Genomic DNA, 113,073 nt, shown 5'->3' on the forward strand with positions numbered 1-113,073 from the left:
CCGCGGCACCCTCCGCCGCCACCCCGCGCCTCGGCTGCGCCTGACCCGCCACCCAAGCCAACAGCTCCTGAGTTCTTCGACCCGACACGCCGGTGAAGGGTGGAAGAACTCAGGAGCTGTTGGCTGAGGCGGAGGGTCAGGCGAGGGTGAGCGTCTCGGGGGCGTGGCGCACGGGGAAGTTGACGCTCGCGGCGATGAAGCACTTCTCGGCGGCCGGTGCGTGGAGGGACTCGGCGAGCTCGCGCTGGGCGGGGTCGGCGAGCGTGACCCGCGGGCGCAGGGTCGCCTCGGTGAAGTGGCCTCCCCCGTTTCCGGTCTGCTCCATGGTGCCGGTGGCCGCATCCGTGTAGCCGACCACCACGAGGCCCGCCCGGGCCGCCTCGGCCAGGTAGCTGAGCATGTGGCACTGCGCGAGCGCGGCCAGCAGCAGCTCCTCCGGGTTCCAGCGGTCGCGGTCGCCGAAGAACACGCGGTCGGCCGACCCCTCGATGGGATGCTTGCCCTCGGCGCTCACGACGTGGTCGCGGCCATACGCCTTGTACCCGCTCGTGCCCTCTCCGCGGTTGCCGGTCCACTGCAGGTCGATCGCGTACGCGTGCTCGAGCTTCATGCTCCGATTCTCGCACCCCGGTTAGACTCGGATCACCATGACTGACACCGTGAGCACCCCCGCGCCCGTCTTCTCCGTTCCACAAGAACGCCGCATCGTCACCGCCGTCCCCGGCCCCAAGTCGCAGGAGCTGCACCAGCGACGCCTGGCGGTCATCCCGACCGGCGTCTCCTCGGCCCTGCCCGTGTACATCGCCAAGGCGAACGGCGCGATCCTGGTGGATGTGGACGGCAACCAGTTCGTCGACTTCGGCGCGGGCATCGGCGTGACCACGGTCGGCCACACCGAGACGGCGGTCGTGGAGGCCGCGGCCGGTCAGCTGCAGGACGTCATCCACACCCTCTTCACCATCACGCCGTACGAGGAGTACGTGCGGGTCGCGGAGCTGCTCGCGGAGCACACCCCCGGCGACCACGCCAAGAAGACCGTGCTGGTCAACTCCGGCGCGGAGGCCGTCGAGAACGGCGTCAAGATCGCCCGCAAGTTCACCGGCCGTCGCGCCGTCGCGGTGCTCGACCACGCCTACCACGGCCGCACCAACCTCACGATGGCGATGAACTACAAGGCCATGCCGTACGCGACCGGCTTCGGCCCGTTCGCCGGCGACGTCTACCACGCCCCCAACTCCTACCCGTACCGCGACGGCCTCACCGGCGCCGAGGCGGCGGCACGGACCATCGCGTACCTGGAGAAGGTCGTCGGCGCGTCCGATCTGGCCTGCCTCGTCGCCGAGCCGATCCAGGGCGAGGGCGGTTTCATCGTCCCGGCGGAGGGGTACCTGGCCGCACTGCAGGAGTGGTGCACGGCCAACGGCGTCGTCTTCATCGCCGACGAGATCCAGAGCGGCATGGCGCGCACCGGCGCGTTCTACGCCAGCGAGCACTTCGGCGTCGTGCCCGACCTGGTGCTCAGCGCCAAGGGCATCGCCGGCGGCCTGCCGCTCGCCGCGGTCACCGGCCGCGCCGAGATCATGGATGCCGCCCAGCCCGGCGGGCTCGGCGGCACCTTCGGCGGCAACCCCGTCGCCGCCGCTGCCGCGATCGCCGTCTTCGAGACCATCGAGCGCAACGACCTCCTCGCGGAGGGCCGCCGCATCGAGAAGGCGCTCAAGCCGGCGCTCGAGAAGCTGCAGGAGAAGTACGACATCATCGGCGACGTCCGCGGCGTCGGTGCGATGATCGCCGTCGAGCTCGTGAAGCCCGGCACCGCGCAGACGACGAAGGAGCCGAACCCGGAGGCGGTCAACGCGATCGTCGCTGCGGCGGCACAGCAGGGCATCCTCTTCCTCAACGCCGGCACCTGGGGCAACGTGCTCCGCTTCCTCCCGAGCCTCGCGGTCTCCGACGCCCTGATCGCCGACGCCGTGTCGGTGATCGACGACGCCATCGCCGCCCTGTGAGCGGGGAGGACGCCGTGACGGCCCAGGTGTTCTCCGTCGACGAGTCGGTGGAGCTCGCGGTGGTCGAGCGCAGCGGCTTCGTCGAGTCGCGCCACGCGGGCTCCGCGGTCGTGCTCGGGCCGGAGGGCGACGTCCTCCGCACCCTGGGCGCGCCGGAGCGGCCGGTGTTCCCGCGGTCGAGCATGAAGCCGTTCCAGGCGGTCGCTGTCATGGGCGCGGGCGTGCCGCTCGAGGGCGCGAGCGCCGTGCTCGCGACCGCCAGCCATGCCGGGACGCCCGCGCACCTCTCGGTGGTGCGCAAGCTCCTGGCCCAGGCCCAGCTGACGGATGACGCCCTCCGCTGCCCCGCCGACTGGCCGCTCGACACGGCCGCGCGTGACGACCTGGTCCGCGCGGGCGAGCACAAGCACCCCGTGTACATGAACTGCTCGGGCAAGCACGCCGCGATGCTCCTCGCCTGCCGGGTCAACGGCTGGCCGACCGAGAGCTACCTCGACCCGTCGCACCCGATGCAGCAGCACATCCGGGACACGGTCGAGCGGCTCACCGGCGAGAAGGTCGTCGCGACCGGCGTCGACGGCTGCGGCGCCCCCGTGCACGCGATGTCTCTGTTGGCGCTCGCGCGCGGTGTCCAGCGGATCGCCACGGCATCCGACGGCTCCCCGTTCGCGCTGTTCCGCAACGCCGCGCTGCTGAAGAACGCGGTGCTGGCCGACGGCTGGGCGATCGACGGTCCCGGACGCGCGAATACGGTCGTGATCGATGAACTCGGCGTCTTCGCCAAGGGCGGTGCCGAGGGCGTCATGGTCATGGCGGCGCCCGACGGCACCACCGTGACGCTGAAGGTGCTCGACGGCAGCCTCCGGGCCGCGTCCATCGTCGCCCTGCGCCTGCTCGCCGACGCCGGCGCGCTGACGCACGACGACGTCGACGCCGTGGCTCCGAAGCTCGACCTGGCCGTCCTCGGCCGCGGCGCCCCCGTCGGCGCCATCCGAGCCTCCTACGCCTGACCCCCTGCTCGCATGCTGATATTCTACGCCGACGAATACGGTGACCACTCGATGACGACTGCCAAGTCAGAACCGGCTGTTCTGAAGGCGGGCACGAGCGAGTTCTTCATTCTCTCTGCCGTCGGCGTGCGGGATACGTCCCGGAAGCCCCTTGCGGAGGCGCTTTTCGACATCAAGCGCAAGCACTTCGGCGAGTCCGTCGCAGACGAGCCCTGGAACGCGAGCGAGATCAAAGGTCGGTTCCTCTTTCGCGCCACGCGGAGCGTCGCCTCAGGCAATGTCCTCGCAAGCCCTGCGAGCTATCAGCGACTCGACTCGCGGGCGAAGGTGGACGGTCTGATCACGGACCTTGGCCTCGTGTTCACGAAGTATCGCCCTTTGATCTTCACTGTGGCCGTAGATAAGCGCGAACTCATCTCCCGGAAATCGACGACCCATCCGTTGGGCGCCGCGTACGCCTACATTCACCAGCGCATCGCCCTCACCATGGAAAAACTGTACGCCGGCGATGCCGCGATCGTGGTTGCAGATCAGCAGACACAGCACGAGGCGTTCTTCCGAAGTGGTGGTCTTCATGCGAGTCGTGAGGCATTTCCTCTCAAGCCCAACTTCAATCTGGTGCTCGACAAGCCGCTATGGGTGGATACCGATCTCAGTTCATGGGACCGAGAGATCATTCAGCTCGCCGATATCGTCGCCTACACGACAGCCGAATGCATGAAGCGAAACAGCCCTCCGCCCGAGGCGTGTTACCTGTGGGAGCAGATCCGTTCGTGCCTGGCAATGAACTGGTCGACCGGCAGAATCCTCGGCGGCGGTTTTGCCGTCCACCCGAAGTCGGCTCCTGTGCCTGCGCTGTAGAACGAGAAGCCGGCGCAAGTGCAAGGCCCACCGGATTCCAGAAGGCCGATGCTTGCGCCGGCCCCTGAAGCGTAGCAGACGAGATCAGGGGAACTCGACGGTGGTGGGCTACTGGCGGGCGAGACGCTTGGCGCGGGCGGCGGCGGTCAGCTGCGAGATCAGCACCACGAGGATGGTGAGGATGAAGACCGCGCTCGCGATCACGTTCGCCTGCGCCGGGATGCCGCGGCTCGCCGCGATGTAGATGTACATCGGGAACGTGGTCACCGCTCCGGCGTTGAAGTTCGTGATGATGAAGTCGTCGAAGCTGAGCGAGAACGACAGCAGCGCCGCCGACAGGATGCCGGGCAGCAGCAGCGGGAACGTGATGCGCCAGAACACCGCGTTCGGCGACCCGTACAGGTCGCGCCCCGCCTCCTCCAGCGCCGGGTCGAGCGAGGCCACCCGCGCCTTCACCGTCACGACCACGAAGCTGATGCAGAACATCACGTGGGCGATGATGATCGTCCCGAAGCCCTTGTTCACGCCCAGGCTGAGGAACTGGGCCGCGAGGCCGGCGCCGAGCACGACCTCCGGGCTCGCCATCGGGAGGAACAGCAGCAGGCTGGTCTGCGACCGCAGCCGGAACCGGTAGCGCATCAGGGCGATCGCGATCATCGTGCCGAGCACCGTCGCGACCACCGTCGACACGATTCCGATGATGATGCTCGCCATGAACGCGTCGCAGATGCCGGCCGCGTCGCACACGTTCGTCCAGTTGCGCAGGGTGAAGCCGCGCCACGCGATGTTGTTCTTGATCGCGTCGTTGAATGAGAACACGAACGTGTAGACGATCGGGATGAGCAGGAACGCGAGCGCGAGGAACGCGTAGACCCCGAGTCCCAGCCCCTTGAACCTCCGCCGCGGGGCCGGACGCCCGGGCGCGACGGGTGCGGCGCCGGGCACCGCGCCCGGCTCGGTCATCATGGCGGTCACAGCAGGTCCTCCGTCCCGCTCCGGCGCACGTACACACCGACGATCACGAGGATGACGGCCATCAGGATGACCGACATCGCCGCCGCCGTCGGGTAGTTCTGCAGCACGAGGAAGTTGCTCTCGATGACGTTGCCCATCATCGAGGTGTCGGCCGCTCCCAGGAAATCCTGCGAGGCGTTGATGTAGTCGCCGGCCGCCGGGATGAACGTGAGCAGCGTCCCGGAGACGATGCCCGGCATCGAGAGCGGCACGGTCACCTTGCGGAACGTCGTCCACGGGCTCGCGTACAGGTCCTGGCCCGCCTCCAGCAGGCGCGTGTCCAGCCGCTCCAGGGTCGAGTACAGCGGGAGGCACATGAACGGGATGAAGTTGTACGTGAGACCGAAGATCACCGAGAACGGCGTCCCGGTGATGTGGGCGTCCGGCGGGAGGACCGAGATCGCCTTCAGCGAGCTGGCCACCCAGCCGTCGTCGCTGAGGATCGCCTTCCACGCCAGCGTCCGCAGCAGGAAGCTGATGAAGAAAGGCGCGATGACCAGGGTCATCAGCAGGTTCTGCGCCAGCGGCCGGCCCCGCATCTTCACGCCGATGAAGTACGCCAGCGGGTAGCTGATCAGCAGCGCCGCGGCGGTGGCGATCAGCGCGTACCCGAACGAGCGCAGGATCTGCGGCCAGTACTCGGCGATCGAGTCGGTGTAGTTCTGCCACTGGAACGCGGTCTGGTACTGGCCGATGTCCCCGTCCACGACGGGCGCCTGGAACGACGTGATGATCAGCGAGACCAGCGGCGTGAGGAAGAACAGGACGAGGTAGAGCACGCCGGGCAGCAGGAGGACGAGCGCGATGCCGCTCTTGCGGCGGACCGCGGGCTCCTGGTCCTGCGTCGGCGGCGCCCCGGTGAACGCGGCGAGGGCCATTACGCCTCCTCCAGCTCCGACAGCATCCGCTCCCGGGCCTGCGCGGCGATCGCCTGGGTGTCGGCGTCGTCGACGAACCGGCCGTCGGCGGGGGGCTCGTCGGCGAGCACGAACGTGTGCGCCGCGTCCCACGCCACCCACACCTCGTCGCCCAGCTGGGCGACCGGGCCGCTGGCCAGGTTCTGCGCGAAGACGACGATCGTGCCGACGCCCGGGATGTCGACCAGGTACTGCGTGCTCACACCGCTGAACGAGACGTCGGTCACCCGGCCAGGCCCGAGCGAGTTCGCCCCGGACGGGATGGTCTCCGGCGACGCGTGCAGCGTCAGCTTCTCGGGGCGGACGCCGACCGTCACGTACCCGCTGGTGCGCTGCGCGCGCGACCGCGGCACCTGGATGCGGTTGCCGCCGACATCCACGCCGAGCGTCTCCGAGCCGATCTCCTGCACGGGACCGGCGAACAGGTTCGACTGGCCGAGGAAGTTCGCCACGAACACCGTCGACGGCAGCTCGTAGAGCACCTCGGGCGAACCCATCTGCTCGATCCGGCCCTTGTTCATCACGGCGACGGTGTCGGCCATGGTCATGGCCTCCTCCTGGTCGTGCGTGACGTGCACGAAGGTGAGCCCGACCTCGGTCTGGATGGACTTCAGCTCCAGCTGCATCTGCCGCCTCAGCTTCAGGTCGAGCGCGCCGAGCGGCTCGTCGAGCAGCAGGAGCGCCGGCCGGTTGACGATCGCGCGGGCGAGCGCCACGCGCTGCTGTTGGCCACCGGACAGCTGCGCCGGCCTCCGTGCCGCAAGGTGGTCGAGCTCGACCAGCCGGAGGGCCTCGTGCGCCTTGCCGACCGGGTCGCCGATCTTCCGGCGGCGCAGCCCGAAGGCGACGTTCTCGAGGATGGTCATGTGCGGGAAGAGCGCGTAGCTCTGGAACACGGTGTTCACCGGACGCTGGTACGTCTTCGTGCGCGTGACGTCCTGACCGCCGATCAGGATGCGGCCCTCGGTCGGCTCCTCCAGCCCCGCGACCAGGCGCAGGGTCGTGGTCTTGCCGCAGCCGCTCGGGCCGAGCAGGGCGAAGAAGGATCCGGCCGGGATGGTCAGGTCGAGGTGCTCGATCGCGGTGAATCCCGGGAACCGCTTCTTGATGCCGTCGAGCTGCAGGTCGGCGCCGGACTCGGCGAATACTCCCTTGGCCATCAGGCCCCCAGGATCACTTTCTGGAACGCCGCCTGGTACTTCTGCTCCTCGGCGGGCTTCAGCGTGCGGAACACCTTCACCTTCGACAGCGTCGACTCGTCGGGGAAGATCAGCTGGTTGTCGGCCAGCTTCGGGTCGATCTTCGCCGCCTCCTCCTTCGCACCCTGCACCGGCGTGATGTAGTTGACCCACGCCGCCACCTCGGCCGCGACCTCGGGCTGGTAGTAGTAGTCGATCAGCTTCTCGGCGTTCGCCTTCTGCGACGAGCCGATCGGGATGACGAAGTTGTCGCTCCAGAGAGTGCCGCCGGCCTCCGGGATGGCGAACTGCCAGTTGTCGCCGGCCTCCGCGTTCAACTGGGTGATGTCGCCCGACCAGCAGATCGCGGCGAGCGTGTCGCCCGACTTGAGGTCGTTGAGGTACGAGTTGCCCTTGATGTTGCGGATCTGCCCGTCGCTGACGTGCTTGGTCAGGGTGTCGATGGCCTTGTTGAAGTCGTCGTCGCTGAAGTCCTTGGAGATGTCGACGCCCTGCTGCATCATGATCAGCCCCATGGTGTCCCGCATCTCGCTGAGGACGCCGACCTTGCCCTTCAGGTCGGAGCTCCACAGGTCGTCGATCGACTTGAGGCCCTTCGGCAGCTTCTCCTTGTTCCAGCAGATGCCGGCGAAGCCGCTCTGCCACGGCAGGGACTTCTTGCGGCCCGGGTCGAAGTCGACGTCCTGCAGGTTGGAGACGAGGTTCTTCTTGTTCGGGATCTTCGCCTCGTCGAACGTCTGCACGTAGCCGAGCCGGATCCAGCGGGCGATCATCCAGTCGGTGAGGCAGACGGTGTCGGCGCCGATGTCCTTGCCGAGCGCCAGCTGGTCCTTGACCTTGGCGTAGTAGGTGTTGTTGTCGTCGACGGCGACGTCGTACTTGACCTTGATACCCGACTGCTTCTGGAACGCCTCGAGCGTCGGGTACTTGCCGTTGTCGTCCTGGTCGAGGTAGGCCTGCCAGTTGGCCCAGGTCATCGACTTGTCCGTGGCCGACTGGTCCTTCGCGGGGGTCGGTTTGTTGGACGCTCCGCCGGTCGAACAGGCGGCCAGCGCCAGCGCGGCTGCGCCGGCCCCCGCTCCCGCGAGGAGGCCGCGGCGCGTCAGCTGGGACGCCCGCGAGGACTGCACGATCCGGCGGATCATCGGGTCTTGCGGAAGGTTGCTCGGTTTCACTGTGGTGCTCCTTGGGGGATCGAACACGGACCACGGGCGACGGCGCTTCGGCGGCACGTCCTCGTGCCGTCGCGGTGGACCCGATCCTGACACAGAACCGTGGCGATCCGCATCAGAATGTGGCCGGATCGTCCATTTGGAAACACAATCTTTACGAAATCCGTGCCGAATCGGTCGAAACGGCCGGGAAACCGCAGACTGGGCGTTCTGCGACAGACCCGGGACGAGGTCGCGCACTTCGGGCATGGCCAGCTGCGGAAATCCTCCGCCGATCCCACCCCGGTCCGCGAAATCAGCATCCGAATGCGTGCATTTCAGTCGAAATCCTCCGTGAAGCCCGCTATGGTGAGACCGAACCACCATGTCGAGTGTCGAAGGAGCCCCATGAAGGTCGCGATCCCCCGCGAGATCAAGAACAACGAGTTCCGGGTGGCGATCACGCCGGCCGGTGTGCACGACCTGGTCGGCGCCGGGCACGAGGTCTACGTCGAGACGGGCGCGGGCGTCGGGTCGTCGATCCCCGACGAGCTCTACGCCGGTGCGGGGGCCACCATCCTCCCCGACGCGGCGGCCACCTGGGCGGCCGGCGAGCTCATCCTGAAGGTGAAGGAGCCGATCGAGAGCGAGTACGGCTACTTCCGCGAGGGGCTCGTGCTCTTCACGTACCTGCACCTGGCCGCCGACGAGGCGCTCACGCGCGCGCTCATCGACAGCGGCGTGACGGCGATCGCCTACGAGACCGTGCAGCTGCCGACCCGGGCGCTTCCGCTGCTCGCGCCGATGAGCGAGGTCGCCGGCCGGCTCGCGCCGATCGTCGGCGCCAACACCATGCTGAAGCCCAACGGCGGACCGGGCCTGCTCGTCCCGGGCGTCCCCGGCACCCACCCGGCAGTCGTCACCGTGCTGGGCGGCGGCGTGGCCGGCACGAACGCGATCTCGGTCGCGGTCGGCCTCGGCGCCGAGGTCACCGTGCTCGACACCAACATCCAGCGCCTGCGCGAGCTCGACGCTCTGTACGCCGGGCGCATCAAGACGATCGCCTCGAACAGCTTCGAGATCGACAAGGCGGTCGTCGCCTCCGACCTCGTCATCGGCTCGGTGCTCGTGCCCGGTGCGAAGGCGCCGAAGCTGGTCACCAACGAGCTGGTGTCGCGGATGAAGGCGGGCAGCGTCCTCGTCGACATCGCGGTGGACCAGGGCGGCTGCTTCGAGGACTCCCACCCGACGACGCACGCCGACCCCACCTTCACGGTGCACCAGTCGGTCTTCTACTGCGTGGCCAACATGCCGGGCGCGGTGCCGCACACCTCGACCTACGCGCTGACGAACGCGACCCTCCCCTACGCGCGGGCGATCGCGAACCGCGGCTGGCGGGAGGCGCTGCGGGCCGACGCGAGTCTGGCTCTCGGCCTCAACGTCCACGCGGGCGCCGTCACCAACGAGGGCGTCGCCTCGGCCCACAACCTCGACGCGACCTCCATCGCCACCGCCCTCGCCTGACCCGCCGCAGGCAATCAGCTCCGGAGTTCTTCGACCCGACACGCCGTCGATCGGTCGAACAACTCCGGAGCTGTTGGCTTGTGAAGGGGGTCAGGAGGAGGTCAGGAGACGTCGAACCACTGGTCGCCGATCTCGACACGGGTGCCGCGGGTGACGCGGTAGCGGCGGCCGGCCTCGCACTGACGCGGGACGCCGCCGAGCGGGTGCGCGATCGTGCCGTTGCCGGAGTAGCGGTCGCAGATCCAGAGCTCGTCGCCCTCCAGGCCGAACTCGAGGTGCGTCTTGGAGACGCTGCGGGTCGGGTCGGAGACGACGACGAGCTGGTCGACGTGCTCCCCCGGCTGCGTGATCGGTCGCCGGCCGACGAGCCCGGAGCCGGACACCTCCACCACGTCCCCGGTCGAGAAGCTGAGCGTGTAGCGGTGCTGCACCGGGGGATGCGCCGGCGGCGCCTGCTCCACGGGCACGATCGTCATGGCCTGCGTCGGCGGCAGGCCGTCCTCGTCGAGGAGCACGTCGTCCGGGAACCGCCCGGCGACCGCGGGCGCGGGCGGACGCTCGGCGAGCGACGGGGAGATGATCGAGGTGTCGGACGGCCGCGGGTCCGCGACCTCCGGCGGCCGCAGGCGCGACGAGGTGACCGAGCTGCCGCACATCGGGCAGAACAGGGTGCCCTCGGCGAGTTCCGCACCGCAGACGCGACAGATCATCGATCCCTCCTGGTTCCCTTGCGTCTTCCACGGTAGCCGAGGGATCGCAGGGAGACGGCCGCGAGCAGCCGCTTCCACCGCGTGTCGCGCTTCGCGAGCTGCGAGCGCAGGTCGTCGACCGCCTTCCAGACCGAGTCCGCCTCGGCCGGGGTCGGCGCCAGGCCGCTGAAGGTGGCACGGTCGGCGACGCTGGCGAGCGCGTGCGCGCGGGAGCCGCCGATCGTGCCGGCGAACTCGACGCGGGTCGCCGCGGGCGGCGGGTCGTAGCCGTGGTCGACGGCGGCGTCGGCGAACTCCCGCCAGCCGCCGACGATGCGCTCGCGCGCCGTGGAGGCGGAGCGCCGCAGGGTGCGGCGGCGCCACTTCGCCGCCAGCACCGCGAGGAACGGCGAGACGAGCAGGGCCAGGACGAGCAGCATCCACCCGACGGCGACCAGGATCGCGAGCAGCGTCTCCAGCACCGGATTCGGCCGCGGCTGGTTCGACGGGTCGACCTGCGCCTGCGGCGGCTCGTCGTTGCGCTGCGGGTTGTCGTCCACGGGCGGCTGCACGTTGGTCTGCGGGCGGGAGATCTGGGTCGGCTGGTCCGGCTGCTTCGGCGGGACCGGGCGCAGCGGCGGCGTGGGGTCGACCGTCACCCAGCCGGTGTTCGTCTGCACCTCGATCCAGGCCGAGATGTCGGAGCCGACGAAGGTCACGGCCGAGCCGGTGACGTCCTTCGGGGCGGCGAAGCCGACCACGACACGTGCCGGGAAGCCGAGCTGCCGGGCCATGAGCGCCGCCGTGACGGCGTACTGCTCCTGGTCGCCCAGCATCGGGACGTCGGTCAGCAGCTCCGTGATCCGGTCGGCGCCGTGCCCGGAGCGGCTGGCCGGCTCGTCCGGCCCGACGCCGTGGCTGATGTAGCCGTCCTGCGCCAGCCCGCGCAGGGCGGCGGCGAGCTTCGCACCCGCGCCCGAGACCCCTGCCGTGTACTTCTGCAGAACGGACTGCAGCTCGTCCGGGATCACCGACGGCCGCGGGACCGAGTCGGTGCCGGGCTGCACCTTCTCGAGCTGGGATGCGGTCAGCAGCGGCTTCACCACCGACTCGGCCGTGTACGCGTCCCCGCTGCGCAGCGGCGAGGTGACCGCGCCCGTCCCGGTGACGTCGTTGTAGTAGAACGAGCCGGAGAGGTCGGCGGCATTGCGTCCGCTGAACGCCAGCTGTTCCAGCTGGCCGCTGCCCGGGAGCCAGGGACCCCGGTAGCCGCGGACCACCACGCTCATGCTCACCGGCTTGCCGTCCACGCCGCTCTGGTCGATGCGGTACGGGACGCGCGTGAACGAGCCGGACGCGCTGGTCACGTCTCCGCTGCCGACCGCGTAGGTGACGCCGTCGTAGGTGTCGAGCGTCGCGATCCGGACCCGGCGGTCGGCGGGCAGCCCCTCGACCGTGATCATCGGCTCGTCCGCCCTGGCCGGCTGCAGGTACGACCGGAACCCGCTGAGCGGGCTCGGGTAGTCCCGCGGGTCGAACGGCTGCGCGACCGCCGTGCGCACGACCTGGCGGTCGGTCGCCGGCGGGAGGAGCGCGGCGGCCGCGATGCCCGCCGCGGAGGCGGTCACCAGCATCACCGCGGCGCCGGCGGTGGTCAGCAGGGCGGTGGAGCGGCGCTCGCTCCGGGACTCGACCAGCAGGCCGCTCTGCTCGCGGAGCGTGCGCACGGCGGCGGACCTCCGCTGCAGCCGGAAGCGGATCAGCCACGCCATCAGCACCGCGAACAGCGCGAGCAGCAGGGCGAGCGGCACGGAGGCGACGGACGGCCCGAGCAGGATGCCCGCGACGAGGAGCAGCACCGGCGGGATCGCGGCGAGCTCCGGCCGCGACGACCGGAGCGCGGTCGTGACGGTCACCACGGTCGCGAGCAGCACGAGCAGGAACGCGGGCACCAGCAGGGCCTGGTACGACCCGACCGGGACGCTGATCGTCACCAGTTGCTTCCAGCTGAGCCAGGTGCCCCGGACCAGGTCGACGAAGCCCGTCCATGACGGCAGGAGCCCGCCAGCCACCGCCCCGGTCGGCACGGCGAGCTGCACCCCCAGCGCCAGGTAGGCGACCACGACGAGGCCGGCGACCAGGATGCTGGGCAGCCGGAACGCCCATCCCGCGACGGCGATCGCCGTGCCCGCCAGGAGCGTGACGACCAGCATGAGGACGAACGCCGGCGACTGGTAGACCGGCCAGAAAGACCACGCGCCGAGCCCGACGGCCGCGAGGGCGAAGACGACGTCGACGAGCGCGGAGGCGGAGCGGCGGGCGGGCATCAGGTCGCCAGCCGTTTCGCGAGGCTGCGCTGCAGGTCCTCGAGGTAGCCGATGGTGAGCACGCTGAGGTCGGCGACGCGGCGCAGGGACGGGACGGCGCCCTCGTCGCACACGATCGCGACCACGTCCACGCCGAGCGGGAAGTGCGCGGCCGCCGCCCGCAGCTGCGACGCGGACAGCGTCGACCCGCAGACGAGGAAGGCGATGGAGGTGCCTGCCGAGTCCTCGGACGCCACCTGCGCGAGCTCCGGGAGGCGCAGCGCAGCATCCGACAGCTCCACGCCGGACAGGTCGTCGAGCAGCCGGCCCCGGTTGACGGTGCTGAGTCGGCGGGCGCTGAACACCATCCGCTTGGCGAAGTCGGGCGTCTCCGCGCTCGCCACGACCGACACCGTGCGCGAGTCGTGCATCGCGCGGACGCCGAGCGAGCCGGTCGCGCTCACCGCGAGCTCGAACTCCTCCTCGGTGGCGTAGTCCGCCTCCGACAGGCTGAGGGCGACGAGGAGGTGGCTGCGCCGGGTCTCCTCGAACTGGCGCACCATGTAGCTGCCGGTCTTGGCGGTCGACTTCCAGTGGATGTAGCGGCGCTCGTCGCCCGGCACGTACTCCCGCAGAGCGTGGAACGCAATGTCGCTGGAGGTCAGGTCGCGCGTCGGCGATCCCTCCAGGTCGCGCACGAAGCCGGTGCTCATGCTCGGGATGGCGATGATGCGCGGGTGCACGAACAGGTCGAGCGAGTCGGCCCAGACCATCTCGCGCCGCAGCAGCCCGATCGGGTCCGCGCGCACGGTGCGCACCGGTCCGATCGGCACGATCCCGCGGCGGGTCGCCGGCACGACGAAGACGTCCGAGTGCTCCTCCCCCGCCCCGAGCGACGGCGCGGCGAACTCGGCGAGGCCCGCGCCGACCGGCACCTCGACGCGCACGCCGGGCAGGCGGCGGCGCAGCGGGTTCCGGATGGCGACCTCCCCCGGTGCGCGGTCGCCGACCACCACCCGGTTGGCCGGGAGCGACAGCCCCACGTCGTAGGCGGTCCTCCCGATCAGATAGCCGGACGCGACGACCAGGAGGGCGACCGCCGCCCAGCCGGCGACGACCGACTCGACCCAGCCCCAGACGTAACCGGCGGTGAGCGCGAGCACGGCGAGCAGCAGCACGGACCAGCCGAGGGCCGTGACCACGCCGCTCACGCGCCGCGCGACCGCCGCGACCGTGCGCCCGGCGGTGGCGGAGGTGCGCACGATCCACACGATCGCGTCGGCGAGGAACCCTTCGCGCTCGCCGACGATGCGGGCGCGCGCGTTGGTGAGCTCGGTCTGCGAACGGGTGACGGTGGTCACACGGCGGCCCGATCGCTCGGCGGCGGGGTCTCGATGAGCAGCTGGCCGACGATGCTGGATGCGCTGACGCCCTCGAACTCGGCCTCCGGGTCGAGCACGAGGCGGTGGGCGAGCACCGGCTCGGCCAGGGCCTTCACGTCGTCGGGCGTGACGTAGTAGCGGCCGGAGGCGGCGGCCAGCGTCTTCGCCGCGCGCAGCAGGGCGAGGGCGCCGCGGACGCTGACGCCGAGCCGGATCTCGTCGGCGGTGCGGCTGGCCTCCACCAGGCGGGAGACGTAGTCGTTGATGGTGGGATCGACGTGGACGCCGCGCGCGATGGTCGCCATCTCGACGACGGTGGCCGCGGAGATGACCTCGGGCACCACGACTTCGTGCGCCTTCCGCTCCGATCCCTCCAGGATGCGCAGCGTCGCCTCGTGGTCGGGGTAGCCGATCGACGCCTTCATCAGGAAGCGGTCGAGCTGCGCCTCGGGGAGCCGGTAGGTGCCCGCCTGCTCGATCGGGTTCTGCGTCGCGATCACCATGAACGGGGCGCCGACCGAGTGCCGCACGCCGTCGACGGTGACCTGCTGCTCCTCCATGACCTCCAGCAGCGCGGACTGGGTCTTCGGGCTGGCGCGGTTGATCTCGTCGGCGAGCACGATGTTGGCGAACACCGGGCCGCGGTGGAACTCGAACGCGCCGGAGCGCTGGTCGTAGATGTTGACGCCGGTGATGTCGCCCGGAAGCAGGTCGGGGGTGAACTGGACGCGGTTGGTCGTGCCGCGCACGCTCTCCGCGATCGCGCGGGCGAGCGAGGTCTTGCCCGTCCCGGGGTAGTCCTCGAGCAGAAGGTGGCCCTCGCTGAACAGCGCGGTCAGGGCGAGCCGGATCACGTGGGTCTTGCCGAGGAGCACCCGGTCGATGTTCCCGACGAGGCGCTCGAACACTCCGGAGAACCAGCCGGCCTGCTCGGGGGTCATCGTCATGCTCCGGCCTCTTTCGGTGCGGGGCGCGGCTTCTCTGGCCGCGGGGGAAGGGATGCGTGCCGCGGGATGCGGCAACACTCAGTATGGCGTCCGGGGATCACTGCAGGCTCGATCCCGGGTACTGCTGGGGATACGTGTCGCCGCCGGAGACGACCCGGATCGTCAGGATCGGGTTCTGGTCGTTCGCCGGAGCGGTGCAGGAGGCGGTCTGCCCGGCCGCCGGCATCGGCAGCTGGGTCGTCCCGTCGCACGAGTAGGTGACGGCGGTGTAGTCGCCGGTCGGCCAGCTGGTCCAGGTGAAGACGTGGCTGGCGGGGTCGTAGCGGCCCCCGCCGATCGCGGTGTTCACGGCGACTCCGAGCGATGCGCTCGCCGACTGCGTCGAGCAGAGGCGCGAGCCGTCCGGGTATCCCTCGCAGATGCGCGTGAACTGGACCGTCATGTCGACGCCGTAGTGGTTCGCGCCGGTGCCGTCGAGGACGCCGGAGGTTCCGTTCAGCGTTCCGGTGTCGAGGATCGCGCCGCCGTTCTTCGCCACCAGCCGGTAGTCGATCTGCGGGTTCGACCCGCCGCCGGCCCGGTACGACAGCGAGACCGGGAAGTCCCAGGTGGTGCCGTCCTGCTGCAGCTTGCCCACGGAGATGCTGTTCTGGTCGATCTGGCCCGGCGCCTGCCGCGGCGTCGCGCTGACCACGGCGGCGGCTGTGCAGCCCTGCCCGTTGTAGGCGTAGACGACGAAGTTGTAGCTCTGGTTCGGGCTCAGTCCGTCGAAGACCGTGCTCCCGCCCTGCACCGGGTTCAGGCGCGGGTCGACGCTCTTCGTCGGGTTCCCGGTCTCGACGCCCGACACCGAGCATCCCGGGACCCCGCCGCCCTGGAACACGCCGGCGTAGTAGGTGCTGATGGCCTTGCCGTTGTCGCCGAAGACGTTCGACCAGCTGAGCGTCACGCTGGTTCCGTTGGTCGTGTCCGGGGTGGCGACGGGAGCGACGCCCGTCGTCGTGGGGGCTCCCGCGGGCACACCGCTCCCCTGGCTCTGGTTCCAGGTGGTGCGGCCCTGGTAGAACTCGTTGCGCGAGGAGACCGTGAAGCCGATGCTCGAGCCGTTCGCGATCCCCGCGTCAGTGATGTTGAGCGCGTAGCCGGTGCCGACCGCGTCGGAGCCGGAGACCTGGAGCGCATTCGTCACGCCGCCGACGGACACCACGTACGAGGTGATCGGGCTCGCCCCCGGCGCATCCGCGGGCTTCGTCCAGGAGATGCGCAGACCGTGGTCGAGGGGTGCCGCGGAGAGACCGGTCGGGGCGTTCGGGATGACGTCGGACCACACCGGTTCGACGTACGCCGTCGGGTCGGAGAGCCCGAGGGCGTTCCTGGCCCGGACGCTGAGGGTCACGGCGTTCGACGGCCCGTTGCCGGGGGTGGCGATGGCACAGGTCGTGGTGGCGCACGGGGTCGTGGACAGTACCGCGCCGGTGGCCGCGTCCGCCATGGTCACCTCGAAACCGGTGATCGGCGAGTTGTTGAACGCACCGGGGATCCAGCTCACCGTCAGGCTGCGGTCGCCGATGCTGCCGATCTGGACGTTGGACACGGGAGCAGGCCGGTCCTGCACCGACACGGTCACCGTGCCCCAGGTGTACCGGTCGGGGTCGCCGGTCGCATCCGCCACCTCGTACTGCAGGGTGGCATCCGCCGCCGCCGCGGTCGGAGACACCGAGATCTGCAGCCGCGAGTTGTCGGCGCTCGGGGTGATGCTCACGCCGTCCGGAAGGCCGCTGCCCAGTCCGCGGACGGCGAGGACGCGCAGCGGCTTGTCGGGGAACGGATTGGTCGCGCTGTCGTTCGCGAGCACATCGACGCTGGTGGTCTGGCCGCGCGGGGCGATGACGCGGTCCGGCTGCGGGCTCGCGAGCGGCCGCGTCGAGGGCACCACCGAGATGTCGATGCGCCCCGCCTGGCCGACGTTCACCGCATCCTTCACCCCGATGGACAGCGACGGATGCGAGCCCTTCTGCGTCCCGGTCGCGACGGTCAGGGTGAGCTTCTGCCCGTCGAGGGAGGCGCTCACACCGGCCGGGCGCGGGTCCTGGATGGAGTACACCAGCTCGCCCTGGTCCTTGGCGTACGGGTACTTCGTCACCTTCGTGAGGTCGATGGTCTTCGTCTGGCCGGGCTCGAAGTCGATCAGCGCCCCGGTGAACACCGGCGGCTGGTTCTCGCGCGGTGTGACGTCGATCGGGAGCACGATCGTGGCGACGTTGCCGTTCGGGTCGGTCGCACTCGAGCCGTCGGTCACCTGGAACGAGATCGACGCGGGGCCGAAGTACCGCGGGGACGACGTGAACTGCAGCGTGTCGGAACCGGCGACCAGGTCGTCGCCGTTCGCGTGCGTGGCGCGCACGGTCGCGGCGTCGGTGAGCCGGACCTTGCGGCCGCCGACCGCGACGATGTAGTCGTTCAGGTGGATGGTGAGGGTCTTCTCGCTCACGACGCTGAGCTTGGGTGCGCCGCGCTTCAGCTGCGGGAGGGCGTCGTCGTATCCGGGGACGTGCACGAAACCGTAGGCGACGACCGACTCGTCCTCCGGGTTGGCGACCTTGAACGGGACGATCTGGCTCTTGGCGCCGATCGCGATCCGGACGCGCTTCGAAGCCGTGACCTGGGCGTCGCTGGTGTAGCCGGGAACCAGCGAGAGCTTGAGGGTCGAGACGGGGCCGTCCGCGAAGAAGACGTTGGCGAGCACGTTGACATCGACGTGGTCCTTGCCGAGGATGTCGGACAATCCGAGCGTGGTGTCGGAGACCACCGGACGCGCCGGCGGCGCCTTGTCGTCGACCGTCAGCCGAAGGAACGCCTGACTCGTGCCGCCGCGCTCGTTCTGGATCGTGTACAGGAACCCGTACGCGCCCTCGGTCTTCGGCGCGGTCACCACGACCAGTGGTCCGCTCACCTTCGCCTTCGCTTTGCCGTCGAGAGACGACACCGCCGTCACGGTCAGCGGGCTGCCGTCCGGGTCGCTGTCGTTGGCGAGCACCTGGACGCTGAGCGTCCGTCCCGGCCGCGTCGTCACGTCGTCCTCGACCGCCACCGGATTGCGGGCGCCCTCGACGCGCGACGCGATGCCGACGCGGACGGTCCCGGTCGCCCGTGCGCCGAGCGCGTCGACCACGGCGTAGGTGAAGGTGTCGGTGCCCGCGGCGTAGTCGCCGGCCTGGAAGTCCATCCAGTCGGGGCCGGAGGCGATCACCGCACCCTTCTGCGGGTTCGTCTCCTGACCGATGAACTGCACGGAGTCGCCGTCCGGGTCGATGCCCGACAGCGGGATCGTGATCCGGACCGTGTCGCCGGCCAGGACGCGTGCGGTCACCGTCTTCGGGACGGGCGGGTTGTTGGTGGCGGCGTCGCGCTCGCGCACGGCGATGGTCACCTCGGCCGTCGCCCACTGCCCGTCGGCGCCGTAGACCTTGTAGGCGGCGGTGTAGTTGCCCGGTCTGCCCGGAGCCAGGTACCGCAGGTGGTCGCCGCTCGCGAACAGCAGGCCCGCTCCGCTCGGGAGCGGGGTGGCGAGCGTGGGGTCGAGGGTGAGCTTGTCGCCGTCGGGCTGCACATCGTTGGCGAGCACCGGGATGTCGACCACGTCGTGCACGCGCACCGAGACGCTGTCCGGCGCGGCGATCGGCGGCTGGTGGACGGTCAGCGGCGGCAGCTGAACGACGGTCACCGTGCCCACGGTGTCGGCCAGGCCGTTGCTCAGCCTGTAGTGGAAGTCGACCGGACCGTCGAGGGGCCGGCTGAGCGTGACCCGGAGGGTGCGCTGCTGCAGCACCTGCACGCGCACCCCCGTGGCCGGCTCCGGCTCGGTCACCCCGGTGACGAGGAGCACCCCTCCGGAGGGGTCGATGTCGGTGGAGAGCACGTTGACGTCCTGCGTCGACTGCTCCCGGATGAACGCCGTGTGAGGAACCGCGATGGGCGCGGTCTTCGCCCCGGGCGGCGCCTTCACCTCCACGCGGACGATTCCCGTCGCCGTGACGACGCCGTCGGTGGCGGAGTACTCGATGTTGTGCGTCCCGGGCTGGTCGGACTCGAAGCGGAAGGTGCCGCCCTGGTAGTCGGGGGTGATCGTCGCATCCGCCTTCGACGGGACGGTGCTCAGCCGGACGGTGCCGTTGCCGCCGCGCACATGGTCGAGCGGCGAGACGGTCACCTCCTGGCCCTGGTAGGCCACCACGGCGAACGGGTCGGCGATGATCGGCACCTGGCCCGGGGGCCGCACGGTGACGGCGAGAAGGCCGGCCGATTCGGCGCGGCCGTCGGAGAGCGTGAGCGCCACATCCTTCACCGCGGCGCCGTCGCCGTGATCGGAGTACGCGACCTGGCCCTGCGGGGTGAAGGTGACGGAGTCGGGCGCGGGAACCGACGCCCCCGCCAGGTAGAACGAGTCGCCGTCCGGGTCGTAGCAGTCGCCCAGCACCGTCGACGAGACCCGGCCGCCGGTCTGCACGACGGCCTTGGCGTTCCGCACGCAGACGGGAGGCGAGTTCTCGGAGGGCGAGCGCACGGTCACCACGACGTGCGCCGTCGCGGTGCCGCCGCGGCCGTCGGAGATGGTGTAGTCGAACGCGATCGAGCCGCTCGCGGTGTCGGGCAGCGAGATCTGCAGCTGCTGGTCGGAGTTGGTCAGCTCCAGCGTGCCCTGCGTCGCCGGGATGGCCGTGAACGAGTCGATCGTGAGCACGTCGCCGTTCGGGTCGTAGTCGTTGAGCAGCACCGGGAGCGGCGTCACCCGCCCCGGCCGGGCGCCGAACGCGTCGTCGACGGCGACGGGCGGCTGCTCCTGCTTCTCGTACTGCGGCGCGGTGTCCTGCTTGGTCTGGTCGACCAACTCCTTCGTCGTCTTCTTGGAGACCAGCTCGTCCCAGTTGTCGATCCGGGCGTTGCCGCTCTGCACCGCCCAGGAGACGCCGGAGCGCCCGTCGTTGAGCACGACCCGGTCGCCGTTCGCGCGGAAGCCGAGCGTCGCGCCGGAGGGCACGTCCTTCAGAGTCGACCTCTCCCCCGACCCGTCCGCCGCGCACGAGCGCCAGGCGGTGCCGTCCGACCAGGCCGCGTAGGTGCAGCCCGCCACCGTCACCGGGGCGGCGGCCGTCCCCGTGCCCGTCGCAGCCCTCTTCGCCTTGCCCCCGTCGAGCGGCACGCGCACGAGTCCGGCGGTCGAGGAGATCCAGGCCGCGTCGCCGTGCGCCGACGGCTGCTGCAGCACGGGGTCGGACCCTTCGGGCAGCAGGGCGGAGAGCGCGACCGCGCGTCCGTCGATCCACACCGTGCGCTGGTCCGGGTCGAGCAGCGCCCAGTGACCCGCGACCGAGGTGAGGGAGACCGCTGCCCCGTCGCCCCGCGTCCCCACCTTCTGCGTCGTGGTCGACGGCTCCGCCGCATCCAGGTCGACGCGCACCACCGTGCGGGTCGCCGGCTGGTAGGCGAACAGGATGCCGGAGGGATCCATCGCCGACACGGCCCGGCCGCCCAGATCGATCGTGGCGGCCGAACCGGAGTTGAACTGGTCGAGCTGGCCGACCGTGGTGAGCCAGAGCTGGCCGGTCGTCTGCGACAGCAGGGCGACGTGCCCTCCGGCCAGCGACACCTGCGGGGCGCGCGGCGGCAGCGCGACCGACTTGCCCGCCTCGGCTTTGGCCGGGTCGACCACCGCGACGGTGTTCGCCTCGCGGTCGACCAAGAGGACGTCCTCGCCGTCCTGGACCACATCGAGCGCCTCGCCGGTGCCGGCGACAACCGAGTTGAGGCGGTCGATCTCGGTGTTGGCACGGCCGAGCGACTTCTTCGCGTCGCTCGCCACCCACACCGCGGCGTCGTTCAGCTGCAGGTGCTGCGCGCTGTACCCGCCCGAGACCACCGCCAGCGTGGTCACCAGGGCGGCCACCGCCGTCCCGCTCACGGCCGTCGCCGCCACCGACTTGTGGGCGGCGAGCCAGGCGCCGAGAGTGGCCAGGCGGCTCACGTCCCGTCCGTCCTCTCGACGCACTTCTGGCCGCTCGGCGTCCCCGGCTTCCCGTCGCGGTTGACGGTGACCGTGACGCACACGGTCTGGCCGGGCTTCGCATCCACCCGGAACTCGGTCGCGTGCTGGCTGGCCGGCGGCTGCTCGTCGACCGCCACCTGGTAGGTGTCGCCGTCCTGGAGGCCCGGATCGCTCCAGCTGAAGACGATGGTGCTCCCGGCGACCCGGCCGCTGAGGTCGCGGACGGTGGGGATGTCGGAGTTCGCGCCTGCCCGCACCAGGACGATGGACGCCGTCACGGCGAGGACGACCACGAGCGCTGCGCAGGCGATCAGCGAGACCACGAGCGCGCGCGAGGTCCTGGCCGGCGCGGCCTGGTTCGACGGGGAGCTGCCTCCGGTCTCGCGTACCACCGTGCGCGTCGGCGCCCTCGTGACGGTCGCGGACGCCGGGACGGCACGGCGGCGACGGCGGCGCTCGCCGGGATCGACGGCGACGACGCCCTTCACCCGCGTGCGGTCCTCGGGGTCACCGGCGGTCGCCAGCGCCCAGTCGTCCATCGCGACTTCGATCGGCGTCTGCGGCAGGCCGAGCTCGGCCTCCACCGCCTGCAGCTCGCGGATGAACTCCAGCGCGCTGCGCTGCCGCTGCGACGGCTTGCGCGACATCGACTTCAGCAGCACCTGCTCGAGCCGCGGCGGGACGTCGGCGCGGCCGATCGGCAGCGGGCGGCCCTTGGTGATGCGCTGGATGAGCTCGGCGGAGGTGTTCTCCTTGCCCGGCACCTCGAACGGCGATCGTCCGGCCAGCAGGGAGTAGATGGTCGCCCCGAGCGACCACACCTCGCTCGCGATGGTGCCGCTCGTCTCGTCGAGGAGCACCTCCGGCGCCGACCACGGGATGGAGAGTCCGATCGCCTCCGTCACATCCGCCTCGCTGAGGGTGGCGGCGATGCCGAAGTCGCTCAGCACCGGATGGCCGTAGGCCGTGCTCAGGATGTTGGAGGGCTTGATGTCGCGGTGCAGCACCCCGGCGCGGTGCGCGGTCTCGACGGCGCTGGCGATGCGCACCCCGATGCCGAGCACCTCCGGCACCGACAGCGGCTCCGAACGGTAGCGCTGCCCGATCGCGGCGGAGCACAGCTCCATCACGAGGTAGGGCCGCCCGTCGGAGGAGACGCTGGCCTGGTACACGGTCAGAATCGACGGATGCGTGCTCAGCTGCGCCATGAGGTTGGCCTCGGCCTGGAACATCTGCTTCACCTGGCTGGTGACGACTTCGGCCAGCATGACCTTGACGGCGACCTGGCGGCGGGGCATGTTCTGTTCGTACAGGAACACGTCGGCGAAACCGCCCGAACCGAGCACCCGGACGTACGAGAAACCGGGGAGGTTGGGCGGCTGGGATGGCAGACGCCGGGCCATCGGCTCCCTCCCGTTCCTCGGCGAAGACGCGTTCGCTCGTGCTCAGCGTCTGACAATTGTAGGCAGCGGACTCTGGGGGACGGCCGGGCCGGACCCTCTCTGGGGACAAGCGGCTTACCCCCAAGTCGGGGGACATTTCAGTGCCGGCGGGCCGCCCTGCGGGAGCCGTCGTCGCGATGCGCGCCGGACTCGGGCGTGGCCAGCACGTCCACGACGACGACCGTGACGTTGTCGCGTCCGCCGTTGCCGAGGGCCGCATCCATCAGCTGCTGCGCGGCGTCGAGCGGCGACGAGCCCTCGCCCAGGAAGTAGCGGATGCCGTGCTCGGTGAGCTCTTTGGTGAGCCCGTCGGAGCAGACCAGCAGGCGGGAGCCGGCGACGATGGGGATGAGGAAGTAGTCCGGGACCGGGTCCTCGTTGAACCCGACGGCCCGCGTGATGACGTTGCTGTGCGGGTGGACCTCGGCCTCCGCAGGGGTGATGGCGCCCGCGTCGAGCAGCTCCTGGACGATCGAGTGGTCGACGGTCAGCTGCTCCAGCGTGCCGTCGCGGTAGCTGTAGACGCGGGAGTCGCCGATGTTGAACACCAGCCAGTACGGCGAGCCGTCGACCAGCGTCAGCGCGATGCCCGTGACGGTGGTGCCAGTGCCGAGGTCGGTGTGGCCGACGCCGCGGCCCATGTCGTCGACCGCCGAGCGGAGCGCCTCGGTGAGCGCGACCTCTCCGACGAAGTCCGACTTCACCTTCTCGGCCAGCCGGGTCACCACGGCGGTGCTCGCGAAGTCGCCCGCGGTGTGGCCGCCCATCCCGTCGGCGACGGCGAAGATGGGCGAGCGGGCGAGCAGGCTGTCCTCGTTGACGCTGCGCCGGTACCCGGTGTCGCTGAGCGCCGCCCAGGACAGGCTGATGCGCGCGTCGGGATCGCCAGGCACGGCCACGGTGTGGCGTCTGCTGCTGCGACCGATCTGGGTCACTCGCGTCCTTCGTCTCTGCGGGAGGTGATCTCGATGATATTACCGTCGCCGATCTCCACCCTCGCCCCGGCGAGCACCACGACCGACTCCCCCGGCCGCAGCCGGCGGGCGCCCGCTGGGCCGGTCACGACCGTCCCGTTGGTGGAGCGGAGATCGGTGACGACCACCGCGTCCCCCGACTGCTCGATGCGGACATGCGTGGACGAGACCTCCTGGGTGGGCGAGGCGACGGCGACGAGCCGCGGCTCCACGCCGTCGGAGACGCGCTGCGGCACCGGCCGACGACCGACGAGCACGGGGGCGTCGAGCGGGCTCGTGTCCCCCGACGGGAGACGGACGGCGAAGGTGGCCGGAGCGGGCGGCAGGATGACCGGCTCGGTCGGCGGGAACGCCTCCTGCTGCCCGGTCGTCAGCGGGGCGCGGGTGCCGCCCGGCGTGTCGTACCAGGTCGGCGGCGCGATCGGGTTCGCAGCAGCGGGGGCGGGTGCGGCGGCCCCGGCGACGGCCGCCGGGGACACGGAGGCCGGGGGCGGCGGAACGACCGTCGGCTCCTCGATGTCGACCGCGCCGGGGAGTTCGTGCGGTGCGGGGTGCACGGCGGGCGGGACCTGCTCCGGACCGTCGGGCTCCGCACCCGCGGGCTCGGGGCCCGCGCCGCCGAACAGCCGCGAGCTGGTGCTCCGCTGGCGGATGATCGTCTCCTCCGCCGCCGGTCCGGGAGCCGGCTCCGTCGCCGGAGCGACCGCCGGCGCCGAGCGTTCGGCGCGCTCGATCGGGGTCAGCGTCCAGGTGAGCAGTTCGCCGTCGGCCACGCCGATGCGCAGCGGGAGCGAGCCGATCGCGAGCCGGGCGACAGGCCCGGTCGGCGCGTCGTCCCCCTGCAGGACCAGACCCGTCACCGCCCGGAACTCGGCGAGCACCCACGGCTGCACGCCCTGGGCGGAGAAGCGCCGGCCACCGCCGACCGAGAAGACGTCGATCGCCGCGGACCCGCGGACCACCGCTGTCACCGTGACCTCGCCTGCCGCGTTCGGCTCCGCGAGCTCGGCAACCGCGAACGACCGGACGCTGTCGGGACCGGCCAGCGGGAAGGCGCCGACCACGGACTCGATCGTCGCGAGGTCGGAGTCGGCCAGCCAGTACACCGCGTCGACGATCTCGTCGGCGACGGTGCTCTCGACCGCGGCGACGAACCGCCGCCCGGCGATCAGCAGCCACCGCGACGGACCCGCCGTCGGCGCATACCGGACGAAGCCGCCAGCCATCGTCGGCTCCCTCCCGTCGTTCCGCCTCTCGCGATCCTATCCCGCTCCCCCCGCGCTCCCTTCCGCTGAGGTGCTCGCCGTTGTCGCCGACACGCCGGGGCGCGCCGCAACGACGAGCACCTCAGCGGGTGGGGACGAGGTGGAATGGGGTGCCGGGGCACGGGACGGCGGCCGCGGGGAGCTCCACCACGCTGCCGACACGGACCGCGGGGTCGGTCGAGACCATGACCCGGCCGCCCGCGTTCACCAGGGCGAGGCGGCGTCCGGTCGCGAGGAGCGACGGCAGCAGCTCCCGCTCCAGACGCTTCACGTAGACGTCGACACCGACGACGCCGAGCATCCGGCCGCCGCTCTCGACCGGCGAGGTGACGGTGACGATGTAGTCGCAGGCGCACAGGTGGTCGATGTACGGCCCGGTGATGTGCGTGCGGTGGGTGCTGCGCGGGATGCTGTACCACTCCAGTGAGCCGAGGTCGCGCAGGTAGCCGGAGTACGACCGGGAGGCCAGGTCGAGCCGGGACGGGGCCGTGGTCGCCCCGAACACCGGGTTGTCGTCCAGCGGCCCGAGCCACCAGGAGAAGTGCAGGTCCTCGCCGCCGGTGAACTCCGGCGCCGCGATGAACCCCGCGCCGATGAGCAGCGGGTCGGGCTCGCGCAGCGGCGGGAGCACCAGCGCGGCCACGCGCTCGTCGAGCACCGCGGGCGTGGATGCCGCGTCCAGGTCGTCGAGGATCGCGTCCCGCCAGGCGCCGAGCGTCCCGTGCAGCTGCGAGAAGAGCTCGGACACGCGACCGGCCGCTCCGGCGACGCCCGCCTCCAGCACCGTGCTAGCCATCGATCGTCCCTCCGGTCTCGATCCGGGCCTTGGCCGCGAGCAGCCACTCCGCGACGTCGGAGAGCAGCGCGGAGACACCCGCCCTGGCCGCGGCGGCATCCCGTGCGGCGACCGCGGCCGTGATCGCGTCCGCCGCCTCCGCCGCCCGCCGCCGCAATGCCTCGTCGCGCATCCCGAGCCACAGCAGCGGACCGGACTCGGCCTGCAGCCTCAGCTGCTCGCGCACCAGCCGGGTGGACTGGCTGAGCACGGCGAGCTCCAGCAGGAAGCCGCCGGCGTTGCGCCGGGCGGCTGCGGCGTCGGAGAAGTCGGCGGCGGCCACCCAGGCGCGCAGCCGGTCGTCGTCCGCCGGTGTGGAGCGCTCGGCGGCGCGGTCGGCGCAGCCCGCGGCGATCGCGGTGACGTAGACGGCGAGGTCGCCCAGCTCGACCTGCGACAGGCCGCGCAGCCGCGCGGTCAGCATGGCGTCGTCGGCGTCCCCGGGGTGCACAACGAAGCTGCCGCCCTCGCGGCCCCGGCGGGTCTCGACGAGTCCCGCTTCGCGCAGCATCCCGAGACCCTCGCGCGCGGTCACAAGCGCGACGCCGAAGCGGCGGGCCAGCTCGGCCTCGCTCGGCAGGCGCTCCCCGGCCGTGAGCACGCCGAGCACGATCGCGTCGGCGAGGCGGCGGGCCACCTGCTCGGCCCGGCCGGCGTCGGCCAGCTGCGCGAACACGGCGTCGCGGGCGCCCGGCACGGCGCGGGCGGGCCGGGCGTCGGGGCGAAGCGATGCGGTCACCGGTCCACGATATCCCGAACGAATCATCCGGTATAGGATGAATCGTCGAGCGAAGGAGCGAGCATGGCCGAAGGCGTCCCCGACCCGCGCGGGAGCGGCATCCTGAGCGGCCTCCGCGTCGCCGACTTCTCGCGCGTGCTCGCCGGCCCCTACGCGACGATGATGCTCGCCGACTTCGGCGCCGACGTGGTCAAGATCGAGAGTCCGGCGGGCGACGACACGCGCGCCTGGCGGCCGCCGGTCGACGATGCGGGCGAGTCCACCTACTTCGCCGCCGTCAACCGCAACAAGCGCTCCGTGGTCTGCGACCTGACCACGCCCGGCGGACGTGCCGCCGCCCAGCGCCTCGCCGCGACCGCCGACGTCGTGATCGAGAACTTCCGCCCCGGCGTCATGGAGCGCTTCGGCCTGGACGAGGCGACCCTGCGCGCCGGCAACCCGCGACTCGTCTACTGCTCGATCACGGGCTTCGGCCGGGATGCGGGGGCCGCCATGCCCGGCTACGACCTGCTCGTGCAGGCCGTCGGCGGGCTGATGAGCATCACCGGCGCACCCGACGGCGAACCGAGCAAAGTCGGCGTCGCCCTGGTGGACGTGCTCACCGGGCTCAACGCCTTCTCCGGCATCCTGCTCGCCCTGCGCCGCCGCGACGCCACAGGAGAGGGCTCGCGGGTGGATGTCGACCTCCTCGGCTCGCTGCTCGCCGCCCTCACCAATCAGGCCTCCAGCACGCTGGCGACCGGGCGCGCCCCGGGCCGGCTCGGCAACGCGCACCCGAGCATCGCGCCGTACGAGCTGTTCGCCGCCGCGGACCGCGAGCTCGTCGTCGCCGTCGGCACCGACCGGCAGTTCTCCGCCTTCGCCGCCGCCCTCGGGCGGCCGGAGCTCGCCGGCGACCCCCGGTTCGCCACCAACGAGGGGCGGGTCCGTGATCGCACGGCGCTGCGCTCGGTGCTCGAGCCGCTGATCGCGGCACGTCCGGCCGCCGAGTGGGTGGAGGCGTTCTCGGCAGCGCGCGTGCCGGCCGGGCTCGTCAACGACGTCGCGGAGGCCTTCGCGTTCGCCGAGTCGCTCGGCCTCTCCCCCGTCGTCGAGACCGTCGACGCCGCGACAGGACGACGCTCCCGGCAGCCGGCGAACCCCATCCATCTCGACGCCGCCCCCGCTGCGCACCGCACGCCCGCGCCACTCTTGGGAGCGGACCAGGCTCGCTGGGCCGACGAAGGCGACCGGACCGCCGACAGCGACCTCGACCATCCCGCGACCCCGCACGAAAGGACCCGACCGTGACCACGACGCTCGACGAGGCGTTCAGCATCGACCACCTGCTCACCGACGAGGAGCGCGGCTGGCGCGACCGGGCCCGCGCCTTCGCGGCCGAGCGCATCCGGCCGGTGATCGAGCAGGACTTCGAGGACAAGCACTTCCGCCGCGAGCTGATCGCGGAGCTCGGCGCGCTCGGCGTGCTGGGCATGCACCTGAAGGACGAGGGCTGCGCCGGCGCCGGCGCCGTCAGCTACGGCCTGGTCTGCCACGAGCTGGAGGCGGCCGACAGCGGCTGGCGCACCTTCGTCTCCGTGCAGGGCTCGCTCGCCATGAGCGCCATCTCGAAGTTCGGCTCCGACGAGCAGAAAGCCGAGTGGCTGCCGCCCATGGCCCGCGGCGAGCGCGTCGGCTGCTTCGCGCTCACCGAGCCGGACGGCGGGAGCGACCCGGCCGCCATGCGCACCCGGGCCCGGCGCGACGGAGACGATTGGGTGATCACCGGGACCAAGCGCTGGATCGGCCTCGCGGCTCTCGCGGACGTCGCGGTGGTGTGGGCGGCGACCGACGACGGGGTGCGGGGTTTCGTGGTCCCGACGGGGACGCCCGGTTTCGCCGCGACGGCGATCGACGGGAAGCTGTCGATGCGCGCGTCCGTGCAGTGCGACGTGGTGCTCGACGAGGTGCGCGTCCCGGGCTCTGCGATGCTGCCGGGCGCGCGCGGGCTCTCCGGCCCGTTCTCGTGCCTGAACGAGGCCAGGTACGGGATCGTGTGGGGTGCGATGGGTGCGGCGCGCGACTGCCTGGAGGTGTCGATCGACCGCGCGACCACGCGGGAGGTGTTCGGACGCCCGATCGGGGCGACCCAGCTCATCCAGGAGAAGCTGGCGAACATGCTCGTCGAGTACGAGAAGGGGATGCTGCTCGCCCTGCACCTGGGGCGGCTGAAGGAGGCCGGACGGCTGACTCCGACCCAGATCAGCGTCGGCAAGCTGAACAGCGTGCGGGAGGCGCTGGCGATCGCGCGGGAGGCGCGCACCATCCTGGGCGGGGACGGCATCACGAACGCCTTCCCGGTGATGCGCCACATGGCCAACCTGGAGTCGGTGCGCACCTACGAGGGGACGGACGAGATCCACACCCTGGTCCTCGGTCGCGCCCTGACCGGTCTGGCGGCGTTCTGATGGCCACGGTCGAGGAGGCCGTCGGCGCCGCCGCGCGCGCGTCGTCATCCCCCACCACGCGGGAGGAGCGTGCCGGCTGGCTGGAGGCCCTCGCCTCCGCCCTCGAGGCCGACCGCGCGGAACTCGTCGCCCTCGCCCACGCGGAGACGCATCTGTCGGAGGCGCGGCTCGACGGCGAGGTGACCCGCACCGCGGCGCAGCTGCGCTTCTTCGCGGGCGTCGTACGGGAGGGCTCCTACCTGGAGGCCGTGGTCGAGTCCCCCGATCCGTCGCTCGTGCCCCCGCGCCCCGACCTGCGCCGCATCCTGCGCCCGCTCGGCCCGGTCGCGGTGTACACGGCGTCGAACTTCCCGTTCGCGTTCTCGGTGCTCGGCAACGACACCGCCTCGGCGCTCGCCGCCGGGTGCCCCGTGATCGTCAAGGCCCACCCCGGGCATCCCGAGCTGTCGCGCCGTACCGCCGCCCTCGCAGCCGGGGTGCTGCCGGAGGGCCGGCTCACCCTGGTCGAGGGGATGGAGGCCGGCGTCGAGCTGGTGCGCCACCCGCTGGTGCGGGCGGCCGGGTTCACCGGCTCCGTGCGCGGTGGGCGGGCGCTGTTCGACATCGCGGTGTCGCGTCCCGACCCGATCCCGTTCTATGGGGAGCTCGGCAGCATCAACCCGGTCGTGGTGACGCGGGCCGCGGCGGCCGACCGTGTCGCTGCGATCGGCGACGGGCTCGTCGGGTCGTTCACGCGGGACGCGGGCCAGTACTGCACCAAGCCGGGACTGGTGTTCGTCCCCAAGGGCGGCGGTGTGGAGGCTGCGGTGCGCGACGCGCTCGGCGCGGCTCCGGCGAGCCGGCAGCTGACCGACGGCATGGCCGGGGCGTTCGCGTCCGGGGTCGAGGCGTTCGCGGCTCACCCCGGGGTCGAGGTCGTCCGCGCGGAGGCCGCTGCGGGCGAGTCCGCCCCGACGGTGGTGTTCGTGCCGGCGGCGGTCTTCGTCTCCGACCCGCCGACGTTCCGGGAGGAGTGCTTCGGCCCGGTGACCGTCGTGGTGACGTACGCCGACGACGAGCTCGGCCGTCTCCTGGACGCGCTGGAACCGTCACTCACCGCCACCATCCACCGGGGCCCTGGAGAGGATGTGACCGCCCTCGCCGCCGCACTCGCCCCGATCGCGGGCCGTCTGCTCTTCGACGGCTGGCCGACCGGCGTCGCGATCGGCTGGGCGCAGCACCACGGCGGAGGCTGGCCGTCGACGACCGCCAGCATCCACACCTCGGTCGGCGCGACCGCGATCCGCCGCTGGCTCACCCCGATCGCCTACCAGGACGCTCCCCAGGAGGTCCTCCCGCCCGAACTCCGCGACGGCAACTCCCTGCGAATCCCCCGCCGCGACTCCTGACCCGTTCCGCCCACGCTACCGCCCACCATCGAGTCCGCAGAGAGTGCACGGTTCTGGGCCGAAAGTGTGCAGTCTTCGCGGACTCGATGGTGGGGCGGAGGGGTCAGACGGGGGTGGTGTCGGCGGCGGGCGCGGCCCGGCGGGCGCGGAGCAGCTCCGCGACGCGGATGGCGTCGCCCTCGGGCGCGTCGGAGTGGCGGTCGGGACGGGCGAGGAAGAGGTACAGCAGCCCGGCGCCGGCGACGATGCCGAGCCCGATCAGCACGATCCAGTCGTTGAACCAGTTCCCGGTGCTCGTCGGCCAGGCGAGCAGGATCATCGCGAAGACCCCGTACGCCAGCGCCACGATGTTGACGACGAGCCCCGCCCGCCCGAGGCTGAACGGTCCGGCCGGACGCCAGCCCTTCAGCCGCTGCCGCAGCGACGCGAGCACGACCGACTGGAACGCGACGTAGATCCCGAGCACCGCGAACGCGGTCACCTGCGTGATCAGCCCGTCCGGTCCGATATAGACGATGAGCGTGATGATGACCGGGATGCTGCACGCCACGATCAGCGCGTTGACCGGCACCTTCGTGCGCGGCGACACCTTCGCCAGCCACCGGTGCGCCGGGATCATCCCGTCGCGGGCGAACGAGAACAGCAGCCGGCTGGCCGCGGCCTGAAGGCTCAGCACGCACGACAGGAACGCCGTGACGGCGACGACGAGGAAGATCTTCGCGCCGACCGTGCCGAGCGACGACTGCAGGATCTCCGGGATCGGGTCGACGTCCTTGCCCGAGACGATCTTCTCCAGGTCCGGCGCCGCGAGCACGTAGCCGCCGAAGGCGAACAGCGCAGACACCCCGCCGACGAGGATCGTCATCATCATGGCCTTCGGGATGCGCCGCGCCGGGTTCGCGACCTCCTCGGCCACATCCCCGCACGCCTCGAACCCGTAGAAGAGGAAGAGTCCCGCGAGCGCCGCGCCGAGGAACGCCGCCACGTACGACCCGTTCCCCTGCACTCCCATGCTGTCGAAGAACACCGAGAACGGGTGCTTGCGCTGGAAGAACAGCAGGTACAGCCCGACCGCGATCACGCCGATCAGCTCCGCGGCGAGGCCGATGCGGGCCACGGTCGCGAGGGTCTTCGTCCCGGTGAAGTTGAGCGCCAGGGCGACGACGAGCAGCACCACGGTGAGCAGGAGCGTCACCTCCTTCGTCGCCTCCAACCCGAACAGGCTCGCCAGGAACCCGCTGCCGTAGGAGGCGACGGCGGTGATGGTGACGATCATGGCCCAGATGTAGACCCACGCCGCCATCCACGCGTACCGCCTGCCCCACAGCCGCCGCGCCCACGGGTAGATGCCGCCGTGGATGGGGTACTGCGACACCACCTCGCCGAACACCAGCGAGACCAGGAACTGCCCGGCGCCGACGATGACGATCCACCAGATCGACGGCGGTCCCCCGGTCGCCATGGCGACGGCGAACAGCGAGTAGACGCCGACCAGCGGCGACAGGTAGGTGAACCCCAGGGCGAAGTTCGCCCACAGGGTCATGGACCGGTTGAAGGAGTCCTCGTACCCCAGGACGGCGAGATGCTCGCTGTCCTCGAGGTGCGCGGACGAGGGTTCTGCAGACATCGACTGCCTTCCGCTCGGACTGCACACGACGGTGTGTGTGGAGGCAGCGTAGCGGAGAGCCGGGCCGGATACCTATAGGACAGGATGATTCGCCCGGCCCGGCGTGTCGTCACTCCCCGATGTACGACATCACGTGCTTGATCCGGGTGTAGTCGTCGAACCCGTACTGCGACAGGTCCTTGCCGTAGCCGGAGTGCTTGAAGCCGCCGTGCGGCATCTCGGCGACGATCGGGATGTGGGTGTTGATCCACACGCAGCCGAAGTCGAGCCCCTTGGCGAAGCGCATGGCCCGGCCGTGGTCGCGCGTCCACACGGACGACGCCAGGCCGTACTTCACGCCGTTCGCGTTCGCCAGCGCCTCCGCCTCGGTGGAGAACCGCTGCACGGTCTGCACCGGGCCGAAGATCTCGTTCTGCACCGCTTCGTCGTCCTGCCGGAGACCGGCGACGATGGTCGCCTCCCAGAAGTAGCCGCGGTCGCCCTGTCTGCGGCCTCCCGTCTCCACCGTCGCGTGATCGGGCAGCCGGTCGACGAAGCCGGCGACCTGCGCCAGCTGGTTGGCGTTGTTGAGCGGCCCGTACAGGATGCCGTCCTCGCGCGGGCCGCCGGTGCGCGCGTTCTCGCGGGCGTACTGCGCGAGCGCGGCGACGAACTCGTCGTGGATGCCGTCCTGCACGAGCAGGCGGGTGGCGGCCGTGCAGTCCTGGCCCGCGTTGAAGTACCCGGCCGCGACGATGCCCGCCACGGCCTTCTCGACGTCGGCGTCGTCGAACACGATGACCGGGGCCTTCCCGCCGAGCTCCAGGTGCACGCGCTTGAGGTCGAACGAGGCGGCGCGCGCCACCTCCATGCCGGCCCGCACCGATCCCGTGATCGAGATGAGCTGCGGGATGGGGTCCGCCGTCATCGCGGCGCCGGTCGTCCGGTCGCCGAGCACGACGTTGAGCACCCCGGCGGGCAGGAACTCCGCCGCAACCTCGGCCAGGAGCAGGGTGGAGAGCGGGGTGGTGTCCGACGGCTTCAGCACGGTCGTGTTGCCGGCCGCGATCGCCGGGGCGAACTTCCACACCGCCATGTTCAGCGGGTAGTTCCACGGCGTCACCTGTCCGACGACGCCGATCGGCTCGCGGCGGATGAACGAGGTGTGGTCGGGCATGTACTCGCCCGCCGAGCGGCCCTCCAGGTTGCGGGCGGCGCCGGCGAAGAAGCGGATCTGGTCGACCGACAGCAGGATCTCGTCCTCCACGAGCGTCGCCCGCGGCTTCCCCGTGTCCTGCGATTCGAGGTCGGCGAACTCGTCGGCGCGCGCCTCCATCGCGTCGGCGATCCGGAACAGGGCGAGCTGCCGCTCGGCGGGCGTGGTCCGTCCCCAGGTCTCGAAGGCGCGCTCGGCGGCGCGGTAGGCGTCGGCGACGTCCTCCGCGGTCGAGACGGGCGCCGTCGCGTACACGTCTTCGGTGGCCGGATCCACGAGCGGGATGCCGCCGTCGCCGCGCGGGGCGACGTGCTGACCGTCGACGAAGTTCTGAAGTTCCGCTGAGTTCATGGCGGCAGCCTACTGATTTCGTCATCGAAATGGGCAAAATCGTGCGGAATCGCTTGCGGGGTGCCTCATCCACTGACAGAATCGCTCCATGAGTACCCCTCGGGCGACGAACGGCCAGAAGGCTGCAGTGATCGACGATGTCTCCAAGGCGATCATCGAGCAACTGCAGGTGGACGGACGCAAGTCCTACGCGGAGATCGGCAAGGCCGTCGGTCTCAGCGAGGCGGCTGTGCGCCAGCGCGTGCAGAAGCTGACCGAGTCGGGTGTGATGCAGATCGTGGCCGTGACCGACCCCATGCAGCTCGGCTTCTACCGGCAGGCGATGATCGGCGTGCGCTGCACGGGCGACACGCGTGCGGTGGCGGACAAGCTGGCGGCGATGCCCGCGGTGGACTACGTGGTGCTGACCGCGGGCACCTTCGACATCCTCGCCGAGGTGGTGTGCGAGAACGACCTCGACCTCATCACGATGCTCAACTCCGAGATCCGGACGCTGGAGGGCGTGCTCTCCACCGAGACGTTCGTGTATCTGAAACTCCACAAACAGTTCTACAACTGGGGAACGCGATAACCATGACGACAACCGTTGAAACGTTCGGCGAGCCCATCACGCCCGATGAGGCAGGCCTGCAGGCCAAGGCGCGCGACCACCTCTGGATGCACTTCGCACGCCAGTCGGTGATGGAGGAGGGCCACGGCGTCCCCATCATCACGCGCGGCCAGGGCCACCACATCTGGGACGACCACGGCAAGCAGTACATCGACGGCCTCTCCGGACTGTTCGTCGTGAACGCCGGCCACGGCCGCAAGCGGCTCGCCGAGACCGCCGCGAAGCAGGCCGAGCAGCTCGCCTTCTTCCCGATCTGGTCCTACGCGCACCCGAACGCGATCGAGCTCGCCGACCGGCTGGCCTCGTACGCGCCGGGCGACCTCAACCGCGTCTTCTTCTCCACCGGCGGCGGCGAGGCGGTCGAGACCGCCTTCAAGCTGGCCAAGTACTACTGGAAGTTGCAGGGCAAGCCGACCAAGCACAAGGTGCTCTCCCGCGCCGTCGCCTACCACGGCACCCCGCAGGGCGCGCTGGCGATCACCGGCATCCCGGCCATGAAGGAGATGTTCGAGCCGCTGACCCCCGGCGGGTTCCGCGTCCCGAACACCAACTTCTACCGTGCCGGCGAGATGGGCGCGCCGACGGACGACTTCGAGGCCTTCGGCGTCTGGGCGGCGAACCGCATCGAGGAGATGATCCAGTTCGAGGGTCCGGACACCGTCGCGGCGATCTTCCTCGAGCCGGTGCAGAACTCGGGCGGCTGCTTCCCGCCGCCTCCCGGCTACTTCCAGCGCGTGCGCGAGATCTGCGACAAGTACGACGTGCTCATGGTCAGCGACGAGGTCATCTGCGCCTTCGGACGCATCGGCCACATGTTCGCCTGCGACGAGTACGGCTACGTGCCCGACATGATCACCTGCGCGAAGGGCATGACGAGCGGCTACTCCCCCATCGGCGCGACGATCATCAGCGACCGGATCTACGAGCCCTTCAAGCACGGCAACACGTCGTTCTACCACGGCTACACGTTCGGCGGTCACCCGGTCTCGGCCGCGGTGGCGCTGGAGAACCTCGACATCTTCGAGGAGGAGAAGCTCAACGAGCGCGTCCGCGAGAACTCGCCGCTGTTCCGCGCCGAGCTGGAGAAGCTGCTCGACCTGCCGATCGTCGGCGACGTCCGCGGCGCCGGCTACTTCTTCGGCATCGAGCTGGTGAAGGACAAGAACACTAAGGAGACCTTCGACGACGACGAGGCCGAGCGCCTGCTGCGCGGCTTCCTGTCGAAGGCCCTCTTCGACGCGGGCCTCTACTGCCGCGCCGACGACCGTGGCGACCCCGTCGTGCAGCTCGCGCCGCCGCTCACGATCGGCCCCGACGAGTTCGTCGAGATCCGGCAGATCCTGGAGTCGGTGCTGACCGAGGCCTCCAACCACCTGTAAGCCCCCGATCCATGGGACGCAACACGCCGCACGACCCGAACGAACGCGGCGTGTTGCGTCCCATTGTCCTGTAGAGGAGCACCATGGATTACCGTCAGGTCGGCTTCTGGTTCGACTCGATCGCGGAGCAGGAGGACGGCTTCCGCCCGCGCCCCGGGCTCGACGCCGACACGCAGGCCGACGTCGCCATCGTCGGCGCCGGGCTGACCGGGCTCTGGACGGCGTACTACCTGCAGGAGCGCGACCCGTCGCTCAAGATCGTGCTGCTCGAGAAGGAGGTCGCCGGTTTCGGCGCCTCCGGCCGCAACGGCGGCTGGTGCTCCGCGCTGTTCCCCTGGTCGGCGTCCAAGCTGGAGAAGCGGTACGGCTTCGACGCCGCGGTCGCGATGCGCCGCGCCATGGTGGGAACGGTGGACGAGGTCGGCCTGGTCGCCGAGACCGAAGGCATCGACATCGACTACGCCCGCGGCGGCACCGTCACCTTCGCCCGGACGCGGCCGCAGCTCGACGCGGCACGCGCCGAGTACGAGGAGTCGGAGCGCTACGGGGTCGACGAGGTCGCCCTGTGGGGCACCGACACCGTGCGGGAGCGCTTCGGAGCGCCGGACGCGGTGGCGGCGACATTCACGCCCGCGTGCGCGCGCATCCACCCGGCGAAGCTGGTGCGCGGGCTCGCCCGCGTGGTGGAGCGGCGCGGCGCCACGATCGCGGAGGGCACCGAGGTGCTCTCGTGGCGCGACGGCACGGTCCGCGTGCGGTCGCGCGGCTCCGACCGGCTGGTGCGGGCGGGCATCGTCGTCAACGCGACGGAGGGCTACGGCTCGCAGCTGCCGCAGGTCGGCCGCCGCATCCTGCCGCTCTACTCGCTGATGATCGCGACCGAGCCGCTGCCGGAAGCGACCTGGGACCGCATCGGCCTCCAGCACGGGCAGACGTTCACCGACTTCCGCAACCTGATCGTGTACGGGCAGCGGACCGCGGACAACCGGTTCGCGTTCGGCGGGCGCGGGGCGCGGTACCACCTGGGGAGCGCCATCCACCCCTCCTACGATCGGTCGCCGCGCGTGCGGCAGCACCTCATCCACACCCTGTTCGACCTGTTCCCGGATGCGGCGGGCGCGCGGATCACGCACCACTGGGGCGGACCGCTCGGCGTGCCGCGCGACTGGCACGCGAGCGTCGGGGTCGACCGGCAGGCGCGAGAGGCGTGGGCGGGCGGCTACGTCGGCGACGGCCTCAGCACCACGAACCTCGCCGGCCGCACGCTCGCCGACCTGATCACGGACGAGCGCACGGAGCTCACGGCGCTGCCGTGGGTCGGCCACCGCTCCCCGCGCTGGGAGCCGGAGCCGCTGCGCTTCGCCGGCGCGAACGCGGGACTCGTCGCGATGGAGTCCGCCGACCTGGAGGAGACGGTCACCCGCCGCCCCTCCGTGGTCTCCCGCGTCCTCGCTCCCCTCATCGGCCACTGACCCGCCCACCGTCGAGTACACGAAGACTGCACGGATTCGTGCGTTTTCCGTGCAGTCTTCGTGTACTCGACGGCGGGGAGGCGCCGATGCGAGAGGGAGGGTCAGGCCTGGTTCAGCACGGCCTGCAGCTCGAGGGTGATGGTGACCTCGTCGCCGAGGAGCATGCCGCCGGTCTCGAGCGCGGCGTTGTAGGTGAGGCCGAACTCCTCACGGTTGATCTTGGTCTTCGCGGTCGCGCCGGCCTTGTAGTTGCCGTACGGGTCCTGGCCGAAGCCGCCGAAGTCGAACTCGAAGGTCACCGGCTTGGTGACGCCCTTGATCGTCAGGTCGCCGTCGACGAGGAACTCGCCGCCCTCGTGGCGCACACCGGTCGACACGAAGTCGATCGTCGGGTGCTCCTCGGCGAGGAAGAAGTCGCCGGTGCGGAGGTGCGCGTCGCGGTTCTTGTCCTTGGTGTTGATGGACGCGACGTCGGCCTTGGCGGTGACCTTCGACTCGAGCGGGTTCTCGGCGGTCACGAAGGTGGCGTCGAAGTTCTCGAACACGCCCTTCACCTTGCTGATCATCAGGTGGCGGATGCTGAAGCCGACCTCACTGTGGGCGGGGTCGATGGTCCAGGTGCCTGCCTTGTAGCCGGGGATCTCGATGGTCACGCTTTTCTCCTTCAAAGAATGTGCTCGCGGTGTGGCCGGTCCACCCGCGTGTCGAATACATGCAAGCGCATCGATTCCGGATCTATTCCGGAAATCCAAAAAAAAGTTGACGCGTCACTCTTTCGGCGCAAGCGAGTGCCGGAGCGACAGCAGCTTCCTGGCCTGCGCATCGACCTGCGCGACCGGGATGCGGCCGTCGGCGACCGCGGAGGTGACGGCGTCGATCATCGCGTCCGGGTCCGCTCCCGCCCCCTGCACCATGAGCACCATCGTGTTGCCCGCAGCCACCGCGGCGACGGCATTCGCCCCCGCATCCTGGTACTGCGGCAGGCCGGTGTCCTGCAGCATCCGCAGATCGTCGGTGATCGAGACGCCGCGGAAGCCCAGCCTGTCGGTCAGGATGCGGTGCCAGGCCGCCGACAGCGACGCCGGCTGCGCATCCACCCCGCTGTAAACGAGGTGGCCGAACATGACCAGGTCGGCGCCCGCGTCGATGCCCGCGCGGAACGAAGGCTCGTCCTGTGCGCCGAACCGGCCGAGGTCGATCGGTGCCGTCGGCACGGTGAGGTGCGAGTCGGCGTCGGTCTCGCCGTGGCCCGGGAAGTGCTTGAGCGTGCTGAGCACCAGCCCCTTCTGCCCGGCGACAGAGGCGGCCACCCGCTCGGCGGCCGACGCCGGGTCGGTGCCGAGCACGCGATCGAAGATGAACGACGACGGGTCGGAGGTGACGTCGGCGACCGTCCCGAAGTTCACCGAGACGCCGACCTGTCTCAGCAGCTGCGCGCGCTGCGCGAACGCCTGCTTCGTCGCCTCCGCCGGCTGCGACCGCAGCTGCACGGCGCCGGGGCCGCCGTCCCACGGCAGCCGGGTGACGTCGCCGCCCTCCTCGTCGATGCCGACGAGAGGCGGCAGCGACGGGTCGGACGCCCGGGTGGCGGCGGTCTCGGCGGCGAGCGCGTCCGGCGTGGCCGGGATGTTGTCGCCCATCAGGATGATGCCGCCGAGCCCGTACCGGTCGACGAAGCCGCGCAGAGCGGCCGGGTCGGTTCCCGGAGCGTGCAGCATGAAGAGGCTCGCGACCTTCTGCCGGAGGGTCATGTTGCGCAGCCGCGCATCCACGTACGCGGCGGCGGGGTCGGCGGCCGGCGTGGGCGTCCGCGTGGGCCCGGCCGACGTCTCCCCCGCTCCCGTCCGCGGCGCCGCCACGCCGCCTCCGGTGCAGCCGGCGACCGCGAGCGCCACGACGGCCGCCGCGGTCAGCGCGAGCGCGCGCAGCGGACGGGAGGGACGGGAGGGCATCACCCGATCGTAGACCTCAGCCCTTGACGGCTCCTCCGAGCCCGGCGCTGCGCAGGAACAGCCCCTGGAACACGAGGAACAGCGCGATCGGGATGAGCGTCGAGATCGCCAGCGCCGCCAGGTACACGTCGAGCTGGATCGCGGCCTGCAGCGTGGGCAGCCGCACCGACAACGGCTGGATGGCCGGGTCGCGCAGCACGAGCAGCGGCCACAGGTAGTCCTTCCACGCCGCGATGATGGCGAACACGGACACGACCCCGAGGATCGGCTTCGACATCGGCAGCACGATCGACCAGAACAGGCGGAACGGCCCGGCCCCGTCCGTCCGGGCCGCCTCAAACACCTCGCGCGGCAGGTTGTCGAAGAACCGCTTCACCAGCACGACGTTGAACGCGCTGGCGCCCGCCGGCAGCCACACCGCCCAGAACGTGTTGATGAGCGTCGTCCCGAGGAGCGGCGGGTTCAGGATGGTGAGGTACAACGGCACGAGCAGCACCACCGACGGCACGAACAGCGTCGTGAGGATGAGCCCGTAGAGCACCCGACCGTAGGCGGGCCGCAGCACGCTCAGCGCGTAGCCGGCGGTCGTCGCGACGATCAGCTGCGCCGCCCACGACCCGGCCGCGACCCAGATCGTGTTCACGAACTGCACGTCGATGTGGACGGTCGACCACGCCGTGGACAGGTTGGCCCAGTCCACGCCGTGCGGGAACAGCGCCATCGGCGTGCGCAGCGTGTCCTCCGTCGGCGTGATCGCCGACTTGGCGAGCCACAGCAGCGGCCCGAGCCCGACGACGACGAGCACGAGCAGCAGCGCGCCGTGGATGACGCGGGTGCTCCAGCGCACCCCGGGTTTCCGGCGGTCGGAGGGCGACAGGATGCCGCGCTCGCCCTCATCCCGTCGCGGCCTCCTGCGCCGCCGGCCGGGCCGCGTCGGCCGGCCGCCCTCCGCGGCGACGGCAGTGAGCAGCTCCTGGGTCTCGGGTGCCGCTTCGCGCGGCAGCTCGGTGGAGGTGGTCAATTCTGGCTCCAGGACTTGGTGAGACGGAAGTACACGAGCGACAGCACGGCGAGGAACGCCGCCAGCATGAGGCTGAGCGCGGTGGCGGCGCCGTAGTCGCCGCCGAGCGAGTTCTGGAACGCGTACCGGTAGATCAGCAGCAGGATGGTGACGGTCGAGTCGACCGGCCCGCCTCCCGTGAACAGGAACGGCTCGAGGAAGACCTGCGCCGTCCCGATGATCTGCAGGATGAGGGTGATGAGCAGCACGCTGCGCAGCTGCGGCAGCGTGACGTGCCACACCTTCTGCCAGATGCCCGCGCCATCCACCTCGGCCGCGTCGTACAGCTCCGGCGCCACACCGGTGATCGCGGCCAGGTAGATGATGATCGTGCCGCCGGCCGCCGCCCAGGTCGCCTCGACGACGAGCGACGGCATCGCCTGCACGGCCGACTGGATCCACGGCTGCGGCGGGATGCCGACCCAGCCGAGGATCGTGTTGAAGACGCCGTCGGGCCGGGCGTCGTAGAAGAACTTCCACAGCAGCACCGCGACGACCGGCGGAACGACGACCGGCAGGTACGCGAGAGCGCTGTAGAGGCCCCTCGCCCGCTTCACCTCGCTCATCAGCACGGCGGCGACGAGCGGGATCGGGTAGCCGAGCAGCAGCGCCAGCAGGGCGAACCAGGCGGTGTTGCCCACGGCCGTCCAGAACAGCGGGTCGTTCACCACCTGCACGAAGTTGTCCCAGCCGACCCAGGTGGGCGCGCTCACCAGGTTGGTGTGCTGGAAGCTCATCACCACGCTGCGCACAATGGGCCACCAGGAGAACACCCCGAAGATGACGAGCATGGGCAGCAGGAAGAGCAGGGTGCTGAGGCCCCCGCCGCGCACCCAGGTGAGAGGTGTGCGACGGGGGCGCGTCAGCGTTCGATCGTGTACGGTCACGGTCACTTGTCCGCGTCGACGAGCTTCTGGATGTCGCTGTCGACCTTGGCGAGCAGCTGGTCGATGTTCGCGTTCTTGTCCGTCAGCACGGCCTGGACGACCGAGTCGAGGGCGCCGTACAGCTCCTGCGTGTGCTTGTTCGGCTCCGGGACGAGGTTGGCGTCGAAGATCGTGTCGGTGAATGACGCGACGTTCTCCTGCGGCACGTTGATCTCGTCCTTGATCCACTCCATGTTCTGGTCGTAGGTGGCCTTGTCGAACACGGGGAGGGTGGGGACGCCGACCGGCTGGCCCGACTTCACCAGCACCTTCGCGTCGGCGACGGCCTGGTCCTTGTTGAGCAGCTTCTGCATGTAGTAGAAGTCGATCCACTTCACCGCGGCCTCCTTCTGGGCCTGCGACGACTTGGGGCTGACGGCCGCGACGTTGCCGCCGCCGAGCACCCCGGCCTGCTTGTCGGACGTGTCGACCGGCAGCATCGTCAGCCCGTAGTTCTTCGGGTCGACGGCGTTCTGCTGCACGAGCGAGGTGAGCACGTCCGAGCCGGACGGGTACATCGCGATCTGGCCCGCACCGAACGCCTGGTTGATGCCGCTCCAGTCGAGCAGGAAGTTGCTGCCGACCGAGTTGTCCTCCCAGCGCAGGTCGTGCAGCCACTGCAGGGCCTCCTTGGTCACCGGGTTGTCGGTCGTGACCTTCGTCTTGCCGCCCTCGGTGGTCTCCATCCGGCCTCCGCGCGAGTACACGGTCGTGGTGAGCTCCCAGCCGCCGGTGTTGCCCTGCGTCATCTGCATGTAGCCCGCGACGCCCGGCACCTTCTCGGAGATGGTCTTCGCCGCCTGGCGCACCTCGTCCCAGGTCGTCGGCGGCTTGTCCGGGTCGAGGCCCGCCTTCTGGAAGATCTCGCGGTTGTACGAGAGCCCCATCGCGTACGGGCCGTACGGGATCCCGTAGATCTTGTCGCCCGACTTCGCGACCGCGAGCACGTTCTCGTTGAACTTGTCCGCGTAGGGCAGCTTCTTCACCTCGGCGGTGATGTCGGCGAGCTGGCCGGCCTGCAGCAGCGACTGGGAGTCGGTGAACGGCACGTTGAAGACGTCCGGGAGGGTGCCGCCCGCGAGCTGGGTCGCGAACGTGGGACCCGTCCACTGGTACTCCTCGGACTTCACGACGATGTCCGGGTTGGCCTTCTCGAACTCCTTCACCCGGTCGTCGAAGGCCTTGAACGCGGCCTTGTCGCTGCCCGGGATGAGGCTCGCGACCGTGATGTGGACCTTGCCGTCGTTCGCGTCTCCGCCGGCGGACGAGCAGCCCGCGAGCAGACCGACGCCGGCCAGGGTGACCGCGGCGATGCTCACGATCCTTCGTGATGACTTCATTGTCTGGACCTTTCGAGTGTGATGCGTGGATGGTGCGATTCAGGTGGTGAGGTGCCCCGCGGGGTGCTGCGTTCGCAGCCACGCCGTGGAGTCGGGAGGCAGCAGACCGCCCTCGAGCGGGCTGCTGCTGAGGAGGATCGCCTGGTGCTCCGGCAGGGGCAGCGCGGCGGTGGACAGGTTGGTGACGCTGACGAACGCGGCGCCGCGGGAGAACGCGAGCACGCCGTCCGGCGCGTCGAGCCAGGTCAGCGGGCCGTCGCCCAGGGCCGGCTCCGCCCGCCGGATGCGCAGCGCCTGGCGGTAGAGCCACAGCATCGACGACGGGTCGCTCTGCTGCGCCTGCACGGTGAGGGCCGCCCAGCCGGCGGGCTGCGGGAGCCACGGCGGAGCCGTGGCCCCGTCCGGGCTGAAGCCGAAGGGCGGGGTGGTGCCGCGCCACGGCAGCGGCACGCGGCAGCCGTCGCGGCCTGGGTCGACGCCGCCGGAGCGCTCGTGCATCGGGTCCTCGCGCAGCTCGTCCGGCAGGTCCTCGACCTCGGGCAGGCCGAGCTCGTCGCCCTGGTAGATGTAGAGCGAGCCGGGCAGAGCGGCGGTCAGCAGGGCCGCCGCCCGCGCACGGCGGCGGCCGAGGTCGAGGTCGGTCGGCGTCCCCTTGCGCTTGGTCGCGAAGGCGAACGACGTGTCCTCCCGGCCGTAGCGGGTGACCGCCCTCGTCACGTCGTGGTTGGACAGCACCCAGGTGCTCGGCGCGTGCACCGGCGCGTGGGCGGCGAGCGTCTCGTCGATGGAGGCGCGCAGCTCCTGGGCGTCCCACGGCCGGGCCAGGAAGTCGAAGTTGAACGCTGTGTGCAGCTCGTCGGGCCGCAGGTAGCGCGCGAAGCGGTCGATCTCCGGCAGCCACAGCTCGCCGACCAGCACACGGGTGCCCGGATAGCCGTCGGCGAGGGCGCGCCAGCTCCGGTAGATGTCGTGCAGCGCGTCGCGGTCCTGGTTGGGGTGCTCCCCGGGCCCTGGATGCTCGGGCACCTCGGGCAGCGCCGGGTCCTTGACCAGCAGCGCGGCCGAGTCGATGCGGACGCCCGCGACGCCGCGGTCGAACCAGAACCGCAGGATGTCCTCGTGCTCGCGCCGGACGTCCGGGTGGTTCCAGTTGAGGTCGGGCTGCTGCGGGCTGAACAGGTGGAGGTACCACTCGCCGGGCGTGCCGTCGGGCTCGGTCGTGCGCGTCCAGGTGTCGCCGGAGAAGTTCGAGCGCCAGCCGGTCGGCATCCCGCTGCCGTCGTCGCCGCGGCCGGGACGGAACCAGAACCGCTCGCGCGCGGTCGAGCCGGGGCCGGCGGCCAGGGCCTCCCGGAACCAGGGGTGCCGGTCGGAGACGTGGTTCGGGACGATGTCGACGATGGTCCGGATCCCGAGCGCGAGGGCGTCGGCGATGAGCGCCTCCGCCTCGGCCAGATCGCCGAAGGCCGGGTGGATGCGGCGGTAGTCGGCCACGTCGTAGCCGCCGTCGGCCAGCGGGCTCTCGTACCAGGGCGTGAACCAGAGCGCGTCGACGCCCAGGTCGGCGAGGTACGGCAGGTGCTCGCGCACGCCGGAGAGGTCGCCGACGCCGTCGCCGTTCCCGTCGGCGAAGCTGCGCGGGTAGATCTGGTAGATCACCGCGCTCCGCCACCACTGAGGGTCCTCCGGCGGGGTGACCGGGGCGGCTTGCGCCGCATCCGCCGCGGGGTCGGCGGCGGAGGCGGCGCTGTCGCCGGTCATCACGGTGAGGTCCACGCTGAGCCTTTCGGTCGTCTGTCGTCGCGACGGACACCGCGGCGCCGTCGTCGTTCACCGAAATGTAGCTAAGGCGACAGATTGACGCAAGAACTCAACAAAACGTAATTGGTTTGCGCACATTTGCGTGCGCTTGCAGGTTCAGCCGACGTGCGGAGCCGGCCCCGTCGACCCGCGGACGACCAGTTCGGGCTCGAAGAACAGCTCGTCGTGCAGGGCCGAATCGCTGGAGATCTGGCGCAGCAGCAGCTCGATCACCGTCCGCCCCATCGGCTCGATCGGCTGCCGGATCGTCGTCAGCGGCGGCTCGGTGCAATTCATCAGCGCGGAGTCGTCGTACCCGACGATCGAGACATCCCTCGGGACCGACAGCCCGGCGCGGCGCGCGGCCCGGATCGCTCCGAGCGCCATCGGGTCGCTGGCGCACAGGATCGCGGTGACCCCGGCGGCGAGCAGCCGGGTGGCGGCCGCCTGGCCGGCCTCCAGCGAGTAGAGCGAGTGGACCACGAGCGACTCGTCGAACTCGGCGCCCCAGCCGGCGACGATCCGGCGGGCCGCCTCCAGCTTGCGCAGCGACGGGACGTGGTCGCGCGGACCGAGCAGCAGCCCGATCCGCTCGTGCCCGAGCGAGCGCAGGTGCGTCAGCGCCTGGGCTGTCGCGACGGAGTCGTCGCACGACACCGTCGCGAAGGCGAGGTCGTCGACCGGCGCGTTGACGAGCACCGTCGGCAGGTGCAGGTCGGCGAGGCGACCGTAGTGGGCATGGTCGGCGTCCCGCTGCGCGTACGCGCCGCCGACGAAGACGACGCCGGACACCTGCTGCTGCAGCAGGAGCTCGACGTAGTCGGCCTCCGAGATCCCGCCCGCCGTTTGCATGCACAGCACGGGGGTGTAGCCGTTCTGCGCGAGCGCTCCCCCGATGATCTCGGCGAACGCGGGGAAGATCGGATTCTGCAGCTCCGGCAGCACGAGCCCGACAAGCCGCGCCCGCTCGCCGCGCAGCTTCGACGGCCGCTCGTAGCCGAGCACGTCGAGCGCCGTCAGCACGGCCTGCCGGGTCGCGTCCGACACCCCCGGCTTGTCGTTGAGGACGCGGCTGACCGTGGCTTCGCTGACCCCGACCTTGCGGGCCACTTCGGCGAGACGTTTCGACATGGCCCACATCCTACGCAACTCCTTGCATCTCAACGCAACTTCTTGCGCGCCCCTCTCGTCCCCACGCCATCAGCTCCTGAGTTCTTCGACCGGACACGCCGTTCTGACGCGAACAACTCAGGAGCCGATGGCGGGACGGACGGGGCGGATACGATGGCGGGCATGGCGAAGAAGGTGCTCTCCCTCCTGCTCGCCAGCCATCCCGGGCCGACCGTCGTCGTGACGGTGATCGCCGCCCTGCTCGGGCTGGGGCTCGGCTACCCGCCGGGGCGGCTCGTGGTCCTCGCGCTCGCCATCCTGTGCGGGCAGCTCTCGATCGGGTGGAGCAACGACTGGCTGGATGCCGCCCGGGACCGGGCCGTGGAGCGCTCCGACAAGCCGGCGGCGCGCGGCGACGTCTCCGTTTCCGTCGTGCGGGCGGCCGCCTTCGTCGCGCTCGGCGCCGCGCTGCTGCTCACCCTCCCCCTCGGTCTCGGCGCGCTCGCGGCGCACGTCGTCGCCATCGCCGGAGGCTGGGCCTACAACCTCGGGCTCAAGGCCACCGTGTACTCGTGGGTGCCGTTCGCGGTGAGCTTCGGCATCCTGCCGGCGATCGCGACCCTCGGGCAGGAGCAGCCGGCGCTCCCGCAGTCGTGGGTCTACGCCGCGGGCGGCCTGCTCGGTGTCGCCGCCCACGTGACGAACGTGCTGCCGGACCTGGAGGACGACGCCCGCACCGGCATCAGCGGCCTGCCGCACCGGCTGGGACCGCGGGTCAGCGGACTGCTGGCCTTCGCCGCGCTGGCCGCCGCCACGCTGCTGATCACCTTCGGCCCGGGCCTTCCGGTGCGGCCGCTGCTGATCGCGGGGCTGGTCATCGGCCTCGGCGCGGCCGTCGCCGGCGTCGTGCTGCTGTTCCGGCGCACGCCGACCCGGCTGCTGATGCAGCTGATCATGACGTGCGCCATCGTCGACGTCGCCATGCTGGCCCTCGCGGGTCAGTCGGTGACCGTCTGAACCTTGTCCGCCACCGGAGCCTTGTTCTGGATGCCGATCGCCGAGACGATGCCGCCCACCAGCAGCAGGCAGGCCGCCGCGATCATGGCCCGGTGGAGCCCGGCCTCATCCAGCGTCCCGCCGATGATCATGCCGGCGGCCGCGACAGCCAGCAGGCCCGCGATGCGGGAGACCGCGTTGTTGACCGCCGAGGCGATGCCCGCCTGCTCCGGGTGGATCGCCCCCAGTATCGCGCTCGTCAGCGGCGCCACGGTGATCGAGAGCCCCACGCCGAACAGCAGCACCGCCGGCAGCAGCGTCGTCCAGTAGTTCACGTCGGTGCCCATCATCAGCAGCCAGAGGAAGCCGACGGCCGCGATCATCGGGCCGATCGCCATGAACAGCCGCGGCCCGTACCGCCCGGCGAGGCCGCCGAAGAAGCCGGAGAGCAGCAGCATGCACAGCGTCGACGGGATGAAGACGAAGCCGGCCGCGATGGCGGAGAAGCCCGCCACCTGCTGCAGGAACAGCGTGACGATCAGCGGGCCGAACGACAGCGCCCCGTACACGAAGAACGTCGAGATGTTGCCCACCCAGAAGTTGTGGACGCTGAACAGCCCGAGGGGCAGCATCGGCTGCTTCACCCGCGTCTCTGCGAAGAAGAACGCGGCGAGGGAGAGCAGGCCGACGATCAGCGGGAGGTAGACGCGCGGACTGCCCCACCCGTAGGTGCCCTGCTCGATCAGAGCGAAGACGGTTCCCGCGAGGCCGACCGAGCCGAGGATCGCGCCGATCACGTCGACCCGGCCGCCCATCCCCTTGTCGGTCTCGCCGAGGGTCATCATGAGCACGAGCGTGACGGCGATCGGGATGACGTTGATCGCGAAGACCCAGCGCCAGCCGAGCGTGTCGACGAACAGCCCGCCGACGACCGGCCCGGCGATCATCGCGATGCCGGTCCACGCGGTCCAGCGCCCGATCGCCTTCGCCTGGGCCGCGCCCTCGAACCGGGAGATGATGATCGCCAGTGAGCTCGGCACCAGGAGCGCGCCGGCGACGCCCTGCAGCGCGCGGGCCAGCACGAGGAACACCCCCGTCGGCGCGAAAGCGCACAGCAGCGACGTGATCCCGAAGCCGATGAGCCCCGCGTACAGCACGCGCTTGCGGCCGAACACGTCGGACAGCGAACCCGCGATCAGGATGAGGGAGCCCAGGGTGACGAGGTAGGCGTCCACCACCCACTGCTGCAGCTGCAGCCCGCCGCCCAGGTCGCGTGAGATCGCGGGCAGCGCCACGTTGATGACGGCGCCGTCGAGGAACGCGACGAAGCTCGACAGGATCGCGATGAGGAGCACTCTCAACTGGAGCGACGTCATCCGCTCGATCCGTGCAGTGGTGGCCATGCCCTCATTCAACGGCCTGGCCCGCGCGCTGGCAAGCGAACCGCGTCGATGGGACGCGACACGCCGTCAGTCGCGCCCGCTGACGGCGTGTCGCGTCCCATGGATGCGCGCCCGCCGGGGCTGCCTGCCGATGCGGTGACGATCTCCGGCTTCGTCGTGTGCGGTGTGCCGGTCACGGCACTCGTTCGCGCAGGCGCGCATGGCTCCGCTCGCCGTCGCCGGGCTGAGCACTCTGCTGGACCTGGTGCTGCAGGAGCGCGCCGCGCGCGTCACCGTGCTGCTGTTCTGGTGGTGGCTCGGCTGGCACTTCCTGGTGGTGCCGCCGCAGCCGTGATCGACGGCTCCCGCGGGAGACGCCTCAGTTGTTGCCCTTGGTGCAGGTCTGCTGCGCGGCGGTCTGACCCGTGATGGTCGACGGCAGCTCGACCTGGCTGCCCGCGGTCCCGGTCGGCGCGGGCGTCGCCCCGGCGTCCGGCGTCGCGGGTGAAGCGGGTGCGGTCGGCGACGGTTCCCCGCCCGCGTCGGGGGCGGGAGAGGCGGTCGCGGTCGGGTCCTCCGCCGCCCGTCCCGTCGAGCCGGTCAGTTTCACGGGCTGGTCGTTGACGAGCGCCTGGTTGAGCGCGTTCGCTGCGGACTTCTGCGGGACCACCCGGTTCGGGTTGTCCGGGTCGCCCACCGCCGGGTACTGCACGAACACCATGTTCTGGAGCCCGGTGTCCTTCAGCGCGAGAGCGATCTGCACCAGGGTGGTCGGGTTGGTCAGCGTGTCCGAGGGGGTGATGTTGTTCACGGCCGCCTTGGCCAGCGCATACAGCTGGACCGGGTTGGAGAGCACCCCGCCGCTGACCACCTTGCGGGCGAGCGCCGACAGGAACACCTGCTGATTCGAGATGCGGCCGAGATCGCTGCCGTCGCCGACGCCGTGCCTGCTGCGCAGGAACGACAGCGCCGTGTCGCCGACGACCGTGTTCTCTCCCGCCGGCAGGTCGAGCGGCGGGTTGGTGTACTCGTCCTTCACCGGCGAGGCGAGGCACACGGTGACGCCGCCGACCGCGTTCGACATCGCGCTCACCCCGTTGAAGTTGATCACCGCCGCGAACGGGATGTCGAGGCCGGTCATCTTGGACACCGTCGCCACGACGCAGTTGAGGCCCCCGCGGGACAGCGCGGTATTGAACTGAGCGTAGGAGGTGCCGTCGATGACGCCCTTGCCGCTCGGGTCCGGGCAGTCCGGGATCGGCACCATGAGGTCGCGCGGGAAGCTGACGACCATCATGCTCTTGTGGTCCTGCGCGATGTGAAGCAGCATCGTGACGTCGTTGTTGCCCGCGCCGCTGCTCGCATCCTGCTCGTCCGCGCTGCTGTAGACGCCGCCCAGGTCGCTGCGGCTGTCCGTCCCGGCGAGGAGCAGGTTCACGCCGCCGGGGATTGCCGCGACGTTCGGGATGTCCTGCGGGATCGCCGAATGGCCGGGCAACGCCTGGAGGTGGACGCCCGTCTTGATCGAGCGCGCCACATCCCACACCGCATAGGCCGCGACGGAGCCCACGCTGACGAACGCGACCACCACGACCGCCGCGAACAGCTTGAGCGCGGCGGTGCTGCCCCTGCGGCGCGGGAGGCGCCCGTGGCGCACCCCCGCGGGACCGCGGGCGCGCTGATGCCGTCGCGGCAGGTCGGTCATCGGGATCCCTCGGGTCGGCGGACGTTGCTGGAATCCTAGCGGCCGTCGCTTTCCCTCGCCTGCGAGGCGCGCTCGGCGACGCGTGTCGTCGATCTCGGGTCAGCAGTCCTTCGCGGTGATGCGTGTGTTCACCGTGGGGTTGCCGTTCGTCATCGTGTACTCGTAGTCGAGGTGGACGCCGTCGTCGAGGACATCGCGGGTCTCCGCGATGCCGCAGGCACGCGACACCAGCATGTCGCGGACATCGGATTCGACGACGGCCCTCGCGCCCGCGGGCAGCTCCACACGGTATCGGTACTGGATGCCCGACTTCTCCGCCTCGACTGCGGTCCAGGTCGTGACGGCGTCGAGCTTCCGCGGGAGCTCTGCCTGCTTCTCGATCCGATCGACCGTGCGCGCGATCTTCGCCTCCGTCGAGTTCGGCCGCGTGATCCCCTCGACGGCGAAGTAGGCACCGGCGCACGCGGCGACGGCGACGACGGCCGCCAGCGCGATGGCCTTCGTCCGGCGTCGGGGAACGGGCGTGGTCGCCGCGCCATCGGGTGTGGTCGCGGCAGGCGCTGCGATGGTGTCGTCGACCATAGTGTGCATCCGTTCTCCTCCCTAGAGCCGGCGTTCGATTATGAAGACTTCGATCAGTGCGCATTCATGACGACCGCTGGCGTGGCGGCTTCTCCCCACGCCAGTGCCCACGGCACTACGCTCGCAGCATGACGAACAAGACCCCGCGCGAGGAAGAGATCCAGAAGGAGCAGGAGGCGAAGGACGCCGAGAAGGAGCGTCTGGAGCAGGAGGAGGAGCGCCGCCTCGGCTGACCGCCTCTTGCCCCGAGGTGCGACGACCCGGTACAGTCGTGAACCTTGCGCCGGCGGGCGCAGGCAGCCCACGCTGAAGAACGCCGAGCGGAAGGACACGCGATGAGTCACCTGCAGTATCTGCAGAGCAATCAGCGCGCCTTCCGCGCGCTCGAGCGTCCCCGGGGTCTGTAGCACCACTGCTGCAGCCCCGTCGTTCGAGGACCGGGGCTGTCCATCCTTCGCGTCTCCCTGCCGGGAGCTCCCGCGTCGGTCCGGCCGTCCCGGCCGCACACCGATGAGAGACGAAAGGATCATGGAAAGAATCTCGAACCGCCTGCTGAGCTGGGCCTCCCTCCTGGAGGACTCCACGCGCGAGCAGGCGGTCACCACCTCGCGGATGCCGTTCATCCACCCGCACCTCGCCCTGATGCCGGATGCGCACCTGGGCCTCGGCGCGACGGTCGGCTCGGTCATCCCGACGCTCGGCGCGATCATGCCGGCAGCCGTCGGGTCGATATCGGCTGCGGGATGATCGCCGTGCGCACGCAGTTCACGCGCGACGACGTCGCCGCGGTCGCGAAGCCGCTCTCCGTGCTGCGCACCGACATCGAGCGGGCCATCCCGCTCTCCGCCGGCGCGCGCAACCGGAAGATCGTCGCCACCGCGCAGCCCCGCGTCGCGGAACTGACGCTCCTCGCCGAGGAGGCCGGCTTCGACCCGGCGGAGCACCGCAAGGACTGGGAGCTCCAGCTGGGCACGCTCGGCTCCGGCAACCACTTCATCGAGGTCAGCCTCGACGAGAACGGCAACGTGTGGCTCTTCCTGCACTCCGGCTCCCGTGGCGTGGGCAACCGGATCGCCGGGCACCACATCCGGGTCGCCCAGGAGCTGATGCGCCGGTGGTGGATCGAGCTCCCGGACAGGGACCTCGCCTACCTCGTCGAGGGGACGCCCGAGTTCGACGCGTACATCGCCCAGCTGCGGTGGGCACAGCACTTCGCGCTGCTCAACCGCGAGGAGATGATGGACCGGGTGGTGCGGCAGACGTCCGAGTGGTTCGGGACGCCGGTCGTCGAGCAGGAGCGCATCAACTGTCACCACAACTTCACGGAGCGGGAGCACCACTTCGGGAAGGAGGTGTGGGTGTCGCGGAAGGGCGCGATCTCGGCGCGGCCCGGGCAGCCGGGCCTCATCCCGGGATCGATGGGCACCGCGTCGTACGTCGTCGCCGGGAAGGGCGACCCGCTGTCGCTCCATTCGTCGCCGCACGGCGCCGGGCGGCAGTTCTCGCGGTCGGCCGCGCGCAAGCGGTTCACGGTCGAGGAGCTGCGGGAGGCGATGACCGGGATCGAGTTCCGTGACACCGACGCGTTCCTGGACGAGATCCCGCAGGCCTACAAGCCGATCGACCGGGTGATGGCGGACGCCGCCGACCTGGTCGAGGTGCGGCACACCCTCCGCCAGCTCGTCAACGTGAAGGGCGACTGACCGGCGCGGGCGGCACGTCACGCCACATGGTCGTGACGGCCGCCCCGTCGATCACCGAGCGGAAGCCGCCCACCGGGCGGAAGCCGGCGCGGCGATAGCGGTGGTCGTTGGCCGGGTTCGTCGACTCCAGGTAGGCCGGGATGCCCTGCTCGTCGGAGCGCGCCAGCGTCTCGGCGAGCAGGGCCTGGCCGATGCCGCGGCCGCGGTGCGCGGGATGCGTCGCGAGCAGGCTGAGGTAGCGGTACGGCTGCTCGTGCGGGTGCGTCTGCTCGAACCGCTCCCAGAGTTGCTGGTAGGCCTCGAACCGCTCCGGCGCCAGCGTCCGCTCCATCAGGGCGTCGACCTCCGCCTCCTGGGTCTCGGACAGCTCCGGGACGCCCGGCGGGAGCCACACGGCGACCGTCGCCACCTCGCCATCGGGTCCGTCAGCGAGCCGGACGAGACCGTGCGGGACCGCGCCGTCGATGAAGAACCGCCAGAACGACTCCAGGTGTCCCGTGCTGCCATCGGCTGCCTCGAGCGCCGGACCCCACACCGGGTCATCGCGGAAGGCGAGGGAGATGGTGGTGGCGATCGCGGCCGCGTCCTGCGGCAGGGCGGGGCGGCTCTGCATGCTGGAACTGTACCGATCCGCCCGGCAGAACGAGAAGCCCGGGTCGGTGCGCTTCGCGCGGTTCCGTCGGAGATTCGCGCGATCCACCTCCAGATCTCCGACGGGTGTCAGCCCAGCAGGAGACTCGAACGTTCGATCGCTCACCGGGCAAACGAAGAAGCCCCCGGCCGATGGCCGAGGGCTTCTGAAAATGGTGGATCTGAGGGGACTCGAACCCCTGACCCCCTGCATGCCATGCAGGTGCGCTACCAGCTGCGCCACAGACCCAGAGTGTGAACCTTCGGTCCTTTCGGACCTCCCGGAACAACTCATTCAGCGTACTACATCGCACGCGTGAGAAAAAACTGAGGCGGGCTCGCGTCAGTCGAAGAGCTCGCTCAGCCAGTTCTCGCGCTTCTTCTTGTACGGGCGCTGGCCGTAGCCGTGGTCGGGGCGCTGATCGCGGTACTGCGGCTCGGCGTACAGCGGTTCCGCGTACTGCGGCGGCGCGTACGACGGAGCGGCCGGCGCGGGAACCGGTGCCGCGGTGGGCTGAGGGGCCACCCCGGCGCGGTCGATGATCTTGTCGAGCTCGCCGCGATCCAGCCAGACGCCGCGGCACTCCGGGCAGTAGTCGATCTCGATGCCGTGGCGCTCGCTCATGACGAGGACGGCCTGGTCGTTCGGACACTTCATGCGCCCATCCAAGCGGCCGTGCATGAGAGACCTCTCAGGCGAACCCGCGAAGAGGCTGGGAGCTACTCCGCGGTCTCATGGACCGGCAGCTCGATCGGGAGGGTCGGGCAGTCCTTCCACAGGCGCTCGAGGGCGTAGTACATCCGGTCCTCCTCGTGGAAGACGTGCACCACCAGGTCGCCGAAGTCGAGCAGCACCCAGCGACCCTCGCCCTTGCCCTCGCGGCGCAGCGTCTTGACGCCGGCCTCGTTGAGCCGGTCCTCCACCTCGGACGCGATGGCGATGACGTTGCGCTCGACCCGGCCGCTGACGAGCAGGAAGGCGTCGGTGAGGGGCAGCGGGCCGGACACGTCGAGCGCGACGAGGTCCTGGCCGCCCTTCGCGTCGGCAGCGGCCGCGGCCACCTGGAGGATCTCGCGGGCGTGCGGGGATGCGGTCACGGACGGTCCTCCGGTCGCGTTCGGTGCGGGACGGGTGCGGGTCGGGCCGGGGTGCGGATGATCAGAACACCTTCAGCACGTACGCGGCCACGAGCAGGCCGATGACGCCGACGGCCAGCACGCCGGCCGTGACCATGAGCACCACGGGCAGAGCGTTCCCGCGCTTCTTCGGCGGCGCGATGACGCCGCGCGTGGAGGTGTGGGTGCTGATCGCACGCGAAGCGCGGACCGGCTGCACCTCGGACGTGTTGAACTCGTTCTCCTCGCCGTCGAGCAGACGGTCGATGTCGGACGAGTCGATCCGGTCGGGGTGCGCGCCGGTGGCGCCCATCCCCCGCGGAAGGTCGATGGAGCCGGTCACGAGGATCTCGCCCGTGCTCGTCAGCGGAGCGGCGCTCGGCTGCGGGATGGCCGGGAGGATGAGCGCATTCGTCGTCGTCGCGGCGGTCGACTGGGCGACGTTGCGCGAGGTGATCGGCTGGTGCTGGTCGTCGAGCTCGGCGGCCGTCGACCAGTGGCCGGTCGGCGGCGTGAACGGCCGGCGCTCCTGCGCGGCGGTGTCCTCCGAGGTCGCGGCAGCGGGGGCAGCCGACGCCGCAGGAGTCTCAGATGCCTGCGCCGCGGGTGCGGGCTCGGGCGCCTGGGGTGTCGTCGGCTTCGGCGCCGCGGTCGCGCCGAAGGCAGCGAACGGCGACGCGGTGCTCTGCGTCACGGTCGGCTCGTCAGCGCCGGCGCGCGCCGCGGCGGGTGCGGACGACGGGGTGAGCGGCGCGAACGGCCATGCGGTCTTCTCGCTGGTGGAGGTCTCCGGGTTCTGCGGCGCGGCGGCGGGCTTCGGCGCCTCGCCCGTGGACGCGCCCGACTCGGCCTCGGGGCCGGAGGTGAAGGAGACGGGGAACACCTGCTCCTCGGCGCCGGCCGGGTGGTTCGCCTGCGCGTTCGCCTGCTGGGCCTGCTGCATGGCGCGCAGCTCGCGACGGGTCAGCGTGCGCTCCGGGAAGGCCGGGGCGGCAGCGGGGGCGGGCGTAGCGGGGGCGTCGGCCTGCTGATCGGGGGTCTGGAGGATGGCCATCGGCTGCGTCACGGGCTCGGGGCGCGAGGCGTCCGGTGCCTGACGGAACAGGTCGAAGGCGTCACGCGACGGCGAGGACACACCGGGCTCGGCGAAGGCGCTCGCGGGGATGGCCGGAGCCTCGACGGACTCCTGCTCGTCGGGCTGGACGGCGTCGGCGCCGTCGGCCGTTCGCTGCGACGAGGAGGTCGTCATCTCCGGTACCTGACCGCCCGGGGTCGGCTGCGCCGTCCCCGCACGCCGGGCGAACTCCCTGGCCTGTCGCCGCGTCTGCGGCTGGCCCGTCGGCGGCTCTTCAGGCCACGATGTCATGCCACACTCCGATACAGATGGTGTTTGGAGATGTACTGAACCACTCCGTCCGGCACCAAGTACCAGACCGGGAATCCCCTGCTCACCCGGCTCCGGCAATCGGTCGACGAGATCGCCAGGGCCGGAACTTCCAACAAGGATACGTCTTGCTCCGGTAATCCAGAAATACTCAAGTCATGTCCCGGGCGACTCACAGCCACGAAGTGGGCCAGCTCCCACAACTCCTGGACATTGCGCCAGCTCAGGATCTGCGCGATGGCGTCGGCGCCGGTGATGAAGAACAGCTCGGCGTCCGGCCTCTCCTCGTGCAGGTCGCGGAGGGTGTCGATCGTGTACGTCGGACCGCTGCGGTCGATGTCGACCCGGCTGACGGTGAACCGCGGATTGGACGCCGTGGCGATCACGGTCATCAGGTAGCGGTGCTCGGCCGGCGTCACCGGGCCCTTCTGCCAGGGCTGACCGGTGGGGACGAACACCACCTCGTCGAGCCCGAAGGACTGCGCGACCTCGCTGGCGGCGACCAGGTGGCCGTGGTGGATGGGGTCGAACGTGCCGCCCATCACGCCGATGCGCGGTCGGCCCGTCTCCGTCAGCTCCATGCCCGCGGTGGGTCAGTGCCCCTGCGTCGGGTGGCCGCTGCCGTGGTGCGTCGCACCGGGGGCGCCGGCGTGGGCCGCGGCGTCGGGCGCCGAACGGTGGCTGTGCCGGTTGGCCACGTCCTTGAAGCTCCAGGTCACGAAGACCAGGGCGATGAAGATCACGATCGCGATCGCGCCGAAGGCCCAGGTGGGCATCGGCAGCTCGACGTGGGTCTCCGCCTCGGCGAGGACGGTCGTCAGGAATGACATCGTGCGTGATCCTTTCTCGAGGGCGTCAAGCCCTTCGACAAGTCTAGCGGTCGCCTACGCGCGGATCTGGCCGGACCCGCGGACGATCCACTTGGTACTGGTGAGCTCCGGCAGGCCCATCGGGCCGCGGGCGTGCAGCTTCTGGGTCGAGATCCCCACCTCGGCGCCGAACCCGAACTCCCCGCCGTCGGTGAAGCGCGTTGAGGCGTTGACCATCACGACCGCGGAGTCGACCTCGGCGAGGAAGCGCTCGGCGTTCGCGAGGTCGTTGGTGACGATCGACTCGGTGTGCTGCGTCGAGTACCGGCGGATGTGGTCGATCGCCTCGTCGAGGTCGTCGACCACCTTCACCGAGATGTCGAGGCTCATGTGCTCGGTGGCGTAGTCCTCCTCCGTCACCGGCACGGACTCCGGCGCGAACGGCCGAGACCGCTCGTCGGCGTGGATGGTGACCCCGGACTCGCGCAGCGCGCCCAGCACCGGTGGCAGCAGCCGCTCGGCGGCGGCGCGGTGCACGAGCAGCGTCTCGACGGCGTTGCAGACGCTCGGCCGCTGCACCTTGGCGTTGCGGACGATGTCGACCGCCCAGTCTTCGCGCGCCGACTCGTCGAGCACGATGTGCACGACCCCGGCGCCGGTCTCGATGACGGGCACGGTGGACTGCGTGACGACGGCCTGGATGAGGTCGGCGCTCCCCCGCGGGATCAGCACGTCGACGAGACCGCGGGCCGTCATCAGCTCGGCCGCGCCCTCCCGGCCGAAGTCGTCGATGGTCTGGACCGCCTCGGCCGGCAGCCCGGCGGACGCCAGCGCCTCGCGGATCACGCCGACCAGCACGCGGTTGGTCTCGATCGCCGCGCTGCCGCCGCGCAGCACCGCGGCGTTGCCGCTCTTGATCGCGAGGGCCGCGATGTCGATGGTCACGTTCGGCCGCGCCTCGTAGATGGCGCCGACGACGCCGAACGGCACGCGCACCTCGGTGATCTTGACGCCGTTCGGGAGCGCGCTGCCGCGCACCGCCTGGCCCACCGGGTCGGTCAGCGCGACGACCTCGAGCACCGCGTCGGCGAGGCCCTGCAGGCGCGCCGGGGTTAGTGTCAGCCGGTCGAGCAGGCCCGTCGACAGGCCGTTCTCGCGGCCGTTGGCGAGGTCGAGCTCGTTGGCCGGGAGGATGTCGGACGACGCGGCGAGGACGCCGTCGGCGATGGCCCGCAGCGCGCGGTTCTTCTGCTCCGTCGTGGCCGTCGCCAGGGCACGCGACGCCGTCTTGGCGGCGGCCAGCCGCTCGTGCAGCGAGAGGGCGGCCGTGGGGGCCGCACCGATGATCGAGGACATGCGTCGATTCTAGGACGCGGCCGTGCCAGGAGTGGCGGACGGGACGGAACCTGTGGAAAGCCCGGAGGCGCGCTCCGCTGTGGACGGAGCGGGCGCGAACCACGTCCCGACCCGCTCGCCCCGCAGCGCGTTCGACACGAGCGCCGTCGACGTCAGCACGACGGCGGTGCCGCGCTCCGCGGCCTGGCGGGCGGCGGACACCTTGGTGACCGCTCCCCCGGTGCCGACCCCGGACAGCCCGGTCGTGCCGATCTCGACCCCCTCCAGCTCGTCGTCCCACCCGACGTGCTCGATACGCTCCGCACCCGGCTCCTGCGGCGGCCGGGTGTACAGGGCGTCGACGTCCGACAGCAGCACGAGGAGGTCGGCCTCCACCAGCAGGGCGACGAGGGCGGCCAGCCGGTCGTTGTCGCCGAAGCGGATCTCGTGCGTCGCCACGGTGTCGTTCTCGTTGACGATGGGCAGGATGCGCAGCGAGAGCAACCGCTCCATCGCGCGCTTCGCGTTGCTCCGGTGGGTCGGGTTCTCCATGTCGCCCGCGGTGAGCAGCACCTGGCCCGCGACGATCTCATAGCGGTCGAGGCTGTCCTGGTACCGGTAGATCAGCACGTTCTGGCCGACCGCCGCGGCGGCCTGCTGGGTCGCGAGGTCGGTGGGGCGCTCGGAGAGCGAGAGATACGGGATGCCGGTCGCGATCGCACCGGACGACACCAGGATGACCTGCGTCCCGCGCCCGTGGGCCTCCGCGAGGGCGTCGACCAGCGGCCCGATCTGTCCCGCGTTCTCGCCGCTGATGGAGGACGAGCCCACCTTGACGACGATGCGCCGGGCGGACGGGATCTGGCTGCGGTCGTCGATCGTCATCCCTCGCTGCTCTCCCCGCCTGCCGTGCGCGCGGCGTTCTCGTCGTAGTCGTCGTCCTGCCAGAGGCCGGCCTCGCGCTCGCGGAGCAGCTCCTCGCGCGCGGCGGCTTTGCCGTCCATGCGGTCGAAGTAGTCCTCGCGGCGCTGCGCGCGCGTCGGACGCTGGTTGGTGTCCAGGCGCGTGTCGCTGCCGCGCGGCGACGAGATCAGCTCGGCGGTGGAGGTGAGCGTGGGCTCCCAATCGAAGACGACGCCGTTGTCCCGGCCGATGACGACCGTGGATCCGGCCACGGCTCCGGCACGGACCAGCTCGTCCTCGACGCCGAGCTTCGCCAGCCGGTCGGCCAGGAAGCCCACGGCCTCGTCGTTGGCGAAGTCGGTCTGCGCGACCCAGCGTTCCGGCTTCCCACCGAGGATCCGGTAGACCGGGCCGTCGGTGCCGCCCTCGACCTTGACCACGAACCCGGAGTCGTCGACGGCCTTCGGGCGGATGACGATGCGCGGGCGGGACTCCTCCAGCGCGGCCTGCTCCTTCCGGGCCGTCTCCACGATCTCGGCCAGGGCGAACGACAGCGGCCGCAGGCCCTCGTGGCTGACCGTCGAGATTTCGAAGACGCGGTAGCCGCGCTGCTCGAGCTCCGGGCGGACGAAGTCGGCGAGCTCGCGGGCATCCGGCACATCGATCTTGTTGAGCGCGATGAGCTGCGGACGCTCCAGCAGCGGCAGCTGTCCCTCCGGCACCGGGTAGGCGGCGAGCTCCGCGAGGATGACCTCGAGGTCGCTGAGGGGGTCGCGGCCCGGCTCCAGGGTCGCGCAGTCGAGCACGTGCAGCAGGGCGGAGCAGCGCTCGACGTGGCGGAGGAACTCCAGGCCAAGGCCCTTCCCCTCGCTCGCGCCCTCGATCAGCCCGGGGACGTCGGCGACCGTGTAGCGCACGTCGCCCGCCTGCACGACGCCGAGGTTCGGGTGCAGCGTCGTGAACGGGTAGTCGGCGATCTTCGGCTTCGCAGCCGAGAGCGCGGCGATCAGGCTGGACTTGCCCGCCGACGGGTACCCGACGAGCGCGATGTCGGCGACCGTCTTCAACTCGAGGCGGATGTCGCCCTCCCAGCCGGGGGTGCCCAGCAGGGCGAAGCCGGGCGCCTTGCGCTTCTGGTTCGCCAGGGCGGCGTTGCCGAGACCGCCGATGCCGCCGGGGGCTGCGACGAAGCGCATCCCGGGTTCGGTCAGGTCGGCCAGCTCCACGCCGTCGGCGTCCTTGACGACCGTGCCGACGGGAACCGGCAGCTCGAGGTCTTCGCCGGTGTGGCCGCTGCGGTGGTCGCCCATCCCGAAGCCGCCGTTGTCGCTCGCGCGGTGCGGGTGGCGGTGGTAGCCGAGCAGCGTCGTCACCTGCGGGTCGGCGACCAGGACGATGTCGCCGCCGTTGCCGCCGTTCCCTCCGTCAGGGCCGGCCAGCGGCTTGAACTTCTCACGGCGCACCGAGACGCACCCGTTGCCGCCGTTTCCGGCGCGCAGATGCAACGTCACGCGATCCACGAACGTCGCCATGGTGTGTCTCCTAGTTCCGAGGGGTGAAATGCGGATGGGCGGGCCGAAGCCCGCCCATCCGGAAGGTGATGCTCGCGCTGAGGCTCAGGCCTCGGCAGCGACGATGTTGACGACCTTGCGGCCGCCCTTCGAGCCGAACTCGACCGCACCCGCCGCGAGGGCGAACAGCGTGTCGTCGCCGCCACGGCCGACGTTCACGCCGGGGTGGAAGTGGGTGCCGCGCTGGCGGACCAGGATCTCACCCGCGTTGACGGTCTGGCCGCCGAAGCGCTTCACGCCGAGGCGCTGCGCGTTGGAGTCGCGGCCGTTGCGAGTGGAGCTCGCTCCCTTTTTGTGTGCCATGTCTTCTTCTCCTCGAGAACGGTCTGTCGGCTACTTGATGCCGGTGATCTTGACGCGGGTGAGCTCCTGGCGGTGGCCCTGGCGCTTCTTGTAGCCGGTCTTGTTCTTGAACTTCTGGATGACGATCTTCGGGCCGCGCAGGTCGCCCAGCACCTCGGCCGTCACGGTGACCTTGGCGAGCGACTTGGCGTCGGAGGTGATCTTGTCGCCGTCGACCAGCAGCACCGGCGCGAGCTCGACCTTGCCGTCCTTGTCGGCCTTGATGCGGTCCATCGTCACGATGGTGCCGACCTCGACCTTCTCCTGCCGGCCACCGGCGCGCACAACTGCGTAAACCACTTGTCAGTACCTTTTCATCGGGGAACAGCTCCTGGCGTAGCCTTCGGACCTGGTCCTGCTCTTCAACTGTTCTGGAAAATGAGTCCGGCCGGCTGCTACTGCTGCCGGCGGCTCTCAGAAAACCATGATGGGGGTTCGGGTCGGGCCCGACACACACCAACGGTCAACTTTACCCGACACGCCACCGACCGTCAATTCAGCGGGGGTGTCGGGACCGAACCATCCCGCCTGCGGGACCGGTTCCTACAATCATTCTATGACGGTCCTGATCGATCCCCCGGCATGGCCGGCCCACGGCATGTTGTGGTCGCACCTGGTCAGCGACGCGTCGCTCGCCGAGCTGCACGCCTTCGCCGAGGCCAACGGGGTGCAGCGCAGGGCGTTCGATCTCGACCACTACGACGTGCCCGACCGCCGCTACGACGAGCTGGTGGCCGCGGGGGCGCATCCCGTCTCCGGCCACGAGCTGGTCTCGCGCCTCATCGCGAGCGGTCTGCGCGTGCGGGCGAAGGACCGCACCCGCCGCCATTGACCGGTGCCCGCGCCGAGTGGTGACATCTCGGCTCCACTCGGCGCGGAAAACCCCGACGACTCACCACTCGATGCCGGGCGGCCGGGCCCGCCGGCCGAGGCCCCTACTCGGACTTGGGAGCGAGCTCCCCGCCCGCGATGACGGTGGTGCTGGCGCGACGGCTGCGGCTGCGGCCCTGACCCGGCTCCTTCGGAGCGGGCAGCGCGTCGAGCACGGAATCGAGCAGGTGCTCGGTCTCCTCCGCCGACGGACGCGGCGCGGGCGCGTGCACGGCAGCAGGCTCAGGGAGGTCGAGCAGCGGCAGCACGGTCTCCGCCTCCTGCTCGGCGTCGGCCGCCGGTGCGGCCGGAGCCTCGGCTGCCACCGGCTCCTCCTCGGGCGCCTCGGCGGCCGGAGCCGCCTCCTGCGCCTGCTGCCGGTCGGCCCCGCCCTTGCCCTTGCGGCGGCGCTTCTTGGTGGCCGTGACCTCCGTCACCGTCACCTCCTCGACGCTGACCTCCGTCGCCTCGGCGGACGCGTCGGCGTCGTGCGCCCTCGCCTCCTCCTCGTGGTGGATGGTGGAGGCGGCGATCTTGGCGAGCGCGTTCTTGGCGTCGTCGGTGATGGCGTGCGTGCCGGTGTGGCCGTTCCCGTTCCCGTTCCCGTTCCCGTTGCCGTTCGCGGGCCCGCTGCCGTTGCCGCCCCGGCCGCGCCGGCGCTCGTTCTGCTGCGGCTGCTGCTGCTGGCGGTGCTTCACGACGGGGTCGTGGTGCACGATGACCCCGCGCCCGGCGCACACCTCGCACGCCTCGCTGAAGGTCTCCAGCAGGCCGAGGCCGAGCTTCTTGCGGGTCATCTGCACGAGACCGAGCGAGGTGACCTCGGCCACCTGGTGCTTCGTCCGGTCGCGGCTGAGGCACTCCACCAGGCGGCGCAGCACCAGATCGCGGTTCGACTCGAGGACCATGTCGATGAAGTCGACGACGATGATGCCGCCGATGTCGCGCAGGCGGAGCTGCCGGACGATCTCCTCCGCGGCCTCGAGGTTGTTCTTGGTGACCGTCTCCTCGAGGTTGCCGCCGGAGCCGACGAACTTGCCGGTGTTGACGTCCACCACGGTCATCGCCTCGGTGCGGTCGATGACGAGCGAGCCGCCGGAGGGCAGCCACACCTTCCGCTCGAGCGCCTTCTCGATCTGCTCGGTGATCCGGTACTCGTCGAAGGCATCCCGCTCGCCCGTGTAGGCCTCGACGCGGTCGAGGAGGTCGGGGGCGACCTGGCGGAGGTAGTTCTCGATCGTCTGACGGGCGTCGTCTCCGGAGATGACCAGCTTCTGGAAGTCCTCGTTGAAGACGTCGCGGATGATCTTGATCAGGAGGTCCGGCTCGCTGTGCAGGAGCGCGGGCGCCTGCTGCGACTCGACGCGGGTGCTGATGTCGGCCCACTGCGCCTTGAGGCGGTTGACGTCGAGCGTCAGCTGCTCCTCGGTCGCGCCCTCGGCGGCGGTGCGGACGATGACGCCGGCGCTCTCCGGCAGCACCTCCTTGAGGATCTTCTTCAGGCGCGAGCGCTCGGTGTCCGGGAGCTTGCGGCTGATGCCGTTCATGGAGCCGTTCGGCACGTACACGAGGTAGCGGCCGGGCAGCGAGATCTGGCTGGTCAGCCGGGCGCCCTTGTGGCCCACCGGGTCCTTGGTCACCTGCACGAGCACGCGGTCGCCCGCCTTCAGGGCGAGCTCGATGCGGCGCGGCTGGTTGCCGGTCTCGACGGCGTCCCAGTCCACCTCGCCGGAGTAGAGGACGGCGTTGCGGCCACGTCCGATGTCGACGAAGGCGGCCTCCATGCTCGGGAGGACGTTCTGCACCCGGCCGAGGTAGACGTTGCCGATGAGCGACGCCTCCTGTGAACGGGCCACGTAGTGCTCGACGAGGACCTTGTCCTCCAGCACGCCGAGCTGGATGCGGCCGCCCTTCGAGCGCACCACCATCTGCCGGTCGACCGACTCGCGGCGGGCGAGGAACTCGGCCTCGGTGATGACCGGACGGCGGCGCCCGGCATCGCGGCCGTCGCGGCGGCGCTGCTTCTTGGCCTCGAGGCGGGTGGAGCCCTTGACCTTCTGCGGCTCCGTGATGAGCTCCGGCTCGCGTGGCGTGCGCACCCGCACGACCGTGTTGGCCGGGTCGTTGGCACCATCGCGGCCCGACTCCCCCGCGCGGCGGCGCGAGCGGCGGCGGACACCGCCGGCCGGCTCCTCGTCGTCCTCGGGGAGGGGCGGGAGCGGCAGCACATCGGGCGCCTGGAAGAGCAGCGTGGTCGGCGGCAGGCCGGGCGCGGCGGCGCCGGCGGCCGGGGGCTCCGGCTCGCCGTGCTGCTCGGGGAGCGCCGGCGGCTCGTGCGCGGCCTGGGCTGCGCCCGCGGCGGGAGCGGCGGCCTCAGGGGTCGTGCCCTGCTCACCGGCCTCTGCAGCGTCCACTTCGGCCGCGTCCACCTCGGGCGCGTCCACTCCTGCTGCGTCGCCCTGGTGCGAGCCGGCCTCCGCAGCCGGTGCCGCGGGAGTCTCGGAGACGTCGGCGGAGTCCGCCGGCGAGCCCCTCCTGACGACGCGTCGCGCGCCGAAGAGGCCCTTCCGCTTCCGTCCTCCTGCTTCCGTCTCGTTGTTGTCCGTGTTGTCGATGTTCTCGTTATCCACCATCGCTGGTGCACTCCTCGACCGGTGCGGTTCCCCGCTCACCGGGTACTCTCCGTCGGGAGGCGGCGCGTGCGGCGCCTCCCTCAATCCTGTTCGGATGCCTCCGGGCTCGTGGCGCGGCCTGCATCCGGCTCATGTTCTCGACCGGCCACGCGGGCCGGAAGTTCTTCCGGGCGCTCCGGGCGCCCTCAAGCCTTCTGTCGGTGCTCCCGGCCTGGGCCGGGACGACTGCTGCAAAGATTATCGCACGGGCCGAGGCGGTGACGGGTCTCCTCCCAGGGCGACACGCAGGGAGCGTGCCATAATCCGAGGGTGTCAGCCAGTCCCGCCGAGGCCTCGTACCGCCGCCCGACCGCACTCGCCATCTTCCTCATCGTCGCCGGAGCCATCGGGTTCTGGGCCGCGTTCATGCTCACGGTGGACAAGTTCCACCTGCTGCAGGACCCGGGCGCCCAGCTCTCCTGCAACTTCTCGGTGCTGGTGGGGTGCTCGAAGAACCTGAACTCCTGGCAGGGCTCCCTGCTGGGCTTCCCGAACCCGATCCTGGGTCTCGCGGGCTGGACGGCGACCATCGCGGTCGGCGTCGGGCTCTTCGCCACCCGGGCGCGGTTCGCCCGGTGGTACTGGATCGCCTTCAACGTCGGCGTGGTGCTGGCGCTGGCGCTGGTCATCTTCCTGATCACGACCTCGCTGACCGTGCTCAACGTGCTGTGCCCGTGGTGCATGGTCACCTGGGCCGTCACGATCCCGACCTTCTGGGCGGTGACCCTCTACAACCTCAAGGAGGGCAACATCCCCGTCCCGGAGCGGGCGAGGCGGTTCTTCCGCACCCTGTACAGCTGGGTGCCGCTCATCACGATCGTCAGCTACGCCATCGTGGCGGTGCTGGCGCAGATCCAGCTCGACTGGATCCACCGCGCCTTCGTCTGAGCCCGTTCGTCGCGAATGCCGCCCGTTCGGTCCGAACGGGCGGCATTCCTGACGAACCGCGGAGCGATCAGCCGAACCAGAGGGCGAGCTCGCGCTGGGCGGACTCGGGCGAGTCGGAGCCGTGCACGAGGTTCTGCTGCACCTTGAGGCCCCAGTCGCGGGCGAGGTCGCCGCGGATGGTGCCGGGCGCGGCGGTGGTCGGGTCGGTGGCGCCGGCGAGCGAGCGGAAGCCCTCGATGACACGGTTCCCGGCGAGCCGGATCGCCACGATCGGGCCGGACTCCATGAACTCCACCAGAGGCTCGTAAAAGGGCTTGCCCTCGTGCTCGGCGTAGTGCTGCGCGAGCAGGTCGCGGTCGGCCTGCAGCATCCGCAGGTCGACGAGCGAGTAGCCCTTCGCCTCGAGGCGGCGCAGGATCTCCCCGGTCAGGCTGCGGGCGACCCCGTCGGGCTTGATGAGGACGAGGGTCTCTTCGACGGCGCTGGTCATGGGTTCTCCGTTCCGTTGTCGGCCGCACGGGCGGCCTGATTGTTGCGGTCGATGCGTGCGGCGGCGATCATGCAGTACGCCCACATGGCGGTGAAGATCGCGCCGACGATGAAGAAGGCGGGCACGAGGAGGCCGGCGGCGACGAGCACGAGCTGCACGATCCAGCCGAGGACCACGCCGATGGTGTTCCGCAGCAGCGCGATCGCGACGACCATCAGCACGATCAGCGCCGCTCCCCCGCCGAGCGCGACGGCGGCCGGGAGCGAGTGCAGCCCGAACAGCACCAGCGCGCCGAGGAAGACGACGAGCAGCTCGAAGCCGAGCACGATCGAGCCGAGCGACTCGCGCAGCGAGCGCTGACGGCGCGGCCGTCCGGCCCGGGCCGGGGCGGCGTCGTCCGCGTCGCCGTGCGGGCCCGCGGGGGCATCCGTCACGAGGCCGCCTGCTTCCACTCCTGCTGGTCGGCATACGCCATCGCCTGGCCGACGAGCACGATGCTCCCGGCGACGACGACCGCGCGGCGCGGCTCCTCAGCAGCCCACTCCCGGGCCGCCTCCAGAGCGTCGACGGCGTCGGAGTAGACGATCGTCGCCTCGTCGCCCACCTCCTCGCGCACCAGGTCGCCGAAGTCCTCCGCCTCGCGGGCGCGCTCGGAGTCGGGCCGGGTGACGAAGAACTGCGTGGCCACCGGGGCGAGCGCACGGATGACGCCGCGCGCATCCTTGTCGTTCAGGATGCCGACGACGAAGGTGATCTCGTCGAAGCCGAAGTAGGTGCGGAGCGCGTCCGCGAGCGTCTCGGCGCCCGCGGGGTTGTGCGCCGCGTCCACCAGGATGCTCGGCTCGATGCCGATCAGCTGCAGCCGCCCCGGCGAGGTCGCGGTGGCGAACCCCTCCTCGACCAGGTCGGCCTTGAGCGGCTGTGCACCCCGGCCGAGGAACGTCTCCACCGCGGCGACCGCCACGGCCGCGTTCTGCGCCTGGTGGTCGCCGTACAGCGGCAGGAAGACGTCCTCGTAGGTCGCCGCCCGGCCGCGGATCGTGACGAGCTGGCCGCCGACGGCGACGCGCGTCGAGGCGACGTCGAAGTCGCCCGGCTGCTCCGCGAAGGTCGACTCCGTCAGCTCGGCCGCCTCGCGCAGCACGCGGTCGGCCTCGGGCGTCTGCCGCGACGACACGACGTCGGCGGACGGCTTGACGATCCCGGATTTGGTGCGCGCGATCTCCTCGACGGTGTCGCCGAGCGCTTTGGTGTGGTCGAGCGCGATCGGCGTGAACACGGCGACCTGGCCGTCCCCGACGTTCGTCGAGTCCCACTCACCCCCCATGCCGACCTCGATCACGGCGACGTCGACGGGAGCGTCGGCGAAGGCGGCATACGCGAGCGCCGTCAGCGCCTCGAAGAACGTCAGCGGGGGCTTGCCCGCCTCTTCCAGCTCCGCGTCCACGATCTCCAGGTAGGGGCTGATGTCCTCCCAATTGCGCACCAGCGCCTCGTCGCCGATCGGCTCGCCGTCGATGACGATGCGCTCGTTGAAGCGCACCAGGTGCGGGCTCGTGAGCAGCCCCGTCCGGAGACCGTAGGCGCGCAGCAGGCTCTCGGCGATGCGGCTCGTCGAGGTCTTCCCGTTCGTGCCGGTCACGTGGATGATCGGGTACGCCCGCTGCGGGTCGCCCAGCAGCTCCACGGCGCGGCGGGTGGCGTCGAGCCGCCGCTCGGGCGCTCCCTCGCCGACTCGAGCGAGGAGCGCCTGGTAGACCTCGTCCGCCCGCTCCCGGTAGTCGTCCTCGTCGGTCACGACGCCGCCTCCGTCTCCTGCTCCGGGTCCACCTTGGTCACGCCGACGGTGAACGCGCCGGCGTTCGCGAACTGCCCGGCGCCGAACTCCTGCCGGAAGCCGGAACCATCCCCCGATGATGCTCCCGCGCCGGAGAGCCGCACGGCTAGAGCCAATGTCTCGGCGGCGATGTCGACGTCGGCGGCGAGGCCGAGCGATTCCGCGTCCTCCGGGCTCTCGAACGAGAGGTGCAGGTGGATGCGATCGCTCACCTCGAGCCCTGCCGCCTTGCGGGTGTCCTGCACGGCGCGGATGACGTCGCGGGCGAGGCCCTCTGCCTCCAGCTCCGGCGTGGTCGCGGTGTCGAGCAGCACGAACCCGCCGCCGGCGAGCAGCGCGAGCGCGGACGAGTCGTCGCCGCCGGAGGCGGTCTCGAGCACGAGGTCGTACTCCCCCGCGGCCAGCTCGATGCCGCCGACCGTGACGACGCCGTCGGCCTCCGCCCAGTCGCCGGCGCGCGCCGCCTGGATGACCTGCTGCACCTGCTTGCCCAGACGCGGGCCCGCGGCGCGCGCGTTGACGGTCAGCCTGCTGGTGATGCCGTACCGGGCGGCGCTGTCGTCCTGCAGCTCCACCAGCTCGACCGCCTTCACGTTGAGCTCGTCGCGCAGGATGCCCTCGAACGGCCGCAGTGCCTCCGCGTTCTCGGCGACCACCGTGAGGGTGGCGAGCGGCAGCCGCACGCGGCGCCCGGCCTGCTTTCGCAGCGACAGCGCGGTGGAACTGATGGCGCGGATGCGGTCCATCGCGTCCACCAGGGCGTCGTCCGCCGGGAACTCCGCCGCCTCCGGCCAGTCCGTGAGGTGCACGGAGCGGCCGCCGGTGAGGTCCTTCCAGATTCGCTCGGTCACGAGCGGCAGGAGCGGGGCGGCGACGCGGGTGAGCGTCTCCAGCACCGTGTACAGCGTGTCGAAGGCCTCGGAGCCGTTGCCGGACTCGTCCACGCCCTCCCAGAACCGGTCGCGCGAGCGGCGCACGTACCAGTTCGTGAGCACGTCGGCGAAGTCGCGCAGCTTGGCGGCGGCGAGGGTGGAGTCCAGCCCGTCCAGGTCGGCCGTCACGGCCTCCACCAGGTCACGCGTCTTGGCGAGCAGGTAGCGGTCGAGCACATCGGTGGACGCGGTCGAGCGCTTCGCCTCGTACCCCGTCGCGTTGGCGTACAGCGAGAAGAAGTACCAGGTGTTCCACAGCGGGAGCAGCACCTGACGGACGCCCTCGCGGATGCCCTCCTCGGTCACCACGAGGTTGCCGCCGCGCAGCACGGGGCTCGACATCAGGAACCAGCGCATCGCGTCCGACCCGTCCCGGTCGAACACCTCGTTCACATCCGGGTAGTTGCGCAGCGACTTCGACATCTTCTGCCCGTCGCTGCCCAGCACGATGCCGTGGCTGATCACGTTCTTGAACGCGGGCCGGTCGAACAGAGCCGTCGCGAGCGTGTGCAGCAGGTAGAACCAGCCGCGGGTCTGCCCGATGTACTCGACGATGAAGTCGGCGGGGTTGTGGCTGTCGAACCAGTCCCGGTTCTCGAACGGGTAGTGCACCTGGGCGAACGGCATCGAGCCGGAGTCGAACCAGACGTCCAGCACGTCCGGGATGCGGCGCATAGTGGATCGGCCGGTCGGGTCGTCCGGGTTCGGCCGGGTCAGCTCGTCGATGAAGGGACGGTGCAGGTCCGGCTCCCCCACGGCGTTCAGCGGCAGGCGGCCGAAGTCGCGCTCCAGCTCCTCCAGCGACCCGTAGACGTCGACGCGCGGGTACGCCGGGTCGTCGCTCTTCCACACCGGGATCGGCGAGCCGAAGTAGCGGTTGCGGGAGACCGACCAGTCGCGGGCGCCGGCCAGCCACTTGCCGAACTGGCCGTCCTTGACGTTCTCCGGCACCCAGGTGATCTCCTGGTTGAGCTCGCCCATCCGGTCGCGGAAGTCGGTCACGCGCACGAACCAGCTGGACACCGCCTTGTAGATCAGCGGGTTGCGGCAGCGCCAGCAGTGCGGGTATGAGTGCTCGTAGCTCGCCTGGCGGAGGAGGCGCCCCTCCTCTTTCAGCATGCGGGTGAGCGGCTTGTTCGCGTCGAACACCTGCATGCCTGCGACGTCGGCGACGTCGGGCAGGAAGCGGCCGCCGTCGTCCACCGAGATGATGACCGGGATGCCGGCCTTCTCGGTGACGCGCTGGTCGTCCTCGCCGTAGGCCGGCGCCTGGTGCACGATGCCCGTGCCGTCCTCGACGGTGACGTAGTCGTCGACGAGGATGCGCCACGCGTTCTGCGTGCCCCACTTCTCGGTGTCGGCGTAGTAGTCCCAGAGCCGGTCGTACTCCACGCCCTCCAGCTCGGAGCCGAGGAGCGTGCCGGTGACGGCCGCGAGGGCGTCGGCCGGTGAGTCGTAGCCGAGGTCCTTGGCGTAGTTGCCGAGGAGGCTCTGCGCGATCAGGTAACGGCCGCTGAGAACCTGCTGGTCGGGGTCGCCGTAGGAGTCGGCGGCGCCGTTCGGGCCCGACGGCACGACCGCGTACTCGATGTCGGGACCGACCGCGAGCGCCAGGTTCGTGGGCAGCGTCCAGGGCGTCGTGGTCCAGGCCAGCGCCCGGACGCCGGTGAGCCCCAGCACCTCCGCCTTCTCGCCGACGAGCGGGAACGTGACGGTGACCGTCTGGTCCTGACGCATCTTGTAGACGTCGTCGTCCATCCGCAGCTCGTGGTTGGACAGCGGCGTCTGGTCGCGCCAGCAGTACGGCAGCACGCGGTAGCCCTCGTAGGCGAGGCCCTTCTCGTGCAGCTGCTTGAACGCCCAGATCACCGACTCCATATAGGTGGTGTCGAGCGTCTTGTAGTCGTTGTCGAAGTCGACCCAGCGCGCCTGGCGGGTGACGTACTCGCGCCACTCGCGGGTGTAGCGGAGCACGGAGTCCTTCGCGGCCTGGTTGAAGGCGGCGAGGCCCATCTCCTCGATCTGGCTCTTGTCGGTGATGCCGAGCTGCCGCTCCGCCTCCAGCTCTGCGGGCAGGCCGTGCGTGTCCCAGCCGAAGCGCCGCTCCACCTTCTTGCCGCGCATGGTCTGGAAGCGCGGGAAGACGTCCTTGGCGTAACCGGTCAGCAAGTGGCCGTAGTGCGGGAGGCCGTTGGCGAACGGCGGGCCGTCGTAGAAGACCCACTCCTCGGCGCCGTCGCGGTTGTCGATGGAGGCGCGGAAGGTCCCGTCCTCGTCCCAGAACCTCAGGACATCGGTCTCGATCTCGGGGAACACCGGCGACGGGGTGACCTCGGGGCGCTGGTCGCGCTCGGCATCGTCCGCGGACTTGGGGTACGGCATCTCTCTCCTGGCAGGTTCACGTGCTGCACGAGGACGCCGGACGCTCTCGCGCCCGTCGCGGTACCACCCCGCTTGCCCGCTCCGCCGCCGTCGCCGGGGAGGGCCTCTCCTTCTTCGGCTGTGACGGGCCGGCCCCGTTCGGTTCTACTGAGCGCTCTCGCGCCGTTCTTCCGAAGACTCCCCGGCGATACCCGGATCACAGTCTGTGCCTCCATCCTATCGCGTCCGGAGCCCCTCTCGTCCGTCTCCGCGCGACTGCGGCCCCGCGAAACGTCTGCGGCTGCGCGCGCACCCGCAGACGTGACGGGAGGCCGCAGTCGCGTCAGAGGAAGGGGGCGTAGCCCGCACAGACGGGGGCGACGGCGGCGCGCACGAGCGGGGTGAGCGGGCCGCGGCGGACGCCGGCGCGCGCCCAGGCCGCGGCGGCCGAGACGGCGGCGCCGACGACCGCGGTGGCGGCGGCCCGCGGCAGGAGCGCCTCCGACGGCAGGCCCGCGCGCCGCGCGATGAACGCCTCCAGCCGGCGCACCAGCGCCAGGAAACGGGGAAGCGCGGAGGCCTGCAGCTCCGCATCCGTGCCCATCAGCTCCACCTGGGTCACCGCGAGCGGGAGCCGGTCGGGCCCGAACGCGTCGGCGAGGCGGGTGAGCGCATCGAGCACGGCGTCCATCGGGGCGGCGTCGGCGGCCGCGGCCGCGAGTGTGTCGTCGAACGCGGCGAGCGCCTCGTCGACTTCCAGCCACAGCAGGTCGCTCTTGGCGCCGAAGTAGTTGAAGAAGGTGGCCCGGCTGACCCCGGCGCGGCGGGCGATGTCGTCGACGGTGGTGCCGGTGTAGGTCTGCTCCAGGAACAGTTCGGCGGCGGCCTCGGCGATCATCCCGCGGGACGAGGAGCGCGGCCGGCCGGCGCCGGCGGGGCGGGCGGAATGCGCGAGCGCCATCCTGCGTTCCCCTTCCGTGCCATTATTGGACCCGGTCCAGATTCTACCGTTCAGAAGGACACCCGTGACTACCACCACCGCTCCCGTCCGCAGCGAGACCGATCGCCCAGGGATCACCCCGGGCACCGCGCGCCGCGTCACCATCGCGTCGTTCGTCGGCACCGCGCTCGAGTCGTACGACTTCTACCTCTACGCGTACTTCGCCGCGTTCTTCGTCGGCCCGCTGTTCTTCGCGCCGCTCGGCGCGTTCGGCGGGGCCCTGGCCGGGTTCCTCGCGATCGCCGCCGGCTTCGTCATCCGCCCGATCGGCGCGATCGTGTTCGGCAACCTGGGCGACCGGATCGGGCGCCGCCCGACCCTGCTGATCACCATCCTGATCATGGGCCTGAGCACCGGGCTCGTCGGCGTGCTGCCGACCTACGCGGCGGCGGGATGGTTCGGCGCGATCGCGATCGTGCTGCTGCGCCTGCTGCAGGGCTTCTCGGTGGGCGGCGAGTGGGGCGGATCGATCCTGCTCGCGACCGAGTACGCCAACCCGAAGAAGCGCGGCTTCTACGCGGCGCTCCCCCAGCTCGGCTCGCCGGTCGGCTCCATCCTGAGCGCCGTCGTCTTCATCGTCCTCACGGTCAGCATGTCGCAGGCCGACCTCGCCGCGTGGGGCTGGCGCATCCCGTTCCTCACGGCGTTCCCGCTGCTGCTGGTCTCGCTCTACCTGCGCTGGTCGATCGACGAGACCCCGGTGTTCCGCAAGCTGCTGGAGACCGGGACGCGCGACCGCTTCCCGGTGCTCGACGTCTTCCGCAAGGCCCCGACCGGCTTCGTGATCGGGATCGGCGCGGCCATCCTCGGCATCGGCTCCTACTCGCTCATGAACACCTACATGGTCGACTACGGCACGGCCGTGCTGGGCTTCAAGTACCAGGACCTGCTGATCGCGACCACCATCGGCGGCCTGCTGCAGCTGGTCACCATCCCACTGTTCGGTGCCTGGGCCGCCAGGATCGGGTCGGCGAAGGTCGTCGCGATCGGCGCGGTCGGCACCCTGCTCGTCGCCTTCCCGATGTACTTCCTGCTGCAGCACGCGAACTTCGGGATCCTGGTCGCCTCCATGATCATCGGCGGCATCCTGCCGACCCTGTCATGGGCCGCCCTCGGCGGGCTGATGTCCGACCTGTTCCCGAGCGACGTGCGCTACAGCGGACTGTCGGTCGCGTACAGCATCGCGGCGCTGCTGACCTCGTTCGTCCCGGCGCTGACGCTGATCTTCGGCCAGGCCACCGGCAACGCGTGGTGGCACCCGGGAATCGTGCTCGCGGTCATGTCGGCGATCACCCTGGTGGCGGCCCTGTTCGCCGCCCGGAGGACGCCGATCGTCGACGAGGTCTGAGCGAGCGGTCGGGCGCGTTCGGTAGTCTTGTAGGGATCCCACACTCAGGCACCCCGAGGACACGGTGCCGCACATATCGAATCGGAGGACCCCTATGAGCACGCCGAACGTGCCAGCCGACCGAGTGCCGGCGAAGCCCGCGCTGGAAGGGCTGGAGGCCAAATGGGGTGACCGCTGGCAGAGCGACGGCACCTTCCGGTTCGATCGGGAGGCCGCGCTCGCCGCCGGCCGCGACGGTGTCTACTCGATCGACACCCCGCCGCCCACGGCGTCCGGCTCGCTGCACATCGGCCACGTCTTCAGCTACACGCACACCGACGTGATCGCGCGCTTCCAGCGGATGAGCGGGCGGAATGTGTTCTACCCCATGGGCTGGGACGACAACGGTCTGCCGACCGAGCGCCGCGTCCAGAACTACTACGGCGTGCGCTGCGACCCGTCGCTCCCCTACGACCCGGACTTCACCCCTCCGTTCGAGGGCGGCGACAACAAGAGCACGAAGGCGGCCGATCAGAAGCCGATCTCGCGCCGCAACTTCATCGAGCTGTGCGAGCGGCTGACCGAGGAGGACGAGAAGCAGTTCGAGGCGCTCTGGCGCACCCTCGGCCTCTCGGTGGACTGGTCGCAGACGTACCGCACGATCGGGCGCGACTCCATCCGCACCTCCCAGCTGGCGTTCCTGCGCAACATCGAGCGCGGCGAGGCGTACCAGGCGCTCGCGCCGACGCTGTGGGACATCACCTTCCGCACCGCGGTCGCCCAGGCCGAGCTGGAGGACCGCGAGCAGCCCTCCGCCTACCACCGCGTCGCCTTCCACGGCGAGGGCGGCCCGGTCTACATCGAGACCACGCGCCCGGAGCTGCTGCCCGCCTGCGTGGCGCTCGTGGCGCACCCCGACGACGAGCGGTACCAGCCGCTGTTCGGCACCACCGTCCGCACCCCGCTGTTCGACGTCGAAGTGCCCGTCGTGGCGCACCACCTGGCGCAGCCGGACAAGGGATCGGGCATCGCCATGATCTGCACCTTCGGCGACATCACCGACGTCACCTGGTGGCGCGAGCTCGACCTCCCGAACCGCGCGATCATCGGCTTCGACGGCCGCATCCTGCCCGAGCCGCCGGAGGCCATCGCCTCGGAGGCCGGCCGCGAGGCCTACGCCCAGCTCGCCGGCAAGACCGTGTTCTCGGCGAAGCAGACCGTGGTGGAGCTGCTGCGCGCCTCCGGCGACCTGATCGGCGAGCCGAAGCCCATCCAGCACCCGGTGAAGTTCTTCGAGAAGGGCGACCGCCCGCTCGAGATCGTCTCGACCCGCCAGTGGTACGTCAAGAACGGCGCCCGCGACGAGGAGCTGCGCGAGCGGCTCATCGAACTCGGCCGCGAGATCGACTGGCACCCCGACTTCATGCGCGTGCGCTACGAGAACTGGGTGAACGGCCTCACCGGCGACTGGCTGATCTCGCGCCAGCGCTTCTTCGGCGTGCCGATCCCGGTCTGGTACCCACTCGACGGCGACGGCAACCCCGTCTTCGACCAGCCGATCCTGCCCGCGCAGGAGCAGCTCCCGGTCGACCCGTCGTCCGACCCGGCGCCCGGCTACGACGAGGCGCAGCGCGGCCAGGCCGGCGGCTTCGTGGGCGAGCACGACGTGATGGACACGTGGATGACGTCCTCCCTCACCCCGCAGCTCGCGGGCGGGTGGATGCGGGACGATGAGCTCTTCGACGCCGTCTTCCCGTTCGACCTGCGCCCGCAGGGGCAGGACATCATCCGCACCTGGCTGTTCTCCACCCTGCTGCGCGCCAAGCTCGAGAGCGACGTCGCGCCGTGGCGGAACGCGGCCCTGTCCGGCTTCATCGTCGACCCCGACCGCAAGAAGATGTCGAAGTCGAAGGGCAACGTCGTGACCCCGGCCGACATCCTGGAGCGGCACGGCTCCGACGCCGTGCGCTACTGGGCGGCGTCCAGCCGTCTGGGCACCGACGCGGCGTTCGACCCGCAGAACCCGACCCAGATCAAGATCGGGCGCCGGCTCGCGATCAAGCTGCTCAACGCGGCCAAGTTCATCCTCGGCTTCGAGGCGCCCGCCTCCCTCGACCTCGCGCAGGTGACGAGCCCGCTCGACCGCAGCATGCTGCAGAACCTGGCGGACGTGGTGGCCGACGCCACCGCCGCGCTCGAGAACTACGACCACGCCCGGGCCCTGGAGACGGCGGAGACGTTCTTCTGGACGTTCTGCGACGACTACCTGGAGCTCGTGAAGGAGCGCGCCTACGGCGAGGCCACGGCGGAGCAGGCCTCCGCGGTGGTCGCCCTGCGCGTGGCCCTCTCGGCGTTCCTTCGCCTGTTCGCCCCGGTGCTGCCGTTCGCGGCCGAGGAGGCGTGGAGCTGGTCGGAGACCGGGTCCGTGCACCACGCCGCGTGGCCGGCCGCCGACGAGGTCGCGCAGGACTGGAGCGCCGACCGCGCCGTGCTGGCGATCGTCGGACGCGCGCTGACCGGCATCCGCGGCGCCAAGACCGCCGCGAAGGCGTCGCAGCGCACCCCCGTCGACTCGGCGGTCATCGCCGGTCCGGCGGACGAGATCGCGGCCGTCGAGTCGGCCGCGGGCGACCTCCGCTCGGTGGGCAGAATCGCGGACCTCCGCTTCGCCTCCGCCGACGAGCTCTCTGTGACCGATATTCTGCTCGCCACAGCCCCGAGCGAGGAGGAAAGATGACGGTGACCGTGCGACCGGTGCGGGACAACGAGTTCTTCACCTGGCTCGACCTGTACGCAGGCTACGGCGACTTCTACGAGAGCCCGGTGACGGACGAGAAGGCGCTGCTGGTCTGGAGCTGGATCTCCGACCCGGACAACGAGCTGGAGGCGTACTTCGCCGTCGACGAGGAGGACACGCCTGTCGGCCTGGCGCACGTGCGCGAGTTCGTCCGCCCCCTCGACGGCAGCAAGGGCCTGTACCTCGACGATCTGTTCGTCAGCCCCGACGCCCGCGGCGCCGGTGCCGGCGCCGCGCTGCTGGAGGCCGTCCGCGAGCACGCCAAGGAGCGCGGCCTCTCGGTCGTCCGCTGGATCACGGCCAAGGACAACGAGACGGCCCGCCGCCTGTACGACAGGTTCGCGGAGAAGACCAAGTGGGTCACGTACGACCTCGTCCCCTGAACCCGACCGCGATATGGTCGGAACACGCCCGGTGAGCACGTCCGGGCGCGCACAGCGAACGGAGGAATCCATGTCGATCGAGGTTCGACCGGTCAGGGACGGCGATTTCTTCGCCTGGCTCGATGTGTACGCCGAGTACGCCCGGTTCTACGAGACCGAGCTCACCGACCAGAAGGCGCTCGTGCTCTGGTCCTGGCTGACCGACCCGGAGCACGAGGAGGACGGCTACATCGCCGTCGACGGCGACCGCATCGTCGGCCTCGCCCACGTGCGCGAGTTCGCCCGGCCGCTCGAGGGCGACCGCGGGCTGTTCCTCGACGACCTGTTCGTCGTCGAGGAGGAGCGCGGCAAGGGTGTCGGCTCCGCCCTCATCCAGAAGGCCCGCGCCCTCGCCGAGGAGCGCGGACTGGGCGTCGTGCAGTGGATCACCGCTCAGGACAACGCCACGGCGCAGAAGCTCTACGACGCCCTCGCCAGCCGCACCTCGTGGGTCACCTACGAGATCGACCTGGCGTCCGCCCCCGTCGAGGCGGGCCGCGCCTGATGCAGCTCGGGACGCGCTGGGCGGTCGGCGACGAGTCGCCCTCCGCCCTGCCGGAGGTCGTGTCGTACGCCGTCCGCACGGTCGAGGAGGAGCTCGTCGCCACCGATGTCGAGACCGCCGGCTGGAGCTGGACGCTGACCTGGCTCGAGGGGAAGCCGGTCGTCACGCTCGACGACGGCACCGAGATCCGCTACAACCAGGCCGAGGACTCCGCGACGATCACGCAGCCGGTCGAGGTGGAGGCCTCCGACTACGACGAGGAGCCGTAGGCCCCCGCCCCCGACACGCCGCGCGTTCGCCTGGCGAACACGAACGATGGGTCGCAACACGCCGTTTGGCGTGCGCGCCGGCGGCGTGTTGCGCCCCAAGGATGATCAGCGCGGCAGCTGCGGGAGGGCGCGCGTGGCGTCGTGACGGGTGCGCTCGACCAGCGCGACGCGCTCGGCGTGGTGCAGCTCCCGAGCGAGCGGACGGGCACCCCACGCGGTCAGCGCGCGGCCGAGGCGGAGCGCGACGCGGTGCGTGAGCGGACGGTACGTGGAGACGAGGACGGCGGTCATGACGGTTGTCCTTCCGGAACGGGCGCTTCGACCGGTGTCTGGGCCGACGCGGAGAGGATGAGACGCGACGCGACGAGCGTCGCCACGACCACCAGCCCGCCGCCGATGACGAACGGCAGCCGGAGGTCGATGCGGGCGACGAAGCCGCCCAGGACGGTGGCGATCGGGGTGAGCCCCCAGCCGATGGTGCGGACGATGCCGAGTGCGCGGCCGAGCATGTCGCTCGGGATGACGGCCTGACGGAGCGCGCCCCACGGCACGTTCCAGACGGCCACGCCGAACGCGCCGAATGCGTACGAGCCGATGGCGATGACGACGTTGCCGGTGAGGCCGACGCCCAGGATGCCGACCCCGCTGACCAGGATCGCCCAGAACATCACCCGCCCGCGGCCGAACCGCTCGACGAACCGGCTCGACACCAGCGCACCGACCAGAGCGCCGACACCGATGGCGGCCGTCACCACTCCGACCAGCGCGGCCGGGACGTGGAAGGTCTGCAGCAGGAGCAGCACGACGCTGCCCTGGGCGAACGCCAGCGCCGATGCCGTGAAGGACGTGAGCAGGATCATCCACCGCAGGAAGCGGTCGTTCCAGAGGAACCGGATGACGGCCGAAAGCGGCGGCCTCGGCGCGGACTCCCCCGCGGTGCCGGCCCGGTGGGCGTGGGCGGCGGCGGCCGGGATGCTGAGCGCCAGCAGCCCCGCCACGAGGAAGCCGGCGCCGGTCAGCCAGACCGGGAGCACGATCGCGGCCGCGAACAGGAAGCCGGCGAGCGGGGTGGCGATGAAGTTCTGGATGGTGATCTCGGCCGACTGCATCCGCCCGTTCGCGCGGTCCAGCTGACCGCGGCCGACCAGCGCCGGGACGACGGTGGTGGTCGCGTTGTCGAACACCGTCTCGCCGAGCCCGAACGCCAGCACGCAGGCGTAGAGCGACCAGATGGTCAGCTCGCCGGTCGTGATCAGCAGCGCGACGACCGCGGCGACCGCGAAGCGCAGCGAGTTCGCCACCGCCATCGCGATGCGCCGGTCGACCCGGTCGAGCAGGATGCCGGCCGGGATGCCGAAGAACAGCCACGGCAGAAACGTCACGGCGCTGAGCCCGGCGATGAGGGCCGGGTCGCGGGTCAGCGTCGTCGCGATCAGCGGCACCGCCGTGCGGCCGATGCCGTCGGCGAGGTTGCTGGCGATCGCGGCCGTCCAGAGCCGGGAGAACCCGGCGCCGAGCGGTTCGCGGGTGGCGGAGGGCATCAGCGGTCCTCCTGCTCCACCAGCGGGAACGCGTTGAACTGGACCTGCACGCGCTTGCGCTCGGCGGCGTCCGTCTCGCTGGCCGACTCCGGCTCCGACTCCGACTCCGCCTTCCACTTCGCCTTCAGGCGGTCCTGCAGCGCGTAGTACTCGCGGCCGAACTCGGCCAGCTGCTCGCGCGTCACCTCGAGGTGCGAGGTGGAGAGCGTGCTGGACTCCATCCAGTCGAAGCCGAACGTGTCGAGCCCGCGGCGGAGGAAGGCCGCGAGCCGGCGCTCGTTGTTCTGCTGCCAGCCGAGCGAGATCAGCTCGTTCGCCTCGCGGCCGGCCGGAGTGCCGAGCGTCTCGGGCGAGCCGATGGTCACGCCGCCGGGCGCCATGCGCCACCAGCGCTCGCGCCCCGAGCCCCGCTCGGTGTCCTCGACGATGATGTCGTGCCGGGCGAGCTGGCGGAGGTGGTAGCTGGTGGCGCCGCTCGACTCCCCCAGCCGCTCGGCGAGCATGCTGGCGGTGGCGGGGCCGAAGTCGGACAGCTCGTTCATGATCTCGACGCGCAGCGGGTGGGCCAGCGCCCGGAGGGCGGGCATGCCGAGCGCGTCCTCGAACGGGTTCCTCCCGCCGGCCACGCCGGGCTCGGATGGGTTCGCGGTGCCCGCAGGGTCTGCCGGGGTCTCGTCGGGACGGTCGTCGCTCATGGTCACACGGTAGCAATGCAAAGACTTCTTTGCAAGCAGTTCTTTGCATTGATTTGTTTGCAACGTTTCCTTTGCTCCCGCGCGGCCGCGGTGTCTAGGCTGGAGCAATGGCCGACACCGCGAATCCGTTCTTCACCCCGAGCACGCTCCCCTACCAGCTGCCGCCGTTCGCCGAGATCCGCGACGAGCACTACCTCCCCGCGTTCGAGCGGGGCATGGAGGAGCAGCTGGCCGAGGTGGACGCGATCGTCCGCACCGAGGAGCCGGCCACCTTCGAGAACACGATGCTGCCGCTGGAGCGCTCCGGCCAGCTCCTGCAGCGCGTCGCCGAGGTGTTCTTCAACAAGAGCTCCTCCGACAGCACCGACTTCACCAACGCGCTGGAGGAAGAAATCGCACCGCGGCTCGCCGCCCACCAGGACGCCATCCGGCTGAACCCCGCCCTCTCCGCACGCATCGCCGACCTGCACGCGCGGCTCGACGAGCTCGACCTCGACGCCGAGTCCCGCTACCTCGTCGAGCGCTATCACACCGAGTTCACGCTCGCCGGAGCCGGCCTCGACGACGCGGACAAGGAGCGCCTGCGCGAGTACAACCAGCGCCTGTCGACCCTGACCACGCGGTTCGAGAAGAACCTGCTCGCCGACACGAACGAGCTCGCCGTCGTGTTCGACACGGCCGAGGAGCTGGCCGGCCTCGGCGAGGGCGAGCTCTCCGCCGCCGCGCAGGCCGCCGCCGACCGCGGGCTCGACGGCAAGTACGTCGTCACCCTCGTCCTGCCGACCGGCCACCCCTGGCTGGCCGACCTCACCGACCGCACGTCGCGCGAGCGCATCATGACGGCCTCCCGCGCCCGTGGCACGCACGGCGGCGAGCACGACACGCGCGACCTGGTGCTGGAGATCACCCGCCTCCGGGCCGAGCGCGCGCGACTGCTCGGGTTCGACACCCATGCGGCCTATGTGACGGCCGACCAGACCGCCCGCACCCCGGAGGCGGTGGCCGACATGCTCGGCCGCCTGGCGCCCGCCGCCGCGCGCAACGCACGCGCCGAGCAGGCCGACCTGCAGCGCCTGATGCCCGAAGGCCAGACGGTCGAGGCGTGGGACTGGGCGCACCTGACCTGCGCCGTGCGCGCCGAGAAGTTCGACGTCGACTTCGCCGCAATGCGGCCCTACTTCGAGGCCGAGCGCGTACTGCACGACGGCGTCTTCTACGCCGCGACCCGGCTCTACGGCATCACCTTCACCGAGCGTCCGGACCTCGTCGCGTACCACCCAGACGCCCGCGTCTTCGAGGTGCGCAACGAGGACGGCTCCGAGCTCGGGCTCTACATCCTCGACCTGTACACGCGCGACTCCAAGCGCGGCGGCGCGTGGATGAACCCGCTGATCTCGCAGTCCGACCTGCTCGGCTACCCGACGGTCGTGGTCAACAACCTCAACGTGCCGAAGCCCGCCGCCGGCGAGCCGACGCTGCTCACCTACGACGAGACCAACACGCTGTTCCACGAGTTCGGCCACGCCCTCCACGGCCTGTTCGCCCGGGTGACGTACCCGAAGTTCGCGGGCACCAACGTCTTCCGCGACTTCGTCGAGTTCCCGAGCCAGGTCAACGAGATGTGGATGCTGTGGCCCGAGATCCTGGAGAACTACGCCGTCCACCACGTCACGGCTGAGCGGATGCCGCAGGAGCTCGTCGACAAGCTGCACGCCGCCGAGTCGTTCAACGAGGGCTTCGCGACCAGCGAGTACCTCGCCGCGGCCCTCCTCGACCAGGAGTGGCACCGCATCGCGGCCGACGACACGGTCGACGACGTCGCCGCGTTCGAGGCCGCCGCGCTCGCTCGCGTGGGGCTCGACAACCCGGCCGTGCGGCCGCGCTACGCCAGCACATACTTCGCGCACACCTTCTCGGGCGGGTACGACGCCGGCTACTACTCCTACATCTGGAGCGAGGTGCTGGACGCGGACACGGTCGAGTGGTTCCGCGAGAACGGCGGTCTGACGCGCGAGAACGGCGACCGCTTCCGGTCGCGGCTGCTCGGCGTCGGCGGCTCGAAGGACCCGCTGGAGGCCTACCGCGACTTCCGCGGGCGCGACGCGCAGCTCGAGCCGCTGCTGAAGCGCCGCGGCCTCGACCGCTGACGCGCTCCGCGCCCGCCTGCCCGGCGGGGTGAGGATCGAAGGCTAGCCGCCGCCGACCGCCGCGCCCTACTCTGAGCGCAACCGCGGGAGGGGGTCAGGATGTCGTCGACCGGTCAACAGGAGCTGCCGGCGCCCACCGCACGCAGCCTCGCGCTGCTCAGCATCCCGGCCGTCGTCATCGGCGTGATCAGCGCGCTGACGCTGTGGGCGGTGGACGAGCTGGCCGGCCTGATCGAGGACGGCGTGTGGACGGCGCTCCCCCACGCCCTCGGCATCGACCCGTCCTCCGGCTGGTGGATCTTCCTCGTCCTGACGGTCACCGGCTTCGCGGTCGGGCTCACCGTGTGGCTGGTGCCCGGTCACGCGGGTCCCGACTCGGCCACCACGGAGCTCGTCGCCGCCCCGCTGCGCATCGGCGTGGTGCCGTCGCTGGCGCTGGCCGCCATCCTGGGACTCGCCGGCGGCGTGAGCCTGGGCCCGGAGAACCCGATCATCGCGATCAACATCAGCATCCTGGTCACCCTGGTCGGGAGGCTGTGGAAGGCGGTGCCCGCGCAGATCGTCATGCTCATGGCCGCCTCCGGGACGATCGGCGCCCTCTTCGGCACGCCGGTGGCCGCGGCGCTGGTCTTCACGGGCATCGTCGCGTCCGTGCGCGGCGGAGGCGCGCTCTGGGACAAGCTGTTCCTGCCGCTGGTGTCGGCGGCGGCCGGTTCGCTCACGATGACGCTGCTCGCGCATCCGCACTTCGCCATCCCGATGCCCGCGTACACCACGATCACGGGCTGGGATCTGCTGGCGGCGCTCGTCATCGCCTCCGTCTCGACCGCGATCGGCATCGCGGCGGCGGCGCTGTTCCCGCTGGTGCACCGGCTGTTCCACGCGCTGCGGCATCCACTGCTCATCACCCTCGCCGGCGGTATCGTGCTCGGCCTCGTGGGGGCGATCGGCGGCCCGATCACCCTGTTCAAGGGGCTGCAGCAGATGGGCGAGCTGGTGCAGGACCGCGCCGACTACTCGCCCGGTCAGCTGGCGCTGATCACGGCGGTGAAGTTCGTCGCGCTGCTCGTCGCCGCGAGCGCGGGGTTCCGCGGCGGCCGCGTGTTCCCGTCGGTCTTCATCGGCGCGGCTCTCGGCACGCTCGCCGCGGCGCTGGTGCCCGGCATCCCCGTGCAGGTCGCGGTCGCGTCCGCCGTGCTCGGCATCACGCTCGCGGTCACGCGGGACGGCTGGATCGCCATTTTCGTCGGGGTAGCGGTCACCGCGAACCTGCTAGTGCTGCCCATCCTGTGCCTCGCCGTGCTTCCGGCGTGGCTCATGGTGACCCGGGCGCCGGAGATGCTGATCACGCCGGCGCCGTCGGTTACGCCGACTTCTCCTCGCGCCGCGGGCGGTGCGGGACGATAGTCGGCGCCGCGTTCTCGAGCACGGCCTCCTTGGTGACGACCACACGTGCGACTTCGGAGCTGGACGGCACCTCGAACATGATCGGGCCGAGCACCTCCTCCATGATCGCGCGCAGGCCACGGGCGCCGGTCTTGCGCAGCACCGCGAGGTCGGCGATCGCCTCGAGGGCGGCGTGGTCGAACTCCAGCTGCACGCCGTCGAGCTCGAACATGCGCTGATACTGGCGCACCAGCGCGTTCTTCGGCTCGGTCAGGATCTGCATCAGAGCGTCCTGGTCGAGCGGCGTGACCGTGGTGACGACGGGAAGCCGGCCGATGAACTCGGGGATCAGACCGAACTTGTGCAGGTCTTCCGGCAGCACCTCGCTGAAGAGGTTGATGTCGTCGCCCTTCGAGTGCAGCGGGGCGCCGAAGCCGATGCCCTTCTTGCCCGCACGGGAGGAGATGATCTCCTCCAGCCCGGCGAAGGCGCCGGCCACGATGAACAGCACGTTCGTCGTGTCGATCTGGATGAACTCCTGGTGCGGGTGCTTGCGTCCGCCCTGCGGCGGGACCGAGGCGACCGTGCCCTCCAGGATCTTGAGCAGAGCCTGCTGCACACCCTCGCCCGACACGTCGCGCGTGATCGACGGGTTCTCGGCCTTGCGGGCGATCTTGTCGACCTCGTCGATGTAGATGATGCCCGTCTCGGCCCGCTTGACGTCGTAGTCGGCGGCCTGGATGAGCTTCAGCAGGATGTTCTCGACGTCTTCGCCGACGTAGCCGGCCTCGGTCAGCGCGGTCGCGTCGGCGACGGCGAACGGCACGTTGAGGCGGCGGGCCAGGGTCTGCGCGAGGTAGGTCTTGCCGCAGCCGGTCGGGCCGATGAGCAGGATGTTCGACTTCGCGATCTCGACATCGTCGATGGTGTCAGCCGAGGTGATGGACTGCTTGGCGCGGACCCGCTTGTAGTGGTTGTACACCGCGACGGCCAGGGAGCGCTTCGCCTGCTCCTGCCCGATCACGTACTCCTCAAGGAACCCGAAGATCTCCTTGGGCTTCGGCAGGTCGAACTCGCTCGACGCCTCCTCGCCCGCCTCGGCGAGTCGCTCCTCGATGATCTCGTTGCAGAGCTCGACGCACTCGTCGCAGATGTACACGCCAGGACCGGCGATGAGCTGCTGGACCTGCTTCTGACTCTTGCCACAGAAGGAACACTTGAGCAGATCGGCGCTTTCCCCGATGCGTGCCATCCCTCCCCCTCCTTCTTCGGGTGTCTTCCGTCGAGCCTAACCCGTGATACCGACATTGGCGCGCATGTCGGCCGTTTTGCTTCACACGGCGGTTCTGCTCACAGCAGATGACGGAAGTACCGCTCCGGAGCGTCGAGGAACGAGCGCCAGTGCCGGACGATCTCCAGCTCCTCCCAAGTGGTCTCGCGGATGCCCCACTCCCCCAGTTCGAGCAGGTGCGCCCCGGGCAGGGCGGCCAGGATCGGCGAGTGCGTCGCGCACAGCACCTGCGTGCCGCGCTGGGTCATCACGTCCAGGTTCGCCAACCACGTCAGGGTGGACTGGAACGACAGCGCGGCCTCCGGCTCGTCGAGGCAGACGAGCCCGGCGACGAACTGCGGGTGGTTGAGCTTGTCCGCCAGCAGGGCGTTGAACGACTCGCCGTGGCTCATCTCGTGCAGCAGCGGATCCGCCGGTCCCCGCACCGACTCTGCGTAGCTGTAGTAGCCGTGCATGGTCTCCGCGCGCAGGAAGAAGCCCCAGCGCGGCGCCCACGGCGCCCGCTCCAGCAGCAGCCACTCGGCGAGCGGCGACTCGGTGGGACGGGTGACGTGCCTGCCCTGGTTGCTGCCGCCCTCCGGCGGCAGCCCGTAGGCGGCGGCGACCGCCTCCACGATCGTCGACTTGCCCGCGCCGTTCTCGCCGACGAGCATCGTCACGCCGGCCGGCAGGTCGAGTCCCTCCTGCAGCAGCTGGCGCACGGCGGGGATGTCGGCCGGCCAGCGGTCCGGGTCGTAGCCTGCGCTCGGCGACCTCCGGATACGACGAACGGGACGGTCGTCGAAGCGACCGTCCCGTTCCGTCATGGAGCGAAGGCTACTACTTCACCAGCGCGGGGAGCGTCTTGCGGCTCGTCAGCACCTGGTCGATGAGGCCGTACTCGAGGGCCTCCTGGGCGCCGAGGATCTTGTCGCGGTCGATGTCCTTGTTGACCTGCTCCACCGAGCGCTTGGAGTGCTTCGACAGCGTCTCCTCCAGCCAGGTGCGCATGCGCATGATCTCGTTCGCCTGGATCTCGATGTCGGACGCCTGCCCCTGACCGGCCTCGCCGACGGCGGGCTGGTGGATGAGGATGCGGGCGTTCGGCAGCGCGAGGCGCTTGCCCGGCGTCCCGGCGGCGGTGAGCACCGCGGCGGCCGACGCGGCCTGGCCGAGAACGACCGTCTGGATCTGCGGGCGGATGTACTGCATCGTGTCGTAGATCGCCGTCATCGCGGTGAACGAGCCACCGGGCGAGTTGATGTACATGACGATGTCGCGGTCCGGGTCCTGGCTCTCGAGCACGAGGAGCTGGGCCATGATGTCGTCGGCCGACGCGTCGTCGACCTGCACGCCGAGGAAGATGATGCGGTCCTCGAAGAGCTTCGCGTACGGGTCCTGGCGCTTGTAGCCGTAGGCCGTGCGCTCCTCGAAGCTGGGGAGGATGTAGCGGGAGCCGGGCGCCTGGATGCCGCCGAACGCCTGACCGCCGATTCCGGCGGATCCGCCGAGCATGGGGGTGTTCATACTGTTTTCCTTATCCTTCAGGCGTCGTCAGTTCTTGTCCGGCTCGGTGCCGCCGCCGCCTGCGACGTCGAGGGCCGACTCGCGGATGTGGTCGACGAAGCCGTACTCGAGGGCCTCCTGAGCGGAGAACCAGCGGTCGCGGTCGCCGTCGGCGTTGACCTGCTCGACCGTCTTGCCGGTCGCATCGGCGGTGATCTGCGCCAGACGGTTCTTCATGTCGATGATGAGCTGCGCCTGCGTCTGGATGTCGCTCGCCGTGCCGCCGAATCCACCGTGCGGCTGGTGCAGCAGCACGCGCGCGTTCGGCGTGATGTAGCGCTTGCCCTTGGTGCCCGCGGTGAGCAGCAGCTGGCCCATCGACGCGGCCATGCCGATGCCGACGGTGACGATGTCGTTCGGGACGAACTGCATCGTGTCGTAGATCGCCATGCCGGCCGTGATCGAGCCGCCCGGGGAGTTGATGTAGAGGTAGATGTCCCGCTTCGGGTCCTCCGCAGCGAGGAGCAGCAGCTTCGCGGCGATCTCGTTCGCGTTCTCGTCCCGCACCTCGGAGCCGAGCCAGATGATCCGGTCCTTCAGCAGTCGGTCGAATACGTTGGGCTGGATACCCATGTCGGCCATGTTCGCTCCATTTCCTTTGTCGCTTGGCATCGAATCTATCGGAGCGTGAGGCGCATTTCGGTGCTGTTCGCCCTGGGCAGAGCAGGGGCCGTCAGTCGTCGTCGAGCGCGGCGGCGTACGCCGTCACGGCGCGGCCGTAGCGGAGCAGGTGCGGGGCGAGGGCGCCGAGCGCCTCGCGCAGCGCGTCGGCCCGCATCCCGTCGTCGAAGAGCGCCAGCGCGGCGAACGCCCGGGCGGCGTCGGCGAGGGGATGCTCGGGCTCGGCGAGCAGGAAGTCGCGCAGCAGCGCGAGCGCCTCGGCCGGCCGGTCGAGGTTGCGCAGGGTGCTCGCCAGCTGCACGATCGCCTGCCCGCGGTACGGCTCGGCGAGCCCGTGCGCGAGCGCCGCGCGGTAGAACGGCTCGGCGTCGGCCTCGCGGCCGGCGAAGTCGCGGGCGCTCGCGGCCTCGAACAGCGCCTCCGGGTCGTCCGCCGGACGTTCCGCCACGAGCGCGTCGATCGCGGCGAGCGTCGCGTCCTCGTTCGTGTCGTCGGCGTCCGTCCACACGGCATCCACCCGCTCCCGCCAGTCGTCGCTCATCCGCGCTCCTCCGCTCGTGGGCGGTCGCCTACATGACACGACACGCCGCCTCGTAACAGTACGAGACGGCGTGTCGTGTCAACCAGAGGGGCGACTTACTTGTCGTCGGCCTTCTTCTTGGTGGAGCGCTTCTTGGGCTTGTCCTCGGCGGCGGGGGCGGCCTCGGCGGCTTCGCCGGCCTCGGCGGGGGCCTCGTCGGCGGGCGCCTCGTCCTCGGTGTCGGGGAGGGCGGTGAACTCGGCCAGGTCGACGGGCTTGCCGTCGGTGTCGACGACCTTCACCTTGCCGAGGATGATCGCGAGTGCCTTGTTGCGGGCGACCTCGCCGACCATCGACGGGATCTGGCCGTTCTCGCTGAGGATCTTGACGAACTCGTTCGGGTCCATGCCGTACTGGCCGGCGCCCTGGATGAGGTACTGGGTGAGCTCGTCCTGGCTGACCTTGATGTCCTCGTTCTGCGCGACCTCGTCGAGGAGGATCTGCGTCTTGAACGTCTTCTCGCTGGACTCCTTCACCTCGGCGCGGTGCACGTCGTCCTCGAGGCGGTTCTCCTGCTCCAGGTGGCGGTGGACCTCGTCCTCCACCAGCTGCTCCGGGACCGGGATCTCGACGAGCTCGAGGAGCTTGTCGACCAGCTGGTCGCGCGCGGCCGTGCCCTGGCCGAACACCTTGGCGCGCTCGACCTGCGTGCGCAGGCTCTGGCGCAGCTCGCCGATGGTGTCGAACTCGCTGGCGATCTGGGCGAAGTCGTCGTCGGCCTCCGGGAGCTCGCGCTCCTTGACGGCGTTCAGCGTGACGGTGATCTGCGCGTTCTCGCCCTCGTGGTCGCCGCCCATGAGCGGGGCCTCGAAGGTGGTGGTCTCGCCGGCGGTGAGGGTGTCGAGCGCCTCGTCGATGCCCTCGATGAGCTCGCCGGAGCCGATCTCGTACGAGATGTTGGCGGCGGTGTCGACCTCTTCTCCGCCGATCTCGGCGGTCAGGTCGATCTGCGCGAAGTCACCGGTCTTGGCCGGGCGGTCCACCGTGACGAGGGTGCCGAAGCGGCTGCGGAGGCGGTCCAGCTCCTCCTCGACGTCATCCACGCCCACCTCGGCCTTGTCGACCGTGATGGTGATGTCGTCGAAGTCCGGCAGGGTCACCTCGGGGCGGACGTCCACCTCGATGGTGAGCAGCAGGTCGCCGGAGAAGTCCTTCTCGTTCGGCCACTCGGTGATGTCCGCCTCCGGGCGGCCGAGCGGACGGACGTCGTTCTCCTCGATGGCACGGCGGTAGAACCCGTCGAGACCCTCGTTGACCGCGTGCTCCAGGACGGCGGCCTTGCCGACCCGCTGGTCGATGATGGGCGGCGGCACCTTGCCCTTGCGGAAACCGGGGATGGTCACCTGCTCGGCGATGTGCTCGTACGCGTGGGTGATGGAAGGCTTCAGCTCCTCCGGCGTCACCGAGATGGTGAGCTTGGTGCGGGTGGGGCTGAGCTTCTCGACCGTGGTCTTCACGATGTCTGGGTTCTCCTGAATGATCGAACGATGGTCTTCTCGGAAGGAACGAGGTCCTCGTCGGGGCGACAGGATTCGAACCTGCGACCTCCCGCTCCCAAAGCGGGCGCTCTAGCCAAGCTGAGCTACGCCCCGGCTTGCGGCGCGAAAGACCGCCACCGAGTCTACTGCACGCGGCAAGGGACGCGGCACGGTGCGACCGTGTACTACGATGGTCTCCGGCCGCCGAGCAGCGCGGCCGCGGCGCCGCCTCCGCGGCGCTCCGGGGATGTAGCTCAATGGTAGAGCCTCAGTCTTCCAAACTGATTACGCGGGTTCGATTCCCGTCATCCCCTCCGTTTCCCTCGCTCCGGCGTCTTCCGCGACTGGCCCCGTTCGTCACAATTGCACCCGCTCGCCCCGCCGCAGACGTGACGCGGGGCCGCAGTCGCTGGTGCCAGCGGCCGCCGCACGAGCCACAATGGCCGCATGGCGCCCCAATCCCCGCCGGACGACGCGCCCGGGCCCGCGCCCGACCCGCCGCCCGAGCACCTCACCGACGCGCAGCGCAGCCTGCGCGCGCAGTTGCTCGCGACCGAGCACTGGAGCCTGCTCGCGTCGCGCAGCACCACGCAGAGCGAGGTGCTGACGCGGATCGCGATCTTCCTGACGCTGGTGTCGGCGGGGCTGGTGACGCTCGGGTTCATCGGGCAGGCGAGCGGGTTCCACGGGTGGTTCGGGATCGCGGCGCTCGGCGTGCTGCTCGTGCTCGCGCTGCTCGGGCTGATCACGATGGTGCGGGTGTTCAACACCTCCGACGAGGACATGATGTACGTCGTCGCCATGAACCGGCTGCGGGCGGCGTACCTCGATCTCGATCCGGGGCTCGGGCGGTACCTCTACGCGTCGGCCAACGACGACGAGGAGGGCATCCGCACGACGTACCACTTCTTCTACGAGCGGGGCGCGAGTCCGGTGCTGGGCAGCTCCATGATGCTGATCGCGGTGGTGGAGTCGATCGTGCTCGGGTTGCTCGTGGGTAGCGCCACCGCGGCGCTCGGGGCGGCACCGGCCGTCGCGATCGTCGTCGGGGTGGTCGTCGCCGTGGTCGCCGTCGTGCTGGCGATGCTGTGGGGCTTCTCGATCTACCGGCGGGCCGTCGCGTCGCTGCGGCCGGTCAACCCGAGCCGCTGACGCCGACCGCCGCCGCGGCCGCTACTCGTTGCCGACGTGCTTGTCGGCCTCGTCGCGGGCGCCCTCGATCTTGTCGTCGAACTTGCCGCCGGTGACCTTCTTGGCCGCCCCCGCGACGCCGTCGAGCAGCTTGTCGCTGATGTCCTCGGCCTGCTCGGAGTTCAGGGCGTCCTTGACCTTCGGGTCGTTCAGGAACTCCTGCGCCTTCTTCGTGATGTCGTCGAATCCCGCCATGCGGCCATCCAACACCTCACCGCTGCAGGAACGCCAGTACCGCCAGCACCCGGCGGTGGTCGTCGCCGGAGTCCTCCAGGGCGAGCTTCTGGAAGATCGAGGTCACGTTCTTCTCCACCGCGCCGACACCGACGACCATGCGGGACGCGATGGCCGCGTTGGTGCGACCCTCCGCCATCAGCTCCAGCACCTCGCGCTCGCGCGGCGTCAGCGTGGCGAGCGGGTCGGTCCGGCGGGTCAGCAGTTCGCGCACCACCTGGGGGTCGAGCACGGTGCCGCCGGCCGCGACGCGGGCGACCGCATCCTGAAGCTCGTCGAGGGAGGCGATGCGGTCCTTCAGGAGGTAGCCGGTCCTGCCCTCTCCCCCGGCCAGCAGCTCCTGCGCGTAGGTCGACTCGACGTACTGCGACAGCAGCAGCACGGCGATCGAGGGATGCTCGCGCCGGATGCGCAGCGCCGCGCGCACGCCCTCGTCGCGGAACGTCGGCGGCATCCGCACGTCGAGCACCACCACGTCCGGCATCAGGTCGGGCAGCGCCTCCAGCAGCGTGTCCGCGTCGCCGAACGCGCCGACGGTGTCGAAGCCGGCCTCGTCGAAGAGGCGGATGAGGCCCTCCCGCAGCAGCACGGAGTCGTCGGCGACGACGACGCGGAGGGGGGTGGGCACCCATCCACCCTAGGGGCCGGGCGCGCCGCGCCGCGACTGCGGTCGCCCGGAACGTTTGCGGGTGCTCGCGCAGGCGCAGATGTTCCGGGCGACCGCAGTCGCGGGAGGCCAGACCAGAGGGGCGGCTCAGGTGAGCGGGATGCGCGCGCCGATCCGGGTCGGGCCGCCGGCGGGGCTGTCGACGACGAGCTCGCCGCGCAGGCCGCGCACCCGCTCCTCCAGTCCCCGCAGGCCGTGGCCGTCGACGGGCGACGCGCCGCCGCGGCCGTTGTCGGTCAGCCAGACGTTCAGCCACGGGGTACCCGCGTCGTCCACACTGCGGTCGAGGAACAGCCGTGCGGACGACGCGCCCGAGTGCTTGGCGAGGTTGGCGGCGAGCTCCGCGAGCACGTAGTACGCGTTGCGCTCGATCTCGGGGCTGAACCGGTCCCCCGGCGGCAGCGACGACTCCACGGTCACCGGGATAGGGCTGCGCGCGGCGAGCGACTCGGCGGCGGCCACGAGACCCCGGTCTTGCAGGATCGGCGGCGCGAACCCGCGGGACAGCGCCCGCAGCTCCTCCAGCGTGTCGCCGGCCTGCTGCCGCGCCTCGGCGAGTAGCGTCGCGGCGGCCTCCGGGTCGTCGGACAGCTTGCGCTCGGCGGCGGCGATGTCCATCTGCAACCGGATGAGGCGCTGCTGCGGGCCGTCGTGCAGGTCGCGCTCCAGGCGTCGCAGCGCCTGGTCCTCCGCGGCGACGGCGGCACCTCGCGATGCAGACAGGTCGGCGACCTCGCGCTGCAGCGCCTCCGAGGGCCAGCGGCCGAGCAGGCCGCGCGCGACGGCCTCGTGGATGACGGTCAGCCCGCGCGTGACGAACGGCAGGGTGACGGCGAAGACGATGCCGAGGAGGAACTCCAGGATGCGGTCGCCGACCACCGGGTCGAACGTCGAGTTCACGCGGAACACCGCATCCACGATCGTGCTCGAGAGGTAGAAGTTACGGTCGCCCTGCGGGATGAACCCCTGCCAGATCCACCCGGTCAGGCCGCCGAGGGCGATGGAGGTCCAGACGATGGTGACGGTCCAGGAGAAGATGCTCACGATCGGGTTGACGATCGCGCCGTGCAGCAGGTACAGCCAGTAGTGGCCGTTCGCGAACGGCGCGACGAGCCCGCGCCAGAACGACACCGGGGCGCCGGGCTTGCGCCACACCGGACGAGGGATGGACGGGCGGCCCGCCCAGTCCAGCCGGGTCAGCTCCACCACGCCGAAACCGCGCGCGGTGTAGAAGGTGGCGACGAGCACGAAGAAGCCGATGTAGATCACGATCGTGCCGACGCCCAGCCAGAACAGCGACAGCAGCACGGACAGGCCGACGATCGCGATCGGCATGGTGAGCAGCAGGAAGCCGAGCTCCCGCGGCACGCCGCGCCACAGCGACCCGTAGCCCGTGCGGGCGGAGGGCGGGGGTGCGGGGGTCACAGCATCCAGCGTGGCAGAAGCGGGGCTAGTGGTCATGGGTCGTGTCCTTTCTCATGCCGCTGCCGCCGTGCGGCGCGGTGGTGTCCTCGGGAACGGTGCCCGCGTGCTCCCCGGGCTTCACGACCACGAACTGGCCCATCATCCCGGCGTCCTCGTGGGCGAGCAGATGGCAGTGGTACATGTAGGGGGCGTTGCGGTCGGTGTAGTCGGAGAACCGCATCAGCAGGCGGAACTCGGTGTGCGGCGGGAGGTAGACGGTGTCCTTCCAGCCGGCCAGTTCGGGAGGCGGCGGGGCGCCGGCGATCGACGCGATCTGGAACTGCACGTCGTGGACGTGGAAGCTGTGCGGAAGGTCCATCGTGTTGGTGACGACCCACTGCTCCAGCGTGTCGACCGTGACGGTCTCGTCGACCCGGCCCGACTCCATCTTGCGGCCGTTGATCTCGTGGCCGTCGAGGCGGAAGATGCGCGTCGTGGCGGCCTCGTCCGGCGACCAGCGCTGCAACGGGGCGAGCACGGCGGGGACGGCGGGGCTCGGTGCAAGGACCGGGGCAGCGCGCAGCTGCAGCACGTCGAGGGTGTCCGAGCCGGCGTTGACCGCCGGCAGCGGGCCCTCGAGGCCCAGGTCGGGCGGGACGGAGCGCAGGACGGCGCGCTCCCCCGGCCGCATCGTCACCACGATCTCCGCGCGCTCCCCCGGAGACAGGCGGATGTGGTCGACCGGCGCGGGCGCCGGTAGCAGGCCGCCGTCGGTCGCCACGAGCTGCACGGTGCGCCGGTCGGCCAGAGCGAAGTCGTAGGTGCGGGCGGCCGAAGCGTTCAGCAGGCGCAGCCGCACCCGCTCGGTCGTCACCTCCAGGTACGGCCCGATCGCGCCGTTGACGACGAGGGTGTCGCCGATGGGGCCGATGAAGCCGGAGGTCTCGTCCGTGAACTGTCCGTCCCCGTCGAACCGCTTATCCTGCACGACGACCGGAACGTCGTCGACGCCGTAGCGGTTCGGCAGGGCGAGAGCGCGCTCCACCGGGTCGTGCACGAGGAACAGGCCCGCCATGCCGAGCTGGACGTGCTGCTCGGTCCGGCCGTGCAGGTGCGGGTGGTACCAGAGCGTCGCCGCGGGCTGGTCGATGCGCCACTGCGGCTCCCACACCTCGCCGGGCGACACCATCTGATGCGGGCCGCCGTCCATCCGGGCCGGGAGGTGCATCCCGTGCCAGTGGACGCTGGTCTCCTCGGTCAGGTGGTTGGTCACACGGACGCGAACCCGGTCGCCGCGGTCGGCGACGAGGGTCGGCCCCAGGTAGGAGCCGTTGAAGCCCCAGGTCGTCGTCTTCCTGCCCGGCAGGAACGCGGTGCTGCCCGCCCGCGCGTCGAGGGAGAACGTCTTGGTGCCGTCGGCGGCGACCTCGGGCTCCGCGAGCGGGGGCACCGGGAGCGCGGTGGCGAAGTCGACCTTCCCCGCGGTGTCGATGCGGCCGGCGCCGACGCCGCTGCAGGCCACGAGGGTCGCCGCGACGGTCACGGCGGTGGCGAGCGACAGGCCGAGAGCGATGACGGAAGCGCGCGGCCGGCGGAGTCGTGAAGTCATGCTTCGAGCCTGGCCGGAGGGGCGCATCCACCCCATCCCGCCGGCCTCCGAACCGGCCCGGGGGTTAACCCCTCCTTACTTAGCGGAGCCTTCGCTTCGTTGCGGAATTCTTCGGGCTCGGTAGCGTTGTGGCAGGCAGACGAAAGGACACCAACCCATGACGGACATCGCCGCAACACAGAGTGTCTCCAACCCGGATGTCGCCGCCGGGGTCGCACAGTTCCTCAGCCCCGTGGTGGTCGACCTGACCGCCATCGTGGTCAACGGCAAGCAGGCGCACTGGCACGTGCGCGGAGCCAACTTCATCGGCGTGCACGAGCTGCTCGACACGATCGTCGACCACGCTCAGGAGTGGGCCGACCTCGCCGCGGAGCGCATCGTCGCCCTCGGCCTCCCGGTGGACGCGCGCCTCGGCACCGTCGCCGCCAAGACGACCACGCCCGAGCTGACCGCCGGCTTCCGCCCCTCCAACGAGACCATCGCCGAGGTCATCGCGCAGCTCGACGCCGCGCTCGCCGGGGTGAACACGGCCGTGCGCGAGCTGGCCGAACTCGACCAGACGTCGCAGGATGTGGCGATCGAGATCGCGCGCGGACTGGACAAGGACCGCTGGTTCCTCTTCGCGCACATCAGCGAGTAGGACCCGCTGCGAAGGGCCGTCCGCGCGAGCGGGCGGCCCTTCGTGCATTGCGGGCGCGGTTGCGGTTCAGGGATCGGGATGCGGGCGTTCGGCTTGTGGAGAGGCGCTGCTGTACACAGTCGGATGGAGCTGTCGGATAGTCCGTCTGGGCCGACTCCTGTCGGAGATTCGGCCGGATCGTGCGCGGATCTCCGACGCAACGCCAAGGCGGGCGGCGCGGTCAGCGCAGGGTGTCGTGCGTGAAGCGGCCGGCGAGGAGGGTGGTGGCGGAGACCGGCATCGTGCGGAGGTCGTCCGGCCCCGCGGCGAGCGGGTCGCGGTCGAGCACCGCGAGGTCGGCCGGCTGACCGGCGGCGACGGACGAACGGACGGACGCGGCGAGGGCCGCCTCGACGGGCAGACGCTGCTCGGGATGCCACGGCTCGCGGCCGTCGCGGGTGCGGCCGACGGCCGAGGCGATCGCGGCCCAGGGGTCGAGTGGCGCGACGGGCGCGTCCGAGCCGAAGGCGAGGCGGGCGCCGCTGCGGTGCAGTTCGGCCAGCGGGAAGGCGCGGCCGGTGCGGCCGGCCCAGAGGCGGTCGGCGACATCCCGGTCGTCCATGGCGTGCTCGGGCTGCACGCTCGCGGTGACACCGAGGCGGGCGAACCGGGGCACGTCGGCGGCGTCGATCAGCTGCGCGTGCTCGATGCGGCCACCGGCGCCGAGGGCCTCGAAGGCGTCGAGCGCGCGGCGGTTCGCCTCGTCGCCGATGGCATGCACCGCGGGCTCCAGGCCGTGCGTGACGGCGAAGCGCATCCGCTCGACGAGCTCCGCCTGCGACAGGTTGGCGACGCCGTGGCCGCCGTCGGGGTACGGGTGCTCGCACAGGGCGGTGCGGGTGTTGAGGGAGCCGTCGGAGATCACCTTGAACGGACCGACCGTGAGCAGGCCGTCGGTGCCGTCGATCGCCGCGCCCGTCCGGAGACCCAGCCCCGCGGCGCGGTCGAGGCCGTCCGCGTAGATGCCGAACTCGACTCGGAGGCCGTCGGCACCGGCCGCCAGGCGGCGCGTCCAGACGTCGAGGTTCCAGCCGTACTCGAGGTCGACGATCCCGACGACGCCCCGCGCGGCGGCGGCCCGAGCGGCGTCGGCCGCCCACCGGTCGAGCGTCGCGTCGTCGGCGGTGGAGAGGCGGCTCGTCACGGCGAAGCTGGCATCCTCCCTCAGCACGGCCTCCGCCGACCCGGGGGCGAACACCCCGGCGGCCGCGGTGTTCAGCCATGAGCAGTGCAGGTCGCCCGCGACGAGCACCACCGGGCGGTCGCCTGCCGCCGCATCCAGCAGCTCGCGCGTCGGCACGTCGAGCCAGAGGGCGTCGTGGAAGCCGAAGCCGACGATGAGGTCGCCGCCGGGCTGCGCGGCGGCGCGCTCCCGGACGAGCGCCGCCGCCTCGGCCGCGGACGCCGCCCGCGAGACGTCCAGGCGCCGGGCGGTCTGCGCCCACTGGGTGAAGTGCACGTGCTGGTCCCAGAGGCCGGGCACCAGCCACCGCCCGTCGAGCGCGACGCGCTCGCCCCCATCCCCCGCCGCACCCGCGGGCACGATCGAGTGTATGCGGCCCTCGGCGAGCAGAACATCCACCGCGCCGTCGCGCCCGGGGAGGCGGCCGCCGGTCAGCAGCAGCGGGGGTGCCGCCGTCATCGGGCGGCGCGGCGGCGGTCGTGCACGAGCTGCATCTCGCGGAGCAGGCCGGCGCTCGCGTACGGACCGTCGCCGCCGAGCTCGGCCATGATCGAGTCGACGATGTGGTCGGGCCGATTCTGGCTCATCTTCTGCTTCGCGACGACGCGCGTGGGCGTGAGCCGCAGTCCGACCGTGCCGGAGACGATGCGCTCGGCGTAGGCGGCGTCCTCCAGCGTTCCGCGCATGCGCCGGGGCGAGGGCAGCTCGTCCTCGAAGTGGTCGACCAGGCGCGCGAGCACGTCGAGGTTCTCCTCGTCGCTCAGCAGCTCGGGCACGCCGGAGAAGTGCGCGGCGACGAAGTTCCAGGTCGGGACGGCCGGCTTCTCGTCGTACCAGCCCGACGAGATGTAGCCGTGCGGACCCTGCACGATCACGAGCAGCTCGTGCTCGCCCAGCTCGTGCAACTGCTCGTCGGGCCGGCCGACATGGCTGAGCAGGCTCAGCTCATCGCGGGTGTCGTCGAGGATCACGGGATAGTGGGATGCCACCAGCCCGGCAGAGGTGCTGCTCACGAACGTGGCCCACGGGTTCTCGCGCACGAGCCGCTTGAGCTCGGCGGGGTCGGTGAGCGTGAAGCTCGGGTTCTGTCGCACGGCTCCTCCTAGGCCTGGTCGACCGGGCACCAGTACAGCTTGCGGCCGCCCAGCTCCTCCATCACGATGTTGGTCCCGCACACGCGGCAGGGCAGGCCCTCGCGCTTGTAGACCCAGTGCCGGTCGTCGCGGCTCGCCATCGCCTTGCGGTACGACTCGTCGTCGAGGTCGTCCATGGTCATCATCTGGCCGGTCTCGACGCCGATCCGCAGCAGGTGCACCCAGTCGCGCCAGAGCGCCCGCACCGTGTCCTCCGGCACCTTCTTGCCGGGCGTGTGCGGATTCTGCCGTGCACGGAACAGCAGCTCGGCGCGGTAGACGTTGCCGATGCCGCTGACGACGCTCTGGTCCATCAGCAGCAGTGCGATCGAGGTGGGCTTGCGCCGCACGATCGAGACGAAGCGTTCCTCCGCCTCCGGCCCGTCGTCGACCTGAGGGTCGGGGCCGAGCTTGGCGATGACCGCATCCACCTGGGCCGGGTCGAGCACCTCGCACGCCGTCGGGCCGCGGAGGTCGGCGACGGCCGTGTCGGTCAGCAGGCGCACGCGCACCTGGCCGATCGGCTCGGGCGGGAACGACGTGATCTCGGCCTCCACCTTCTCCGACTCGGCCATGCGCAGCCGGGTGCGCCGGGGGGCGCCGATGGAGTGGAGGGAGTTCTCGCCCGCCGCATCGAGAATAGGCGAGTCGAGGATCGGGTCGAGGTCGGTGCCGCGCTGGTTCGTCTGCCCCATGCGGCCGTTGGCGCTCGCGATGGTCGGGTCGATGCTGATGTCGCCGGCGAAGTCCCAGGCGCCGTAGAGGCCGAGGTGGACGCGCAGCCACAGCCCGTTGTCGAACTCCAGGAACATCTGCTTGCCGACAGCCTTCGCGTCGGTCATCACGTGACCGTCGATGCGCGTGGCGTCGGCGGCGAACCGGCCCTGCGGCGACGAGACCGCGACCCGGTGGCCGACGAAGTTGACCGAGAACTGCCGGGCGATGCGGTGGACGGAGTGGCCCTCGGGCATCAGTGGTCCACGTTCTTGCCCGCGATGTCGCCGGTGGCCTCGTACTCCGCCAGCTGCGCGATGCGCCGCACGTGACGCTCTTCGAACGAGAACGGCTCGGCGATGAAGGTGTCGATGAAGTTCGTCGCCTCCTCGACCGTGTGCTGGCGGGCACCGATCGCGATGACGTTGGCGTCGTTGTGCTGCCGCGCGAGCACGGCGGTGGACTCGCTCCACACCAGCGCCGCGCGCACGCCCTTCACCTTGTTGGCGGCGATCTGCTCGCCGTTGCCCGAGCCGCCGAAGACGATGCCGAGCGCCTCGACGCCGGCCTGCTGGTCGCGCACCACGGCGGCCGCGGCGTTGATGCAGAAGGCCGGGTAGTCGTCGATCGGGTCGTACTCCGTCGGCCCGTGGTCGATCACCTCGTGACCCGCCGCCGAGAGGTGCTCCTGCAGGTGCGTGCTGAAGTCGAGGCCGGCGTGGTCGGTGGCGATGTGGATGCGCATATCCACAGTTTAGGGACGACCGCCGACCCCGCCCGCGCCGGTGGCTAAGGTGGTTGCCGTGGACACGATCCACGCCGTCCCATGATCGCTCAAGGAGTCAGCGTTGCCCGGAGAAAACCTCACCCGCATCGAAGCACAGGAGCGCGCGTCGCTCGTCCGCACCCACAGCTATGACGTCAGCCTCGATCTGACCACCGGGCCGGAGACCTTCCGCAGCACCACGACCGTGCGGTTCTCGGCGAAGAAAGGGTCGTCGACGTTCATCGACGCGATCACCCGGACGGTGCACTCGGTCACCCTGAACGGCGTGGAGCTCGACCCCGCCGCGGTGAGCGACGGCGTGCGCATCCAGCTCGACGGCCTCGAGGATGAGAACGAGCTGACCGTCGACGCCGACGCGATCTACACCAACACCGGTGAGGGCCTGCACCGCTTCGTCGACCCGGTCGACGGCGAGGTGTACCTGTACAGCCAGTTCGAGGTGCCCGACTCGCGGCGCATGTTCGCCGTCTTCGAGCAGCCCGACCTGAAGGCGCAGTTCACGTTCACCGTCACAGCGCCCGCGCACTGGGCGGTCGTGAGCAACTCCCCCACGCCCGAGCCGACCGACGCCGGCGACGGCAAGAAGGTCTGGGCGTTCGCTCCCACCCCGGTCATCTCCTCGTACATCACCGCGCTGATCGCCGGACCGTACGAGTCCGTCCACAGCGAGCTCACCAGCCGCGACGGCCGGACCATCCCGCTCGGCGTGTACGCGCGCAAGAGCCTGGCCGAATATCTGGACGCCGACTACATCTTCGACAAGACGCGCGAGGGCTTCGCCTTCTACGAGGAGCGCTTCGACTACGCCTACCCGTTCGAGAAGTACGACCAGCTGTTCGTGCCGGAGTTCAACGCGGGCGCGATGGAGAACGCGGGCGCGGTCACCTTCACCGAGACCTACGTCTTCCGGTCGAAGGTCACCGACGCGATCAAGGAGCGCCGGGTCGTCACGATCCTGCACGAGCTGGCCCACATGTGGTTCGGCGACCTGGTCACCATGAAGTGGTGGAACGACCTGTGGCTGAACGAGTCGTTCGCGGAGTACGCGTCCACCCTCGCCACCGCAGAGGCGACCGAGTGGACCGAGGCGTGGACGACGTTCGCCGCTATGGAGAAGAGCTGGGCGTACCGCCAGGACCAGCTGCCCTCGACGCACCCGATCGTCGCCACGATCAACGACCTGGAGGACGTGCAGGTCAACTTCGACGGCATCACGTACGCCAAGGGCGCCTCGGTGCTCAAGCAGCTCGTCGCCTGGGTCGGCCAGGACGACTTCCTCGCCGGTGTCGCGCAGTACTTCAAGAAGCACGCGCACGGCAACACCGAGCTCAAGGACCTGCTGGTCGAGCTGGAGGCCACGAGCGGCCGCGACCTGACCGACTGGTCGAAGAAGTGGCTCGAGACGGCCGGCGTCAACACGCTGCGCCCGGAGCTGTCGGTGGATGCGGACGGAACCATCACGTCGTTCGCGGTGCTGCAGTCCGCGGCGGCCGACCACCCGACCATCCGCCCGCACCGCCTCGCGATCGGCCTCTACAACCTCCGCGAGGGCAAGCTCGTGCGCGACCAGCGGATCGAGCTCGACGTCGACGGCGAGCGCACCGAGGTCGCCGAGCTGGTCGGCACGAAGCGTCCCGACCTGGTGCTGATCAACGACGACGACCTCGCCTACGCCAAGATCCGTCTCGACGAGGCGTCGCTGGCGGTCGCGATCGAGCACCTGTCCGACATCGAGAGCCCGCTCGCCCGCTCCCTGGTCTGGGGCGCCGTCTGGGATGCGACCCGCGACGCCGAGACGAGCGCGAGCGACTACGTGCGCCTGGTGCTGGGCAACATCGCCTCGGAGACCGAGTCGACCACCATCCGCACCACGCTCAACCAGCTCGTGCTCGCTGCGAACGCCTACGTCGCTCCCGAGCGGCAGACGGAGACCGCGCACGCCGCGGCCGACGCGCTGTGGGAGCTCGCCAAGGGCGCGGCGGCGGGCAGCGACGCGCAGTTCCAGTTCGTCAAGTTCTTCGCCGCGCTCGCGTCGACGGACGAGCAGCTGGCCACCATCGCAGGCCTCCGAGACGGCTCGATCGCCCTCGACGGCCTCACGGTCGACACCGACCTGTCGTGGGAGCTCCTCATCGCGCTCGTCGCGGGCGGCGCGGCGGGCACGGCGGAGATCGACGCGGCCCTCGCGGCGGACAACACCGCGAACGGCGGCCAGTTCGCCGCGCAGGCACGCGCGAGCATCCCGACGCTCGAGGGCAAGCAGGCGGCGTGGGACTCGGTGTTCGGCTCCGACAGCCTGCCGAACACGATCGTCCGCTACACCGGGATCGGGTTCCAGCGCGCGAAGGAGAAGAGCGTGCTCGCCGCGTTCGTCGAGCCGTACTTCGCGGCGCTGCAGGGCATCTGGACCTCGCGCACCTACAAGATCGCGGAGTACCTGGTCGAGGGCATGTACCCGGCGCCCCTCGCGAACGAGGAGCTGCGCGACGCGACCCGCGCGTGGCTCGACGCCAACAGCGAGCCGGCGGCGCTCCGCCGCATGGTGGTGGAGAACCTCGCCGGGGTGGAGCGCGCGCTCGCGGCGCAGAAGCGCGACGCCTCCGCCTGAGCGGCAGCACACGACACGCGGGGCCCTGCCGGATGGCGGGCCCCGCGTGCCATGTCCGCCGTCGCCGTCGTCGTACCGCGGGACGATGACGGCGGGGCACCTGCGCCCCTAGTCTCGGAGCATGATCCAACTCGATCACCTCACCAAACGATTCGGTTCCAAGACCGCCGTCGACGACATCACCGTGACCATCCAGCCGGGCAAGGTCACCGGCTTCCTCGGGCCGAACGGGGCGGGCAAGTCGACGACCATGCGCATGATCATGGGGCTCGACCGCCCGACCGCAGGCCGCGCCCTGATCAACGGGAAGCGCTACGCCGAGTTCCGCTCCCCTCTCACCGAGGTGGGAGCGCTGCTCGACGCGAAGGCCGTGCACACCGGCCGCACCGCCTACTCGCACCTGCTGGCGATGGCGGCGACCCACGGCATCCCGAAGGCCCGCGTGCACGAGGTCATCGGCATGACCGGCCTCGACTCGGTCGCGACCAAGCGCGTCGGCGGCTTCTCGCTCGGCATGGGGCAGCGGCTCGGGATCGCCGCGGCCATGCTCGGCGACCCGGCGACCCTCATACTCGACGAGCCGGTCAACGGCCTCGACCCCGAGGGCGTGCTCTGGGTGCGGCAGTTCGCGCGGCACCTGGCAAGCCAGGGCCGGACGGTGTTCCTCTCGTCGCACCTGATGAGCGAGATGGCCCAGACCGCCGACCACATCGTGATCCTCGGCCGCGGTCGCGTCCTCGCCGACGCACCGGTCGACCAGATCCTCGCCGGGGCCACCCGCCACGCGGTGCGCGTCCGCACGCCGCAGCCGGACGAGCTGGGCCGCGCCGTCGCCGGCGCGGACGTCGCCATCACCGGCATCGAGGCCCAGCTGTTCGAGGTCACCGGCCTCACCGCCGCGCAGATCGGGGAGGCGGCGGCACGCAACGGCATCGTGCTGCACGAGCTGACCCCGCTCAGCGCCTCCCTCGAGGACGCCTACCTCGAGCTCACCCAGGACGATGTCGAGTACCGCACGGAGGTCAGCCGATGAGCACCGCCACCGCATCCACCCGCCCGGCTCCCGGGCACCCGCACTCCTCGCTCGGGCGGCTCAGCTTCCCGCGCGTGGTCCGCTCCGAGTGGATCAAGCTGCGCACCCTGCGCTCCACCTTCTGGACCCTGGGCAGCGCCGTCGTCCTCGTCGTCGGCATCGCGACGCTGGTCGCTGCCGCCATCCCGGAGAAGTCCGTGCTGGTCGGCGAGGTCCCCGCCGCACGGCGTGCTGCGATCGAGGCCCAGGCCGCGGAGTTCGGCAACACCGCCGCCACCGCGGGCCTGACGTTCGCGTCGCTGGTCATCGCCGTGCTCGGCGTGCTCGTCATCAGCGGCGAGTTCTCGACCGGGATGATCCGCTCCTCCTTCGCGGCCGTCCCGCGCCGGTTCCCGGTCTTCGCAGCCAAGACGCTGGTGCTGTTCGTCGTGGCGTTCGTCATCGGCCTGATCTCGTCGGCCGCGTCGTGGGCGGTGGCCATCCCGATCCTCAACGGGAAGGGCTACAGCGGCGACCTGATGTCGTCCGACACCCTCTGGGCGATTCTCGGAGCCGCGCTCTACCTCGGGCTCGTCGCCGTGTTCTCGCTCGGCGTCGGCGCCATCCTGAAGTCCACCGCGGGTGGCATCGCCGCCGCGCTCGGCGTGCTGCTCGTGCTGCCGATCATCGCCAGCGTGGTGAGCGGGCTGACCCGCACCGAGTGGCTGGCCGACGCCCAGCGCTACCTGCTGAGCAACGCGGGACAGGGCATCTCGGGCGTCGCCAACGGCGGCCTGGAGCCGTGGGTGAACGTCGTCACGGTGCTGGTCTGGTCGGCGGTCGCCTTCATCGCCGGGGCCCTGCTGCTCCAGCGCAGGGACGCCTGACCGGTCACGTGACCCAGGGCGCCACGACGACGGACACCCCGGGCGGGCTCGAACTTCCGAGACCGCCCGGGGTGATCCGTCGTTTCTTGGCGGCGCATCCCGTCGTCGTGGACGTGACGGTGGCGGCCGTCTACCTGATCCCGTCGCTCCTCGGAGCGATCGTGCTCTCGGCGCGGAACCCCACCCCCCAGGAGATCGCCCACCTGGCGCTCACCCTGGTCGCGGGCATCGCCCTGCTCGGCCGGCGCCACCAGCCGGCCGTGGTCTTCGCCCTCGCCACGGTGCTGCTCGGCGCGAGCGTGTTCCTCGGCCGGGACATGGATGTGGTGCCCACGCTGATCGCGCTGTACGCGCTCGCGGTCTACCGCTCCATCCGCGCAGCCTGGGTCGCTTTCGGCGTGACCGCTGCGGTGACCGTCGTCACCGCGACCGTGGAGACCGTGCTGGTCCAGGTGCGCGCCTTCGCTCCGCTGGACACACCGGCGGCGCATGCGGGCATCCTCGCGCTCTCGTTCTCGGTGGTCGCCGTGCTCATCGGCAGCAACGTCGGCAGCCGCCGCCGGTACCTGGACGCGCTCATCGAGCGCGCCCGCCAGCTCGCGCGCGAGCGCGATCAGCAGGCCGAGATCGCGGCGGCCGCCGAACGCAGCCGGATCGCCCGCGAGATGCACGACATCGTCTCGCACAGTCTGACCGTGATGATCACGCTGGCGGACGGCTCCGCCCGGCTCGTCGATTCTGCCGCCCGATCCGAGGGGGGCGTGGCGCGGGAGGACGACGCCCCCACCCCACTCGACCGCTCGGCCGAGACCATGCGGCTCGTCGCCGAGACCGGCCGCGGCGCGCTCGCCGACATGCGCCGGCTGCTCGGCGTGCTTCGCGACGGAGACGGGGACGCGGCCCGCGAACCGCAGCCCGGCGTCGCCGAGCTCGGCGACCTCGTCGAGACGTTCCGCGCCGCAGGCCTCCCGGTGCGGATCACCGTCTCCGGCACCCCGCCGGACGACGTCGGCCAGCAGCTGACCGTGTACCGCGTGGTGCAGGAGGGGCTCACCAATGTGCTCCGCTACGCATCGACGGCGACCGCCGTGCGCGTCGTCATCGTCTTCCAGCCCGGCAGCGTGATCATCACGGTGGACGACGACGCCGCGCTGCACCCCGAGGCGGCCCAGGGCTCGGGTCGCGGCCTCGTCGGCCTGCGCGAGCGCGTCGGCCTCTACGGCGGGACGCTGGAAGCGGGTCCGAGGCCGGGCGGCGGCTGGCGCGTGCGCACCGTGTTCGACGCGGTGCGCGGGCGGTCCGACGCCGAAGCCGGCACGCCGGCCCCGGCCCGGCCGGCACCCGCGATACCCGACCACACCCTCGAGGAGACCCTGTGACCGACGCCCCCGTCCGCATCCTGCTCGTCGACGACCAGCAGCTGGTGCGTCTCGGCTTCCGGATGGTGCTGGAGGCCGAGCCCGACCTGGTCGTCGTCGGCGAGGCCCGCGACGGCGCCGAGGCCGTGCGGCTGACCTCCGGGCTCAAACCCGACGTCGTGCTGATGGACGTCCGCATGCCCGTGCTCGACGGCATCGAGGCGACCCGGCGGATCGTGGACGCCGACCCGGCCGCACGCATCATCATCCTGACCACGTTCGACCTCGACGAGTACGCCTTCGGCGGCCTGCGTGCGGGCGCCAGCGGCTTCCTGCTGAAGGACGCGCGCCCGGAGGAGCTGACCTCCGCGGTCCGTGCGGTCGCCGCGGGCGACGCCGCCGTCTCCGGCCGGGTCACCCGCGCGATGCTGGAGCTCTTCGCCGACCGGCTTCCCGCGGGCGCGGCGGCTGCACGTGGAGGTGTAGACCCGGCCGCCGCGCTCACCCCGCGCGAGCGCGAGATCCTGCTCGCCATCGGCGAAGGCCTCAGCAATGGCGAGATCGGCGCGCGCTTCTACCTGACGGAGTCGACGGTGAAGACGCACGTCGGCCGCGTGCTGTCGAAGCTGCAGCTTCGCGACCGGGTGCATGCGGTGATCTTCGCGTACGAGAACGGGCTGCTGGAGCGGTGAGTTCAGGGTCCGCCAAGCGGGTCGTCGGTAGGCTCGGTGGGGTATGGAGATTCTGAAAGCGAACTTCTGGACCGACCTCGGCTCGTGGGCCGCCGAGGCCGGGTGGAACATCCTCAGCGCGGCGTGCATCGTCGGCGGCGCCTTCCTGCTCAGCTGGATCCTGCGCGTGGTCATCCGCAAGGTGGTCGCGCGCATCGTCAGCGGCGTCAAGAAGGGGCAGAACGTCTCCGACACGCAGGCGCTGGTCGCCTCGCCCCTGGCGGCGGTGCGGCTGGTGCAGCGCACGCGGACCCTGGGCTCCGTGCTGACGAACATCGTCAACGTGACGATCGGCATCATCGCGATCATCCTCATCCTGAACGTGTTCGCGGCCAACGTGCTCGGCTCCCTCGCCCTGCTCACCGCCGCGATCGGCGCGGGCCTCGGTTTCGGCGCGCAGAACATCGTCAAGGACGTGCTCAACGGGCTGTTCATGGTCATGGAGGACCAGCTCGGGGTCGGCGATGTCGTCGACCTCGGGTCGGCGACCGGCGTCGTGGAGGCGGTCGGCATCCGGGTCACCCAGGTGCGCGATGTGAACGGGACACTGTGGTTCGTGCGCAACGGCGAGATCCTCCGCGTCGGCAACATGTCACAGGGCTGGGCGCGCGTCATCATCGACCTGGCCGTGCCGTACGACACCGACATCGAGGCGGTGCAGGCGAAGATGATGGAGGCCGCCACCGCGCTCGCGACGAGCACGAAGTGGCGCTCGCGCATCCTGGACAAGCCCGAGCTGTGGGGGCTGGAGTCCATCTCGGCCGACGCCATGGTCATCCGCCTGGTGCTCAAGACGCGCACCACCGCGAAGGACGACGTCTCGCGCGAGCTGCGCGTCCGCCTCAAGCAGGCGCTCGACGAACTCGGCGTGAAGCTGCCGTCGCTCTCCGCGGTCGTACTGACCGGCTTCGACAGTGCGGCGAGCGTCGCCGGCGCGAAGCCGCCGCGGACCCGCCCGAGCCAGGTCGTGAACCCCGAGCCCCCGCTCAAGGGCCGCAAGGCGCGCGCGGCGGCCAAGCGGCAGGCGGCCACCCCGGCCGACCCGGGCACGGCGCCGGGCACCTCGCCGGCCACGGCCCCCAAGACCCCCGCGAAGCGGCCGGCCGACCCCGGTGCGATCCGCATCCAGCCCGCCATCGAGAACCGTCCGAAGCCCGAGGGCGCCGGCGACGGGGACGGGACGAAGCCGTGAGCATCCCGGTCGGGCCGCAGCCCAGCTTCTTCGACCAGATCGGCGGTCACGAGACGTTCCAGCGGCTCGTAGACGCCTTCTACGACGGCGTCGCCGCCGATCCCGTGCTGCGGCCGATGTACCCGAAGGAAGACCTCGGGCCCGCGAAGGAGCGGCTGGTGCTGTTCCTGGAGCAGTACTGGGGCGGCCCGACGACGTACAGCGAGCAGCGCGGCCACCCCCGCCTGCGGATGCGGCACAACCCGTTCAAGGTCAACCCGGACGCCCGCGACCGGTGGCTGGCCCACATGCGGGTCGCGGTCGACGGCCTGGGACTTGCGCCGCTGCAGGAGGAGACCCTCTGGAATTACCTGGAGCGGGCCGCGTTCGCTATGGTCAACACATTCGAGGAGTAGCCCTCGCAGCCATCCCGGTGCCGAAGGAGACACGGATGACCAACGAACCCGACGCGATCGTCGTCGGCGCCGGCCTCTCCGGGCTGGTCGCCGCATCCGAACTGCTGGACGCAGGACGGCGGGTGACCATCGTCGAACAGGAGCCGTCGGCGTCCTTCGGCGGCCAGGCGTGGTGGTCGTTCGGCGGGCTGTTCCTCATCGACTCCCCCGAGCAGCGCAGGATGGGCGTGCACGACTCCCTCGCGCTCGCCCGCGACGACTGGTTCGGCACCGCCCGCTTCGACCGCGCGGAGGACCACTGGCCGCGGCAGTGGGCGGAGGCGTACCTGCAGTTCGCCGCGGGCGAGAAGCGCGCCTGGCTGCACGAGAAGGGCGTGCGGTTCTTCCCGGTCGTGGGCTGGGCCGAGCGCGGCGACGGACGCGCAGGCGGCCACGGCAACTCGGTGCCGCGGTTCCACATCACCTGGGGCACCGGTCCAGGAGTCGTGGAGCCGTTCGCGCGCCGCGTGCAATCGGCAGCGGCGAACGGCCGGGCGGCGATCCGCAACCGCCACCGGGTGGACGAGCTGATCGTCGAGGACGGCCGCGTCGTCGGCGTGCGCGGCGCGGTGCTCGCGCCCGACCCGGCCGAGCGCGGTGCCCCGAGCAACCGCGAGATCGTCGGCGACTTCGAGCTGCGGGCGCCTGTCGTGATCGTCGCGTCCGGCGGCATCGGCGGCAACCACGACCTGGTGCGGGCCGCGTGGCCGGCACGGCTGGGCGAACCTCCCGCGCACATGCTCTCGGGCGTTCCCGCGCACGTCGACGGGCGGATGCTCGGCATCGCGGAGACCGCGGGCGCGCACCTGATCAACGGCGACCGGATGTGGCACTACACCGAGGGCATCCAGAACTGGGACCCGGTGTGGGAGCGGCACGGCATCCGCATCCTGCCCGGGCCGTCGTCGCTGTGGCTGGACGCGCACGGCGACCGGCTGCCGTCGCCGCTCTACCCCGGGTTCGACACGCTCGGGACGCTGGAGCACCTGCGGCGGACCGGGTCGGACTACAGCTGGTTCGTGCTGACGCAGAGGATCATCGAGAAGGAGTTCGCGCTCTCCGGCAGCGAGCAGAATCCCGACCTGACCGGCAAGGACGTGCGGCTGCTCGCCAAGCGGGTCGCGCCGGGCGCTCCGGGGCCCGTGGAGGCGTTCAAGCAGCACGGCGCGGACTTCGTCGTCGCCGACACGCTCGACGAGCTCCTGGCCGGGATGCAGCGCATCGCGGACGTGCCGCTCGACACCGAGCTGGTCGCCCGGCACGTGCGCGAGCGCGACCGGCAGCTCGACAACGACTTCGGGAAGGACCTGCAGCTGGCCGCCATCCGCTCGGCGCGGAAGTACCGGGGCGACCGGCTCATCCGGGTGGCGTCGCCGCACAAGCTGCTCGACCCGGCGGCGGGACCGCTGATCGCCGTCAAGCTGCACATCCTGACCCGGAAGAGCCTCGGCGGGATCGAGACGGACCTCGACGGCCGCGTGCTCGGCGCGGACGGCTCGCCGGTGCCCGGGCTCTTCGCCGTCGGCGAGGCGGCGGGCTTCGGCGGCGGCGGGATGCACGGCTACCGCGCCCTCGAGGGCACGTTCCTCGGCGGCTGCCTCTTCTCCGGTCGCCAGGCCGGCCGCGCCGCCGCCCGCCCCTGACCGCCCCTCGCGCCCTCCCCCCACCATCGAGTCCGCAAAGACTGCACGGCCGCACGGCGTGTCGCGTGCAGTCTTCGCGGACTCGACGGTGGGTGGGGGCGGGGGTCAGCGGCGGAGGGACCAGGAGGTGCGGCGGACGAGGGTGTGGCCGCGGCGGGTGGTGAGGCGGGTCCAGGTGCCCGTCTCGTGGATCGTGACCGGGGTGTCGTCGCCGAGGAAGCCGAGGCTGTCGGCGGCGAACGCGGCTCCTGTCGGGATGTACTCGAGGCCCTCGATGGGACGGCCCCAGACCTCGGCGCGGACACGCTGCACGAGCTGCTCGCCGGTGCCGGTGGGGACCGCCTCGGCGACCTCCGCCACGCCCGCCTGCGCAAGAGACTGCAGCAGCTCGGAGGTCGTCTCCCCCACCGGCCGCCAGCCGCCGCGCGGCGGCGAGATGCCGGCCCAGGTGACCGTGGAGACCTCGAGCGGCAGGCGGATCTCCAGCGGCGTACCGTCGGACTCTCCCGCCGCCTCCGCGCTCTCGCGCACCCGCGCCACCCGGTCGAGCAGCGACCGGATGGGGACGACGACGTCGAACGTCACGTCGGACCCCGTCGCGAAGGTGCGGAGGCCCAGCACGGTGGGCGTCTCGTCCAGGAGACCGCGGGGGTACAGGATCGCCGTGTAGACGGCGAGGACGCCGGACCCGGCGATCAGGCGCACGGACCCCTCCTCGACGCGGGCCGCCCTCGACAGATAGGTCTGCAGATCGGCGACGGCGAGGGTGTCCACAAGAGAAAACGACTGGCTCATCGGATGTCTAAACTACCAACAGACCACCGACTTGGAGGCACCGTGACCGAGCCCCTGGCTTCCCTTCTCACCGCGCTCGATCTCACCGACACCGGTGCACGCACCAGCGAGGACATCTTCACCGGACCGTCGCAGTGGATGCCGCTGGGCCGCGTGTTCGGCGGCCAGGTGCTGGCGCAGTCGATCGTGGCCGCGACGCGCACGGTCGAGGACGACCGGAGCATCCACTCGATGCACGGCTACTTCCTGCGGCCGGGCGATGTGAACTTCCCGATCACGTTCTCGGTCGACCGCATCCACGACGGCCGGTCCTTCTCGACCCGGCGCACGCAGGCGTACCAGAACGGGCTGCCGATCCTGTCGATGATCGCCTCGTTCCAGACCGAAGACGAAGGACTGGAGCACCAGGTCTCGATGCCGGAGGGCCTGCCCGATCCGGAGGACCTGCCCTCGACCGCGTCGACGCTGGAGGATGTGCAGCATCCGGTCGCTCAGTATTGGGCCAGCCAGCGGCCATTCGACATGCGTCACGTGACCTCGCCGGTCTACGTCTCGGTCGAAGGCGAGCACGTCGCGGAGCAGGCGGTGTGGTTCCGCACCATCGGCGAGATGCCCGACGACCCCGGGCTGCACCGGGCCGCACTCGCGTACGTGAGCGACTACACGATCATGGAGTCGATCATGCGGCGCCACGGGATCGCGTGGGCGACTCCCGGGCTCAAGGCGGCGAGCCTCGACCACGCCATGTGGTGGCACCGCCCGGCGCGGGTGGACGAGTGGCTGCTGTACGTGCAGGAGTCGCCGAACGCCGGCGGCGGCCGCGGGCTGGCGCAGGGCCGCATCTTCACGCGCGACGGGCGTCTCGTGGCGAGCGTCGCGCAGGAGGCGACCATCCGGCTGCCGCGCGCGGCCGACTGAGGCGCGCTCCGGCGCTCAGTCGAAGGTGCTGCGCAGCAGCACGGTCCCGTCGCCCGCCGAGCGGATGTCGACCGACGCGATGTCGGCGACCGGCACGCTCGTGGTCGCCACCGGGGTCGCGGTGGTGCCCTCGTCGGCCGTCCAGGTGGACACCTGGTACTGCTTGCCCGCGCGGTCGGTGACGACCATCGCGTAGCCCCAGGCGTGCCCGCCGCCGTCCGCGCCGACGCGCGCGTAGCTGCAGCGCGAGTCGATGCGGGTGCCCCACGGCTCGGACGTCAGCCGGAGGTCGGCGCTGAGCGGGCTGGGCTCCACCTGCTGCATCACCACGTCGGCGGTCGGGGCTGCGGGCTGCAGCACGGCGGGCAGCACGAAGGCGCCGACGCCGACGAGGACCGCGGCCGCGGTGGCGGACAGCCCGGCCACGAGCCAGCGGCTGCGCGCCCGGCGCCGTCGCGCCTTGTGCAGGAGCGACGGGAGCACGTCCTCGCCGGGGCCGTCGACCGCGGCGGGCCCGGACGGGGCGGTCTCGCCGATGACCGCATCCGCGGTCGCCGCCGTTGGCGCCGCCGCCGGCTCGGCGATCAGCGCGAGGGCGTCCTCCCGCGGCACCCGGGACAGGATGCCGGGCAGCCCGGCCAGCTCGGTCAGCCCGTCGGCGCACCGCGCGCACTCGCGCAGGTGCGCCTCGTACGCCCGGCGGTCGGTCGGCGAGAGGGCGCCGAGCACGTAGGCGGCGTCCCAGGTCGCGAACTCCTCATGCGTGGTCACGCTGACGTCACCCCTCTCTCCTGCAGTGCGAGCCTCAGCGCCCGCAGGCCGTAGTGCAGGCGCGACTTGACGGTCCCCTCCGGGATGTCGAGCTCGCGGGCGATCTCGGCGACCGAGCGGCCGCCGTAGTAGGCGTGGACGATGACGGCCCGGTGCTCCTGCGAGAGTTCCGCGAGCGCGTCGGACACCAGCCAGGCATCGAGCACCGCGTCGGCCTGGTCGCCGGGGGTCGGCCGCTCCGGCAGAGTATCGGTGCCGAACTCGTGACGGCTCGCAGCGCTGCGCTTGCCGTCGATGACGAGGTTGCGGGCGACGGTGAACATCCAGGTGCGCGCCGACTGCTGCGACTGGTCGAGGACGGACGGCTTCCGCCAGGCGCGCAGCAGGGTCTCCTGCACGATGTCGTCGGCCATGGCCCGGTCGCCGGTGAGGTGGACGACGTACCGCCACACGGCCTGCGCGTGCTGGTCGTGCAGCTCGCGCAGCAGGCGGGCGTCCTCATCCGGCATGTTCACCTCCACCTCGTACACGATGCAGCGGACGGAAAGGTTCATCGGGCAGCGTTGAACCGTTCCCGCGTCTTCCTCGTGACTACCGTAGGAGATGCACCCGCCGACCGTGAGGACCACGATGACCGACCGCGCACCGCTCACCCGCCGCACCCTCGTCACGATCGGCGGCGCCTCCGCCGGCACCCTGCTGCTCGCCGCCTGTACCGCGGCCGGCGCCGACGGAAATGTCACGGGGACCGACAGCGGAGGCTCGACCAAGGTCTCGCTGAAGTCGATCCCGGTGGGCGGCGCCGTTTCCGCCACGCTCGGCGGCAAGCCGATCGTGGTGTCGCAGCCGAGCGCCGGTCAGGTGGTCGCGTTCAGCGCGGTGTGCACGCACGCCGGCTGCACCGTGGCACCCCAGGGCAAGGAGTTCGACTGCCCGTGTCACGGCTCGCGCTTCGACGCCTCCACCGGCGACGTGCTGAACGGTCCGGCGAGCGACCCGCTGCCGAAGCTGAATGCGACGGTGTCAGGCGACTCGGTGACGGTCACCGCGTAGCGGCGCACCGTGGGCCGCGAGATCAGCCGCGCTTGGCGAACGCCACCGGCTCCTCGAGGTACGGCGTCCACGCGTCGCGCTCGCGCTCGTTGATGCGCCGCGGACGCTGGGACGTGGCGTCGACGAGCACGATCGTGGTCGCCGCACGCGAGTACAGCGTTGCGGGCTCGGTGCCCTCGGGCGACCAGACCTCGTAGCAGACCTCGAGGCTCGCCCCGCCGAGCCGCCCGAGCCAGAGCTGGACGTCGAGCGGCTGGCGGAGGTACGGGATGGGCGCCAGGTACTCGATCTCCTGCCGTGCGATCAGCGTGAGCGTGTCGGCGCCCGGCCGTCCGTCGAGCACGGCGGTCGAGCCTCCGACCGCCTCTCCACTGCCCTGGCCGCTGTCGTCGGTCACCCAGAACGCCTCGATGCGCGCCTCCTCGAGGAGGCGCAGCATCTCGGCGTTGTTGACGTGACCGTACGCGTCGAGGTCGCTCCAGCGGAGCTTGATCGGGACGTGGAGTCGCATCGTCCGTCGCCTCAGTCGCGCGTGAGCTTGCGGTACGCCGACCGGTTGGGCTTCGCGGCGTCGGGACCGAGCCGCTCGACCTTGTTCTCCTCGTACGCCTCGAAGTTGCCCTCGAACCAGTACCAGTCGGCCGGGTTCTCGTCGGTGCCTTCGTAGGCGAGGATGTGGGTCGCGATCCGGTCGAGGAACCACCGGTCGTGGGTGATGACCACCGCGCAGCCCGGGAACTCGAGCAGGGCGTTCTCCAGGCTCGAAAGGGTCTCGACGTCGAGGTCGTTGGTCGGCTCGTCGAGGAGCAGCAGGTTGCCGCCCTGCTTGAGCGTGAGCGCCAGGTTGAGGCGGTTGCGCTCACCACCGGAGAGCACGCCGGCCTTCTTCTGCTGGTCCGGTCCCTTGAACCCGAAGGTCGAGACGTACGCGCGCGACGGCACCTCGGTCTTGCCGACCTGGATGTAGTCGAGCCCGTCGGAGACGACCTCCCACACGTTCTTGTTCGGGTCGATGCCGCCGCGGGTCTGGTCGACGTACGAGATCTGGACGGTCTCGCCGACCTTGAGGTCACCGCCGTCGAGCGGCTCCAGCCCGACGATCGTCTTGAACAGCGTGGTCTTGCCGACGCCGTTCGGGCCGATCACCCCGACGATGCCGTTGCGCGGAAGCGTGAACGTGAGGTCGTCGATGAGCTTGCGGTCGCCGAAGCCCTTCTCGAGGTTCTTCGCGTCGATCACGATCTGGCCGAGGCGCGGCCCCGGCGGGATCTGGATCTCCTCGAAGTCGAGCTTCCTGGTGCGCTCCGCTTCGGCCGCCATCTCCTCGTAGCGGGCCAGACGGGCCTTGGACTTCGCCTGGCGGCCCTTCGCGTTGCTGCGCACCCAGTCGAGCTCCTCGGAGAGGCGCTTGGCGAGCTTCGCGTCCTTCTTGCCCTGGATGGCGAGGCGCTCGCGCTTCTTCTCCAGGTAGGTCGAGTAGTTGCCCTCGTACGGGTACAGGTGACCGCGGTCGACCTCGGCGATCCACTCGGCCACGTGGTCGAGGAAGTACCGGTCGTGGGTCACGGCGAGCACGGCGCCGTGGTACTTCGCCAGGTGCTGCTCCAGCCAGAGCACGCTCTCGGCGTCGAGGTGGTTGGTGGGCTCGTCGAGCAGCAGCAGGTCGGGCTTCTGCAGCAGCAGCTTGCAGAGCGCGACACGACGCTTCTCACCACCGGAGAGCGTGTTGACCGGCCAGTCGCCCGGCGGGCAGCGCAGTGCGTCCATCGCCTGCTCCAGCTGGGAGTCGAGGTCCCACGCGTCGGCCGCGTCGATCTGCTCCTGCAGGGTGCCCATCTCGGCCAGCAGCGTGTCGAAGTCGGCGTCGGGGTCGGCGAGCAGTCCGGAGATCTCGTTGAACCGGTCGACCTTCTGCTTGATCTCGCCGACGCCCTCCTGGACGTTCTCGAGCACGGTCTTGTTCTCGTCCAGCTCCGGCTCCTGCATCAGGATGCCGACGCTGTACCCGGGAGACAGCTTGGCCTCGCCGTTGGAGGGCGTGTCGAGGCCGGCCATGATCTTCAGGATGGTCGACTTACCGGCGCCGTTCGGTCCGACGACACCGATCTTCGCGCCGGGCAGGAACGCCATCGTGACGTCGTCGAGGATCACCTTGTCGCCGACCGCCTTGCGGGCGCGCACCATCGAGTAAATGTATTCGGCCACTCTTCTTCTCAAACTCCCTGTCGTCGGCACTGTGCCGTATTCGAGGATACCGGCCCGGCACTACCAGTCGATCGGACGCGTCTGCCCGATCAGGCAGGCGCCCGTGGAGAGCACCGGCGTCACCATGCTGCTGTAGCCGCCCGCATCCGCACCGTTCTGGCCGATCAGGCAGGTGTCGCCGAGCTTCACCGAGAACTGGATCGAGTTGGCCTTCAGGCCGATCGTCGTCGTGTCGACGGTCACCTGCATGTCGGCTTTGCTGAATCCGGCGGCCACCAGCGCGTCAATGAAGTCGCGCCCCTGCGCGTCGGGCTTCGCCGCGAGGGTCGCCCGGTTCACCTGATCGAAGTACGGCAGGTTCTGCTGCGCCGTCCCTCCCGGCACCAGCGCGATCGCCGGCGGAGCGGACGCGGTCGGTGTCGCCGTCGGGCTCGCGGTCGGTGTCGCCGTCGGCGCTGCCGTCGGGGTGGTGCCCCCGACGCATCCGGTGAGCGCGAAGGCGAGCACGATGGCGGCGGCAGCGGCAGGCCCGGCGGTCACGCGGGCGAGCGGACCGGTCCGGCGGACCACGGAAGACGGCATGCTCCGCATCCTATGGGGAGGTCGCTGGGATTCCCTCGGGAGGGGTGGCCGCTTCATCCACCGGCTCGCCGGCGTGGGCCGCCGCAGGAGAGCGCGTGAAGGCGGAGCGGCCCCAGGTGAGGTCGTGCCCGATCGACTCGGCCTCGATCTCCACCGTCATGCCCTGCTTCTCGCCGGCCCACTCCCGCAGGCAGAGCCGGCCGGAGA

Annotated in this window: 101 protein-coding genes, 3 tRNA genes and 1 pseudogene (1 of these 105 only partly in view); 35 read left to right on the forward strand and 70 right to left on the reverse strand. The window is 70.9% G+C overall.

Going from position 1 to position 113,073, the window contains the following annotated elements; translation table 11 throughout:
• Positions 1-136: 136 nt before the first annotated feature.
• A complete protein-coding gene (locus HNO83_RS09475; RefSeq protein ID WP_175337291.1) occupies positions 137-610 on the reverse strand; it encodes an OsmC family protein in 474 nt (157 codons plus the stop codon).
• 37 nt (positions 611-647) lie between these two features.
• On the opposite strand from HNO83_RS09475, the gene gabT reads away from it, so the two are divergent.
• Genes gabT through HNO83_RS09490 form a run of 3 tightly spaced genes read left to right on the forward strand, consistent with a single transcriptional unit; the run spans position 648 to position 3,880 of the window.
• On the forward strand, positions 648-2,009 hold the full coding sequence (gene gabT, locus HNO83_RS09480; RefSeq protein WP_175337292.1) for a 4-aminobutyrate--2-oxoglutarate transaminase: 1,362 nt from the start codon (positions 648-650) through the stop codon (positions 2,007-2,009).
• Between the two features lie 14 nt (positions 2,010-2,023).
• Positions 2,024-3,019, forward strand: coding sequence for an asparaginase (locus HNO83_RS09485; protein WP_349627117.1), 996 nt, complete (start codon positions 2,024-2,026; stop codon positions 3,017-3,019).
• Positions 3,020-3,031: 12 nt separating this feature from the next.
• Positions 3,032-3,880, forward strand: a complete 849-nt coding sequence (locus HNO83_RS09490) for a DUF3800 domain-containing protein (protein WP_283810082.1) — start codon at positions 3,032-3,034, stop codon at positions 3,878-3,880.
• A 108-nt stretch (positions 3,881-3,988) separates the two neighbouring features.
• Here HNO83_RS09490 and HNO83_RS09495 read toward each other — a convergent pair whose 3' ends face one another.
• Genes HNO83_RS09495 through HNO83_RS09510 form a run of 4 tightly spaced genes read right to left on the reverse strand, consistent with a single transcriptional unit; the run spans position 3,989 to position 8,185 of the window.
• Positions 3,989-4,846: an ABC transporter permease gene (locus HNO83_RS09495; protein WP_502708431.1), complete on the reverse strand. Its 858-nt coding sequence runs from the start codon at positions 4,844-4,846 to the stop codon at positions 3,989-3,991.
• A gap of 5 nt (positions 4,847-4,851) precedes the next feature.
• Positions 4,852-5,772, reverse strand: coding sequence for an ABC transporter permease (locus HNO83_RS09500; RefSeq protein WP_175337295.1), 921 nt, complete (start codon positions 5,770-5,772; stop codon positions 4,852-4,854).
• Positions 5,772-6,971 carry an ABC transporter ATP-binding protein gene (locus HNO83_RS09505; protein WP_175337296.1) on the reverse strand — a complete coding sequence of 400 codons (1,200 nt, stop codon included), beginning with the start codon at positions 6,969-6,971 and terminating at the stop codon, positions 5,772-5,774. Before HNO83_RS09505 ends, HNO83_RS09500 begins: the two co-directional genes overlap by 1 nt.
• On the reverse strand, positions 6,971-8,185 hold the full coding sequence (locus tag HNO83_RS09510) for an ABC transporter substrate-binding protein (protein WP_175337297.1): 1,215 nt from the start codon (positions 8,183-8,185) through the stop codon (positions 6,971-6,973). The genes HNO83_RS09505 and HNO83_RS09510 overlap by 1 nt, the downstream gene beginning before the upstream one ends.
• Positions 8,186-8,569: 384 nt before the next feature.
• On the opposite strand from HNO83_RS09510, the gene ald reads away from it, so the two are divergent.
• A complete protein-coding gene (gene ald / locus HNO83_RS09515; protein WP_175337298.1) occupies positions 8,570-9,685 on the forward strand; it encodes an alanine dehydrogenase in 1,116 nt (371 codons plus the stop codon).
• 101 nt (positions 9,686-9,786) lie between these two features.
• Here ald and HNO83_RS09520 read toward each other — a convergent pair whose 3' ends face one another.
• The 10 genes from HNO83_RS09520 to HNO83_RS09565 form a co-directional block, all read right to left on the reverse strand.
• Positions 9,787-10,395, reverse strand: a complete 609-nt coding sequence (locus HNO83_RS09520; protein WP_175337299.1) for a zinc-ribbon domain-containing protein — start codon at positions 10,393-10,395, stop codon at positions 9,787-9,789.
• On the reverse strand, positions 10,392-12,701 hold the full coding sequence (locus HNO83_RS09525) for a transglutaminase TgpA family protein (RefSeq protein WP_175337300.1): 2,310 nt from the start codon (positions 12,699-12,701) through the stop codon (positions 10,392-10,394). The genes HNO83_RS09520 and HNO83_RS09525 overlap by 4 nt, the downstream gene beginning before the upstream one ends.
• Positions 12,701-14,041, reverse strand: a complete 1,341-nt coding sequence (locus HNO83_RS20760) for a DUF58 domain-containing protein (RefSeq protein ID WP_175337301.1) — start codon at positions 14,039-14,041, stop codon at positions 12,701-12,703. Before HNO83_RS20760 ends, HNO83_RS09525 begins: the two co-directional genes overlap by 1 nt.
• Positions 14,038-15,009: an AAA family ATPase gene (locus HNO83_RS09535; RefSeq protein ID WP_175337302.1), complete on the reverse strand. Its 972-nt coding sequence runs from the start codon at positions 15,007-15,009 to the stop codon at positions 14,038-14,040. Before HNO83_RS09535 ends, HNO83_RS20760 begins: the two co-directional genes overlap by 4 nt.
• A 97-nt stretch (positions 15,010-15,106) precedes the next feature.
• On the reverse strand, positions 15,107-21,031 hold the full coding sequence (locus tag HNO83_RS09540) for an Ig-like domain-containing protein (RefSeq protein ID WP_175337303.1): 5,925 nt from the start codon (positions 21,029-21,031) through the stop codon (positions 15,107-15,109).
• A complete protein-coding gene (locus tag HNO83_RS09545) occupies positions 21,028-22,455 on the reverse strand; it encodes a serine/threonine-protein kinase (protein ID WP_175337304.1) in 1,428 nt (475 codons plus the stop codon). The genes HNO83_RS09540 and HNO83_RS09545 overlap by 4 nt, the downstream gene beginning before the upstream one ends.
• Positions 22,456-22,592: 137 nt before the next feature.
• The gene (locus tag HNO83_RS09550) at positions 22,593-23,429 is read right to left on the reverse strand and encodes a PP2C family protein-serine/threonine phosphatase (RefSeq protein WP_175337305.1); all 837 of its coding nucleotides are present in this window, start codon (positions 23,427-23,429) and stop codon (positions 22,593-22,595) included.
• Complete coding sequence (locus HNO83_RS09555; RefSeq protein WP_175337306.1) at positions 23,426-24,694, reverse strand: FHA domain-containing protein; 1,269 nt, start codon at positions 24,692-24,694, stop codon at positions 23,426-23,428. Before HNO83_RS09555 ends, HNO83_RS09550 begins: the two co-directional genes overlap by 4 nt.
• Before the next feature lie 121 nt (positions 24,695-24,815).
• A complete protein-coding gene (locus tag HNO83_RS09560; RefSeq protein ID WP_175337307.1) occupies positions 24,816-25,529 on the reverse strand; it encodes a cache domain-containing protein in 714 nt (237 codons plus the stop codon).
• Positions 25,522-26,307, reverse strand: coding sequence for a FadR/GntR family transcriptional regulator (locus tag HNO83_RS09565; RefSeq protein ID WP_175337308.1), 786 nt, complete (start codon positions 26,305-26,307; stop codon positions 25,522-25,524). The genes HNO83_RS09560 and HNO83_RS09565 overlap by 8 nt, the downstream gene beginning before the upstream one ends.
• Positions 26,308-26,370: 63 nt before the next feature.
• On the opposite strand from HNO83_RS09565, the gene HNO83_RS09570 reads away from it, so the two are divergent.
• The 3 genes from HNO83_RS09570 to HNO83_RS09580 are packed head-to-tail and all read left to right on the forward strand — an operon-like array spanning position 26,371 to position 30,142.
• Positions 26,371-27,597 carry a CaiB/BaiF CoA transferase family protein gene (locus HNO83_RS09570; protein ID WP_175337309.1) on the forward strand — a complete coding sequence of 409 codons (1,227 nt, stop codon included), beginning with the start codon at positions 26,371-26,373 and terminating at the stop codon, positions 27,595-27,597.
• Positions 27,594-28,754: an acyl-CoA dehydrogenase family protein gene (locus HNO83_RS09575; RefSeq protein WP_175337310.1), complete on the forward strand. Its 1,161-nt coding sequence runs from the start codon at positions 27,594-27,596 to the stop codon at positions 28,752-28,754. The genes HNO83_RS09570 and HNO83_RS09575 overlap by 4 nt, the downstream gene beginning before the upstream one ends.
• Entirely contained in the window at positions 28,754-30,142 is a 1,389-nt protein-coding gene (locus HNO83_RS09580) for an aldehyde dehydrogenase (NADP(+)) (RefSeq protein ID WP_175337311.1), read from the forward strand. Before HNO83_RS09575 ends, HNO83_RS09580 begins: the two co-directional genes overlap by 1 nt.
• Before the next feature lie 103 nt (positions 30,143-30,245).
• Here the strand turns inward: HNO83_RS09580 and HNO83_RS09585 are convergent, their stop codons facing one another.
• The gene (locus tag HNO83_RS09585; protein ID WP_175337312.1) at positions 30,246-31,769 is read right to left on the reverse strand and encodes an APC family permease; all 1,524 of its coding nucleotides are present in this window, start codon (positions 31,767-31,769) and stop codon (positions 30,246-30,248) included.
• A 109-nt stretch (positions 31,770-31,878) separates the two neighbouring features.
• Positions 31,879-33,315 carry a gamma-aminobutyraldehyde dehydrogenase gene (locus HNO83_RS09590; RefSeq protein WP_175337313.1) on the reverse strand — a complete coding sequence of 479 codons (1,437 nt, stop codon included), beginning with the start codon at positions 33,313-33,315 and terminating at the stop codon, positions 31,879-31,881.
• Between the two features lie 88 nt (positions 33,316-33,403).
• Here HNO83_RS09590 and HNO83_RS09595 point away from each other — a divergent pair, with 88 nt between their 5' ends.
• From HNO83_RS09595 to HNO83_RS09605, 3 genes are all read left to right on the forward strand, one after another.
• The gene (locus HNO83_RS09595; protein ID WP_115694815.1) at positions 33,404-33,886 is read left to right on the forward strand and encodes an Lrp/AsnC family transcriptional regulator; all 483 of its coding nucleotides are present in this window, start codon (positions 33,404-33,406) and stop codon (positions 33,884-33,886) included.
• 2 nt (positions 33,887-33,888) lie between these two features.
• A complete protein-coding gene (locus tag HNO83_RS09600) occupies positions 33,889-35,304 on the forward strand; it encodes an aspartate aminotransferase family protein (RefSeq protein WP_175337314.1) in 1,416 nt (471 codons plus the stop codon).
• An 83-nt stretch (positions 35,305-35,387) separates the two neighbouring features.
• Positions 35,388-36,776: an NAD(P)/FAD-dependent oxidoreductase gene (locus tag HNO83_RS09605; protein WP_175337315.1), complete on the forward strand. Its 1,389-nt coding sequence runs from the start codon at positions 35,388-35,390 to the stop codon at positions 36,774-36,776.
• 101 nt (positions 36,777-36,877) lie between these two features.
• On the opposite strand, the gene HNO83_RS09610 is transcribed toward HNO83_RS09605, so the two are convergent.
• The 7 genes from HNO83_RS09610 to HNO83_RS09640 all read right to left on the reverse strand — a co-directional run bounded on the left by HNO83_RS09610 (position 36,878) and on the right by HNO83_RS09640 (position 44,985).
• Positions 36,878-37,429 (reverse strand): YceI family protein, encoded by a 552-nt coding sequence (locus HNO83_RS09610; RefSeq protein ID WP_175337316.1) that lies wholly within the window; start codon positions 37,427-37,429, stop codon positions 36,878-36,880.
• Between the two features lie 114 nt (positions 37,430-37,543).
• Positions 37,544-38,728, reverse strand: coding sequence for a glycoside hydrolase family 3 N-terminal domain-containing protein (locus HNO83_RS09615; RefSeq protein ID WP_175337317.1), 1,185 nt, complete (start codon positions 38,726-38,728; stop codon positions 37,544-37,546).
• Positions 38,729-38,744: 16 nt separating this feature from the next.
• Positions 38,745-39,749 (reverse strand): carbohydrate ABC transporter permease, encoded by a 1,005-nt coding sequence (locus tag HNO83_RS09620; RefSeq protein WP_175337318.1) that lies wholly within the window; start codon positions 39,747-39,749, stop codon positions 38,745-38,747.
• Complete coding sequence (locus HNO83_RS09625; protein WP_349627118.1) at positions 39,746-40,675, reverse strand: carbohydrate ABC transporter permease; 930 nt, start codon at positions 40,673-40,675, stop codon at positions 39,746-39,748. Before HNO83_RS09625 ends, HNO83_RS09620 begins: the two co-directional genes overlap by 4 nt.
• Before the next feature lie 2 nt (positions 40,676-40,677).
• Positions 40,678-42,054, reverse strand: coding sequence for an ABC transporter substrate-binding protein (locus tag HNO83_RS09630; RefSeq protein ID WP_175337319.1), 1,377 nt, complete (start codon positions 42,052-42,054; stop codon positions 40,678-40,680).
• Between the two features lie 39 nt (positions 42,055-42,093).
• Positions 42,094-43,815 carry a glycoside hydrolase family 13 protein gene (locus HNO83_RS09635; protein WP_175337479.1) on the reverse strand — a complete coding sequence of 574 codons (1,722 nt, stop codon included), beginning with the start codon at positions 43,813-43,815 and terminating at the stop codon, positions 42,094-42,096.
• Positions 43,816-43,971: 156 nt separating this feature from the next.
• Entirely contained in the window at positions 43,972-44,985 is a 1,014-nt protein-coding gene (locus HNO83_RS09640; protein ID WP_175337320.1) for a LacI family DNA-binding transcriptional regulator, read from the reverse strand.
• 162 nt (positions 44,986-45,147) lie between these two features.
• On the opposite strand from HNO83_RS09640, the gene HNO83_RS09645 reads away from it, so the two are divergent.
• Positions 45,148-45,981, forward strand: a complete 834-nt coding sequence (locus HNO83_RS09645) for a UbiA family prenyltransferase (protein ID WP_175337321.1) — start codon at positions 45,148-45,150, stop codon at positions 45,979-45,981.
• Here the strand turns inward: HNO83_RS09645 and HNO83_RS09650 are convergent.
• On the reverse strand, positions 45,963-47,363 hold the full coding sequence (locus HNO83_RS09650) for an MFS transporter (RefSeq protein WP_249776639.1): 1,401 nt from the start codon (positions 47,361-47,363) through the stop codon (positions 45,963-45,965). The two genes, HNO83_RS09645 and HNO83_RS09650, sit on opposite strands and share 19 nt — an antisense overlap.
• 199 nt (positions 47,364-47,562) lie before the next feature.
• On the opposite strand from HNO83_RS09650, the gene HNO83_RS20330 reads away from it, so the two are divergent.
• Positions 47,563-47,697, forward strand: coding sequence for a DUF6186 family protein (locus tag HNO83_RS20330; RefSeq protein WP_249776640.1), 135 nt, complete (start codon positions 47,563-47,565; stop codon positions 47,695-47,697).
• Between the two features lie 24 nt (positions 47,698-47,721).
• Here the strand turns inward: HNO83_RS20330 and HNO83_RS09655 are convergent, their stop codons facing one another.
• Both HNO83_RS09655 and HNO83_RS09660 read right to left on the reverse strand, forming a co-directional pair.
• The gene (locus tag HNO83_RS09655) at positions 47,722-49,047 is read right to left on the reverse strand and encodes an LCP family protein (RefSeq protein WP_217498891.1); all 1,326 of its coding nucleotides are present in this window, start codon (positions 49,045-49,047) and stop codon (positions 47,722-47,724) included.
• A 99-nt stretch (positions 49,048-49,146) separates the two neighbouring features.
• Positions 49,147-49,638, reverse strand: coding sequence for a hypothetical protein (locus tag HNO83_RS09660; protein WP_175337322.1), 492 nt, complete (start codon positions 49,636-49,638; stop codon positions 49,147-49,149).
• Between the two features lie 519 nt (positions 49,639-50,157).
• On the opposite strand from HNO83_RS09660, the pseudogene HNO83_RS09665 reads away from it, so the two are divergent.
• A pseudogene (locus tag HNO83_RS09665) lies at positions 50,158-51,332 on the forward strand (RtcB family protein).
• On the opposite strand, the gene HNO83_RS09670 reads toward HNO83_RS09665, so the two are convergent.
• The 12 genes from HNO83_RS09670 to rplU all read right to left on the reverse strand — a co-directional run bounded on the left by HNO83_RS09670 (position 51,313) and on the right by rplU (position 59,722).
• The gene (locus tag HNO83_RS09670) at positions 51,313-51,945 is read right to left on the reverse strand and encodes a GNAT family N-acetyltransferase (RefSeq protein WP_175337323.1); all 633 of its coding nucleotides are present in this window, start codon (positions 51,943-51,945) and stop codon (positions 51,313-51,315) included. The pseudogene HNO83_RS09665 and the gene HNO83_RS09670 overlap by 20 nt on opposite strands.
• 191 nt (positions 51,946-52,136) lie before the next feature.
• A tRNA-Ala gene (locus tag HNO83_RS09675) sits at positions 52,137-52,212 on the reverse strand.
• A 93-nt stretch (positions 52,213-52,305) separates the two neighbouring features.
• Complete coding sequence (locus HNO83_RS09680) at positions 52,306-52,620, reverse strand: TFIIB-type zinc ribbon-containing protein (RefSeq protein WP_175337324.1); 315 nt, start codon at positions 52,618-52,620, stop codon at positions 52,306-52,308.
• A gap of 62 nt (positions 52,621-52,682) precedes the next feature.
• Positions 52,683-53,060: a ribosome silencing factor gene (gene rsfS / locus HNO83_RS09685; RefSeq protein ID WP_175337325.1), complete on the reverse strand. Its 378-nt coding sequence runs from the start codon at positions 53,058-53,060 to the stop codon at positions 52,683-52,685.
• A gap of 61 nt (positions 53,061-53,121) precedes the next feature.
• Entirely contained in the window at positions 53,122-54,444 is a 1,323-nt protein-coding gene (locus HNO83_RS09690; protein ID WP_249776641.1) for a hypothetical protein, read from the reverse strand.
• Entirely contained in the window at positions 54,441-55,043 is a 603-nt protein-coding gene (gene nadD / locus HNO83_RS09695; RefSeq protein WP_175337326.1) for a nicotinate-nucleotide adenylyltransferase, read from the reverse strand. Before nadD ends, HNO83_RS09690 begins: the two co-directional genes overlap by 4 nt.
• Positions 55,044-55,055: 12 nt before the next feature.
• Positions 55,056-55,292 (reverse strand): hypothetical protein, encoded by a 237-nt coding sequence (locus HNO83_RS09700; protein ID WP_175337327.1) that lies wholly within the window; start codon positions 55,290-55,292, stop codon positions 55,056-55,058.
• 54 nt (positions 55,293-55,346) lie between these two features.
• Positions 55,347-56,627, reverse strand: coding sequence for a glutamate-5-semialdehyde dehydrogenase (locus HNO83_RS09705; protein WP_175337328.1), 1,281 nt, complete (start codon positions 56,625-56,627; stop codon positions 55,347-55,349).
• A 9-nt stretch (positions 56,628-56,636) separates the two neighbouring features.
• Entirely contained in the window at positions 56,637-57,491 is an 855-nt protein-coding gene (proB, locus tag HNO83_RS09710; protein WP_175337329.1) for a glutamate 5-kinase, read from the reverse strand.
• Complete coding sequence (gene obgE / locus HNO83_RS09715; protein WP_175337330.1) at positions 57,488-59,041, reverse strand: GTPase ObgE; 1,554 nt, start codon at positions 59,039-59,041, stop codon at positions 57,488-57,490. Before obgE ends, proB begins: the two co-directional genes overlap by 4 nt.
• Positions 59,042-59,125: 84 nt before the next feature.
• Positions 59,126-59,383, reverse strand: a complete 258-nt coding sequence (rpmA, locus tag HNO83_RS09720) for a 50S ribosomal protein L27 (protein ID WP_175337331.1) — start codon at positions 59,381-59,383, stop codon at positions 59,126-59,128.
• Between the two features lie 30 nt (positions 59,384-59,413).
• Positions 59,414-59,722 (reverse strand): 50S ribosomal protein L21, encoded by a 309-nt coding sequence (gene rplU / locus HNO83_RS09725; RefSeq protein ID WP_175337332.1) that lies wholly within the window; start codon positions 59,720-59,722, stop codon positions 59,414-59,416.
• Between the two features lie 256 nt (positions 59,723-59,978).
• On the opposite strand from rplU, the gene HNO83_RS09730 reads away from it, so the two are divergent.
• On the forward strand, positions 59,979-60,254 hold the full coding sequence (locus HNO83_RS09730; protein ID WP_175337333.1) for a DUF4031 domain-containing protein: 276 nt from the start codon (positions 59,979-59,981) through the stop codon (positions 60,252-60,254).
• 103 nt (positions 60,255-60,357) lie between these two features.
• Here HNO83_RS09730 and HNO83_RS09735 read toward each other — a convergent pair whose 3' ends face one another.
• Complete coding sequence (locus HNO83_RS09735; RefSeq protein WP_175337334.1) at positions 60,358-62,925, reverse strand: Rne/Rng family ribonuclease; 2,568 nt, start codon at positions 62,923-62,925, stop codon at positions 60,358-60,360.
• A 309-nt stretch (positions 62,926-63,234) separates the two neighbouring features.
• On the opposite strand from HNO83_RS09735, the gene HNO83_RS09740 reads away from it, so the two are divergent.
• The gene (locus HNO83_RS09740) at positions 63,235-63,852 is read left to right on the forward strand and encodes a vitamin K epoxide reductase family protein (RefSeq protein ID WP_175337335.1); all 618 of its coding nucleotides are present in this window, start codon (positions 63,235-63,237) and stop codon (positions 63,850-63,852) included.
• Between the two features lie 67 nt (positions 63,853-63,919).
• Here the strand turns inward: HNO83_RS09740 and ndk are convergent, their stop codons facing one another.
• From ndk to HNO83_RS09765, 5 genes are all read right to left on the reverse strand, one after another.
• Positions 63,920-64,342 (reverse strand): nucleoside-diphosphate kinase, encoded by a 423-nt coding sequence (gene ndk / locus HNO83_RS09745; RefSeq protein WP_175337336.1) that lies wholly within the window; start codon positions 64,340-64,342, stop codon positions 63,920-63,922.
• Positions 64,339-64,776, reverse strand: a complete 438-nt coding sequence (locus HNO83_RS09750) for a DUF4233 domain-containing protein (RefSeq protein WP_349627119.1) — start codon at positions 64,774-64,776, stop codon at positions 64,339-64,341. The genes ndk and HNO83_RS09750 overlap by 4 nt, the downstream gene beginning before the upstream one ends.
• A complete protein-coding gene (locus tag HNO83_RS09755; protein ID WP_175337338.1) occupies positions 64,773-66,140 on the reverse strand; it encodes a bifunctional folylpolyglutamate synthase/dihydrofolate synthase in 1,368 nt (455 codons plus the stop codon). Before HNO83_RS09755 ends, HNO83_RS09750 begins: the two co-directional genes overlap by 4 nt.
• On the reverse strand, positions 66,137-69,493 hold the full coding sequence (ileS, locus tag HNO83_RS09760; RefSeq protein ID WP_175337339.1) for an isoleucine--tRNA ligase: 3,357 nt from the start codon (positions 69,491-69,493) through the stop codon (positions 66,137-66,139). Before ileS ends, HNO83_RS09755 begins: the two co-directional genes overlap by 4 nt.
• 322 nt (positions 69,494-69,815) lie before the next feature.
• On the reverse strand, positions 69,816-70,433 hold the full coding sequence (locus tag HNO83_RS09765) for a TetR/AcrR family transcriptional regulator (protein ID WP_175337340.1): 618 nt from the start codon (positions 70,431-70,433) through the stop codon (positions 69,816-69,818).
• 64 nt (positions 70,434-70,497) lie between these two features.
• Here HNO83_RS09765 and HNO83_RS09770 point away from each other — a divergent pair, with 64 nt between their 5' ends.
• From HNO83_RS09770 to HNO83_RS09790, 5 genes are all read left to right on the forward strand, one after another.
• Complete coding sequence (locus HNO83_RS09770; RefSeq protein WP_175337341.1) at positions 70,498-71,820, forward strand: MFS transporter; 1,323 nt, start codon at positions 70,498-70,500, stop codon at positions 71,818-71,820.
• Between the two features lie 94 nt (positions 71,821-71,914).
• Positions 71,915-74,536, forward strand: coding sequence for a valine--tRNA ligase (gene valS / locus HNO83_RS09775; RefSeq protein ID WP_175337342.1), 2,622 nt, complete (start codon positions 71,915-71,917; stop codon positions 74,534-74,536).
• The gene (locus HNO83_RS09780; RefSeq protein ID WP_175337343.1) at positions 74,533-74,979 is read left to right on the forward strand and encodes a GNAT family N-acetyltransferase; all 447 of its coding nucleotides are present in this window, start codon (positions 74,533-74,535) and stop codon (positions 74,977-74,979) included. The genes valS and HNO83_RS09780 overlap by 4 nt, the downstream gene beginning before the upstream one ends.
• A gap of 70 nt (positions 74,980-75,049) precedes the next feature.
• Positions 75,050-75,523 (forward strand): GNAT family N-acetyltransferase, encoded by a 474-nt coding sequence (locus HNO83_RS09785; RefSeq protein ID WP_175337344.1) that lies wholly within the window; start codon positions 75,050-75,052, stop codon positions 75,521-75,523.
• Positions 75,523-75,792, forward strand: coding sequence for a hypothetical protein (locus tag HNO83_RS09790; RefSeq protein ID WP_175337345.1), 270 nt, complete (start codon positions 75,523-75,525; stop codon positions 75,790-75,792). Before HNO83_RS09785 ends, HNO83_RS09790 begins: the two co-directional genes overlap by 1 nt.
• Before the next feature lie 105 nt (positions 75,793-75,897).
• Here the strand turns inward: HNO83_RS09790 and HNO83_RS09795 are convergent, their stop codons facing one another.
• Genes HNO83_RS09795 through HNO83_RS09805 form a run of 3 tightly spaced genes read right to left on the reverse strand, consistent with a single transcriptional unit; the run spans position 75,898 to position 78,028 of the window.
• Positions 75,898-76,083, reverse strand: coding sequence for a hypothetical protein (locus HNO83_RS09795; protein WP_175337346.1), 186 nt, complete (start codon positions 76,081-76,083; stop codon positions 75,898-75,900).
• Positions 76,080-77,333, reverse strand: coding sequence for an MFS transporter (locus tag HNO83_RS09800; protein WP_175337347.1), 1,254 nt, complete (start codon positions 77,331-77,333; stop codon positions 76,080-76,082). Before HNO83_RS09800 ends, HNO83_RS09795 begins: the two co-directional genes overlap by 4 nt.
• The gene (locus HNO83_RS09805; RefSeq protein ID WP_175337348.1) at positions 77,333-78,028 is read right to left on the reverse strand and encodes an ArsR/SmtB family transcription factor; all 696 of its coding nucleotides are present in this window, start codon (positions 78,026-78,028) and stop codon (positions 77,333-77,335) included. Before HNO83_RS09805 ends, HNO83_RS09800 begins: the two co-directional genes overlap by 1 nt.
• A 107-nt stretch (positions 78,029-78,135) precedes the next feature.
• On the opposite strand from HNO83_RS09805, the gene HNO83_RS09810 reads away from it, so the two are divergent.
• Entirely contained in the window at positions 78,136-80,175 is a 2,040-nt protein-coding gene (locus tag HNO83_RS09810; protein WP_175337349.1) for a M3 family metallopeptidase, read from the forward strand.
• Positions 80,176-80,274: 99 nt separating this feature from the next.
• Positions 80,275-81,582 carry an ion channel protein gene (locus HNO83_RS09815; RefSeq protein WP_175337350.1) on the forward strand — a complete coding sequence of 436 codons (1,308 nt, stop codon included), beginning with the start codon at positions 80,275-80,277 and terminating at the stop codon, positions 81,580-81,582.
• On the opposite strand, the gene clpX is transcribed toward HNO83_RS09815, so the two are convergent.
• From clpX to HNO83_RS09850, 7 genes are all read right to left on the reverse strand, one after another.
• The gene (gene clpX, locus HNO83_RS09820; RefSeq protein WP_175337351.1) at positions 81,539-82,813 is read right to left on the reverse strand and encodes an ATP-dependent Clp protease ATP-binding subunit ClpX; all 1,275 of its coding nucleotides are present in this window, start codon (positions 82,811-82,813) and stop codon (positions 81,539-81,541) included. The two genes, HNO83_RS09815 and clpX, sit on opposite strands and share 44 nt — an antisense overlap.
• A gap of 98 nt (positions 82,814-82,911) precedes the next feature.
• Positions 82,912-83,658: an AAA family ATPase gene (locus tag HNO83_RS09825; RefSeq protein WP_175337352.1), complete on the reverse strand. Its 747-nt coding sequence runs from the start codon at positions 83,656-83,658 to the stop codon at positions 82,912-82,914.
• 13 nt (positions 83,659-83,671) lie between these two features.
• Positions 83,672-84,358, reverse strand: coding sequence for an ATP-dependent Clp protease proteolytic subunit (locus HNO83_RS09830; protein ID WP_502708430.1), 687 nt, complete (start codon positions 84,356-84,358; stop codon positions 83,672-83,674).
• Positions 84,359-84,385: 27 nt separating this feature from the next.
• On the reverse strand, positions 84,386-84,979 hold the full coding sequence (locus tag HNO83_RS09835) for an ATP-dependent Clp protease proteolytic subunit (RefSeq protein WP_175337353.1): 594 nt from the start codon (positions 84,977-84,979) through the stop codon (positions 84,386-84,388).
• 91 nt (positions 84,980-85,070) lie between these two features.
• The gene (locus tag HNO83_RS09840; RefSeq protein ID WP_175337354.1) at positions 85,071-85,559 is read right to left on the reverse strand and encodes a tetratricopeptide repeat protein; all 489 of its coding nucleotides are present in this window, start codon (positions 85,557-85,559) and stop codon (positions 85,071-85,073) included.
• 95 nt (positions 85,560-85,654) lie between these two features.
• Positions 85,655-87,055, reverse strand: a complete 1,401-nt coding sequence (tig, locus tag HNO83_RS09845) for a trigger factor (RefSeq protein WP_175337355.1) — start codon at positions 87,053-87,055, stop codon at positions 85,655-85,657.
• A 60-nt stretch (positions 87,056-87,115) separates the two neighbouring features.
• A tRNA-Pro gene (locus tag HNO83_RS09850) sits at positions 87,116-87,190 on the reverse strand.
• Positions 87,191-87,319: 129 nt separating this feature from the next.
• On the opposite strand from HNO83_RS09850, the gene HNO83_RS09855 reads away from it, so the two are divergent.
• Both HNO83_RS09855 and HNO83_RS09860 read left to right on the forward strand, forming a co-directional pair.
• A tRNA-Gly gene (locus tag HNO83_RS09855) sits at positions 87,320-87,390 on the forward strand.
• Positions 87,391-87,523: 133 nt separating this feature from the next.
• A complete protein-coding gene (locus HNO83_RS09860; protein ID WP_249776642.1) occupies positions 87,524-88,228 on the forward strand; it encodes a hypothetical protein in 705 nt (234 codons plus the stop codon).
• Between the two features lie 21 nt (positions 88,229-88,249).
• Here the strand turns inward: HNO83_RS09860 and HNO83_RS09865 are convergent, their stop codons facing one another.
• The 4 genes from HNO83_RS09865 to HNO83_RS09880 form a co-directional block, all read right to left on the reverse strand.
• Positions 88,250-88,462, reverse strand: coding sequence for an antitoxin (locus HNO83_RS09865; protein WP_175337356.1), 213 nt, complete (start codon positions 88,460-88,462; stop codon positions 88,250-88,252).
• Between the two features lie 16 nt (positions 88,463-88,478).
• Complete coding sequence (locus tag HNO83_RS09870) at positions 88,479-89,129, reverse strand: response regulator transcription factor (RefSeq protein WP_175337357.1); 651 nt, start codon at positions 89,127-89,129, stop codon at positions 88,479-88,481.
• Between the two features lie 126 nt (positions 89,130-89,255).
• A complete protein-coding gene (locus HNO83_RS09875; RefSeq protein ID WP_175337358.1) occupies positions 89,256-90,593 on the reverse strand; it encodes a sensor histidine kinase in 1,338 nt (445 codons plus the stop codon).
• A 25-nt stretch (positions 90,594-90,618) separates the two neighbouring features.
• Positions 90,619-92,181 (reverse strand): multicopper oxidase family protein, encoded by a 1,563-nt coding sequence (locus HNO83_RS09880; protein WP_175337359.1) that lies wholly within the window; start codon positions 92,179-92,181, stop codon positions 90,619-90,621.
• Between the two features lie 157 nt (positions 92,182-92,338).
• Between HNO83_RS09880 and HNO83_RS09885 the strand changes: the two genes are divergently transcribed.
• Positions 92,339-92,821, forward strand: coding sequence for a Dps family protein (locus tag HNO83_RS09885; RefSeq protein WP_175337360.1), 483 nt, complete (start codon positions 92,339-92,341; stop codon positions 92,819-92,821).
• Between the two features lie 220 nt (positions 92,822-93,041).
• Here the strand turns inward: HNO83_RS09885 and HNO83_RS09890 are convergent, their stop codons facing one another.
• From HNO83_RS09890 to HNO83_RS09905, 4 genes are read right to left on the reverse strand one after another with little or no spacing between them, the layout of a single operon-like run.
• Positions 93,042-94,502, reverse strand: a complete 1,461-nt coding sequence (locus HNO83_RS09890; protein ID WP_175337361.1) for an amidohydrolase — start codon at positions 94,500-94,502, stop codon at positions 93,042-93,044.
• The gene (locus tag HNO83_RS09895) at positions 94,499-95,137 is read right to left on the reverse strand and encodes an FMN-binding negative transcriptional regulator (protein ID WP_175337362.1); all 639 of its coding nucleotides are present in this window, start codon (positions 95,135-95,137) and stop codon (positions 94,499-94,501) included. The genes HNO83_RS09890 and HNO83_RS09895 overlap by 4 nt, the downstream gene beginning before the upstream one ends.
• Positions 95,138-95,145: 8 nt before the next feature.
• Positions 95,146-96,147, reverse strand: a complete 1,002-nt coding sequence (locus HNO83_RS09900; RefSeq protein ID WP_175337363.1) for an Fpg/Nei family DNA glycosylase — start codon at positions 96,145-96,147, stop codon at positions 95,146-95,148.
• Entirely contained in the window at positions 96,147-96,635 is a 489-nt protein-coding gene (locus HNO83_RS09905) for a ribose-5-phosphate isomerase (RefSeq protein ID WP_175337364.1), read from the reverse strand. Before HNO83_RS09905 ends, HNO83_RS09900 begins: the two co-directional genes overlap by 1 nt.
• A gap of 103 nt (positions 96,636-96,738) precedes the next feature.
• Here HNO83_RS09905 and pepN point away from each other — a divergent pair, with 103 nt between their 5' ends.
• The 8 genes from pepN to HNO83_RS09945 all read left to right on the forward strand — a co-directional run bounded on the left by pepN (position 96,739) and on the right by HNO83_RS09945 (position 106,542).
• The gene (pepN, locus tag HNO83_RS09910) at positions 96,739-99,285 is read left to right on the forward strand and encodes an aminopeptidase N (RefSeq protein WP_175337365.1); all 2,547 of its coding nucleotides are present in this window, start codon (positions 96,739-96,741) and stop codon (positions 99,283-99,285) included.
• A gap of 121 nt (positions 99,286-99,406) precedes the next feature.
• On the forward strand, positions 99,407-100,318 hold the full coding sequence (locus HNO83_RS09915) for an ATP-binding cassette domain-containing protein (RefSeq protein ID WP_175337366.1): 912 nt from the start codon (positions 99,407-99,409) through the stop codon (positions 100,316-100,318).
• Positions 100,315-101,184: an ABC transporter permease subunit gene (locus HNO83_RS09920; RefSeq protein ID WP_175337367.1), complete on the forward strand. Its 870-nt coding sequence runs from the start codon at positions 100,315-100,317 to the stop codon at positions 101,182-101,184. Before HNO83_RS09915 ends, HNO83_RS09920 begins: the two co-directional genes overlap by 4 nt.
• Positions 101,185-101,255: 71 nt before the next feature.
• Positions 101,256-102,563, forward strand: a complete 1,308-nt coding sequence (locus HNO83_RS09925) for a sensor histidine kinase (protein ID WP_349627120.1) — start codon at positions 101,256-101,258, stop codon at positions 102,561-102,563.
• Positions 102,560-103,234 (forward strand): response regulator, encoded by a 675-nt coding sequence (locus HNO83_RS09930; protein ID WP_175337369.1) that lies wholly within the window; start codon positions 102,560-102,562, stop codon positions 103,232-103,234. The genes HNO83_RS09925 and HNO83_RS09930 overlap by 4 nt, the downstream gene beginning before the upstream one ends.
• 43 nt (positions 103,235-103,277) lie before the next feature.
• The gene (locus HNO83_RS09935) at positions 103,278-104,465 is read left to right on the forward strand and encodes a mechanosensitive ion channel family protein (RefSeq protein ID WP_175337370.1); all 1,188 of its coding nucleotides are present in this window, start codon (positions 103,278-103,280) and stop codon (positions 104,463-104,465) included.
• Positions 104,462-104,860 (forward strand): globin, encoded by a 399-nt coding sequence (locus HNO83_RS09940; RefSeq protein ID WP_175337371.1) that lies wholly within the window; start codon positions 104,462-104,464, stop codon positions 104,858-104,860. The genes HNO83_RS09935 and HNO83_RS09940 overlap by 4 nt, the downstream gene beginning before the upstream one ends.
• 35 nt (positions 104,861-104,895) lie before the next feature.
• Positions 104,896-106,542 carry an FAD-binding dehydrogenase gene (locus tag HNO83_RS09945; RefSeq protein ID WP_175337372.1) on the forward strand — a complete coding sequence of 549 codons (1,647 nt, stop codon included), beginning with the start codon at positions 104,896-104,898 and terminating at the stop codon, positions 106,540-106,542.
• Between the two features lie 105 nt (positions 106,543-106,647).
• Here the strand turns inward: HNO83_RS09945 and HNO83_RS09950 are convergent, their stop codons facing one another.
• Positions 106,648-107,337, reverse strand: a complete 690-nt coding sequence (locus HNO83_RS09950) for a DUF8185 domain-containing protein (RefSeq protein WP_175337373.1) — start codon at positions 107,335-107,337, stop codon at positions 106,648-106,650.
• Between the two features lie 42 nt (positions 107,338-107,379).
• Here HNO83_RS09950 and HNO83_RS09955 point away from each other — a divergent pair, with 42 nt between their 5' ends.
• Positions 107,380-108,255 (forward strand): acyl-CoA thioesterase, encoded by an 876-nt coding sequence (locus HNO83_RS09955; RefSeq protein ID WP_349627122.1) that lies wholly within the window; start codon positions 107,380-107,382, stop codon positions 108,253-108,255.
• 15 nt (positions 108,256-108,270) lie between these two features.
• Here HNO83_RS09955 and HNO83_RS09960 read toward each other — a convergent pair whose 3' ends face one another.
• Together HNO83_RS09960 and HNO83_RS09965 are read right to left on the reverse strand one after the other, a co-directional pair.
• Positions 108,271-109,026: a zf-HC2 domain-containing protein gene (locus HNO83_RS09960; RefSeq protein ID WP_175337375.1), complete on the reverse strand. Its 756-nt coding sequence runs from the start codon at positions 109,024-109,026 to the stop codon at positions 108,271-108,273.
• Positions 109,023-109,580 carry a sigma-70 family RNA polymerase sigma factor gene (locus tag HNO83_RS09965; protein ID WP_249776643.1) on the reverse strand — a complete coding sequence of 186 codons (558 nt, stop codon included), beginning with the start codon at positions 109,578-109,580 and terminating at the stop codon, positions 109,023-109,025. The genes HNO83_RS09960 and HNO83_RS09965 overlap by 4 nt, the downstream gene beginning before the upstream one ends.
• Before the next feature lie 76 nt (positions 109,581-109,656).
• On the opposite strand from HNO83_RS09965, the gene HNO83_RS09970 reads away from it, so the two are divergent.
• Complete coding sequence (locus HNO83_RS09970) at positions 109,657-110,079, forward strand: QcrA and Rieske domain-containing protein (RefSeq protein WP_175337376.1); 423 nt, start codon at positions 109,657-109,659, stop codon at positions 110,077-110,079.
• Positions 110,080-110,101: 22 nt separating this feature from the next.
• On the opposite strand, the gene HNO83_RS09975 is transcribed toward HNO83_RS09970, so the two are convergent.
• The 4 genes in view from HNO83_RS09975 to HNO83_RS09990 are tightly spaced (at most 60 nt apart) and all read right to left on the reverse strand, a layout consistent with a single transcriptional unit that may run on beyond the window.
• On the reverse strand, positions 110,102-110,590 hold the full coding sequence (locus HNO83_RS09975; RefSeq protein ID WP_175337377.1) for an acyl-CoA thioesterase: 489 nt from the start codon (positions 110,588-110,590) through the stop codon (positions 110,102-110,104).
• Positions 110,591-110,601: 11 nt separating this feature from the next.
• On the reverse strand, positions 110,602-112,284 hold the full coding sequence (ettA, locus tag HNO83_RS09980) for an energy-dependent translational throttle protein EttA (protein ID WP_175337378.1): 1,683 nt from the start codon (positions 112,282-112,284) through the stop codon (positions 110,602-110,604).
• Between the two features lie 60 nt (positions 112,285-112,344).
• A complete protein-coding gene (locus HNO83_RS09985) occupies positions 112,345-112,866 on the reverse strand; it encodes a DUF6993 domain-containing protein (protein ID WP_217498894.1) in 522 nt (173 codons plus the stop codon).
• Positions 112,867-112,876: 10 nt separating this feature from the next.
• A protein-coding gene (locus tag HNO83_RS09990) for a single-stranded DNA-binding protein (RefSeq protein WP_175337379.1) crosses the window boundary here: on the reverse strand, positions 112,877-113,073 show its final stretch. Its footprint extends 229 nt past the window's final position; only the last 197 of its 426 coding nucleotides appear in the window; its start codon lies beyond the right edge, outside the window; its stop codon occupies positions 112,877-112,879.

The sequence above is a fragment of the Leifsonia sp. C5G2 genome (assembly GCF_013359685.1).
GTDB lineage: Bacteria > Actinomycetota > Actinomycetes > Actinomycetales > Microbacteriaceae > Leifsonia.

Excerpts from the sequence above, each read along its gene's own strand:
- HNO83_RS09640 (WP_175337320.1), bottom strand. The coding sequence starts at position 44,985 with ATGTCGAAACGTCTCGCCGAAGTGGCCCGCAAGGTCGGGGTCAGCGAA.
- nadD (WP_175337326.1), bottom strand. The coding sequence starts at position 55,043 with ATGGAGCTGACGGAGACGGGCCGACCGCGCATCGGCGTGATGGGCGGC.
- HNO83_RS09730 (WP_175337333.1), top strand. The coding sequence starts at position 59,979 with ATGACGGTCCTGATCGATCCCCCGGCATGGCCGGCCCACGGCATGTTG.
- ald (WP_175337298.1), top strand. The coding sequence starts at position 8,570 with ATGAAGGTCGCGATCCCCCGCGAGATCAAGAACAACGAGTTCCGGGTG.
- HNO83_RS09920 (WP_175337367.1), top strand. The coding sequence starts at position 100,315 with ATGAGCACCGCCACCGCATCCACCCGCCCGGCTCCCGGGCACCCGCAC.
- HNO83_RS09950 (WP_175337373.1), bottom strand. The coding sequence starts at position 107,337 with ATGAGCCAGTCGTTTTCTCTTGTGGACACCCTCGCCGTCGCCGATCTG.
- HNO83_RS09890 (WP_175337361.1), bottom strand. The coding sequence starts at position 94,502 with ATGACGGCGGCACCCCCGCTGCTGCTGACCGGCGGCCGCCTCCCCGGG.
- HNO83_RS09965 (WP_249776643.1), bottom strand. The coding sequence starts at position 109,580 with ATGAACCTTTCCGTCCGCTGCATCGTGTACGAGGTGGAGGTGAACATG.
- HNO83_RS09595 (WP_115694815.1), top strand. The coding sequence starts at position 33,404 with ATGAGTACCCCTCGGGCGACGAACGGCCAGAAGGCTGCAGTGATCGAC.
- HNO83_RS09970 (WP_175337376.1), top strand. The coding sequence starts at position 109,657 with ATGACCGACCGCGCACCGCTCACCCGCCGCACCCTCGTCACGATCGGC.
- HNO83_RS09505 (WP_175337296.1), bottom strand. The coding sequence starts at position 6,971 with ATGGCCAAGGGAGTATTCGCCGAGTCCGGCGCCGACCTGCAGCTCGAC.
- HNO83_RS09545 (WP_175337304.1), bottom strand. The coding sequence starts at position 22,455 with ATGGCCCGGCGTCTGCCATCCCAGCCGCCCAACCTCCCCGGTTTCTCG.
- ileS (WP_175337339.1), bottom strand. The coding sequence starts at position 69,493 with ATGCCGTACCCCAAGTCCGCGGACGATGCCGAGCGCGACCAGCGCCCC.
- HNO83_RS09885 (WP_175337360.1), top strand. The coding sequence starts at position 92,339 with ATGACGGACATCGCCGCAACACAGAGTGTCTCCAACCCGGATGTCGCC.
- HNO83_RS09985 (WP_217498894.1), bottom strand. The coding sequence starts at position 112,866 with ATGCCGTCTTCCGTGGTCCGCCGGACCGGTCCGCTCGCCCGCGTGACC.
- HNO83_RS09735 (WP_175337334.1), bottom strand. The coding sequence starts at position 62,925 with ATGGTGGATAACGAGAACATCGACAACACGGACAACAACGAGACGGAA.
- HNO83_RS09825 (WP_175337352.1), bottom strand. The coding sequence starts at position 83,658 with ATGACGGAACGGGACGGTCGCTTCGACGACCGTCCCGTTCGTCGTATC.
- HNO83_RS09915 (WP_175337366.1), top strand. The coding sequence starts at position 99,407 with ATGATCCAACTCGATCACCTCACCAAACGATTCGGTTCCAAGACCGCC.
- HNO83_RS09705 (WP_175337328.1), bottom strand. The coding sequence starts at position 56,627 with ATGTCCTCGATCATCGGTGCGGCCCCCACGGCCGCCCTCTCGCTGCAC.
- HNO83_RS09945 (WP_175337372.1), top strand. The coding sequence starts at position 104,896 with ATGACCAACGAACCCGACGCGATCGTCGTCGGCGCCGGCCTCTCCGGG.
- HNO83_RS09590 (WP_175337313.1), bottom strand. The coding sequence starts at position 33,315 with ATGAACTCAGCGGAACTTCAGAACTTCGTCGACGGTCAGCACGTCGCC.
- HNO83_RS09800 (WP_175337347.1), bottom strand. The coding sequence starts at position 77,333 with ATGCCCTCCGCCACCCGCGAACCGCTCGGCGCCGGGTTCTCCCGGCTC.
- HNO83_RS09670 (WP_175337323.1), bottom strand. The coding sequence starts at position 51,945 with ATGCAGAGCCGCCCCGCCCTGCCGCAGGACGCGGCCGCGATCGCCACC.
- HNO83_RS09810 (WP_175337349.1), top strand. The coding sequence starts at position 78,136 with ATGGCCGACACCGCGAATCCGTTCTTCACCCCGAGCACGCTCCCCTAC.
- HNO83_RS09765 (WP_175337340.1), bottom strand. The coding sequence starts at position 70,433 with ATGGCGCTCGCGCATTCCGCCCGCCCCGCCGGCGCCGGCCGGCCGCGC.
- valS (WP_175337342.1), top strand. The coding sequence starts at position 71,915 with ATGAGCACGCCGAACGTGCCAGCCGACCGAGTGCCGGCGAAGCCCGCG.
- HNO83_RS09580 (WP_175337311.1), top strand. The coding sequence starts at position 28,754 with ATGGCCACGGTCGAGGAGGCCGTCGGCGCCGCCGCGCGCGCGTCGTCA.
- HNO83_RS09475 (WP_175337291.1), bottom strand. The coding sequence starts at position 610 with ATGAAGCTCGAGCACGCGTACGCGATCGACCTGCAGTGGACCGGCAAC.
- HNO83_RS09630 (WP_175337319.1), bottom strand. The coding sequence starts at position 42,054 with ATGAAGTCATCACGAAGGATCGTGAGCATCGCCGCGGTCACCCTGGCC.
- obgE (WP_175337330.1), bottom strand. The coding sequence starts at position 59,041 with ATGGCGACGTTCGTGGATCGCGTGACGTTGCATCTGCGCGCCGGAAAC.
- HNO83_RS09785 (WP_175337344.1), top strand. The coding sequence starts at position 75,050 with ATGTCGATCGAGGTTCGACCGGTCAGGGACGGCGATTTCTTCGCCTGG.
- HNO83_RS09975 (WP_175337377.1), bottom strand. The coding sequence starts at position 110,590 with ATGCGACTCCACGTCCCGATCAAGCTCCGCTGGAGCGACCTCGACGCG.
- HNO83_RS09830 (WP_502708430.1), bottom strand. The coding sequence starts at position 84,358 with ATGAACACCCCCATGCTCGGCGGATCCGCCGGAATCGGCGGTCAGGCG.
- HNO83_RS09645 (WP_175337321.1), top strand. The coding sequence starts at position 45,148 with ATGGCGAAGAAGGTGCTCTCCCTCCTGCTCGCCAGCCATCCCGGGCCG.
- HNO83_RS09650 (WP_249776639.1), bottom strand. The coding sequence starts at position 47,363 with ATGGCCACCACTGCACGGATCGAGCGGATGACGTCGCTCCAGTTGAGA.
- HNO83_RS09880 (WP_175337359.1), bottom strand. The coding sequence starts at position 92,181 with ATGACTTCACGACTCCGCCGGCCGCGCGCTTCCGTCATCGCTCTCGGC.
- HNO83_RS09520 (WP_175337299.1), bottom strand. The coding sequence starts at position 10,395 with ATGATCTGTCGCGTCTGCGGTGCGGAACTCGCCGAGGGCACCCTGTTC.
- HNO83_RS09795 (WP_175337346.1), bottom strand. The coding sequence starts at position 76,083 with ATGACCGCCGTCCTCGTCTCCACGTACCGTCCGCTCACGCACCGCGTC.
- HNO83_RS09585 (WP_175337312.1), bottom strand. The coding sequence starts at position 31,769 with ATGTCTGCAGAACCCTCGTCCGCGCACCTCGAGGACAGCGAGCATCTC.
- HNO83_RS09690 (WP_249776641.1), bottom strand. The coding sequence starts at position 54,444 with ATGACATCGTGGCCTGAAGAGCCGCCGACGGGCCAGCCGCAGACGCGG.
- HNO83_RS09525 (WP_175337300.1), bottom strand. The coding sequence starts at position 12,701 with ATGCCCGCCCGCCGCTCCGCCTCCGCGCTCGTCGACGTCGTCTTCGCC.
- HNO83_RS09905 (WP_175337364.1), bottom strand. The coding sequence starts at position 96,635 with ATGCGCATCCACATCGCCACCGACCACGCCGGCCTCGACTTCAGCACG.
- HNO83_RS09660 (WP_175337322.1), bottom strand. The coding sequence starts at position 49,638 with ATGCACACTATGGTCGACGACACCATCGCAGCGCCTGCCGCGACCACA.
- HNO83_RS09490 (WP_283810082.1), top strand. The coding sequence starts at position 3,032 with ATGCTGATATTCTACGCCGACGAATACGGTGACCACTCGATGACGACT.
- HNO83_RS09860 (WP_249776642.1), top strand. The coding sequence starts at position 87,524 with ATGGCGCCCCAATCCCCGCCGGACGACGCGCCCGGGCCCGCGCCCGAC.
- HNO83_RS09865 (WP_175337356.1), bottom strand. The coding sequence starts at position 88,462 with ATGGCGGGATTCGACGACATCACGAAGAAGGCGCAGGAGTTCCTGAAC.
- HNO83_RS09555 (WP_175337306.1), bottom strand. The coding sequence starts at position 24,694 with ATGGCTGGCGGCTTCGTCCGGTATGCGCCGACGGCGGGTCCGTCGCGG.
- HNO83_RS09900 (WP_175337363.1), bottom strand. The coding sequence starts at position 96,147 with ATGCCCGAGGGCCACTCCGTCCACCGCATCGCCCGGCAGTTCTCGGTC.
- HNO83_RS09605 (WP_175337315.1), top strand. The coding sequence starts at position 35,388 with ATGGATTACCGTCAGGTCGGCTTCTGGTTCGACTCGATCGCGGAGCAG.
- HNO83_RS09615 (WP_175337317.1), bottom strand. The coding sequence starts at position 38,728 with ATGCCCTCCCGTCCCTCCCGTCCGCTGCGCGCGCTCGCGCTGACCGCG.
- ndk (WP_175337336.1), bottom strand. The coding sequence starts at position 64,342 with ATGACCAGCGCCGTCGAAGAGACCCTCGTCCTCATCAAGCCCGACGGG.
- HNO83_RS20330 (WP_249776640.1), top strand. The coding sequence starts at position 47,563 with ATGGCTCCGCTCGCCGTCGCCGGGCTGAGCACTCTGCTGGACCTGGTG.
- HNO83_RS09560 (WP_175337307.1), bottom strand. The coding sequence starts at position 25,529 with ATGGCTAGCACGGTGCTGGAGGCGGGCGTCGCCGGAGCGGCCGGTCGC.
- HNO83_RS09805 (WP_175337348.1), bottom strand. The coding sequence starts at position 78,028 with ATGAGCGACGACCGTCCCGACGAGACCCCGGCAGACCCTGCGGGCACC.
- clpX (WP_175337351.1), bottom strand. The coding sequence starts at position 82,813 with ATGGCACGCATCGGGGAAAGCGCCGATCTGCTCAAGTGTTCCTTCTGT.
- HNO83_RS09600 (WP_175337314.1), top strand. The coding sequence starts at position 33,889 with ATGACGACAACCGTTGAAACGTTCGGCGAGCCCATCACGCCCGATGAG.
- HNO83_RS09570 (WP_175337309.1), top strand. The coding sequence starts at position 26,371 with ATGGCCGAAGGCGTCCCCGACCCGCGCGGGAGCGGCATCCTGAGCGGC.
- HNO83_RS09815 (WP_175337350.1), top strand. The coding sequence starts at position 80,275 with ATGTCGTCGACCGGTCAACAGGAGCTGCCGGCGCCCACCGCACGCAGC.
- HNO83_RS09790 (WP_175337345.1), top strand. The coding sequence starts at position 75,523 with ATGCAGCTCGGGACGCGCTGGGCGGTCGGCGACGAGTCGCCCTCCGCC.
- HNO83_RS09780 (WP_175337343.1), top strand. The coding sequence starts at position 74,533 with ATGACGGTGACCGTGCGACCGGTGCGGGACAACGAGTTCTTCACCTGG.
- HNO83_RS09655 (WP_217498891.1), bottom strand. The coding sequence starts at position 49,047 with ATGACCGACCTGCCGCGACGGCATCAGCGCGCCCGCGGTCCCGCGGGG.
- HNO83_RS09840 (WP_175337354.1), bottom strand. The coding sequence starts at position 85,559 with ATGAGCGACGACTGGCGGGAGCGGGTGGATGCCGTGTGGACGGACGCC.
- proB (WP_175337329.1), bottom strand. The coding sequence starts at position 57,491 with ATGACGATCGACGACCGCAGCCAGATCCCGTCCGCCCGGCGCATCGTC.
- HNO83_RS09935 (WP_175337370.1), top strand. The coding sequence starts at position 103,278 with ATGGAGATTCTGAAAGCGAACTTCTGGACCGACCTCGGCTCGTGGGCC.
- gabT (WP_175337292.1), top strand. The coding sequence starts at position 648 with ATGACTGACACCGTGAGCACCCCCGCGCCCGTCTTCTCCGTTCCACAA.
- HNO83_RS09500 (WP_175337295.1), bottom strand. The coding sequence starts at position 5,772 with ATGGCCCTCGCCGCGTTCACCGGGGCGCCGCCGACGCAGGACCAGGAG.
- HNO83_RS09680 (WP_175337324.1), bottom strand. The coding sequence starts at position 52,620 with ATGAAGTGTCCGAACGACCAGGCCGTCCTCGTCATGAGCGAGCGCCAC.
- HNO83_RS09495 (WP_502708431.1), bottom strand. The coding sequence starts at position 4,846 with ATGATGACCGAGCCGGGCGCGGTGCCCGGCGCCGCACCCGTCGCGCCC.
- HNO83_RS09700 (WP_175337327.1), bottom strand. The coding sequence starts at position 55,292 with ATGTCATTCCTGACGACCGTCCTCGCCGAGGCGGAGACCCACGTCGAG.
- HNO83_RS09835 (WP_175337353.1), bottom strand. The coding sequence starts at position 84,979 with ATGGCCGACATGGGTATCCAGCCCAACGTATTCGACCGACTGCTGAAG.
- HNO83_RS09535 (WP_175337302.1), bottom strand. The coding sequence starts at position 15,009 with ATGACGATGACCCCCGAGCAGGCCGGCTGGTTCTCCGGAGTGTTCGAG.
- HNO83_RS09635 (WP_175337479.1), bottom strand. The coding sequence starts at position 43,815 with ATGACCGGCGACAGCGCCGCCTCCGCCGCCGACCCCGCGGCGGATGCG.
- rpmA (WP_175337331.1), bottom strand. The coding sequence starts at position 59,383 with ATGGCACACAAAAAGGGAGCGAGCTCCACTCGCAACGGCCGCGACTCC.